At 52.3% G+C, this 115,343-nt stretch carries 92 protein-coding genes and 4 pseudogenes (1 of these 96 running past the window's edge); 53 read left to right on the forward strand and 43 right to left on the reverse strand.

The features are described 5' to 3' along the window. Positions 1-140 precede the first annotated feature (140 nt). Positions 141-917, reverse strand: a complete 777-nt coding sequence (locus ACYVI1_RS20880) for an SDR family NAD(P)-dependent oxidoreductase (protein ID WP_460912732.1) — start codon at positions 915-917, stop codon at positions 141-143. Between the two features lie 140 nt (positions 918-1,057). Between ACYVI1_RS20880 and ACYVI1_RS20885 the strand changes: the two genes are divergently transcribed. Further along, entirely contained in the window at positions 1,058-2,431 is a 1,374-nt protein-coding gene (locus ACYVI1_RS20885) for a PQQ-dependent sugar dehydrogenase (RefSeq protein WP_460912733.1), read from the forward strand. Between the two features lie 12 nt (positions 2,432-2,443). Here ACYVI1_RS20885 and ACYVI1_RS20890 read toward each other — a convergent pair whose 3' ends face one another. After that, complete coding sequence (locus tag ACYVI1_RS20890; protein ID WP_460912735.1) at positions 2,444-2,860, reverse strand: VOC family protein; 417 nt, start codon at positions 2,858-2,860, stop codon at positions 2,444-2,446. A gap of 98 nt (positions 2,861-2,958) precedes the next feature. Next, complete coding sequence (locus ACYVI1_RS20895; protein WP_460912736.1) at positions 2,959-4,665, reverse strand: IlvD/Edd family dehydratase; 1,707 nt, start codon at positions 4,663-4,665, stop codon at positions 2,959-2,961. A gap of 764 nt (positions 4,666-5,429) precedes the next feature. Here ACYVI1_RS20895 and ACYVI1_RS20900 point away from each other — a divergent pair. The 3 genes from ACYVI1_RS20900 to ACYVI1_RS20910 all read left to right on the forward strand — a co-directional run bounded on the left by ACYVI1_RS20900 (position 5,430) and on the right by ACYVI1_RS20910 (position 6,643). Next, on the forward strand, positions 5,430-5,678 hold the full coding sequence (locus ACYVI1_RS20900) for a hypothetical protein (RefSeq protein ID WP_460912737.1): 249 nt from the start codon (positions 5,430-5,432) through the stop codon (positions 5,676-5,678). 78 nt (positions 5,679-5,756) lie between these two features. Continuing rightward, on the forward strand, positions 5,757-6,113 hold the full coding sequence (locus ACYVI1_RS20905) for a hypothetical protein (protein WP_460912738.1): 357 nt from the start codon (positions 5,757-5,759) through the stop codon (positions 6,111-6,113). Positions 6,114-6,226: 113 nt separating this feature from the next. Continuing rightward, the gene (locus ACYVI1_RS20910; protein ID WP_460912739.1) at positions 6,227-6,643 is read left to right on the forward strand and encodes a hypothetical protein; all 417 of its coding nucleotides are present in this window, start codon (positions 6,227-6,229) and stop codon (positions 6,641-6,643) included. Positions 6,644-6,652: 9 nt separating this feature from the next. On the opposite strand, the gene ACYVI1_RS20915 is transcribed toward ACYVI1_RS20910, so the two are convergent. After that, positions 6,653-6,970, reverse strand: a complete 318-nt coding sequence (locus ACYVI1_RS20915) for a hypothetical protein (protein ID WP_460912740.1) — start codon at positions 6,968-6,970, stop codon at positions 6,653-6,655. Positions 6,971-7,683: 713 nt separating this feature from the next. Between ACYVI1_RS20915 and ACYVI1_RS20920 the strand changes: the two genes are divergently transcribed. Next, entirely contained in the window at positions 7,684-8,193 is a 510-nt protein-coding gene (locus tag ACYVI1_RS20920) for a hypothetical protein (RefSeq protein ID WP_460912741.1), read from the forward strand. Between the two features lie 696 nt (positions 8,194-8,889). Here the strand turns inward: ACYVI1_RS20920 and ACYVI1_RS20925 are convergent. Continuing rightward, on the reverse strand, positions 8,890-9,072 hold the full coding sequence (locus tag ACYVI1_RS20925) for a hypothetical protein (RefSeq protein WP_460912742.1): 183 nt from the start codon (positions 9,070-9,072) through the stop codon (positions 8,890-8,892). Positions 9,073-9,538: 466 nt separating this feature from the next. Here ACYVI1_RS20925 and ACYVI1_RS20930 point away from each other — a divergent pair, with 466 nt between their 5' ends. Continuing rightward, complete coding sequence (locus ACYVI1_RS20930) at positions 9,539-10,231, forward strand: gliding motility-associated C-terminal domain-containing protein (RefSeq protein ID WP_460912743.1); 693 nt, start codon at positions 9,539-9,541, stop codon at positions 10,229-10,231. A gap of 156 nt (positions 10,232-10,387) precedes the next feature. Here the strand turns inward: ACYVI1_RS20930 and ACYVI1_RS20935 are convergent, their stop codons facing one another. The 6 genes and pseudogenes from ACYVI1_RS20935 to ACYVI1_RS20960 all read right to left on the reverse strand — a co-directional run bounded on the left by ACYVI1_RS20935 (position 10,388) and on the right by ACYVI1_RS20960 (position 16,226). Further along, on the reverse strand, positions 10,388-11,509 hold the full coding sequence (locus ACYVI1_RS20935) for a lactonase family protein (protein ID WP_460912744.1): 1,122 nt from the start codon (positions 11,507-11,509) through the stop codon (positions 10,388-10,390). Between the two features lie 29 nt (positions 11,510-11,538). Beyond that, positions 11,539-12,654 carry an alpha-hydroxy acid oxidase gene (locus tag ACYVI1_RS20940; protein WP_460912746.1) on the reverse strand — a complete coding sequence of 372 codons (1,116 nt, stop codon included), beginning with the start codon at positions 12,652-12,654 and terminating at the stop codon, positions 11,539-11,541. A gap of 191 nt (positions 12,655-12,845) precedes the next feature. Then, positions 12,846-12,956: pseudogene (locus tag ACYVI1_RS20945) on the reverse strand (GntR family transcriptional regulator); the annotation flags it as partial. Between the two features lie 177 nt (positions 12,957-13,133). Next, a complete protein-coding gene (locus tag ACYVI1_RS20950) occupies positions 13,134-14,111 on the reverse strand; it encodes an HNH endonuclease (RefSeq protein WP_460912747.1) in 978 nt (325 codons plus the stop codon). A 45-nt stretch (positions 14,112-14,156) separates the two neighbouring features. Further along, positions 14,157-15,302: a DNA cytosine methyltransferase gene (locus ACYVI1_RS20955; RefSeq protein ID WP_460912748.1), complete on the reverse strand. Its 1,146-nt coding sequence runs from the start codon at positions 15,300-15,302 to the stop codon at positions 14,157-14,159. Between the two features lie 72 nt (positions 15,303-15,374). Then, a complete protein-coding gene (locus tag ACYVI1_RS20960; protein ID WP_460912749.1) occupies positions 15,375-16,226 on the reverse strand; it encodes a CvfB family protein in 852 nt (283 codons plus the stop codon). 302 nt (positions 16,227-16,528) lie between these two features. Here ACYVI1_RS20960 and ACYVI1_RS20965 point away from each other — a divergent pair, with 302 nt between their 5' ends. The 3 genes from ACYVI1_RS20965 (at position 16,529) to ACYVI1_RS20975 (ending at position 22,460) form a co-directional block, all read left to right on the forward strand. After that, a complete protein-coding gene (locus tag ACYVI1_RS20965; protein ID WP_460912750.1) occupies positions 16,529-17,338 on the forward strand; it encodes a lytic transglycosylase domain-containing protein in 810 nt (269 codons plus the stop codon). Between the two features lie 290 nt (positions 17,339-17,628). After that, the gene (locus ACYVI1_RS20970; RefSeq protein ID WP_460912751.1) at positions 17,629-20,679 is read left to right on the forward strand and encodes a SusC/RagA family TonB-linked outer membrane protein; all 3,051 of its coding nucleotides are present in this window, start codon (positions 17,629-17,631) and stop codon (positions 20,677-20,679) included. 95 nt (positions 20,680-20,774) lie between these two features. Then, positions 20,775-22,460, forward strand: a complete 1,686-nt coding sequence (locus ACYVI1_RS20975; protein ID WP_460912752.1) for a RagB/SusD family nutrient uptake outer membrane protein — start codon at positions 20,775-20,777, stop codon at positions 22,458-22,460. 75 nt (positions 22,461-22,535) lie between these two features. Here the strand turns inward: ACYVI1_RS20975 and ACYVI1_RS20980 are convergent, their stop codons facing one another. The 4 genes from ACYVI1_RS20980 to ACYVI1_RS20995 all read right to left on the reverse strand — a co-directional run bounded on the left by ACYVI1_RS20980 (position 22,536) and on the right by ACYVI1_RS20995 (position 26,061). Continuing rightward, positions 22,536-23,414, reverse strand: coding sequence for a transglutaminase family protein (locus ACYVI1_RS20980; protein WP_460912753.1), 879 nt, complete (start codon positions 23,412-23,414; stop codon positions 22,536-22,538). A 102-nt stretch (positions 23,415-23,516) separates the two neighbouring features. Then, positions 23,517-24,419 carry an SAM-dependent methyltransferase gene (locus ACYVI1_RS20985; protein ID WP_460912754.1) on the reverse strand — a complete coding sequence of 301 codons (903 nt, stop codon included), beginning with the start codon at positions 24,417-24,419 and terminating at the stop codon, positions 23,517-23,519. A gap of 139 nt (positions 24,420-24,558) precedes the next feature. Beyond that, complete coding sequence (locus ACYVI1_RS20990) at positions 24,559-25,695, reverse strand: fatty acid desaturase family protein (RefSeq protein WP_460912755.1); 1,137 nt, start codon at positions 25,693-25,695, stop codon at positions 24,559-24,561. 36 nt (positions 25,696-25,731) lie between these two features. Beyond that, entirely contained in the window at positions 25,732-26,061 is a 330-nt protein-coding gene (locus ACYVI1_RS20995; RefSeq protein WP_460912756.1) for a winged helix-turn-helix transcriptional regulator, read from the reverse strand. Between the two features lie 506 nt (positions 26,062-26,567). On the opposite strand from ACYVI1_RS20995, the gene ACYVI1_RS21000 reads away from it, so the two are divergent. The 4 genes from ACYVI1_RS21000 (at position 26,568) to ACYVI1_RS21015 (ending at position 30,043) form a co-directional block, all read left to right on the forward strand. Next, positions 26,568-27,383 (forward strand): MlaE family ABC transporter permease, encoded by an 816-nt coding sequence (locus tag ACYVI1_RS21000; RefSeq protein WP_460912757.1) that lies wholly within the window; start codon positions 26,568-26,570, stop codon positions 27,381-27,383. A 92-nt stretch (positions 27,384-27,475) separates the two neighbouring features. Further along, positions 27,476-28,234 carry an ABC transporter ATP-binding protein gene (locus ACYVI1_RS21005; protein WP_460912758.1) on the forward strand — a complete coding sequence of 253 codons (759 nt, stop codon included), beginning with the start codon at positions 27,476-27,478 and terminating at the stop codon, positions 28,232-28,234. Between the two features lie 131 nt (positions 28,235-28,365). Beyond that, complete coding sequence (locus tag ACYVI1_RS21010) at positions 28,366-29,394, forward strand: MlaD family protein (RefSeq protein WP_460912759.1); 1,029 nt, start codon at positions 28,366-28,368, stop codon at positions 29,392-29,394. 238 nt (positions 29,395-29,632) lie between these two features. Then, the gene (locus tag ACYVI1_RS21015) at positions 29,633-30,043 is read left to right on the forward strand and encodes a hypothetical protein (protein ID WP_460912760.1); all 411 of its coding nucleotides are present in this window, start codon (positions 29,633-29,635) and stop codon (positions 30,041-30,043) included. A 402-nt stretch (positions 30,044-30,445) separates the two neighbouring features. Here ACYVI1_RS21015 and murI read toward each other — a convergent pair whose 3' ends face one another. Together murI and alaS are read right to left on the reverse strand one after the other, a co-directional pair. Then, the gene (gene murI, locus ACYVI1_RS21020) at positions 30,446-31,282 is read right to left on the reverse strand and encodes a glutamate racemase (protein ID WP_460912761.1); all 837 of its coding nucleotides are present in this window, start codon (positions 31,280-31,282) and stop codon (positions 30,446-30,448) included. A gap of 93 nt (positions 31,283-31,375) precedes the next feature. Then, entirely contained in the window at positions 31,376-34,195 is a 2,820-nt protein-coding gene (gene alaS / locus ACYVI1_RS21025; RefSeq protein ID WP_460912762.1) for an alanine--tRNA ligase, read from the reverse strand. 115 nt (positions 34,196-34,310) lie between these two features. Between alaS and ACYVI1_RS21030 the strand changes: the two genes are divergently transcribed. Continuing rightward, positions 34,311-34,664 carry a MerR family transcriptional regulator gene (locus ACYVI1_RS21030; protein ID WP_460912764.1) on the forward strand — a complete coding sequence of 118 codons (354 nt, stop codon included), beginning with the start codon at positions 34,311-34,313 and terminating at the stop codon, positions 34,662-34,664. Positions 34,665-34,681: 17 nt separating this feature from the next. Further along, positions 34,682-35,104, forward strand: a complete 423-nt coding sequence (locus tag ACYVI1_RS21035) for an EamA family transporter (protein WP_460912765.1) — start codon at positions 34,682-34,684, stop codon at positions 35,102-35,104. 17 nt (positions 35,105-35,121) lie between these two features. Here the strand turns inward: ACYVI1_RS21035 and ACYVI1_RS21040 are convergent, their stop codons facing one another. Both ACYVI1_RS21040 and ACYVI1_RS21045 read right to left on the reverse strand, forming a co-directional pair. Further along, positions 35,122-36,960 carry a cytochrome c peroxidase gene (locus ACYVI1_RS21040; RefSeq protein WP_460912766.1) on the reverse strand — a complete coding sequence of 613 codons (1,839 nt, stop codon included), beginning with the start codon at positions 36,958-36,960 and terminating at the stop codon, positions 35,122-35,124. 84 nt (positions 36,961-37,044) lie between these two features. Next, the gene (locus ACYVI1_RS21045; RefSeq protein WP_460912767.1) at positions 37,045-38,541 is read right to left on the reverse strand and encodes a PhoX family protein; all 1,497 of its coding nucleotides are present in this window, start codon (positions 38,539-38,541) and stop codon (positions 37,045-37,047) included. Between the two features lie 194 nt (positions 38,542-38,735). Between ACYVI1_RS21045 and dprA the strand changes: the two genes are divergently transcribed. Beyond that, a complete protein-coding gene (dprA, locus tag ACYVI1_RS21050) occupies positions 38,736-39,860 on the forward strand; it encodes a DNA-processing protein DprA (protein WP_460912768.1) in 1,125 nt (374 codons plus the stop codon). A gap of 104 nt (positions 39,861-39,964) precedes the next feature. Then, entirely contained in the window at positions 39,965-40,087 is a 123-nt protein-coding gene (locus ACYVI1_RS21055; RefSeq protein ID WP_460912769.1) for a 30S ribosomal protein THX, read from the forward strand. A gap of 89 nt (positions 40,088-40,176) precedes the next feature. Here ACYVI1_RS21055 and ACYVI1_RS21060 read toward each other — a convergent pair whose 3' ends face one another. Next, positions 40,177-42,789, reverse strand: coding sequence for a hypothetical protein (locus ACYVI1_RS21060; protein ID WP_460912770.1), 2,613 nt, complete (start codon positions 42,787-42,789; stop codon positions 40,177-40,179). A 582-nt stretch (positions 42,790-43,371) separates the two neighbouring features. Between ACYVI1_RS21060 and ACYVI1_RS21065 the strand changes: the two genes are divergently transcribed. The 8 genes from ACYVI1_RS21065 to ACYVI1_RS21100 all read left to right on the forward strand — a co-directional run bounded on the left by ACYVI1_RS21065 (position 43,372) and on the right by ACYVI1_RS21100 (position 52,657). Further along, on the forward strand, positions 43,372-43,887 hold the full coding sequence (locus ACYVI1_RS21065; protein WP_460912771.1) for a response regulator transcription factor: 516 nt from the start codon (positions 43,372-43,374) through the stop codon (positions 43,885-43,887). 336 nt (positions 43,888-44,223) lie between these two features. Next, positions 44,224-45,369, forward strand: a complete 1,146-nt coding sequence (locus ACYVI1_RS21070) for a sugar transferase (RefSeq protein WP_460912773.1) — start codon at positions 44,224-44,226, stop codon at positions 45,367-45,369. Continuing rightward, complete coding sequence (locus ACYVI1_RS21075; protein ID WP_460912774.1) at positions 45,348-46,286, forward strand: glycosyltransferase family 2 protein; 939 nt, start codon at positions 45,348-45,350, stop codon at positions 46,284-46,286. Before ACYVI1_RS21070 ends, ACYVI1_RS21075 begins: the two co-directional genes overlap by 22 nt. A gap of 21 nt (positions 46,287-46,307) precedes the next feature. After that, entirely contained in the window at positions 46,308-47,537 is a 1,230-nt protein-coding gene (locus tag ACYVI1_RS21080; RefSeq protein ID WP_460912775.1) for a glycosyltransferase family 2 protein, read from the forward strand. A gap of 124 nt (positions 47,538-47,661) precedes the next feature. Continuing rightward, positions 47,662-49,146, forward strand: a complete 1,485-nt coding sequence (locus tag ACYVI1_RS21085) for an O-antigen ligase family protein (RefSeq protein ID WP_460912776.1) — start codon at positions 47,662-47,664, stop codon at positions 49,144-49,146. A gap of 92 nt (positions 49,147-49,238) precedes the next feature. Next, on the forward strand, positions 49,239-50,378 hold the full coding sequence (locus ACYVI1_RS21090; RefSeq protein WP_460912778.1) for a glycosyltransferase family 4 protein: 1,140 nt from the start codon (positions 49,239-49,241) through the stop codon (positions 50,376-50,378). Between the two features lie 127 nt (positions 50,379-50,505). Continuing rightward, a complete protein-coding gene (locus tag ACYVI1_RS21095; RefSeq protein WP_460912779.1) occupies positions 50,506-51,363 on the forward strand; it encodes a glycosyltransferase family 2 protein in 858 nt (285 codons plus the stop codon). A gap of 79 nt (positions 51,364-51,442) precedes the next feature. Next, on the forward strand, positions 51,443-52,657 hold the full coding sequence (locus tag ACYVI1_RS21100) for a glycosyltransferase (RefSeq protein ID WP_460912780.1): 1,215 nt from the start codon (positions 51,443-51,445) through the stop codon (positions 52,655-52,657). Position 52,658: 1 nt separating this feature from the next. Here ACYVI1_RS21100 and ACYVI1_RS21105 read toward each other — a convergent pair whose 3' ends face one another. The 3 genes from ACYVI1_RS21105 to ACYVI1_RS21115 all read right to left on the reverse strand — a co-directional run bounded on the left by ACYVI1_RS21105 (position 52,659) and on the right by ACYVI1_RS21115 (position 56,067). Continuing rightward, entirely contained in the window at positions 52,659-54,086 is a 1,428-nt protein-coding gene (locus ACYVI1_RS21105) for a hypothetical protein (RefSeq protein ID WP_460912781.1), read from the reverse strand. Positions 54,087-54,317: 231 nt separating this feature from the next. Next, entirely contained in the window at positions 54,318-55,259 is a 942-nt protein-coding gene (locus tag ACYVI1_RS21110; protein ID WP_460912782.1) for a hypothetical protein, read from the reverse strand. Between the two features lie 37 nt (positions 55,260-55,296). Beyond that, positions 55,297-56,067, reverse strand: a complete 771-nt coding sequence (locus ACYVI1_RS21115; protein ID WP_460912783.1) for a 4'-phosphopantetheinyl transferase family protein — start codon at positions 56,065-56,067, stop codon at positions 55,297-55,299. Between the two features lie 173 nt (positions 56,068-56,240). Between ACYVI1_RS21115 and ACYVI1_RS21120 the strand changes: the two genes are divergently transcribed. The 6 genes from ACYVI1_RS21120 to ACYVI1_RS21145 all read left to right on the forward strand — a co-directional run bounded on the left by ACYVI1_RS21120 (position 56,241) and on the right by ACYVI1_RS21145 (position 62,950). Beyond that, entirely contained in the window at positions 56,241-57,215 is a 975-nt protein-coding gene (locus ACYVI1_RS21120) for a gliding motility-associated C-terminal domain-containing protein (RefSeq protein ID WP_460912784.1), read from the forward strand. A gap of 26 nt (positions 57,216-57,241) precedes the next feature. Next, complete coding sequence (locus ACYVI1_RS21125; protein WP_460912785.1) at positions 57,242-59,566, forward strand: T9SS type A sorting domain-containing protein; 2,325 nt, start codon at positions 57,242-57,244, stop codon at positions 59,564-59,566. 45 nt (positions 59,567-59,611) lie between these two features. After that, complete coding sequence (locus ACYVI1_RS21130; RefSeq protein WP_460912787.1) at positions 59,612-61,051, forward strand: MOP flippase family protein; 1,440 nt, start codon at positions 59,612-59,614, stop codon at positions 61,049-61,051. A gap of 172 nt (positions 61,052-61,223) precedes the next feature. Beyond that, on the forward strand, positions 61,224-62,216 hold the full coding sequence (locus ACYVI1_RS21135) for a helix-turn-helix transcriptional regulator (RefSeq protein ID WP_460912789.1): 993 nt from the start codon (positions 61,224-61,226) through the stop codon (positions 62,214-62,216). Positions 62,217-62,301: 85 nt separating this feature from the next. Further along, complete coding sequence (locus ACYVI1_RS21140) at positions 62,302-62,694, forward strand: RidA family protein (protein WP_460912790.1); 393 nt, start codon at positions 62,302-62,304, stop codon at positions 62,692-62,694. A 109-nt stretch (positions 62,695-62,803) separates the two neighbouring features. Then, positions 62,804-62,950 (forward strand): hypothetical protein, encoded by a 147-nt coding sequence (locus ACYVI1_RS21145; protein ID WP_460912791.1) that lies wholly within the window; start codon positions 62,804-62,806, stop codon positions 62,948-62,950. Positions 62,951-62,954: 4 nt separating this feature from the next. Here ACYVI1_RS21145 and ACYVI1_RS21150 read toward each other — a convergent pair whose 3' ends face one another. The 4 genes from ACYVI1_RS21150 to ACYVI1_RS21165 form a co-directional block, all read right to left on the reverse strand. After that, a complete protein-coding gene (locus ACYVI1_RS21150; protein WP_460912792.1) occupies positions 62,955-63,527 on the reverse strand; it encodes a hypothetical protein in 573 nt (190 codons plus the stop codon). Positions 63,528-63,957: 430 nt separating this feature from the next. Then, on the reverse strand, positions 63,958-66,021 hold the full coding sequence (locus tag ACYVI1_RS21155) for a beta-L-arabinofuranosidase domain-containing protein (RefSeq protein WP_460912793.1): 2,064 nt from the start codon (positions 66,019-66,021) through the stop codon (positions 63,958-63,960). A gap of 119 nt (positions 66,022-66,140) precedes the next feature. Next, positions 66,141-68,069, reverse strand: coding sequence for a glycoside hydrolase family 2 protein (locus tag ACYVI1_RS21160; RefSeq protein ID WP_460912794.1), 1,929 nt, complete (start codon positions 68,067-68,069; stop codon positions 66,141-66,143). Positions 68,070-68,250: 181 nt separating this feature from the next. Next, positions 68,251-69,639: a glucuronyl esterase domain-containing protein gene (locus ACYVI1_RS21165; protein WP_460912795.1), complete on the reverse strand. Its 1,389-nt coding sequence runs from the start codon at positions 69,637-69,639 to the stop codon at positions 68,251-68,253. 176 nt (positions 69,640-69,815) lie between these two features. Here ACYVI1_RS21165 and ACYVI1_RS21170 point away from each other — a divergent pair. Continuing rightward, positions 69,816-70,496: pseudogene (locus ACYVI1_RS21170) on the forward strand (endo-1,4-beta-xylanase); the annotation flags it as partial. A 154-nt stretch (positions 70,497-70,650) separates the two neighbouring features. On the opposite strand, the gene ACYVI1_RS21175 reads toward ACYVI1_RS21170, so the two are convergent. The 5 genes from ACYVI1_RS21175 to ACYVI1_RS21195 all read right to left on the reverse strand — a co-directional run bounded on the left by ACYVI1_RS21175 (position 70,651) and on the right by ACYVI1_RS21195 (position 86,058). Beyond that, a complete protein-coding gene (locus tag ACYVI1_RS21175; protein WP_460912796.1) occupies positions 70,651-74,718 on the reverse strand; it encodes a non-ribosomal peptide synthetase in 4,068 nt (1,355 codons plus the stop codon). 6 nt (positions 74,719-74,724) lie between these two features. Beyond that, entirely contained in the window at positions 74,725-81,423 is a 6,699-nt protein-coding gene (locus ACYVI1_RS21180; protein WP_460912797.1) for an amino acid adenylation domain-containing protein, read from the reverse strand. A gap of 191 nt (positions 81,424-81,614) precedes the next feature. Continuing rightward, positions 81,615-83,807, reverse strand: a complete 2,193-nt coding sequence (locus tag ACYVI1_RS21185) for a GumC family protein (RefSeq protein ID WP_460912800.1) — start codon at positions 83,805-83,807, stop codon at positions 81,615-81,617. Between the two features lie 9 nt (positions 83,808-83,816). Then, positions 83,817-84,599: a TolC family protein gene (locus ACYVI1_RS21190; RefSeq protein ID WP_460912801.1), complete on the reverse strand. Its 783-nt coding sequence runs from the start codon at positions 84,597-84,599 to the stop codon at positions 83,817-83,819. Positions 84,600-84,882: 283 nt separating this feature from the next. Further along, a complete protein-coding gene (locus ACYVI1_RS21195) occupies positions 84,883-86,058 on the reverse strand; it encodes a glycosyltransferase family 2 protein (RefSeq protein WP_460912802.1) in 1,176 nt (391 codons plus the stop codon). 272 nt (positions 86,059-86,330) lie between these two features. On the opposite strand from ACYVI1_RS21195, the gene ACYVI1_RS21200 reads away from it, so the two are divergent. The 9 genes and pseudogenes from ACYVI1_RS21200 to ACYVI1_RS21240 all read left to right on the forward strand — a co-directional run bounded on the left by ACYVI1_RS21200 (position 86,331) and on the right by ACYVI1_RS21240 (position 94,845). Next, a complete protein-coding gene (locus tag ACYVI1_RS21200; protein WP_460912803.1) occupies positions 86,331-86,588 on the forward strand; it encodes a hypothetical protein in 258 nt (85 codons plus the stop codon). A 324-nt stretch (positions 86,589-86,912) separates the two neighbouring features. Further along, positions 86,913-87,359: pseudogene (locus tag ACYVI1_RS21205) on the forward strand (nucleotidyltransferase substrate binding protein). After that, a complete protein-coding gene (locus ACYVI1_RS21210) occupies positions 87,356-87,673 on the forward strand; it encodes a nucleotidyltransferase domain-containing protein (RefSeq protein ID WP_460912804.1) in 318 nt (105 codons plus the stop codon). Before ACYVI1_RS21205 ends, ACYVI1_RS21210 begins: the two are co-directional and overlap by 4 nt. A 207-nt stretch (positions 87,674-87,880) precedes the next feature. Further along, a complete protein-coding gene (locus ACYVI1_RS21215) occupies positions 87,881-88,084 on the forward strand; it encodes a type I restriction-modification system subunit M N-terminal domain-containing protein (RefSeq protein WP_460912805.1) in 204 nt (67 codons plus the stop codon). A gap of 26 nt (positions 88,085-88,110) precedes the next feature. After that, positions 88,111-88,257 (forward strand): annotated as a pseudogene (locus tag ACYVI1_RS21220) (hypothetical protein); the annotation flags it as partial. Positions 88,258-88,293: 36 nt separating this feature from the next. Then, complete coding sequence (locus tag ACYVI1_RS21225) at positions 88,294-89,916, forward strand: HsdM family class I SAM-dependent methyltransferase (RefSeq protein ID WP_460912806.1); 1,623 nt, start codon at positions 88,294-88,296, stop codon at positions 89,914-89,916. Further along, entirely contained in the window at positions 89,913-91,124 is a 1,212-nt protein-coding gene (locus ACYVI1_RS21230; RefSeq protein ID WP_460912807.1) for a restriction endonuclease subunit S, read from the forward strand. The genes ACYVI1_RS21225 and ACYVI1_RS21230 overlap by 4 nt, the downstream gene beginning before the upstream one ends. A 2-nt stretch (positions 91,125-91,126) precedes the next feature. Beyond that, positions 91,127-94,189: a type I restriction endonuclease subunit R gene (locus tag ACYVI1_RS21235; RefSeq protein ID WP_460912808.1), complete on the forward strand. Its 3,063-nt coding sequence runs from the start codon at positions 91,127-91,129 to the stop codon at positions 94,187-94,189. Next, entirely contained in the window at positions 94,189-94,845 is a 657-nt protein-coding gene (locus ACYVI1_RS21240; RefSeq protein WP_460912809.1) for a M48 family metallopeptidase, read from the forward strand. The genes ACYVI1_RS21235 and ACYVI1_RS21240 overlap by 1 nt, the downstream gene beginning before the upstream one ends. A 31-nt stretch (positions 94,846-94,876) precedes the next feature. On the opposite strand, the gene frr is transcribed toward ACYVI1_RS21240, so the two are convergent. The 6 genes from frr to dusB all read right to left on the reverse strand — a co-directional run bounded on the left by frr (position 94,877) and on the right by dusB (position 99,963). Then, positions 94,877-95,437, reverse strand: coding sequence for a ribosome recycling factor (frr, locus tag ACYVI1_RS21245; protein WP_460912810.1), 561 nt, complete (start codon positions 95,435-95,437; stop codon positions 94,877-94,879). 86 nt (positions 95,438-95,523) lie between these two features. After that, complete coding sequence (gene pyrH, locus ACYVI1_RS21250; protein WP_460912811.1) at positions 95,524-96,255, reverse strand: UMP kinase; 732 nt, start codon at positions 96,253-96,255, stop codon at positions 95,524-95,526. Between the two features lie 175 nt (positions 96,256-96,430). Continuing rightward, positions 96,431-97,384, reverse strand: a complete 954-nt coding sequence (locus ACYVI1_RS21255; RefSeq protein WP_460912812.1) for a sugar phosphate isomerase/epimerase family protein — start codon at positions 97,382-97,384, stop codon at positions 96,431-96,433. Positions 97,385-97,402: 18 nt separating this feature from the next. Beyond that, positions 97,403-97,900 carry an acyl-CoA carboxylase biotin carboxyl carrier protein subunit gene (locus ACYVI1_RS21260; RefSeq protein ID WP_460912813.1) on the reverse strand — a complete coding sequence of 166 codons (498 nt, stop codon included), beginning with the start codon at positions 97,898-97,900 and terminating at the stop codon, positions 97,403-97,405. Positions 97,901-97,987: 87 nt separating this feature from the next. After that, positions 97,988-98,896, reverse strand: a complete 909-nt coding sequence (locus ACYVI1_RS21265; RefSeq protein WP_460912814.1) for a DMT family transporter — start codon at positions 98,894-98,896, stop codon at positions 97,988-97,990. Between the two features lie 74 nt (positions 98,897-98,970). Continuing rightward, a complete protein-coding gene (gene dusB / locus ACYVI1_RS21270) occupies positions 98,971-99,963 on the reverse strand; it encodes a tRNA dihydrouridine synthase DusB (RefSeq protein ID WP_460912815.1) in 993 nt (330 codons plus the stop codon). Between the two features lie 194 nt (positions 99,964-100,157). Between dusB and ACYVI1_RS21275 the strand changes: the two genes are divergently transcribed. From ACYVI1_RS21275 to ACYVI1_RS21305, 7 genes are all read left to right on the forward strand, one after another. Then, on the forward strand, positions 100,158-101,120 hold the full coding sequence (locus ACYVI1_RS21275; protein ID WP_460913058.1) for a lysostaphin resistance A-like protein: 963 nt from the start codon (positions 100,158-100,160) through the stop codon (positions 101,118-101,120). A 45-nt stretch (positions 101,121-101,165) separates the two neighbouring features. Continuing rightward, on the forward strand, positions 101,166-101,384 hold the full coding sequence (locus tag ACYVI1_RS21280; protein ID WP_460912816.1) for a putative signal transducing protein: 219 nt from the start codon (positions 101,166-101,168) through the stop codon (positions 101,382-101,384). Continuing rightward, on the forward strand, positions 101,365-102,198 hold the full coding sequence (locus ACYVI1_RS21285; RefSeq protein WP_460912817.1) for a phosphatidate cytidylyltransferase: 834 nt from the start codon (positions 101,365-101,367) through the stop codon (positions 102,196-102,198). Before ACYVI1_RS21280 ends, ACYVI1_RS21285 begins: the two co-directional genes overlap by 20 nt. A gap of 182 nt (positions 102,199-102,380) precedes the next feature. Continuing rightward, positions 102,381-103,109: a carboxypeptidase-like regulatory domain-containing protein gene (locus tag ACYVI1_RS21290; RefSeq protein WP_460912818.1), complete on the forward strand. Its 729-nt coding sequence runs from the start codon at positions 102,381-102,383 to the stop codon at positions 103,107-103,109. A 148-nt stretch (positions 103,110-103,257) separates the two neighbouring features. Next, positions 103,258-106,029 carry a TonB-dependent receptor gene (locus tag ACYVI1_RS21295; RefSeq protein ID WP_460912819.1) on the forward strand — a complete coding sequence of 924 codons (2,772 nt, stop codon included), beginning with the start codon at positions 103,258-103,260 and terminating at the stop codon, positions 106,027-106,029. A gap of 64 nt (positions 106,030-106,093) precedes the next feature. Continuing rightward, positions 106,094-107,368 (forward strand): right-handed parallel beta-helix repeat-containing protein, encoded by a 1,275-nt coding sequence (locus ACYVI1_RS21300; RefSeq protein WP_460912820.1) that lies wholly within the window; start codon positions 106,094-106,096, stop codon positions 107,366-107,368. 133 nt (positions 107,369-107,501) lie between these two features. Further along, entirely contained in the window at positions 107,502-108,530 is a 1,029-nt protein-coding gene (locus ACYVI1_RS21305) for a phytase (protein ID WP_460912821.1), read from the forward strand. 134 nt (positions 108,531-108,664) lie between these two features. Here ACYVI1_RS21305 and ACYVI1_RS21310 read toward each other — a convergent pair whose 3' ends face one another. The 3 genes from ACYVI1_RS21310 to ACYVI1_RS21320 all read right to left on the reverse strand — a co-directional run bounded on the left by ACYVI1_RS21310 (position 108,665) and on the right by ACYVI1_RS21320 (position 110,435). Continuing rightward, positions 108,665-109,135 carry an RES family NAD+ phosphorylase gene (locus ACYVI1_RS21310; RefSeq protein ID WP_460912822.1) on the reverse strand — a complete coding sequence of 157 codons (471 nt, stop codon included), beginning with the start codon at positions 109,133-109,135 and terminating at the stop codon, positions 108,665-108,667. A 9-nt stretch (positions 109,136-109,144) separates the two neighbouring features. Continuing rightward, complete coding sequence (parS, locus tag ACYVI1_RS21315; protein ID WP_460912823.1) at positions 109,145-109,558, reverse strand: type II RES/Xre toxin-antitoxin system antitoxin; 414 nt, start codon at positions 109,556-109,558, stop codon at positions 109,145-109,147. 94 nt (positions 109,559-109,652) lie between these two features. Continuing rightward, on the reverse strand, positions 109,653-110,435 hold the full coding sequence (locus ACYVI1_RS21320) for a UDP-2,3-diacylglucosamine diphosphatase (protein ID WP_460912824.1): 783 nt from the start codon (positions 110,433-110,435) through the stop codon (positions 109,653-109,655). A gap of 203 nt (positions 110,436-110,638) precedes the next feature. Between ACYVI1_RS21320 and ACYVI1_RS21325 the strand changes: the two genes are divergently transcribed. The 5 genes from ACYVI1_RS21325 (at position 110,639) to ACYVI1_RS21345 (ending at position 114,489) form a co-directional block, all read left to right on the forward strand. After that, the gene (locus ACYVI1_RS21325; protein ID WP_460912825.1) at positions 110,639-112,033 is read left to right on the forward strand and encodes an OmpA family protein; all 1,395 of its coding nucleotides are present in this window, start codon (positions 110,639-110,641) and stop codon (positions 112,031-112,033) included. Positions 112,034-112,067: 34 nt separating this feature from the next. Continuing rightward, on the forward strand, positions 112,068-112,313 hold the full coding sequence (locus ACYVI1_RS21330; protein WP_460912826.1) for a hypothetical protein: 246 nt from the start codon (positions 112,068-112,070) through the stop codon (positions 112,311-112,313). 15 nt (positions 112,314-112,328) lie between these two features. Then, positions 112,329-112,970: an MOSC domain-containing protein gene (locus ACYVI1_RS21335; protein ID WP_460912827.1), complete on the forward strand. Its 642-nt coding sequence runs from the start codon at positions 112,329-112,331 to the stop codon at positions 112,968-112,970. A gap of 146 nt (positions 112,971-113,116) precedes the next feature. Then, on the forward strand, positions 113,117-113,878 hold the full coding sequence (locus ACYVI1_RS21340; protein ID WP_460912828.1) for a hypothetical protein: 762 nt from the start codon (positions 113,117-113,119) through the stop codon (positions 113,876-113,878). A 200-nt stretch (positions 113,879-114,078) separates the two neighbouring features. After that, entirely contained in the window at positions 114,079-114,489 is a 411-nt protein-coding gene (locus ACYVI1_RS21345) for an energy transducer TonB (protein WP_460912829.1), read from the forward strand. A gap of 69 nt (positions 114,490-114,558) precedes the next feature. Here the strand turns inward: ACYVI1_RS21345 and ACYVI1_RS21350 are convergent, their stop codons facing one another. Next, the gene (locus ACYVI1_RS21350; protein WP_460912830.1) at positions 114,559-115,074 is read right to left on the reverse strand and encodes a hypothetical protein; all 516 of its coding nucleotides are present in this window, start codon (positions 115,072-115,074) and stop codon (positions 114,559-114,561) included. Positions 115,075-115,181: 107 nt separating this feature from the next. Continuing rightward, a protein-coding gene (bioB, locus tag ACYVI1_RS21355) for a biotin synthase BioB (RefSeq protein WP_460912831.1) crosses the window boundary here: on the reverse strand, positions 115,182-115,343 show its end. It continues 858 nt past the right edge of the window; the window shows 162 of its 1,020 coding nt (coding positions 859-1,020); its start codon lies beyond the right edge, outside the window; its stop codon occupies positions 115,182-115,184.

A 115,343-nucleotide genomic window follows, 5' to 3' on the forward strand; every position in this document is an offset into this window, starting at 1 on the left:
CCTCACCTAACCCGTAAAACGCTGTCCTTTGCCAAAACGGATGATAGTCATTTTGCGCGTACACTCAACTTTATTAACCATTATAATCAAACTAAATCAGCTTGACATTTACCACTACCTATAATTTAATTATCTACTACTTACACCGGCGGCACACCAACGCTTGTCCAGCCGCCATCAACTACCAAACTCTGACCCGTAATGTGACGCGATGCGGGCGAAACTAAAAATAGGGCAGCATTCGTGATGTCATCGACCGTGGCCGGGCGACCCATTGGCGTGATGCGCGACCAGATAGGCACATACGTTGGGTCGTCTAAGGTGCGCTCGGTAAGGGTTGCGCCGGGAGCAATGGCGTTGACGGTGATGCCCAGGGGCGAAAAATCAATGACCAACTGTTTGGCCAGCATCTCCAGCCCGGCTTTGGTCATGCTATAGACGGGCAAACCCGGATGCGCCTGATGCCCCACCACCGACGACATGAACAGGACACTCCCTCCCTGCCCCTGCTGCCGCATTTGCCGGGCAGCCGCCTGCGCCAGAAAAAAGCTGCCCCGCAGGTTCACATCCACGATTTTCTGAAAGGCGTCGGGCGTAGTGGTGAAGATGTCGCCGAAAATGGTAATACCCGCATTGGCAATGGCGACCTCAACCGAACCGAAGCGACTAACGGCCTCATCGACCATTTGCTGAATAAACTGAACGTCGGACGCGTCGCCGGGGCAGGCTTCGCACCGGCCCGAAGCACCGGGGGGGTTCTCGTTCTGTATGGTTGAAACGGCTGTTTTGGCCAATGTTTCGTCATACTCATTGAGCAGCACATTGGCCCCGTGCCGCACCAGCGCGCGGGCAATGGCAAACCCAATGCCCTGCCCGGCACCCGTGATGAGCGCAGTTTGTCCCGTAAAATCAATCATGGCGCAGGTTTAGAACAGATTCGTTGACATGAAGGACAAATTTCAGCCGAAATGTATGTTTATCTATTCCGACAATAATACGTTTTTTAGCTGACATGGCTTGTTTTTTGCTCTGTTTTACCTTAAAAACAGCTACCTCCATGAGCCGGTTTACTCATTTCTCTCCGCGCGTTCAAAGCGGTTTCTGGCGGGGCCATTCATTAATCAGCCTGTGTTTATTACTGATAGCGTTACTTAACGCGAGTAGTCTGGCAGCACAAACGTTCCCGGCGAACTTCACCCAGGTGGTGGTTGCTTCTGGACTAACTTCACCACCCACTGTCATTGCGTTTGCACCCGATGGGCGCGCATTTGTGGCCCAACAGGGAGGGAATTTACGGGTTATTAAAAACGGAAACCTGTTGCCCGATCCCTTCATTCGACTCACGGTTGATAGCACCGGCGAACGGGGTCTGCTCGGTATTGCGTTCGACCCCGCTTTTTCGTCCAACCAATACATTTATTTATATTACACTGTTCCGGCCACTGGCACCGTTGGGGTGCATAATCGTGTTAGCCGTTTCACGGCAATGGGTAATGTCGTCCTGGCAGGCAGCGAAACAATTATTCTGGAATTAGACCCGCTCAGTGCCACCAATCATAACGGCGGCTCTATCGTTTTTGGTCAGGATCAAAAACTCTATATAGGCACAGGTGAAAACGCCAATCCGGGTAATTCACAGAGTTTAGACAACTATTTAGGCAAAGTCCTTCGTATCAATTCGGATGGCACCGTACCAGCCGGAAATCCGTTCACAACGGGTTCGGAAGCCAAAAAACGCATTTGGAGTTACGGGTTACGCAATCCGTACACGCTAACGGTTCAGCCCGGAACGGGTCGGCTCTTTGTTAACGACGTGGGTCAGGGAGCCTGGGAAGAGATCAATGATGCTACCGTGGGCGGCTTAAATTTTGGCTGGCCAATTGTTGAAGGCGCCAGTACGAATCCGGATCATGCCGCCTACACGAACCCCGTTTACGCCTACGCGCATGGCGGTGGTGATGGGGTTGGCTGCGCCATAACGGGTGGTACGTTTTATAACCCGGCCACAACCCGATATCCTCCCGCATTCATCGGCACCTATTTTTATCAGGATTTCTGCAGCAACTGGATTAATGTCCTGGACGTATCGGGGCCTACCGCCGTTCGGTCGCCATTTGCCACTGACCTGGCTGGCTTAATAGTAGGCCTAACCGTAGGTACAGATGGCTATCTATATTATTTGAGCCTGAGTGCCGGTGCTGTTTATAAAATTACTTACACGGGTGAGAATTGCCAGTCGCTTCAGACCGGTAACTGGCATGATCCGAGTAATTGGTCGTGCGGTCGGGTACCCATTTCAGCCGATAAGGCCACGGTGCGCCATGTGGTAACGATTGGCACAGGCTTAGTGAGTCAGGTAAGGCAAATCCAATACGAAGCAGGCGGGCAGCTTGTATTCACCGGTAACAGTAAATTACAGGTAGGATTGTGAGAAGGTATAACGCTAAAACGTGGTTTTCCCGGCAACCATCCGTTCATATTCAGAATCGTTCGGCTCCCAGAGTTCAAGTTTATTCCCTTCCTGGTCCAGAATCCAGCCGAATTTACCGTATTCGTGTTCTTCAATCTCGCCCACAATCGTTACGCCCTCCTGCCGCAGCACATCCAGCAGTTCAACAAGATTCTCGACGCGAAAATTAACCATGAACTCTTTAGCCGAGGGCGCGAAATACGTCGTTCCCGCCGAAAAAGTTGTCCATTGCGTGAAGCCCCTCCGGTCGGGAGCGTCGCTATGCCGCCACTCGAAGGTGGTGCCGTACTGATCCGTATTGAAACCCAGATGCCGGGCATACCATTCCCGCAGTTCATCTGGCTTTTCGGCCTTAAAAAAGAAGCCCCCAATGCCCGTTACCCGTTTCATGTTACTATTGGTTACAGGTTTCAAGTTTCAGGTGGGCCGTCAGAGCGATTGGCCAATGCAGCACAAACCTGAAACGTGAAACATAAACTTACAAACTATCAATGCGAATCCCGTTTCACTTCGCTGCCCGAAGCGCCCCGCAGAAAATCAAAATCGGCGCCTTCGTGGGCCTGCGTGACGTGCCGGATGTAGAGGTTGACATACCCACGCTCGTAGCCCAGGTCGACGGGTTTAAAATGCACCAGCCGCCCGGCCAGTTCCTCATCAGACACGTGCAGATGCAGGCTTCGGTTTTGCACGTCGAGCGTAATCAAATCACCGTTTTGCACGAGAGTGAGGTTGCCGCCAACTGCCGCTTCGGGCGATACGTGCAGCACCACCGTGCCAAAGCCCGTGCCGCTCATGCGCCCGTCGGAAATACGCACCATGTCGTGAACGCCCAACGCCAGAATTTTGGCCGGGAGTTGCATATTGCCCACTTCGGGCATACCGGGATACCCCTTCGGCCCGACGTTTTTCAGAACCAGCACGCAGGTTGGGTCAACGTCGAGGTCGGGGTCGTCGATGCGGGCTTTATAGTCGTCGATGTTCTCGAACACCACCGCCCGGCCCGTATGCTGCAACAGCGCAGGCGTAGCCGCCGACGGTTTCAGTACCGCCCCGTTCGGGCAGAGGTTTCCGCGAAGAACGGCCACCCCCGACTCCGGTTTAAAAGGCTTATCGACGGAGGCAATCACCGCCGGGTCGTAGCATTGGGCCTCGGCGCAGTTCTCGCCAATGGTATGCCCATTCACGGTCAGCGCGTCGTTGTGGAGGTACTGGCGCAATTCGCGGATAACGGCGGGCAACCCACCGGCATAAAATAAATCTTCGACAAAGTGCTCACCCGACGGCTGCAGGTTCGTCAGCAGCGGGATTTGGGCCGACAGCCGGTCGAAATCATCTAAGGATAACTCAACGCCCACGCGCCCGGCAATGGCCGTCAGGTGCAGAATAAAATTAGTGGAACCGCCGAGGGCTGCGTTAATCATAATCGCATTCTCAAAGGCTTCACGGGTCAGAATTTTCGATGGTGTCACGTTTTCGCGGGCCAGTTCGACCGCCCGGACGCCCGTCATGTGGGCCAGCACTTTCCGGCGCGAGTCAGCCGCCGGAATGGTAGCGTTATCGGGCAGAGCTAACCCCAGCGACTCGACCATAGCGGCCATGGTTGAGGCCGTTCCCATCACGGCGCAGTGGCCCTGCGAACGGGCCATACTGGCTTCGGCGGCCACGAATTCGGCCTGACTCATCTCGCCCATTTTGTAGGATTCGGCAAACCGCCAGAGGTCGCTGGTGCCAATTTTTCGGCCCTGAAACCGCCCGGCCAGCATCGGCCCGCCCGACACCACCAGCGTTGGAATATCGACGCTGCACGCGCCCATAACAAGCGAGGGCGTGGTTTTGTCGCACCCGCACATCAGAATGACCGCATCAATCGAATTGCCGCGAATGCTTTCTTCAACGTCCATACTGGCTAAGTTGCGAAACAGCATGGCCGTGGGTTTAATCTGGCATTCGCCCAGCGACATCACCGGAAACTCCAGCGGAAAGCCGCCCGCTTCCCAGACTCCGCGCTTGATGGCCTCGGCCAGTTCGCGGAAGTGGGCGTTGCAGGGCGTCAATTCCGACCAGGTGTTGCAGATGCCGATAACGGGCTTTCCCTCGAACTCATGGTGCGGAAAGCCCTGATTTTTCATCCAGGCACGGTAAATAAAGCCATCTTTTCCGGTGCGGCCAAACCAGTCTCTTGAGCGAAGGGGCATTTTTCAGTAAGCAGTTAACAGTAGTCGGTAAAGGCAGTTAAGGGGCTTGTTTTACTTCATGCGAGCGGAATAATCTGCTCTCCTTACAGGTGATGTCCTGCCTATACGTCTGAAACAAAAGCAGACCGAAAGCTTTGCTAAAGAAATAACATTCAACAGATTAATTTGTATATATAGTAACATTAAACACTATTTAGTATCTTCTTAGATAACCATAATATATAATTATTTATAATTTTTATTATACTTTGCTTGACATTAATTTTATTTTCTGCTTACCTTCATGTAAGTTCACTTAATCCTACTCACAGTATGAAAACGTTTATCACCCCTGCCCAGCACCTTCTGCGGTGCATCCTGTTTGTAACGCTCTACTTTTTTCAGTTGTCCTTGTAGCTGAGTCTCCTGGTGATGTGCGTAAACCAGGAAGTACTAAATACAAAGTAAGTGCGAGCCGAAAGGTCTATCGTATTACGGCAACTCAATCTGCTGCCCGCCCTGAAGTTTTTGAGATAAAGCGGTTCTCATGCCCCAATCCTCCTTCTCCCGCCAAACCCAACGGAGGAGAAATTGTCGTATGCAGCGCCAATGAACAAGTTTCTATCTCTTCTTCACCTCCTTTACCCAACTCGGGCCCATGTTATTACCATTGCCCATTATTATGGAGCGCACCAAGTGGCTGGAATATAATTTTTGATCCGGGTGGATCTCCTCAGATAGGTAATCCGCAATATGGTACGCATGGTGGTACTGGTTATACACCCATGGCATTAAAGGCTCCCAGCAGCATTTCTCCGGGAAATGCAGGGGCAGTAACCTTACTGACCGACTATGTTAATTGCGGAGCACCCTATAATACAAGCAGTTCAGCCAATGTTTGGGTAGGTGGTACAGGTGTAAGCAATGGGAAGGTCAATGGGTCGCCCAGTAGTATACCCACCTACGTACCCAGCGGCTACGCCAGCCTAAGTGTCCAACTTGCCGGTGGTAGTGCCAGTGGTAGTACAAGCTGATATGTTACGCATGGTAGTGCTTCACTAAGCCCAAGTTATAACTATTGCACGGCAACCTGGAGTGGCTTCGCTCGCGTTGTGGTTGATGCCAGCAATCGCTGTGGGAGCGGTGGTTCGTGGACGTTCTACCTGACTACGCAGGAAGGCTACATGGGCTACCGCATTGCCCCTAATCCGGCAAAAGATAAGGTTAGTCTTTTACTGGATTACAAAGAAATGATTGGGGAAGTTATTCAGAATGTCACGCTTTATGACTCGGAAAACAGAGCCTGGTATTCATCGGATGCCCGTCAGTTAAAGAATACAGTGGGAGATAAAAACGTTATTGACATAGAGACAAAAAATTTCCCCAGAGGTACTTATTTTTTGCACGTGACCTATGGAATGAAAGGCGGGAAGGATACTGTCTTAAAATCACAGGTAGTTCTGGAGTAATTTATAAACCGCGCCAGCCAGGCTTGGCTGGCGCGGTTTTCTATTTAAGCATAACCTACTTCTCTTCTATGACTTTTTTCAGGTACGTCATATTATTGTGGTCGTTTGCACACATGCTGACAATTCATGCCCAAAATCTTGTCCCGAATCCCAGCTTTGAGCTATTAAAGAAAAAACCCTGTCAAATAATAACTCTTGCCTTCGTAGATAATATTAACAACTATATTGTTGATTGGACATCGCCAACTAATGGCACCGCCGATATTCACACCAATGAAGCACAGCCTGACACGACTTGTCAAATTGGTTTAAATAGAACCGGTTATGCGGCCCGTAGCGGCAGCGTGTGTGGGGGGATATCTACGGGCACTCCAGGAGCCACCAAAATCACAGGAAAAACTTATCGAGAATATTTGCAATGTAAGCTGATGCAGAAGTTAACGCCGGGCAAAACGTACTATGTGGCGTTGGGTGAAGAGTTCATCCTGTGTGGCGTGGTCGGGTCACCTGCGACAAGGCGCACGTCCTGACAGGCGGGCTTAGGGTTTCCATTTCCGGGTCACCTGTGACAGGGTGAACGCTCCCGTTAGGCAGGTTTGGGTTTGCCAGTCAGCCTCCGTGCGACACGTCAACCGCCCCGACAGGCAGGTTTGGGTTCGTAGGTCAGCGTTCTTGCGACAGGCAGCGCGGCTCGACAGTCGGGCTTTGACAAGGCTCGGTGGACAAAGGCTTGGAAAGTTCGTTTTGAGCTTCGCCCGGCGGTACAAAAGTTTGGACTGTGCGTTTTGTCCGCTCCGCGCGGGCAGGCTTCCGCTGACAAGATGCTCGCCGGTGAGGAAGCGTTGCAGCCCAACCAAACAAGGGTGAAAAGGTCGGGGCGACCTCACCCATTTTAGCTATCTTGCTCATCCATCAGCCCTTGTGGGTGTTGGGTGGCCCGAACAAGTATGAAAAAAGCGTGAGTACCAGCGTCTCGGCGACAACTTGCACGTCCCGACAGGCGGGCTTTTCAGTCTCCTTTCCGGGTTGCTTGCGACAGCGCGAACGCCCCGGTTGGGCAGGTCTGACAGTCGTTGGGGCAGTCTCCGCCGACAGGCCAACCGCCCCGACAGCCAGGCTTGACAAGGCTCGGTGCAAAAAGGCGTGGACAGTGCGTTGTTGAGCTTCGCCCGTGGGCGTGAAAAAGTTTGGAAAGTGCCTTGTTGTCCGCTCCGCGTGGGTAGGTCACCGCTGACAAGAGGCTCGTCGGTTAGGACAGTCTTCAGCCCAACCAAACAAGGGTGAAAAGGTTGAAGCGACCTCAGCAATATTGACTAACTCGCTCATCCATCAGCCCTTGTGGGTGTTGGGTGATGGTCCATAAAGTGCTTGCAAGGCAGCGTTGCGGTCGACAGGTTGCAGGCCGCAGAGGTCAAGGTTTAGGCTTGCATTCCCAGCTTTCGGTCGACAATCCGAACGCCCCTGTTAGGCAGGTTTGAGTTTGCCAGTCCAGCCTCCTTGCGACAGGCATATAAAATCAGTTTATTGGATTAACAGCAACACGGTATTTGAATTGACACATCAAAAAATTATGGAGACAATTTTCGACTTTGACTTATTTTCCTTTCTAAGACCATTTGAAGGTGACTATCTAATATATAGACTTAGGCAAGGAAATTTACAAGACGAAATTGTACGAAAGCAAATGAAATATTGTCCTGGTATCTATCTGGTTTATGATTATACAGATAATACAAAAGGCGACCTGTTATACTATGGTAAAGCAGGCGCAGACCTCAATGGTAATATAAATAAACATCAACTGCCCAAAAGATTATTAGCTACATGCAATTTGCCACCAAATTATCCAGCATTAAATGGTAAAATTAAAGACATAACGAGAGACGTTGCCTGGGTACACATGATGGAACATGACAAGATTTCAAGTATTTTAATTTTTTACTTCTACACCCATATAACAACAACAAATAACAAGATAAAAGCAGACCCACCACCTGCACAACTGGAAGAAAAAGTAAGAATGGCACTACTAAGACAACAAATAACTAAATGTCGATGGTCAACTAAAAGAGATGATTAATATCTAACCGGGCCGGGTTTCCGTCGACAGGATGCACGTCCCGACAATCGGGCTTGACAAGGCTCAGTACAAAACGGTTTGGAGGTGCGTTGTTGCGCTTCGCCCGTCGGCGTGAAAAGGTTTGGACTGTGCGTTTTGTCCGCTCCGCGCAGGCAGGTTACCGCTGACAAGATGCTCGCCGGTTGGGAGAGTTTTCAGCCCAACTAAAACGAGGGTGAAAAGGTCGAAGGTCTTCGCCCGTTTCTAACTAACTTGCTCACCATCAACCCTCGTGGGTGTTGGGTGAACCGAACAAGTATAAAAGCGTGAAAGGCAGTGCCCCGGCGACAGGGAGCACGTCCCGACAGGGCAGTTTGGGTTTCCATTTCCCCCTTTCGGCTGACAGGGCGAACGCCTGAGTTAGCGGGCTTTGACAGGCGGGGTCGGGTTGCGTGCGACTGCGGAAACGCCCCGGTGCTTGCGGCTTGACAGAAGCGGATTTCGTTACGTAGTTGAGCTTCGCGCTTCGGCGTAAAAAATCGGATTGTGCGTTGTGTCCGCTCCGCGTAGGTGGGTCACCGCTGACAAGATGCTCGCCGGTAAGGAGGCTTTGCAGCCCAACCAGGAAAGGGTGTAAAGGTCGAAAGCATAGTTGTTTTAGTGAGCTAACTCGCTCACCATCAGCGCTTTCGGGCGTTGGGTGATGCCAATCAAGCATTAATAAAGCGTGTGTGGCAACGTCCCGGCGACAACTTGCACGTGCCGACAGGCAGGCTTTTGGGTCGCCATTTCCGGCTCGCTTGCGACAGGGCAAACGCCCCGGTCGGGCAGGTCTGGCAAATCGGATGTGTGGCGTTGTTGAGCTTCGCGAGTCGGCGTGAAAAAGTTTGGATTGTGCATTGTTGTCCGCTCCGCGCGGGCAGGCTTCCGCTGACAAGATGCTCGCCGGTGAGGAAGCGTTGCAGCCCAACCAAACAAGGGTGAAAAGGTCGGGGCGACCTCACCCATTTTAGCTATCTTGCTCATCCATCAGCCCTTGTTGGCGTTGTACGTCAAATCATATCCTTTTACAGATCGAATTAATAGAAGGTCGTACTTTACTAATAACATCGGCTGTTATTTCTCAAAAGATTCTATTTTTCAACCCATAGATAGAGCTAACCCTCAATATATACTGACTTATAAGCCCCAAATTAACGAAACTCAGGTCATCACACAGACCAACGAGTGGCACAAAATAAGCGGTTGTTTTAAGGCCACCGAAGCCGCTCAGTATCTGACAATTGGTAATTTTTTTACTGAGTCAGAAACTCGCTACGTTGAGGTTGATAAGCGTGAGCAAGGCGCTTATTATCTGGTTGATGATGTGTCCGTAACAGAAACCAATCTTAGCAGTTTACCGGAGTTGGCCATTCAGGACACTACCCTTTGTCCAGCTAAACAGATCGTATTATCCTTGCCAAACAGCCCGGCCATTCACTATCAATGGCAGGACGGAACCACCTTATCAACCTATACCATCAGCCAGGCTGGACTTTACTCAGTAACGGCTACGGCGGGCTCCTGTACAGTAACCGATACGTTCCGAGTTGCTCAGGAAGTTTCTTTCCGGCTGCCAGCCGATACAACGCTGTGCCGGGGGGCCACGTTTTTAATCGCTCCCGTTAGCTCAGCCGCCAATAACTTACACTGGAGCGATGGTTCTCAGGGTCCTGCTTTGTCCGTATCCCAGGAGGGTATCTATTGGGCCCGTTCGGCGTCACCCGGCTGTCAGCAGATGGACTCCGTTCGGGTAAAGATGGTAGACTGCCCGGGCACGATTCCCAATGTGTTCACCCCAGATAAAGATGGCATCAACGATACGTTTTCTATCCCTGGCATTACGCTAACTCCCTGGCGGCTGGAAATCTATAACCGCTGGGGAAGCCCTGTGTATCAAAGCGATACGTACAAAAATGATTGGTCGGGTGAGGGTCTTCCTACGGGCGTGTACTATTACCTGCTGTCAAGCAGTGTTCTGCAAAAGCAGTATAAAGGCTGGGTGCAGATTATGCGTTAACCAATAAGTATGGCGTTACCATACATCAGCCGAATAACCTAATCTCCTTTCTTCTGACCTGCTGCCTATGCGGTTAACGCAAAATCAGGCTGGAGGCCACTCGGCAGAGTCGAGCGTTAACGGGGGCTGAATGAAGACCAAAAGCGTCCCCTGATTTTAGGGGATAAATTTCAAACAAACAGGCATCGAAATCCTGATTTCCTTGCCCGTGGGTGTCAATTTACCAGTGTTTTTATCCCGTTTAAAAATAGTGATGTTATCTGAATCCTGATTGGCCACCAAAACAAAGTTACCCGTTGGGTCGATGGCAAAATTACGGGGTGTTTTGCCATTGACAGGCTGATACCCGACCAGAGTGAGTTGCCCGGTTTTTTGGTCGACGCTAAATATCACCACACTCTCATGCGCCCGATTGGAACCGTACAGAAATTTACCATCGGGCGAAATGTGAATGTCGGCGCTCCATTTGCGACCGGTATACGCATCGGGCAGATTGTTAACGGTTTGAAAGGGGACTAACTGACCATTTTTATACATAAGGCCAGTGATGGTGGCCCCCATTTCCTGAATCACATAGGCAAACCGGCCATTGGGATGAAACGTAAAATGCCGGGGACCGGAGCCGGGTGCTACGGCGGTGAACGGTGGATTGCCTGCCGTCAGTTGGCCTGTCTGAGCGTTCAGGGTGTAGGTCATGATTTTATCCGTTCCTAAATCGGGCACAAAAACATCTGTATTGTTAGGCGCAATATTGATGGAATGTACATAGGGCTTCGTCTGTCGTTCAGGGTCGATGCTTTTGCCCTCATGCTGAATGGTTTGCGTGGTTTTGCCGAGCGACCCATCGGCATTTACGGGTAAAACGTTCAGGTTGCCGCCTGCATAATTGCCAACGATGACCCATTTACCCGTTTTGTCTACCGCTAAGTGGGCTCCGCCAGTTCCTCCCGTAGCCTGCGAATTAAGCAGGGTTAACTGGTGCGACTGCTTATCAATGGAGAACGCACGGACCGAATCTCCTTTACTAATGCCTCCAGTAGCATACAAAAAGCGCTGGTCTGGTGAAATGGCTAAAAACGAAGGATTTGTAACGCCTTTGGCAACGCTTATGGGCAAGAAGTCACCCGTTTTTGCATTGAACCGATACACATAAATGCCTTCGCTGGTTTTGCGGGTATATGTACCGATGTAGAGGTAATAGTCCGTGTTTTGCGCGGATGCAAAAAAGCTCATCAGGCAAAAAAGTCCAGTTAAGGCAAATTGAGCACTGTTTTTCATGTTTATGCTAATTTTTTGAACAAGGAAGATTATTTCCATATAACAGACTGGTCTATAGTGGCAATCGTCGCTTTACCCGTTAGGGCCATCGCCAGTTCAAATTCACGTTTGAGTATGTCCAGTACTTTGGTTACGCCCTCGGCACCGCCACATGCCAATCCGAAACAGATGGGTTTGCCCACCAATACCGCATTGGCGCCTAAGGCAATGGCTTTTAAGACGTCCGTTCCCCGTCTGATGCCGCCGTCCATCAGGAGCGGGATTCGGCTGTTTACTTTATCGGCAATACGGGGCAATGCCTCAATCGTGGCAGGCACGGTGTCTAAATTTCGTCCGCTGTGGTTGGAAACGATAAGTCCGGATACCCCCGCCTGAATTGCCAGCTCAGCATCGTCGGGGTTCAAAATACCTTTGAGCAGAACCGGGGTTTTGGCGAATGACATCAACCAGTCAATGTCTTTCCAGGTCAGGGATTTGGTCAGCGCAAAGGCATCGGCCATGTGCGGAGTTGTTACGCCCTCCGGCATGGCGAAGTTGACGCGTTGCTGCCGGTTACGAACCCCGGCCACCGGCGTATCGACCGTGACACAAAGAGCGCGGCATCCCTGTGCTTCGGCCTCCTGCACAAGGGCTTTGGTAAACGCCCGGTCGTCTCGCACATAAAGCTGAAACCAGAGCGGCTGCGTGGCGACTTTGGCAATCCCGGAAAGGGGGGTGTTGGTAAATGAGCTAACCACATAAACCGCCGAAGCGGCTCCGGCCCCCCGGGCGGTGGCCAATTCGCCCTCAGGGTGCATGATTTTGTGATAGGCCGTAGGCGCAATGAGAATCGGATGCGGCAGGTCGAGTCCAAAGAGAGACGTTCGGGTATCAATGCGGCTGACGTCGACAAGTACTCTTGTGTTGAGTTTTATCGCATCGAATGCCTGTCTGTTCCACCGAACCGTGAATTCGTCAGCCGCACCACTCGCAACGTATTCGTAGGCCATTCTGGTCATTTTCCCCTCGGCCATTTTCTCAAACTCAAACAGATTAACGATGTCGGATAAATCCGTTGATGCCGCTTTCGTCAACCCAACATTGTCCCTAACAGAGCGGATTTCCCCGTCTACAGGCAGCATTGAACTGCCTCCTGATGTAGTCATTGCGTTGAGAGCATTTCGTCGGGTAGATTCCATTTCGTGCTGGTGGTTGATAGGCTTTTCGATAGGTTGTGTGTGGCACAGAAATCAGGAACGACTCCACTCCTGGATTTCTACTCATGCCCCGGCTCAGGCAATCAACAGCGAGCCAGGCGGCAGCTAATCAATGCCTGAATTCATACCGTCGTATGGTTCTACACCAGCCGAATTCCGCCCTCCTCAAGTACAACTTTCCGTTCCCGATAGAGCGTGCCGACGGCCTTTTTGAACGTCTTCTTGCTCATCTCCAGCGATTTATAAATTTCATCGGGTGGGCTGTAAAGGCATTTGAGAGGATTGTTTTATGTCACGCCAGCCGAATAATTAACTCGTCTCGTATGCCACTTATACGCTTAAAGTAAAATAAGTTGAGGCCTTGTGGGATAATTGCCTTTGGCAGAACTGGACGTTGATTAGGAGCAGGCTTTGGGCTAGTTTATGTATCAAAGATGCGTAATATTAAGCCATTCCAAAACTTCAGCCTGGTCCATTTTTCGACTATGGATAGTATCATGGTGGACATTGCATAACGTTACAAGATTGTCTATTTCATTCTTACCACCTTTTGCGTGATGCGTTAAATGGTGAAGTTCCAGAAAGTGCCTTGGATCACCAGTTTTCGCCTGATCCTGGCTCCACCCACATTTCCTACATTTGAAATCATCGCGAACCAAGACTGCAACCCGATCGTCATCTTTGATATTTCTGTCGTGAGTTTCGGCCTGTTTATTTTCTTCCAGAATATACACGCCCATTGGCAAATCTGGCCTTCCTGAAGCTTTAGTCTTCACAGGCCAGCCTAACTGAGTTCTTAATTCACGCGTCCGGCGTGGCCAGTCTCCACCATTTTTTGCTATGTACGCTAATTCCTCACCGAGTACTTCCCTCCCTACATTCAACCGCAAGTATTTAATAAGTTTCTCCTGAACGCCTAAATCCTCTTTCCTAATCGAATTAGATAATTTCCAGCGGTGAGCGGCATCGCGGTCCTGTTGGTCTTTAATGAGAATGTATTCGTCCGGCTTTATATGACTCACGTTCAACACTGTGTTATCCCATTCATCGTCTTTTAATAGCGCTTTTATTGTTTGCCCACTCAGAATCGGCCATCCCAATTCAACTCTGAGTTCCCTAATTCTTCTTTGGTAATCGGTTATACCTGATACAACCATTAACTCGTCACTGTCAATGACAGTCATTGGGTATTTTCTAAGGTAAATCAATAGTCTATCTCTCCCTGCTGTAGTATTGGGTATCACTGAACTCCCAAATCTGCGTAATACATAAAATGCCGGTACGAGCGTAAGTACTTTTTGACGAAGTTCATCGGAAGTGGAAAGCGCAATGAAATTTTCTATTAACTCAATTAATTCTGTGCGGGCAGCTAATAAATCAACCTCAAAAGGTTTTCTTTTGGCCATAGTTTATACACATAAATTTAATATTACCTTCCTGTTCTTCATATTTTATACTAATTCCCCCTCTACTTCTACTAATCTGTCTTCTCTCTCTGTATTACGATTAAAATGCGATAAAACCGCAGAAGCAATCTGTTCAGCCATACCAACTGCAACTGCATTTCCAATCTGTCTTGCTATCTCAACCTTACTTCCTTTAAATATAAAGTCATCAGGAAAGCCTTGAAAACGAGCTGCCTCCCGGTGTGTTATCGGCCGGTGTTGTTCCGGGTGCAAATAACGCCCCTTCTCAGGTTTAAAAAATTCGGTACGAATCGTTACCGATGGTCTATCCCACCATAACCGACCAAACAAGTCAGTTCCACCGCTCTTTTTATTAATCCAACATTTAGGCGTTAAATGCGGAGCTAATCGCTGTAAGTCAAACCGATTCATACCCTCTCCGGCGATGATTCTATAACGTTCCATACTCATGGAAGTAGGATTTCTGCCGAAATGCAGTGCGTTGGCTCCTGTCTCCCCCCGAATTTCAGTACCAACTGGTTCTGCCAAATCGCTTATTACGTCCCTCACTGTTAGCCAAGGCTGTACATTAGGATGATATAATGTTAAATCAATTGGCTTGCTACTTCGCGGGTCGCGGTGCGTTCGTAAAGGCGGGAAAACATCTTTTGGATCGGCTAAGCGCGACCCCATAATAAAGGCACGAGTGCGAACTTGAGGTACCCCATAATTAGCAGCAATTAGTTTTGCAGCCTCTAACTCAAACCCCATACCCTCGGCGACTTCCCGTATCTGGCCATACTCTTCAGAAGTAAGCAATTCCGGTACATTTTCCATCACGAAAACCGATGCCCGCGAACGTTGAACTATATCCATGAAAGGCAACCAAAGTTGTTTACGTGGATCAAGTGTTCTATTCTTATTTAATAAACTAAAGCCCTGACATGGCGGTCCGCCAATCACAACTTCAGCTTCAGGAATAATCGTTCGTGGATTTTCAAGTATGGGCACTATGTCACCCCAAATACAGTGATTGCCGAAATTGGCGTTGTAGGTCGCTACGGCATATTCATTAAAGTCATTAGCCCAAACCGTTTCAAAAGCTGGTTGATTATGTTCGTCCTGAGTGTTGGTAAATCCTAATGTAAATCCTCCAGCACCCGCAAACAGGTCTATGATTCGTAAGGCCATCCTTATGCAGTAATTTTTACTGTAAACAACGAATATAGTATGGCTTATCAGATTGTCAAAACGACATGGATTTTACACCAGCCGAATTCCGCCCTCCTCAAGTACAACTTTCCGTTCCCGATAGAGCGTGCCGACGGCCTTTTTGAACGTCTTCTTGCTCATCTCCAGCGATTTATAAATTTCATCGGGTGGGCTGTTATCCGTCAATGGCAGAAATCCATTTTCGGCTTTGAGGGTAGCCAGAATTCGCTGGGCGTTGGGTTCAACATTCTCGAAACCAGCTTTTTGCAAACTCACATCAACGTGGTTATCGTCGCGAATCCGCTTAACGTAGCCAAGGAGCGGGTCGCCGGGCCGTACCGTGCGAAAGATTTCGTTGGCATATACCAATCCTTTGTAGCGGTTGTTGATGATGACATTCATGCCCAAATCCGTCGTTTCGTAGGCCAGCAACCGCACCTCCTCGCCCTCGAACAAGTCGCTCACGTCGGGGTCCAGAAAGCGGCTTAATTTGCTCGACGCCACCAGCCGGTTCGTTCGTGTGTCCAAATACATAAATACCACATACCACTGGCCAACTTCCATGGGGCGGGCCTGCTCGCGGTGGGGCGCCAACAGGTCTTTTTCGAGGCCCCAGTCCAGAAAAGCCCCGGCGCTGGTGACCGCCACCACCTGCAAACTGGCAAACTCGTCGCGCTGAATGGCGGGGGTCAGCGTGGTAGCAATGGGCCGGTCTTCGGAGTCAGTATACACGAATACATCGATGTCATCCTCAACGGCCAGGGTGTCGGGCACGTATTTATTGGGCAGCAGAATGTCGTTGCTAAAGTCCTGGCTTTTCCGGTCGGAGAGGTCGCCAAGAAAAAAACCAACGCTGGTTTGGCGCAGGGCCGTTAAGGTATTTATTCGTCCAATGTCAATCATAAGCGGGTTGCCGGTCGGGGTAAATATACGGCTGACTAAGCTGTGCCACAAAGTACCGTTTTTTATGGTAAGGTCAGATAATCCTGTTGTTGGCGGGATAAGTTAATGGACGAAAAACGTTGACAAAGCGGATACTATAGTTGATTGATTATCAGAGTCAGCAGCTTTGTCAACGTTAAAGATTAGTCCAGCCTCTATGCATCCTGTTGATTATCAGTGCACTAATACGCCCTTTTTAGCGTTGTTCAGTCAGTACCATCCAGCAGTAAGTTTTGTTAAAGCGTATTGGATTTTCGTTACTAATGGCCGCCATTCGACCGGCTGTTACCGTTGCCGCCCGGATTATTCCGCTACAAGTCGGCTCGCCCTCAAGTTTAAACTCAACTAAAATAAGTGCCGAAGCCAGGCCCGATGCAACAGCCGCACATGCACCGAATACCCTAAAATCACTCGCCGTAGGCGCACCGGAATTGCCCCTGCTCGATGTGGATTTCTGCGGAGAATGCTTACCCCTCGATCAAACCGATGTGCTTACCCGCTGGAAGCATGTTTTCATTCTTTTTCGGCCCCATGCCCGCGATTTGGGCAACCTCCGCCAGCGAGCCGATGCGTTCTTCCCGATAATCGGGCCGATTATGGAGAAGTACGACATTCCCGACGATTTTCGGTATGTGCCCTTAGCCGAAAGCGGCCTGAAAGCGAAAGCCGTTTCGAGGGCTGGGGCGGCTGGCTATTGGCAACTCATGCCCGGCACCGCCCGTTCACTCGGCCTGAAGGTTGGTGGCCGAACCGACGAACGCTTCAATGTTCACAAAGCCACCGAAGCCGCCTGCCGCTATTTACGAACGTTGTATAACCAGTTGGGGTCCTGGTCGCTGGTGGCGGCTGCCTACAATGCCGGACCAGGTTTTCTGAAGAGTCAACTCAAGCGCCACCCCCACCGCGACTACTACCGACTGACGCTGCCCCGCGAAACCCGGTATTACCTCTACCGGGTTCTGCTCTACAAAGAAGTGCTGTCGCGCCCCAACGATTATTCCTCCTTTCTGTCCCCTGCTCCCCAAACGGCTTTTCATTCGTGGGTGAAAGATGGGGCACACCGAACGGGTTAATCCCGGCTTCATATTGTGGTATGCCAGATTCTCCCCCGCCACTCCCCCGTACAGCGCGTGGTGGCGTTTCTGGCAGCACCAGGGCAGCCACAAAAAGCCGCGCCGGTTGAAGCTGAGCGCGGCTTTCCCGTTCATCTGGCCAGACGTTAGCACCCGTTCATTGTCCTCTCTGAATATGTTTGTATATGTTCCTGCTTTCCAGATATATTAATTTATTTTTAAATCCTTGTCTATTTACTTGAAATTTTATAAAATACAAGACCTTTACACCTTAACTCAATCCTAAAAATATGCGGCTATTTTACTCTTCTCCACCTCCATTTCTCCGTCGATGGAGCGCAGCAGTCTGCTTATTGCTGGCTGTCACCTCTCTGTTCGCTTCCGGGAAAACCTCATCGCTCGCTACGCCGGAAACGGCTTACTTCCGTGGCGAAAACCCATTGGCGGAGAGTACCGTCAGCGGACGGGTTACAGATGCTACCACAAATGAAGCCCTCGCCGGATGCAGCGTCGTGTTGAAAGGCACGCAGAAAGGAACCACTACGGATGCCAACGGCAGCTACCGCATTGTGGTGCCGGATGGCAATGCTGTTCTGGTGTTTGGTTTTATTGGCTTTGTTTCTGAGGAAATTCCGGTAGGCAGCAAAAGTACAATTAATGTGGCGCTCAAGGCGTCGGCCTCCGAGCTCGCTCAAGTGGTGGTCATCGGGTATGGCAGCGCGTCTAAAAAAGATATGACCGGCTCAGTGAAGTCGATCAAAAGCACGGAGTTCAATCGGGGTATCATCAACTCACCCGAACAGCTTTTGCAGGGTAAGGTTGCCGGAGTCAATGTTACGTCGGCAAGCGGGGAACCCGGTGGTGCTCAGAATATTACAATTCGGGGCCCGGGTGGCGTTCGGACGGGAAGCACGCCCCTGTTTGTGCTGGACGGCATTGCCTTAGATAATTCCAGCACGGGCGGTGCTACCAATCCGCTGAACTTTCTGAACCCGCAGGACATCGAGGCTATCGACGTCCTGAAAGACGCATCGGCCACGGCAATTTACGGCTCGCGCGGAGCGAATGGCGTCGTGCTGATTACCACCAAAAAAGGAAAAGCGGGGGTATCAACGTTTAGCGTTTCGTCTAATTTCGGCATCTCCAATCTGGCGCGGCCTCTGTCGGTGTTTTCGGCGGACGACTACCGGCGTCAGGTTCCGGCGGTGGGTGGTGTGCTGGAAGATTTCAAAGGGTCAACTGACTGGCAGAAAGAAGTAACCCGGACCGCTAAGACCTGGAATCACAATCTGGCGTTTGGGGGTGGCTCCGACAAACTAACCTATTATGCGTCGCTGGGCGTTCAGAATCAGGAAGGTATCATCAAAAATAGCCGCATGAACCGGTACACGGGGCGCATCAACGTATCGCAGAAATTGCTCGAAGACCGGCTCAATGTGGATGTCAACCTGACGGCCAGTTACACCTTTAATCAGCGCCCGCCTACTGAAAGCATACTGGGTGGCGCTATCGTAGCCAACCCAACGCTGCCCGCCTACGACGCCGATGGAAATCCGTTTAAATACCAGGCGGGGACCAATCCACTTATTACGCTGGGCCTGGAAAAAGACCTGACAACCATCAACCGGGTAGTCGGCAACATTTCCCCGTCGTTCAAGCTTACCAAAGACTTAGTGTATAAGCTCAATCTCGGCGTCGACAACGCCAGTTCGGTGCGGGATTTACAATCGCGGCCCAATGTAATTCCGTTTCAGGATGGCCGGCTCGAAAGCATTTATACCACGAACCGGAACCTGCTGGTTGAAAACTATTTCACCTATACGTTAGCCCGGACGGACCATAACCTGACGGCCTTGCTGGGGCATTCCTACCAGAAAATTTTTGTGCAGGAACGCCGGTCCAGCATCAATAAATTCCCCATTTCACCCATCGAGCCGATTTATAACCCTGGTTTGGGTCAGGACCTTACGCTGGCGAATAACAAGCCCGGCGGCTATGCGCTGGAAAATGAATTGCAGTCGTTTTTCTCGCGGGTCAACTATCAATACCGGGACAAGTACTTAGCGACGGCTACTGTGCGGGCCGATGGCTCGTCTAAATTCGGGTCGAATAACAAATACGGGGTTTTCCCGTCGGTATCGGTGGGCTGGCGGCTTTCGGAAGAATCGTTCCTGAAATCGGGGCCCTTCTCCGACCTGAAACTTCGGGCGGGCTGGGGCCTGACTGGTAATCAGGAGATTCCGTCGAAAATTACCCAGGCATTATTTACCTCCCAGGTATCAGCAGCAACGAGTTACCCTCTGGCGCCAACCGGAACCTATCCGGCGGGTACGTCGTATTCCCGCTTAGCCAACCCGGATATTCAATGGGAAGTATCGGCCCAAACGGATGTCGGTCTGGATTTTGGGTTGTTCAAGGGTGCGCTGTCGGGATCGGTAGACTATTTTCGGAAGGTCTCCAACAACATCCTGCTGGAGGTTATCCCGGCTGACCCCGTTCAACCGGCGGGTACGTTCTGGACCAACGTACCCGACATGACCATCACCAACCAGGGCGTCGAACTGGATTTGAACTACCGCTACGCAAGTCTGAGCGGCTTTCGGTTCGACATTGGGGGAAATATCACGTTCATCAATAATGTGGTGAACAACTCGCCCTATACCGTGATTCCGTCCGGCTCGGCCTCCGGTTCCGGGCTAACGTCGGCGACCATCAACGGCTACCTCAACGGGCAGCCCATCGGCACCTTCTTTCTCAAGGAATTCACCGGGTTCGACGACAAGGGCATCAGTACGTTTCGGGATGCCGACGGCGACGGGATAGTGACGGACAAAGACCGGGTAGCGGCTGGCAGCGCGCTCCCCACCAGGCAATTCAATATCAACAGCAACATTGCCTACAAAGGCTTCGATCTGGCGGTCAATTTCAACGGCGTATCGGGCAACAAACTGTATGACAATACAGCTAACTCGAATTTCTATAAGCTTCGATTGTCTAAAGGGTTGAATACCAGTGCCGAAGCCATTCAATCGGCCAGCGAATCCATCAACAATTCGGCGCCCGTTTCGACCCGGTACCTTAAAGATGGCTCCTTTTTCCGGCTGAATAACGTCGCGTTAGGCTATAATCTCAACCCCAAAACGATTGGGATCAACCGGTGGATTTCGGGCATCAGGCTATCGGTTACGGGTCAGAATCTGTTTGTCATTACCAACTACGACGGCTTCGACCCCGAAGTGAACACCGACCGAACCATCAACGGCGTTTCGTCCTACGGTATCGACTACCTTAGCTATCCCAAAGCCAGAACGTTTGTTTTTGGCCTGAACCTCACGTTTTAATCATAAACTACCCCCAACCCCCTGAAGGGGGCTTTGCTTGACTATTCTCAACCTAAGCCCCCTTCAGGGGGTTGGGGGTAATAAAAACAGAAACCATGCTCAAGAAACTCATTTCCATGCTGACGCTGGTTAGCCTGATCGTCATACAGGGTTGCACCGACCTGACCGAAAATGTGCTGGATGAAGCCTCCGTTGCGGGTCTGTCTGACCGGCAGGCCGCCGACGGCATCATGGCGCCCGTCTATGCCCGACTGCCGGATATTTTCCTGCATACCAATTACTTTGCCATGCAGGAGATTTCTACCGACGAGGCCATTCTGCCCTATCGGGGTGGCACCGACTGGGGCGATAACGGAATCTATCTGGCCCTGCACCAGCATACCACAACCAGCACCGATCCGAACATCAGGAGTACCTGGAATTTTATCCTACAGGGCGTGTCGCGGTCGATTACGGCCATCAACACCCTGCCAACGCTGAACGACCCGGTTACCAAAACCTACCTGGCCGAAGCGAGGGGCATGCGTGCCTATTATGCCCTGCTCACGCTGGATCTGTTCGGTCTGGTGTTTGTGAAGGACGATCTGGGCGCAACATCAACTATTCTGCGGGGTGATCAGGCCATTGACTACATTAAAAGTGAGTTGCTCGCGGTAGAACCCAGTCTGGAAACAACGGTTGGCCCCGGCCGGCTCACCAAAGGGGCGGTTTGGGGGCTGCTGGCCCGCCTGTACCTGAATGCGGCTGTTTACCGCGACCGGTATGCGGCTCAATTTACCTTCAGGCCCGAGGATATGGATAAGGTGGTGGAGTACAGCGACAAGATCATTAACTCGGGCCAGTACCAACTGTCGAAAGATTACTTTGCCCTGTTCAACTCGGATAATCACGACAACAAAGAGTTGATTTTTGCGGTCGATCAGCGGGCAGACCTGAACGGGCATAACCGGATGGCCTACTTTTCGTTATCCGGCGATCAGTTTCCGATACCCGCCTACCCGGCGGCCAACGGTACCGACGGGCCTGGTATCACGCCCGATTACTACCGGACCTGGGTCAATGCGTATGCGCCCAAAGACCCGACGGTAGACCCACGCTTCTACAAACAAAACCTGTCGATTTATTCCAACCCAGCAGATTCGTGCGTAGCCGAAGCCAGTTTCAACATTAACCGGGGTATTCTGCGCGGGCAGCAATACGGCCTGATTCGGCGGAATGGGGTGTTTTTAAAGTGCGCCGATGGCAAATTCAAAGTAGGCAAACTTTTTCACGATACCCGCAACAAACCCACACTTGCCGTTGATTTCACCGAGCAAATCGATTACACCGTGGCGGGCAGCAACTACAATACGGGCTACCGGGTGGAGAAATACGAGTTCAGTAAAAAATCGGCCAGTGGCCGGAATTTCGGTGAAGCGGATATTGTCATCATTCGGTTAGCTGACGTGTACATGATGCGGGCCGAAGCCAAACTCCGCAAGGGTGGTGATGTGGCCAGTGCCTTAGCCGATGTCAATACGGTTAGGGCTGCCCGAACGGTTACGGCCCCTCCCCCGGCGCTGACCGACATGAGTTTAGACCTCCTGTTCCGGGAGCGCGGCTTTGAATTCTACTGGGAGATGCTTCGCCGTACCGACATGATTCGGTTTGGTAAGTATGAGGGTACATGGACAGAGAAGACCAACAGCGATAAGCTAAAACGCATTTTCCCGCTTCCCCAAACGGCCATCGACGGGGCTTCTAACCTACCCGGCTACCTGAAACAGAATGACGGGTATTGATTGACATTACACCCCACCGGGTTAAAACCCGGTGGGGTGTACATTTTTTGCCATAACGAACAACCACTAAACCCCCTAACTCAACCGAACCAGCGTATTTGCATACGTAAAGGTCGTTTCACTGACACCGGCAGTGCCCGTCAGGGGGGCGGCACCGGATGGATCGGGGGTGCAGGCTAAGGGAATATGGCCTTCGGTAGCCAGCATTCCCGACGTAGGGTCCAGGCCAATCCACCCGGCGCCGGGAATGTACACCTCTGCCCAGGCATGTAAGGCCAGCGAATTCTGGATAGGATCAGCGGAGTTCATCAACTCCTGTTCGTTGGGAGCTACCTGTGCCAGATAACCGGAAACGAAACGGGCGGCCAGGCCTACATGTCGCAGAATCTGCACCAGAAGCCAGCCCGAATCACGACACGAGCCGATGGCCAGTTCGACCGTTTCTTCTGGCGTTTGGATGCCGGGTTCCAACCGGGTGGTGTAGGCAATACGCTGAAAAATCTGTTGATTAAGCCGGATTAGAAAGTCGACGGTATCCCGTTTTGTCCTATCTATCTGTTGGATCAATTGCGACAGGCGAGGCCCTTGTTCCGTAACTTCTAAGTAGAGGGCGAGGTCTTTTGTTAGCTGGGCATCATATTGAAACGGAAACGACAGGGCATACTCATCCAGAAAAAAATCGAATGGGTTTATGGGTTCCAGTGTCGCCGTAATGGCGACGTCGATGGTCATCCGCTGCATAGGTCCCGAAAAATCGACCCGCGCAACAAAATTACCGAAGGGGTCCTGTTGCCAGTGGATGAGGTGACTGGCTGGTTCAACAGTCAGCGAATACGATTCAATCAACGCCCGGCAGTGGGCCGCCGGTTTAAGCCGGATCAGGTGGGGCGTCAGATAAACCATCCGGTCGTAGTCGTATTGAGTATGGTGATGAATAGCGACGCGGGTGGACATATAGAATGGGTTAAGGTAGTTTTTGGTTTATCGTTGGCTGATCGTAACAACGGACCGGCTTCAGCAACACTCGTGCGTCAGCCAACGATAAACCAAAAAACATTACACTTTTTCAAATACCAACCGGTAGTGTTCCATCGTCTCGCGCTGGAAACAGACCCGGTTGGGACTGACTCTGAATACGGCAATGAGGTCCTGGAACGCCTTATTGGTCAGCAGTTTGGGCAACAGCGACGCATAGAGCGCATATTTCTCTAAGTTAAACGCCCGAAATCGCTTCCGCCACTGGCCAATGGTTTCGATATAATCCAGCCGGCCGCTGCTTTGCGAAATAAGTTTAAAATTAGGCTGGGCGTTACGAATCACCTGCTCCGGCCCATACGGAAGCCACGAACCCGGAAACTGGGCGATCATAAGGGCCAGTGAATACGAATCTGAATCCTTTGGGGCATTCACACTGATTTCTTCCAGTGGAATCATGTTTTTCCCGAAGACCATCGTCTGCATGTAAAACCGGCCACCAACGGGCAGTAGATCATAGAGTTTTTTAAAAAAATCGGCGTACACCTGATCCTGCTGGCCCGCCTTGTACTGTTCAATCGAGCAGAAATGCTCCATGCCACCAATGCAGCTAATGGCATCGAAGGTGCCGTAATCAGCAGGGGTGATGGTACGGCAATCTTTAACTTCGACTGTTAAGCCATTGGCCCGGCAGGCTTCGGCCTGTCCCCGCGAGAGGGTTACGCCACGGGCAATGGCCCCACGCTTTTTAATGTAGGTGAGAAATGGCCCCCAGCCGCAGCCCATGTCGAGCACTTTCGACCCCTTACCTATTCGTAAGCTGTCGGCAATGAAGGCATGTTTTTGCTCCTGAGCCTGTTCGAGGGTGAGCGAAAAGTCGCCATTATACATGGCTCCGCTGTAGTCGCCGGTTTCGCCCACGCTCAGGCGAAAAATTTTATCAATGGTGGTGTAGGTGAAATCGAGGTCTTGTTGTGATGCCATAGGTTAAAAAAGACTAATAAAGGGGGTTATAGATTGACGATGCACACGTTAAGGCATTGACCGGGCCACCGGAGCGGTAATACGGTCATAGGTTATTGAGTAGGCCGGTTGGCTACTCAATAACCTATGACGTAAGAACCTAATAACTATATTCTTGATTTTCAGCTACCTGAACGGGCATCGGGGGATTAATCGGGGCCGTTTTACCCAGTTTCTCCAGCAGGCGGAAATGCGAATAGAGCGCTGACCAAAAACTATGATTCTCCAGATAAGGCAACCCAAATTCGTGGGCAGTGCTGCTGACGATGGCCGTAATGGCCGGGTAATGAATATGACAAACCCGGGGAAACAGATGGTGTTCGATTTGCCGATTTAAACCGCCACACAAAAAGGCCGCCAGTGCGCTTTGGGGAGCAAAGTTCGCCGTCGTGTGCATCTGGTGAATAGCCCAGGCATTGTGTATGTCGCCTTTCTCATTAGGCAGTGGAAAGGTGGTTCCTTCGACGGCGTGGGCCAACTGAAACACAAGCCCTAACACCAGCCCTTCGGCCAGATGCATCAGAACGAAACCAATGGCCAGTTGCCACCAGGTTATATCAAGCACCAGATAAGGAACAACCAGAAAGAAAACGTAATAAAGCCCTTTCGAAGCGAACAGTTTGATGCACTCGCGCCGGGGGTGTGAGGACGTGTCGGTTTGGCCGATCTGCTGCTTAAAGAATTTTACGTAGTCCTTCCGAAATACCCAGGAAAGCGACGCCAGCGCATACAACGGAAACGTGTACCATTGCTGATAGCGATGCCACGGGTGGAGTTCATCCTGCGGGTCTAACCGTACCAGACCGGGAGCGAGTTCAATGTCTTCGTCGTGGCCCGGAATATTGGTGTAGGTATGGTGAACAATATTGTGGGTAATTTTCCAGATGTAGGGATTGGCCCCCAGGATATAGAAGCTGCCCCCCAGGAGCCGATTCACCCAGGCATGAGCGGAAAAGGCGCCATGCAGGGCATCGTGAGAAACGTTGAAACCAATAAAGGCGGCAAACATACCGAGCACGATAGACATACCCAGCATTGCCCCTAACCCGAACTGATTCGATAAAATGAGTCCGTAAAGCACCACGTATCCCACCAGAAAGAACCCGGCTTTGGCCCACATGGCGCCATTGGCATGGGGCGAAAGAGCGTTGTCCGTGAAATAGGCATCAACTCGCCTGCGAACCGTAATTAAAAACTGTGAACGACCTGCATCCTTAAATTTTACCTGGTTTAGCATCAATACAATAAATTACGATGATGAACATCAATACGATTAATTTAAAATCTGTCCGATCTCCTGAATTTGCCTCAGCATAGGTAAGGCCAGAAGACCTTGTTTGGTTAACGTATACTCAACCCGTGGTGGAATTTCGGCATACGCTTTTCGGCGCATGATACCCAACGCCACTAAGGCTTTCAATTCGCCGGCGAGAACCTTTTCGCTCACGCCGGGGAGCAGTTCACTGAGTTTACTGTACCGAAGCGTTTGCTCGCCCAGAAGCAGAATGATGTATAACCGCCACTTTCCACTAACTACTTCTAACGCTTTAGTAATCAGCACTAAGTCTGGCTCACTGGGCACTTTACTTCGGTCACTTGTCATATGCGCTTACTAATTTTCAAACCGAATGAAAATGACCGCCTGCGCGATTATAACCAGAAGACACACCAATCCCGCACCCAAAGGGTACGGCTGAACGGACGCACATTGTTAGACATGAGTAATACGATCAGGCAGCAAAAGCCACTATACACTGGGTAACTCAATTACTTACTGGTAAGTTGCCAAAGTACGTAAATAACGAAAAGAAAAGCAATTCCGTATACCCAAAAAGGTCACCTCGTTTAGGCAGTACCCGAGCGAAAAAACGGCTCGTTGGTCTGTTGTCCGGGGTGAATTTAGTGGACTAAACTAATTATACGCAGCAAAGCTACGTTCGGATTGCCGTAAATTTCGCCGTAATATGCGTATACTCGCTGGTTTTCTCATCAAAAATTAGCCGCAAACCGGCAACTTTTAACTAAATTAAACCCATAAGTAGCCAAATCAGTTATAGTAGTCAGCCGCCGGGTTTGTTCCCGATTGGCCGTCCCCCATCCATCGTTTGAATGCAGTCTGACGCCACTAAAACCACTGACTCTGCGCCTGTTCGCCCCGTTACGACCCGGCGATTTGACAAGCTTTTTTTAAACCTGGCCGATGTCGCGTCTTTTGTTGGCCGTTTTTTTCGGGAAGCGCTGCTGCCGCCTTATGAATTTAAAGAAATTATCCGGCAATGTTACGAAGTAGGCTACCGGTCGCTGCTGTTGATTTCAACAACGGGATTTATCACAGGAATTGTTTTCACCAACCAGTCGCGTCCGTCACTGTCGGAGTTTGGGGCAACGTCGTGGCTGCCCTCGCTGATTGCCATTGCCATTGTTCGGGCGCTGGGGCCACTCGTGACAGCCCTGATCGCGGCCGGTAAAGTAGGGTCAAGTATTGGGGCCGAGTTAGGCTCAATGAACGTGACGGAGCAGATCGACGCCATGGAAGTATCGGGCACCGATCCATTTAAGTTCCTGGTTGTCAGCCGCGTAATCGCCACCTCGATAACTATTCCGCTACTAACCATGTACACCATCTTTGTTGCCCTGATTGGTGCCTACATTAATGTCAGCCAGAACGAACAGACCAGCTTTGCGTCCTACATTCAGGAGGTTTTTGGGGCAATTACCTATTTAGATATTTTTGCGTCCGTACTAAAGTCAATCGTGTTTGGTTTCACCATTGGTATGGTTGGCTGTTACAAAGGATATCATTCATCCAAAGGCACCGAAGGCGTTGGCAAAGCGGCTAATTCAGCCGTTGTTACCTCCATGTTTTTAGTGTTCATCGAAGAACTTCTCTCCCTTCAGATTGTCAGCGCAATCCGGGGAGGGTAAACAATTGCGAATGAGTGAAAGAGCGAATGAGTGAATAGCTGGCGCAGAAAATATTCACTCTTTCGCTCTTTCATTCTTTCGCTCTTTAAATTATGACATCATCCAATACCGATCCGGTCATTCGCATTCGGGGGCTGAAGAAGTCCTTCGGAAACCTGCATGTGCTGCGGGGCGTTGATTTAGACGTCTATCAGGGCGAAAATGTGGTTGTGCTGGGGCGTTCCGGTACAGGCAAGTCTGTTTTGATTAAAATTATAGTCGGTTTGCTCAAACCCGATGCCGGAAGCATCGTTGTGCTGGGGCAGGATGTGGAGCAGTTACGGGGCAAGGAATTAGACGAGTTTCGGCAGAAAGTGGGGTTTTCCTTCCAAAGCAGCGCCCTCTACGATAGCATGAGCATCCGCGAAAACCTGGAGTTTCCACTCGTGCGGAATGTCAGAAACCTCAGCCGGGCCGATATCGATAAAGCCGTCGAAGAAGCCCTGAGCGACGTTGGCCTCTCCCAAACGATTAACCAGATGCCGTCGGAGTTGTCGGGTGGACAACGAAAACGGGTGGGCATTGCCCGGACCCTGATTCTGAAGCCCGACATTATGCTGTATGACGAACCCACTGCCGGGCTGGACCCCATCACCTGCATCGAAATCAACAAGTTGATCAACGATGTGCGCGAGCGGCTGGGGGCAACTTCAATCATCATCACCCACGACCTGACCTGCGCCAAAGCCACCGGCGACCGCGTAGCGATGTTGTTAGACGGAAAATTTGAACGCACAGGCACCTTTGAGGAAGTCTTTACCGACCCCGACGAACGGGTGCAGCAGTTTTATAATTACAATTTTGTGACTTGAACAGAATAAGCCGTCAGTCGTTAGTCAATACGGGGCCGCCCGTACGGTCATTAGTCGCCAAAGGTTTGCCCGTAACGACTGACCGCATACCGACTGACTATCGACCAACGACTAAAGACTAACAACAGAAAATGGCAATAGAATCAACCAAACGCTCCGTAATTGTCGGCATATTTGTTCTGGCTGGCTTAGCCATCCTGATTGCCGGTGTATTTGTGCTGGGCGGCCAGCAAAAACGCTTTACAAAAAGCATTCGGATTATGGCGGTTTTTAAAGATGTAGGAGGCCTGAAAGCAGGGAACAACGTCTGGTTTTCGGGCGTCAAAATCGGAACCGTCAAGCGAATTAGTTTCGCTGGCAACGCGCAGGTGGAAGTCGATATGGACATCGAGCAAAGTTCTCAGCAGTATATTCGGAAAGATGCCAGCGCCAGCATCGGTTCCGATGGGCTGATTGGCAACAAAATCGTTGTGATTGCCGGTGGCACGACGAGCCATCCCGAAGTGGAAGAGGGCGACCGGATTAAAACGTCGGAGGCCCTGAGTTCTGACCAGATTATGGCAACGCTCCAGGAAAACAACAACAACCTGCTGCGTGTAACGAACGATTTTAAGGAATTGGTTGGCAACCTTCGAAAAGGAAAAGGAACGGTTGGCGCGGTGTTGACGGACTCAATGGTGGCCGAAAATTTTAAGCGAGCCATGCGGAACCTGGAACGAGCTTCGCAAAACACGGTCAACGTAACCGGCTCAGTATCGCAGTTTGCGGCCAAACTAAACACCAAAGGAACGCTGGCCAACGAGTTAGTGACTGACACAACGGTGTTCCGGCGGCTCAGTCGTTCGGCTACGCAACTCGAGGGCGCGGCTGGTTCAGCCAACAAAGCGGTTGGCAACCTGAACGAAACGACGGTAAATATTAATCGGGCCTCCGAGAAACTCAACAACACCAATAGTCCACTGGGCGTGTTGCTTACCGACCAGGAAACGGCCAACAATCTCCGCACAACCCTCCGCAACCTCAATCGGGGCACGGCCTTGCTAAACGAGGATTTAAAGGCCGCTCAGAACAACATTCTGCTGCGTGGCTATTTCAAGAAGCAGGCGAAGGAAGACGCGAAGCGCAAAGCCGACAGCACAGCCGCCCCGGCGCAACCCTGAGAAGCTGTTTGACCGGGCCGTCGGAGCGGTTGTAATCGCTTCATAGTACGTTCATCGCTCTGATCGGCTTCCGATGAACGCCATGAGTTCCTGTACAGATGAGGGATAAGGACAACTAATTCTCCGATTAGCTTAATCAGGCTCATTTTTCCTATTTCGCACCTTTAGAATTGAGCAACTTTCACTTTCTTTGTTGCGTTATATACTGACAAACTAAAATGTTCGCCCTGAGATATAAATGAGTTACATAGCCCGAGAAATTGTTGACAACCCAGAGAGTCCGGTCAATTTTCTTCATATTGATTGGAATACACAACAAGTCACGCACACTATTCATATATTAAGCTTTATGGATAATGGGTATCACATTAACTATGCCCCAGCCTTAAAGCTATCTTCCTATGGGAATTCCTTTGATGAGGCTAAGGATATGATGGTTGATGTGGTGTTGCCAGATTTTTTTCAGGAAATGCTCAACCTTGCTCCCGTTGCTGTACTCGAATACCTCAGCAAGTTAGGGTGGTCTGCCATAGGCCGCGAATCGAAAGACTTTGAGAATAAGTCTTATGTAGATAAGGATGGCATTTTAAGAAATTTCAGTTTGCCACAAGACACAATAATTGAGGAGGAAGTACTAACAGTTGCTTAATGGGTAATTTTAGGCCAATAAGTACGAAGTGTTGGATAAAATTCCTCAAAGCTCACGGCTGTACGTTTAAGTCAAAACAAGGCACGTCACATGACAAGTGGAGGTGTCCTGACTGTGTTTTATCAATCATTTTCAGGGGAGCAGAAAAGGAGATACCCTTTCTACATATTCAAACTAATCTCTCAACGATGGGAAAGACCAAAGAATACTTTCTTACGTGGATTGAGAAGAACTGTTAACAATAACCAAGCCCGGCCTTTGAGTCGGGCTTTCCATTGACCCATGGAAAAAAGACCTGTACCTATTATTGCCGTTAATTTTTATTAGCTGAGACAAGAATACAAGACCCTGTAGAGGTCAAACCGGGCTGTCTAAGGGTACACGTTAAATTTGCCTAATTACTTACGATAAGTTCACTTTCTCCGAGCGAACCGACTCGCCATAGAAAACGGTTGCCTGCCGGTCAAAATCGTCGGTGGAGTCGGTAGTCAGAAATACCCGCTGACCCTGCCTGCTGCACTGCGCTTCCAGTTCGGGATGCCGTTGTAGATAATCGGCCAGGCTGTCGGCCACAATGCGGCCCTGACTCAAAATCGTCGCGTGGGCGGGCGCAAACTGCCGGATTTTGTCGAGCAGTAGCGGGTAGTGCGTACAAGCCAGTAACAGCGTGTCAATGTCCGGCGACTGAGCCAGCAGCCGGTCGATGTGCTGCTTCACGAAGAAATTAGCTCCAGGGCTGGCATATTCGTTATTTTCGACTAAGGGCACCCACATCGGGCAGGCTTCCTGAAAGACGCGCACTTCCGGAAAAAACTTCTTAATTTCGACCAGATACGACTCCGACGTAACCGTTCCACGCGTGGCCAGAATGCCCACATGCCCAGTTTTGGTATACGTACCAATTACTTCGGTCGTTGGCCGGATAACGCCCAAAACCCGGACTGGCTGGTCCCGCCCGTCGGGAGCCAGTTTGGGCAAGTCGAGTTGCTGAATATTTCGCAGGGCTTTGGCCGACGCCGTATTGCAGGCCAGCACCACTAAGCGGCAACCCCGGTCGAAGAGGTGCCAAACGCATTCGAGGGTATACTGATAAACGGTATCGAAGGAGCGGGGGCCGTAGGGCGTTCGGGCGTTGTCGCCGAGGTAAACGTAGTCGTACTGAGGAAGTTTACGGACAATTTCGCTCAGCACGGTCAGGCCACCGTAGCCCGAATCGAACACGCCAATGGGTTGATTCATAGTCATAGTATGCAAAAAACCTGTAAGGTCTTAAAGACCGCTCCGGCGGCCCGGCTTACAGGTTTACTATTTGGCGAATTTTTTGGTTAAGATTTACCCCAGCAGTTCTTTTCCCTGCGCCAGAGCCGCATCCAGTCCCGACGAATCAGTGCCGCCTGCAGTGGCAAAGAAGGGTTGTCCACCCCCACCGCCTTTAATGTTTTTGGCTAACTCTTTCACAACCTGTCCAGCATTCAGGTTCTTGCCCTGAATCAATGAGTCGGGCAGCATGACGGCCAATTGTGGTTTACCGTTAATATCGGCGCCAAGCACGACCGCCAGATTATCGACTTTTGCCTTCAGGTCATAAGCTAATTGTTTGAGCGCATCGGCAGAGGGAACATCGACGCGCTCGACCAGCCGGGAGTGTCCGTTTACGGTTTCGATTTTAGCCAAAAGCTGGTTTTTCAGTTGCTGCACTTTCTCGTTTTGCAACGCTTCGACCTGCTTCTGCAAGGCACTCCGTTCGTCCAGTAACGTCTGCACCGCTTTGACTACATCTTTCGGTGCTTTCAGGAGTTCTTTCAATTCGCTGACCACCGCCATTTGCTCATTCACCAACGCTTCGGCCCCCGCCGATGTTTTGGCCTCTATGCGCCGAATACCCGTCGAAACAGATCCTTCGCCCGTGAATTTGAACAGCCCGATATGGCCTGTTGCCGGAACGTGCGTGCCCCCGCAAAGCTCGACCGAGTAGTTCGGATCGAAGGTGATAACGCGCACGAAATCGCCGTATTTCTCACCGAACAAGGCCGTTGCGCCTAAGGCTTTGGCCTCCTCGATGGGCACGTTGCGCTTCTCATCGAGTTTGATATCTTCCCGAATCTTCTCGTTCACAATCCGCTCAACCTCAGCCAATTGTTCGTCGGTAACTTTACTAAAATGGGAGAAGTCGAACCGCAGCGCATCAGGGCCCACATACGAACCTTTTTGCCCTACGTGATTGCCCAGCACCACACGCAGAGCCGAATGCAGCAGGTGCGTAGCCGAGTGGTTGCTGCTGATTAGCATCCGGCGGGTACCATCAACCTCAGCCTGAACACTGTCGGCTAAATTAAGGTACTCATCTAATTCGTCGCTGCCGATGCCTTTATTTCCATCCGGCCAACTAACAATCCTGTTTCCGTCCGCTAAGGTCGTAAAAATGGCGCGGGGCGGAAATATCTGCCAGGGTGTGCCATCGTCCTGCCAGGGTACGGTAGTTAAACCAAATGTTGCATTCGGGTCAACGATGTGAACCGTCAGGTCATTTTCCTTTTTTGTATCGACAACATCCAGCCAATACAGCGGCTTACCTTTCTTCAATAAAATCAGTGAACCCGTATCGCCAATCTGTCCGCCCGATTCAGCATAGAAAGGCGTTTCAGCCAGCACAATCTGAAATTGTGTTCCCTGTTTGTTCTGAACTTTACGGTATTTGATTAAACTGGTCTTTGTTTCAGTTTGGTCATAACCGACAAACCGCGACCCTGTGCCATGTTCAGCCAGGTCAATCCAGTCGCCCGCCGATGCGGTAGCATCTTTCCGCGAACGGGCTTTCTGCGCCTGCAATGCCTTCTGAAAGCCTTCTTCATCAATGCCCAAGCCCTTCTCGCGTGCGATTAACGCTGTTAAATCAGCAGGAAAGCCGAAGGTGTCGTTTAATTCAAAAACGGTGTCGCCGGGAATTGTGCCTTTTCCGTCGGTTGTTAATTGGCCGATGATCTGATCCAGACGACCCAAGCCCGTTCCCAGCGTCCGCAAAAAGGCGATTTCCTCCTCCCGAATGACCGTTGCTACGAAATCGCGCTGGGCGTTGAGTTCGGGGAACACGTCGGCAAACTGCATGGCCAGCGTGGGTACGAGTTTGGTCATGAACGGCTCGGTCAGGTTCAGGTACGAATAGCCGTAGCGAATGGCCCGGCGCAGAATTCGCCGGATAACGTAACCCGCTTTTGCGTTGGAGGGCACCAAACCGTCGGCAATGGCAAACGAGACGGCCCGGATGTGATCGGCAATGACGCGCATCGCCACATCGCTCATGCTCTTGCCCGCTTCATATTTCCTGTCCGACAGTTCTTCGATGACGCGAATTGTGCCCGAAAAAACGTCGGTGTCGTAGTTCGACTGCTTGCCCTGAATGGCCATGCACAACCGCTCGAAGCCCATGCCCGTATCGACGTGCCGGGCGGGGAGTTCCTCCAGCGGCCCCGGTCCGCCGTCGCGGGCGGCTTTGCGGTTGAACTGCATGAACACGTTGTTCCAGATTTCGACAACCTGCGGATGGTCAGCGTTCACGAGTTCCTTGCCGGGCTGTTGGGCGACTTCCTCCGCCGAACGGAGGTCGATGTGGATTTCGGAACAGGGGCCGCACGGGCCTGTGTCGCCCATCTCCCAGAAATTGTCTTTTTTGTCGCCCAGAATAATCCGCGACTCATCGCCAATGATACGTTTCCACAGGTCCCACGATTCCTGGTCGAAGGGTACGTTGTCGCGCTCATCGCCTTTGAAAACCGAGACGTAAATGCGCTCTTTGGGCAGTTTATAGACCTCCGTTAGCAGTTCCCATGACCATTCGAGGGCTTCTTTTTTGAAATAATCACCGAACGACCAGTTGCCCAGCATCTCGAACATGGTATGGTGATAAGTATCGAAACCAACGTCTTCGAGGTCGTTGTGCTTGCCCGACACGCGCAGGCATTTCTGCGTATCGGCCACCCGTTTGGCCGGGGGCGTACCGTTACCGAGGAAAAAATCTTTAAACTGCGCCATCCCCGAATTGTTGAACATCAGCGTAGGGTCGTTTTTGGCAACGAGTGGAGCCGAAGCAACAATCAGGTGTTGTTTGGAGCGGAAGAAATCGAGAAAATGCCGACGTATTTCGTGGGAAGTCATTTGCAGATGTTTCGAGTTTCAGGTTCCAGGTCGCTGCTCCTAAAGGCGTTAACGTGAAACCTGGGGCCTGAAACGATTATTGAACTGCAAAATTACAGTAAAACTTGCAGGTTTGATGGAAGGTCAGCAAGTTTGTCAGATGGAAAGCCCGGGGAAACTGTATTACGGCATTAGGGAGGTGGCGGAGAAATTTGGCATCAACGCGTCCAAACTTCGGTATTATGAAAAAGAATTTCCGACCCTACAGCCTAAGAAAAATCGGTCCGGCGACCGGGTCTACACGCAGGCCGATATCGACCATTTAACCGAGATTCTGGATTTAATCGACCGGCAGAAGTACACCCTGCCCGGCGCACGGGAATTTCTGAAAGAGCGCGATGCCCGCCGACGCGAGAACGCCCGCTATATTGGCAAACTAACTAAACTAAAAAAATTTCTGGAGCAGATGCGGGCCGGGTTGGACGAATAAATCCATACCTTGCTCCTATGCCAACTTACCTCGTTTACGCCCTTCTCTCGACTGCCTTCGCCGGTTTAACGGCAGTGCTGGCTAAAGTCGGTTTGTCCGCTATTTCGTCTGACCTGGGGTTAGCCATCCGCACAACCGTCGTATATCTGGCCGTTATCATTCAGTTTCTTAGCTGGCATTCAGTTTCTGAAACCAAGCAACTCACCAGCCGGGCCATCCTGTTTCTGGTGCTGTCGGGTTTGGCAACGGCTGGCTCATGGATTTTTTATTACAAAGCCGTAAAGATTGGGCCTGTCTCAGAAATTGCCCTGATCGACAAAGGCAGCATCGTTATTACCGTATTCTTCTCGTACCTGCTTCTACACGAACCGCTAACCCCTAAACTCCTGCTTGGTCTCACGCTGATAGTAGCGGGCTTGCTGGTAATGATCTGGAAATAAGCTTATTATTACCCTATCTACAATGCCTTCATAAACGCCACCAGCGCCTTTTTCTCGCTTGCGGCCAGGTTCAGCTTGTTGCCAGGGAGGGTTTGGTTGGGCAGGTTGAACCCCAGGCCATTGCCGCCCCCTTTGTTGTAGAAATCAACGACTTCCTCTAAGGTACGATACACGCCATTGTGCATGTAGGGCGCGGTTTTGGCGACGTTGCGAATCGTGGGTGTTTTGAACGCATAGCGATGAGGTTCCCGTTTGGTGAGCACAAACTTACCCACGTCGGGGTCAATATAACGACCAGCAGCGGTGGCGGGTGTACCCAGCACTTCGCTCTCCGTTTCCTGGTAAGCGGGAGGCACCGTGCCGTTGAATAGCGGAAAAAAGTGGCAGGTGGCGCACTTGCCTTTACCCATAAACAGGTTAAACCCAAACCGCTCTTCGGCAGTCAGGGCATTGGTTTGCCCACGAAAGTAGTTATCCAGCCGCGAGTCAAGCGTGGTGAGCGAGCGGATGTAACTGGCGATGGCATTTTTGAGTGTCTGTTCGGTTATGCCTTCTTTGTAATGCCGGGCAAACAATGTTCTGTATTCGGGCTGCTGTCGTAATGCCTTCACGGCGGCAGGCAGTGAGCCATGCATTTCCTGCGGGTTCTGAATCACATCGCTGGCCTGATCTTCCAGAAAAGCCACCCGTGAGTCAGCAAACTGCACCGCCTGAAAAGCTGCGTTCAGCAGCGTTGGGGCGTTGCGGGCAGTACGCTGACCACCCATACCCAGCGATAAACTCCTTGTTTCGCCGTCTGTAAAAGCCTTGCCAGGCTGATGACAGGTGGCACAGGTGCGGGTCGCGTTGCCCGATAGAATCGGATTGACGAACAGCCGTTTCCCCAAGGCTGCGCGGCCAGGGGTGGCACGTTGCTCATCAAGGTTAACAAACTGACTGGCGTCGAACACGCCCTTATCCGTCAGGGTTCGGGCGGCAGGCGACAGCAACCGATTTTCGGTAAAAACCGGAATGACGAGGACGTTCTGGGCAGCCAGCAGCAAACGACTCAACACATTGGCCTGCTGGCGAATGAATTCCAGCCGGTCGAAGACATCAAAAAGGCGGGCCGACTGCAAGGTGTGGATGGCGTGCCCGAACGTCTCGTTGAGCCGCCTGGCCAGGGCCGCATCCCGGCTTTCCACCGAATAAGGAGCCAGTTGCTGCTGCACTCGCCGGAGGGCGCTGGCGGCTTCGGGCAGTGAGTGAAGGGCCACCGGCGAGTCGAAGCCCGTGATGCCAAGCGAGACAACCCGAAACACTTCGAGCCGCATGGCGTCGAACACATGACTGTCGGTCAGTTCGTTACTGGCCGAGATTTTACGCAGCCGATGCACATTGGCCCGCAGCACGGCGGTATGCTGGATGATTTCGGGCTGATTGGCCCAATCGACCGCTGGAAATAAGTACTCTTCCAACACCTGAAATCCTTCGGGCGGGTTGACCCGAAGGTCGTCATCGACATCGGGAAGGGCGGGGCCATTGAGGGCGCGGGTCGTTTCGGGGCTATAATAGGCGGCAATAAATTCAACCCGCTTGTAGGTCAGCCGTGCCCGCCGAAAGGCCGTCTGCACAACCCACCCGGGCCGACGCGCCCGAATGCCACGCTGCAACTGGCTCACTGCGCTGTCCAGGTCGTCGATGTCGTGCATAAACGCCTGCTTCACGGTCTGGGCAGGGGTTAGTTTTGGGCCAGTCAGAAAGCCATATACGCCAAGTACAAACAGCAGTCCCGCCACCAGCAGGATGAGTCGCCAGGGACCGGGACCGGCCAGTTCAGGCCGGTTCGTAAACCCTGAATTTTGTTCTGAAACCATCTATCCAGGGCCTAAAAGCCCTTCAGTTAATGCAAAACGCCTGACCGGAAGGCTGGCTCCGGTCAGGCGTTTTAGCGTGCATGCTTAGCGTGGTAACCCTTCAATCAGAATAAGCTGGCTGGCCTGATTCTCGTCTTTACGCACCGAGCCCCCGTCAACCCCCTTGTATTTGTCGCCACGCCACGTATGCGCCTGAATCCCCAGCATAAACGTGTTTGGGCGACCCGTTACGTCCGACACGTCAATCATGCCGCTGCTCTCCCAGGAGCCGGGTTTGGATGTACCGCCAACGTTGTATTTAGCAGCATCGGCTTCCGTCCGGCGATGGTCGAGTTCAATAATGGGCGTCAACTGCTTCGTGTTGAGGCTGTACTGATACACGTAGGCATCATGTTTTTCGTCGCCGTATTCGTTCGGGTCCTCCATGATGTAAATGTAATTCGTTGTGACGCAGACGTTATCCGGGTCCTGAAATGTTTTGGCAATCCCGCTGCGATCATCCCCATTCAGAATCACCTCTAATTTACCCTTTGTTGGGTCGTTGGCGTCCATTGCCAGGCGGTAAATCCGGCCATATTTCGAGCGCGAATAATCGGCGTTAACACCCGTATTATTCTGGCCCGTCACGGCAAAAAATACTTCGCGGCCATTCGCACCGCCACCTTTGCGGTAATCGACGTCTTCGACCCGACCGAATTTGATGCCTTTCAACTCGTTCACTTTGGCATTTATCTGCGCGCCCGTCAGGGTTTTGTGGTTCTCAATTTTGGTAAATTCGACGTCATAGCTCGTTCCCGGAATCATATCCATTTCCCGCTGGTTTCCGTCGGGCCGACGCAGCATGTAGAGCGAGCCATTGTCCAGATCGCCAACGGTATTGGACAGATACATGGCTAACTGCCCGCCGTTTACGTCGGAATCATCGTCGCCAATAACGACGATGGTTTTGCCGGGGTAAGCCGTTTTTGGCAATGGCAGCGCGTTTTCGGCACTCCAGCGACCCAGTCCGGCCATTTCGCGCGAGATACCGGCCTGCTGGGGGTCGGCATCAACCTTCAGCGCGTGCGTCCGCGATTCCTGACCACTTTCGCCACAGGTCAAAAACACAGGACCGAAGCCATGCTCGGTGGGCGTAGCGAGGGTGGCTGAGCATAACCGCCAGGTGCCCCCGCTGGAATTTAGCACGTATTCGCCTTTGACCGGCTTGAACGCCTTATCAAGCGTGATGCGCGATACGGCAAAGTTGTCTTCGTTATTGACCAGAATGGTGTAGTTACCATCGGCGTTCTGCAAAATGCCTGCTCCATCGGCTGAGCCGCCAAAAACATAGTTGGGCGACTGTTCCAACTGGTCGTCGCTGCTCAGGAGCGAATATAGACTAACACCGCTGGCCGCGAGTCGCCCACCGGCAGCGCCCGGCAGCAATTTGGCCAGCACGGGCGTAACAGACCGATTTTGCACAAAAATGGCCGGGCTATCAGGCAGGCGGTGATCGCCACAGCCTGCTACGGCGAATAAGATTAGCAGGGTCGTTGACGACAGTAGGAATTTGTTGGTAAACATGGGTAGCAGCTTGTTCATAAATTCTGTTTCACAAAGGAACCACTTACCCTTTACCCGAATGTGACGGTACTATTACCGAAATGCTATGATTAAACTAAGGTCATAGTACTACGGTAATAGTGCCCGGATTTTCATGTTCGGTGATAAATCAGTAAGCTTGCAGACGTCAACCCAGCCGCCAAATCTGTTTACAAATTCTGATTGATCTGTTTGTGTCTACCGAAACCCACCATCAAATTGCGCTAACGCTCGTACCCGGCGTTGGCAGTATCCTTATCCGTCAACTGATTAGCTATTGTGGCTCGGCTTCCGACGTGTTCCGCTCGCCGTTGGCCCGCTTAGTCAAAATTCCGGGTATTGGCGATGTGACGGCCCGCGCTATTCTCAAATCCAGCGTGCTGACCGAAGCCGAAGCGATTGGCAGCCGCCTGGAGAAGTTAGGCGCAACGGCCCTTTTTTATACAGACAACGCCTATCCGGCCCGACTCAAAAGTTTGTATGATGCCCCGGCACTCCTGTATTTCCGGGGAACGGGCACCCTGAACGCTCCGCGCACCCTTGGGCTGGTGGGTACGCGCCAGGCTACGGACTATGGCCGACGCATCACCAACGAAATCATCGAAGCCATTGCGCCCTTCCATGTCAGTGTTATCAGTGGGCTGGCGTATGGCATCGACATTGCGGCCCACCGGGCCAGTCTGGTCAATGGCCTGCCCACGCTGGGGGTCATGGCCAGCGGCTTAGACATTATTTACCCGAATATCCATCAGAAAACGGCGCAGGAAATGCTCGTGCTGGGCGGGCTGCTCACCGAAAGCCAGCCGGGCACCAAGCCCGATGCTCACCTGTTTCCGGCCCGCAACCGCATCATTGCGGGGCTGAGCGACGCGGTGGTGGTGGTTGAGGCAGCCGCGAAGGGAGGGGCGTTAATTACCGCCGAATATGCCAACAATTATCATCGGGAGGTATTTGCCGTGCCGGGCCAACTGAATCAGGCCTTTTCGGCGGGCTGTAACAAACTTATCCGCGAAAATAAAGCGCAGATTTACACCAGCCCCAAAGACATTATCGAAGCCCTGAACTGGGATCAGCCCGAGGGTCAAAAAACCAGGACAAGCCCGCAGCCGCCTGGCCTGCCCGCTCTTCCAGTCGATATTACGGAAGAAGAAAGTCAACTTATTGCCTTGTTGCGCCAAACGGCTGACGTGCATATTGATGAGTTAAGCTGGAAAAGTCAGATTCCAATGGGGCGGCTGGCTTCCCTCCTGCTCAATCTGGAGTTTCGGGGCTTCGTGCGTTCGCTGCCGGGCAAAAAGTACGCAGTGGTGTATGTGTAGGCAGTAGTGGTGTTAGGTTTCAGGATTTGACACCACCACTCTCTAAACAAATACGCTCTTTTTTAAGTACTATTGACATAAACTAATGCTAAACCAAACCAGGTATGGGTAAAGGCGATAAAAAAACCAGAAAAGGAAAAATCTCCATGGGGTCCTACGGCGTCTCCCGACCGCAAGCTGCCAGTAAACCAGCAGTTCCAGTCCCGGAGAAAAAACCTAAAGCATAATGCGTGGGTGGGTATTAAGTTATTGATTACTGAGTTATTGGTCATTGGCAGATTACTCAGTAGCTACTAACCAGTAACCAATAACATCCTTACCTCGTCTTCGCTTTCGGTTGTTTTGATGCGGGTTTCACGGGTTCCAGAGGTTCCGGTGGCACAATTGGTTCGGGTGCGGGAGTGGGCGTTGAACGCCGGTTACGGCCCTCGCGGAAAATAACGAAGCCGAGGAGACCAATCAGTAACCCATTGCAAATTAAGTCGATGGTATCGCCGGTTTTGGCTAAAGGCGGGTCAAACCGAAACTCAATCGTGTGTTTACCCGCCGGTACGCGCATGGCCCGTAGCACATAGTTTGCCCGCAGATGGGGGGCGGGTTTCCCATCGATGAATGCCTGCCAATCCTCATGACCCCGGTAATACACTTCGGAGAAAACTACCAGGCCGTCCCGAACGGCATTCGTCTGGTAGATTAGTTTGTCGGGACGGTAGTTCGTTAGCTGAATGGCGCTGCCGGTATGATTCAGGGTAGCAGGCAAATTGCCCAGTTCGGCGGCAAACCGCTTGTCTACCACGGCTGAATCGCGGGGATTCAGGGTTTTCATGACCGCCATTTCTTCGTCGGCATCAGCTACCTGCTGCACCGTACTCACAAACCAGGCCGCGCCCAACACGTCTGGATTTGGAATCACAACCGGACCCGCCGGGGCCTGCTGCGGATCAGCCGGGTTCGGCTGCCCCGCCTGAATCACATATTTCGCGTGAAGCATGTTCAGAATTGGCAGTGTGTTGGGCTGGAACGCATAGGTTATCAGCTCATTGTACCGGCGCAAACGAGTGGTATTGTAGCCACCAATGGACCGGTGGAAATACGATGCCCGGTTGGTTTCCATGAAGGAACTCGTTTGGTCGAACACCCGGTAACCCAACGACTTATCCTGTAGAATCTGCTGGTCGGTAGGGGTTGGCTCAAACGGAACACTGGCCTGGCTTTTTGGGATGAAATCGGCACTGTTCAGAAAGCGTTTATCCACGGAGAACAAATCAAAAACAACCACCGCCAGCAGCAATGGATAGAAAACCGCCGGTTTGATTTTATCCGTAATGAACAGCCATAAAGCTCCTGCCGCCAGCAAGATCAGCAGCACGGACCGGAAGGCATCGCTTCGCATCATGCTTTGCCGGTCGGCAATGAGGGCGGTCTGAAAATCTTTGGCAGCTTCGCCGAAGTAACGGGAGAGGATGTCGATATCGGTCGGTTTCTGGAAGCTGAAGAACGTTCCCCCCAACACGGCCAGCACAAGCGCCACGCCAGCCGTTAAACCCAGGCTGATCAGCAGCGGCTGCCGAAGCTGGGCAAACGTTAATTTCTCGCTAACGATGGTCTGAATACCAAGTGCGGCTCCGGCGGCCAGAAACAACTGCGCTAAACAGAGAGCCATCGTCATTGCCCGAAATTTGTTTAGATAGGGCAGGTAGTCAAACAGAAATTCATTAAACGCGAAAAAGTTTTTCCCCCAGGCCAGCATAACCATCAGTACAGCCGCACTCAGCAGCCACCAGCGAACCGCCCCCCGGATAACAAACATGCCCATTACAAACAGAAACAGGATTGCCGCGCCAGCATAGGCCGGTCCGCCTAATATTGGCTGGTCGCCCCAGTAGGTTGGCGCGCCCAGTTCGACCATCTGCTTAGCCGCGCCCGGATCAATGCCCCGGCTCGTCATGGCTTTATAGAATTCAGAATCGGTCGTCAGCCCCCCACCTGAGCCACCGCCATACACATTCGGGATGAGCAATGTCAGCGTTTCGGCCTTACCATAACTGTATAAAAACGCGTATTCTTTATCCAGGCCCCCTTTCGATTCGCTGGTGGGCATTTTCCCGTCGGGGTTCGTGGTTTTGGCCGTCAGTTCCGACTTCCCCCGAATCGTCTCTTTGGTATACTGGTTGAGAATGAGCAGCCGTTTCCCGAAACTACCAGCCGCCAGGGTTCCGGCCACCGCCAGCGTCGCTAAACCAAGGGCCAACTGGCGGCCCTTGCCCGCCCGTACCAGCGCGATGCCCTCAATAAGTACATACAGGCCAATGGTCATGAACAGGTAGTACGTGATCTGAATGTGGTTCGCGCCGAACTCCATACACAGGAAGAAACCCGTCAGGGCCGCACCCAGCCAGTATCGCCCACGCAGCGCCAGGATAACACCAGCCAGCAGGCCAGCCCCGTAGCCCATCGCAAACAATTTGGAGACGTGCCCAGCTTCGAGACTCACAATGCCGAATGTTCCCAGACCATAGGCAGCCGCGCCCAATGCCGAGAGCCAGGCATTACAACCCAGCACGACCAACAAAATGTACATACTCAACATGACGACAAAAACGATGCTGGCCGTATTGGGGAGGGCGGTGATTACGGCCATCGTAGCTTTGTAGACCAGGATATACGGGTAATTGAAGTCGATCATATAGCCGGGCATACCACTAAAAACGGCATCGGTCCAGCCCGGTTTTTCGCCGGTTTGCTGCGTAAGTTCCCGAATCTCACGAGCGGCTGCAGCCGACTCCTGCACATCGTGCATTGACAGCGTTTTACCTGACATGACGGGCGAAAAATAAACAATAGCCAGCACGAGCAGCCCCAGCACGGCGATAAGGTGCGGGCGCAGGCCGGTCCGCCGGGGCGGTTGAAAAAGGGTTGGTTGGTTCATAAATAATAACAGGAACGTAGCCCAAAGATACGGCTTTGTGCTAAAACGGATAGAACAGGTACGTGATTGTTCCTGGAAACTCCGCCCAACTGGAAAATCAGGTAACCTGATTGGGTTTCAGAAGACTCAGAATAGCACCCGAAAAACGGCATCGCACGCTATGTATAGTAAGATTTATAAATGAATAAATTGAACATTTTCCATAGTACACATTAACCTATAATCCTGTATCTAATCGAGCAGCATGTACAGATAAGGAGTATACCTCTACTAATTGTGTAAAATTACGTACCGCTTAATCAATTTTGTATTTTACCAAGTTAACCCCTCTTTTAAGCGCAGACATAGCCAATAGCCTATACATTAAACTTTATAGATACATACAAGCCGCTGTTTATCATCGCTTTAGCAAAGAGAAAGGACCGTTTTTACCCTTATAACTTACGATATATAATTGGTTACTTTAGCGAATGGCTACTACAAAATGAACTGGTTTTTTTTACTATCAATAGTAACCGAAGAATTCCTTATTAGTCTAAAATTTCAACATCTAACCCATAAATAGTATTAAACTTGGCTATTATGAATAAAAAACACAGCCTGTTAATCGTGGATGAAAATCCATATGTGGTTGATATTCTTGTACAGACGCTCAGTAAAGATTTTATAATTACCGTAGCAAACTCAGGTCAGGAAGCAGCCCGTTTATTGATTCAGGGGAGTCGCTTTACATGCATACTTACTGAATTAGACTTGTCATTTTTCAGTGGGCTTGAGCTAACAAAACTGATTCGGATGAGTCGGTTGAATGCACAAACGCCCATCGTTGTCCTGTCCAATGCACCCGACAGCGCTACCCGAATTGCCTGTTTAGAGCAGGGAGTCGATGATTTTTTGGCAAAACCGTTCAATCCTCTTGAGGTTAAAGCCAAACTACAGGCGTTGCTCCGGCGGGCCGATTCGCCAGTTGAACAGCCTCAAAGCCGTCCATTCCCCGCGCGATTCCAGCCGGAAACCAAACCATTCTGGTCGCAAAAATCCCGTCTGTTATCGATGCTTCTGGGAAACTATCCGCTCTCACAAAGTGGACAAGTTTAAACGGATTAACGGCAACATATTGTCGACTTAGTTCGTCAACGATAGCCGATTTATTATCGAAGCGCCAGCACGCTAATCAGGACATCTCCACTAAAGTTTCGATTCGCTCAATCTGACAACAAAAAATCTACCCACTAATTGTACTTTTTTAGGATTAGGTCTTTTTTGCCTGAATCATTTCAGGAAGGATTGTTACTATATCACAGAAAAGTTACACGAATTGTATTCCTTAATCATCAACTAAAGTTGACACTGAATCATCCAGCTATATCGCACAACCCGTCTCTACTTCCAGCGTTGGACAAGCGGATGCCCTCGTTTTGTATCCTGTTAATTATGGGAGACGACCTGGTCGCTAATCGCTTGGCTACTATGGTGAGCACAAACTGCTCAGTCGTGCGATTCAGGGAGGAGAAGGATGCTGAAAAATGGCTGACAGATGGTCAGAAAGTAGATTTAATTGTTGTCGACAAAAACAGTGCGCCTGCTGCCGTCCTTATGGTACGCCAAAAAGTGGATTATCGGTTGGTGCCGCTTCTGGTTACCTGTCGCTTTGGCGAAACGCAGGCCCTACAGGAGTCGTTAGCGGGTGGCGTAACCGATGTGCTGATTATTAATGAGACGAATCACAGCCTTCAATCGAAAATTGGGTATTACCTCAACCTGAACACCCGCGTCCGGGCATTTGGCGAAACAAATCCGTTGGCAACCACGCATCACTTCAGGTTGCCCTGGTGGAAACGCCTGCTTGATGTTGTGGTATCTAGTTCGGTATTGGTTCTGACGTCGCCGGTTTTACTGATTACGGCACTGCTTATCCGGCTGGACTCAAAAGGACCAATACTCTATAAGTCAAAGCGGGCGGGGGCTAATTTTCATGTGTTCGACATGTATAAATTTCGCACCATGAGCGTTGAAGCCGACCAACTGCTGAATCAGCTCGCCGACCAGAACATTTACGCGCAGGAAGCAACAGGAGCTGTTCCGGCGAAACCGGCAGAACACCTGTGCAGCGTCTGTCGGCAGCAGGGAACGTCCTGCCAACGGCTGCTCATCGATCAGAATCGGCCTATTTGCGAAAAAGTTTATCTCGAGGAAAGTGGGAAGTCGGCCAAGTTCATGAAGTTCCGAAACGACCCACGGATTACCCGGCTGGGCACGTTTCTACGAAATAGCAGCCTTGACGAACTTCCCCAGTTGTATAATATTCTGCTGGGCGACATGTCGCTGGTGGGCAACCGCCCCCTCCCACTCTACGAAGCCGAAAAACTTACGTCGGATGAGTTTGTGAAACGCTTCGCCGGCCCAGCCGGTTTAACCGGGTTGTGGCAGGTGAAAAAGCGCGCGAAAGGCCAGGGCCCCATGTCGGATCGGGAGCGGACACTCCTCGACATCGAATACTCCACCAGTTTCTCGTTCAAGACAGATCTACAAATTATCTGGCGAACAATTTTCAGCTTATGGCAGAAAGAGAACGTGTAGCGGACCAGAACCCGTCGGACGCCTATCCGCTCGTGTCGATTATCACCATCAATTATAATCAGGCCGAACTCACCCGCCAGTTTCTGGAATCGTCAACCCGGCTAACCTATCCGAACTACGAAATTATTGTGGTCGATAATGCATCGGCTCAGCCGCTGTGCAGCGCTATCGATCCAGTGGCCTACCCGGCGCTGCGGCTTCTGCGGAGCGACACGAATTTAGGTTTTACCGGCGGCAACAATCTGGGAATAGAAGCGGCCCGGGGCGACTTCTTTTTCATCGTCAACAACGATACGGAATTATCGCCGGGGTTGCTCGACGAACTGCTGAAGCCCTTTGCCGAAAACCAGCAGATTGGTGTTACCTGTCCAAAAATCAGGTTTTTCGACGCTCCGCATCTGGTTCAGTATGCGGGCTATAACCCCATTAATTTATATACCGGCACGGCAACGGCCATTGGGTACAATCAGGTAGACGATGGCCGCTTCGATGAGCCCCATACGACGTATTTCGCCCACGGCTGCGCCATGATGGTTAGCCGGCAGGTTGTGGAGAAAGTAGGCCGGTTTGCCGAACGCTTTTTTCTGTATTACGAAGAACTCGACTGGTCGCAGCGGATACGCAACGCCGGGTTTTTAATTTACTACCAACCTGCGGCCACCATTCTGCATAAGGAATCGGCATCGGTTGGCCAGCATAGCCCGCTGCGAACCTACTACCTGACCCGCAATCGAATTTTGTTCATGCGACGGCATTGCTCGCGGGTGCAGCGAATGCTCTTCTACCTGTTTTTTGCCGTGTTTGTTTTCCCTAAACACACCGTTTCCTACCTGATTACCGGTCAGTTAACCCATGCGAAAGCATTCATTCGGGGAACATTCTGGAATTTTACCTCAGCCAGCATATCCCCCGTATAGCTGGTCAACCAAGCTCATATCATGGCTCTTTTCTACTCGTTTGCTGGCTGGGCGTTTTTTCTGCTGGCCTTCCTGGTTTTCTACACCTACATCGGCTATGGCCTTGTAGCCTGGCTTTTGGTAACGTTTCAGCAACGTCGGCAAGTCGCCCCGGCGGGTCGGGTTGGCCTGGCCGCAACACCCGATGTTACCATAATTGTGCCCGCCTACAACGAGCGCGAGTATCTGCCCCAAAAATTACAAAACTGCTTAGCTCAGGATTACCCCGCCCGGCATCTGCATCTGCTGTTCGTTATTGAGGGGTCGACCGATGGCTCAGCCGACTACTTAGCGCAGCAACAACAAACCGTTCCGAATCTGACCGTTATTTCCGGCACGCAGCGACTGGGGAAAATTGCCGCCATGAACCGCGCCATGCAGCAGGTACTTACGCCGATTACCATTTTCACCGATGCCAACACCCAACTCAATGCGGAGGCCGTGAGCCGGATCGTTAAACGCTTCGAGGTTGACACGGTGGGGGCCGTTACGGGCGAAAAGCGAATTCAGGTCGACGGGCAGGAAGCGGCAGCAGGCAGTGGCGAAGGGCTATACTGGCAGTACGAGTCCTTTCTAAAAAAATTAGATGCTCAACTTCATACCATCGTGGGGGCTGCCGGCGAATTGTTTGCCATCCGCACCGCCCTCTACGAAACCGTAGAAGCCGACACGCTGCTGGACGACTTCATTATTTCGCTCCGCATTGCCGGGCGCGGCTACCGGGTCGACTATGCCCCCGATGCCTACGCCCTCGAACGCCCGTCGCACTCGGTGGCCGAAGAGCGCAAACGCAAAGTCAGAATTGCGACGGGTGGGTTTCAGGCCATTAACCGGCTGGGGTATCTCCTCAATATTTTCCGGTACGGCTGGCTGAGTTTTCAGTACGTTTCGCACCGGGTGCTGCGCTGGGCCGTTACGCCCTTCTGTCTGCCGCTGCTTTTTGTGCTGAATGGTATCCTGCTTACTCAGCCCTATGGGCAGGCAACGGATTTTCTGACCGCCCCGTTCTGGTGGAGTATGCTGGTGGGTCAACTGGCTTTTTATGGCATGGCCAGCCTCGGGTACGTGCTCGAAAATCGGCAAACCCGCTTTAAGCTGACATTTGTTCCATTTTATTTTGTCTTTATGAACTGGTGCGTACTGGCCGGATTCGCCCGTTTCTGTACCGGAAACCTGTCGGGCGTATGGGAGAAGTCCCGCCGGGCCGCCTGATGGGCTTCAGGCTGAATAGTGATTCTTTGCGATTATCCTGATTCGATTGCCTGGTCAATCGGCAGTTTAGGAACCACAGAATCAAGCGAATCGACAGAATCAAACCTACTCTAGTTCAACAGTCATGTCTGACCGTACTCTCTTTCTGGCCGATGAATGGCGCAACAAACCCTGGTTTCTCAGCGTGGTGGGGGTGCTGGTGGCTTTGCTGGCGGGCTGGGTGATTGGCACCTGGGGAACGATGGGTGCCCTGCTGACCCTGGGCGTACCTGTAGGAATAATTCTGGTTATCAGCATCCTGTTAGAGCCCAGAATCGGGCTGCTGATGTACGTTCACCTGAGTTTCATGATTGGCTTTACCCGCTTTCTTCAGGCCGAGCTACCCGTTGGGACGGGGCTTGATGGAATTCTGGTGCTTAGCCTGCTGAGCACCTTGCTGAATGGCAAACGAATGGACTGGAAGCGGCTTCGCCAACCAGGCTTCTGGCTGTTGATTACCTGGCTTTCGTTCACCATTCTGGAGTATTTCAATCCCGAACACCCCTACCCCCCCGCCTGGTTTTACCATGCCCGTTCGTTTTCGCTAAGCTGGTTTTTCATCGCCATCATTGTGTCGGTCAATCCAATCACCAAAAAGGATATCCGACTGCTCTGTGGCACATGGCTTGTCTGGTCGTTTCTGGCGGCACTGTGGGGCTTTAAACAGCAGTACATCAGCCTGGAACCGGCGGAACTCCGGTGGCTGGCCGAAGGGGCCGAGAAGCAGCATATCCTGTGGGGGCAGCTACGCAGTTTCTCGTTTTACTCCGATGCCGGTCAGTTTGGTTCTGAAATGGCAGGGGTGACGCTCATTAGCCTCATTTTGTTCTTTGAACTCAAATCGTGGCCACACCGAATTCTTTTTGGGTTTCTGGCCGTTGTTTTTTTCTGGGGATTTGCTATTTCGGGAACCCGGGGCGCCCTGTTTGTCATTGTGGCCGGTATCGCTGCTTATTTCGGTCTGAAACGGAATCCGGCTCATATTATGCGGGGTTTTTTGGTAGCCGCGCCCGTAATGGCCCTACTGCTGTTTACCCACATCGGCGACTCCAACTACCAAATCTGGCGGATTCGTTCGGCGCTGCGTCCCACCCAGGATGCTTCGTTTGTGGTTCGACTGGAAAATCAGCAAAAACTACAGAACTTCCTGAAAGACAGGCCCTTTGGTGCGGGAATTGGGACGTCGTCGGGAGCCGGGCAACGCTTTTCCCCGAACCATTTTGCTTCCCAGATTCCCACCGATAGCTGGTATGTTCAAATCTGGATTGAAACCGGCATTGTTGGACTGACAATTTATCTGCTCATGCTGGCAGGCTTCATCCTCATCGGCACGATTAAAGTCTGGCGGTTGAACGACCCCTGGCTCAGCAGGATGATGATTGTGCTGCTGGCTGAATTCGCGGGCATTTGCGTGGTGAGTTACACCAATCCCATATTGGGCCAGTTTCCAACCAGCACACTGCTGTTTATCAACTCCTTTCTGTTCACCACCTGCGAACGGTGGGATACGCCCGCCCTGTCGGCAGTTGAAACCGTCCGCAAAAAATTGTCGGTGGTGCAGGGCTATTAGGTGTTGATTACCAAGCGATTGGCTATACGTCTTATGACTAAGCCAATGACTTGATCAGCACTATCTTAACCATAAACCGATACCGAGTACTCATGAGAATTGGCATTGAAGCGCAACGGCTACTGCGGCCTCATAAGCACGGCATGGACATCGTGGCGCTGGAGACCATTCGGGCATTGGCCAGGTATCCAAAGCACGAGTTTGTCGTTTTCGTAAAACCCGATACCGACCGCGCGGGTCTGCCCAACTCCCCCAATGTTGAACTTGTCGAGTTACCCGGCGGCCCCTACCCCATTTGGGAACAATATGCCCTGCCGAAAGCGGTTGGCCAACATGGCCTTGATTTGCTGCACTGTACGGCCAATACGGCCCCGCTCCGCTGCCCGGTACCGGTAGTGTTGACGCTGCACGACATTATTTTTCTGGAAAATCAGCCCCTGCGGGCCGGTAGCTGGTATCAGCGGCTGGGTAATCAATACCGGCGCTGGAACGTGCCCCGTATTGTTGCCGACTGCGAACGAATCATTACCGTGTCGGACTTTGAGCGGCAACGCATCATCGACCACCTGCATCTGGACCCGGAGCGGGTCGTAACGATTTGGAACGCCGTCAGCAGGCAGTTCAGGATGGTGGATGACCCCGAGCCGATTGCCCGTGTGCGGGCGCAGTATGGCTTACCCGACGAGTTTATTTTTTTTCTGGGGAATACCGACCCAAAGAAAAACGTGAAGGGTGTTCTGAAAGCTATGCTGCTGTTGAAGCAGCGGGGTCAACTGTCGCTTCCGGTAGTTATCTCGAATCTGCCTTCGGCTTCGCTTGCTGAGTTACTGACCGAAATTGGTGGGCAGTCGCTAACCAGCGATATTGTGCTGTGCGGTTATATTCCAAACCCGGTTCTGCCGCTGGTTTACAATGCCGCCACGATTTTTCTGTGCCCCTCCCTGCGCGAGAGTTTCGGCCTGCCCATTCTGGAAGCGATGGCGTGTGGTGTTCCTGTTCTGACAGCCTCGACCTCCTCCATGCCCGAGGTAGCGGGCGATGCGGCTCTGCTGGTAGACCCTACATCGGCCGAAGACATGGCTATGGAACTTGACCGACTCATAAACCAACCGGCCCTGCGCGCCGACCTGCGGCAAAGAGGACTCGAACGGGCCGCGTTATTTTCGTGGGAAGCAACAGCCGCTAAATTACTCGATGTCTACGCCGATTCATTAAAGTTGCCCAGGTCGTAACTATTTTTAGCCGGACGTTTCTCTATTCGCCTGTTTAATCAATTCGGGATGCTGCATTTACCACCGAAAATTCTATTTAATTTGGGCTGAGAATTACATGTTTGACCAGTTCAATCAATAGCTGCCAATGAGCGTTTTTTCCAACCCAGCATGGATTAGCCAGTATGAATACCCGTTTGTCTCTGTCGACCAGGTGCCACAATCCGTGTTCGATGACATAAATGGTCGTTTAGACAAACTGACGAGCGACAAACCGCTGGTTTCGATTATGGTCATTGCATATAATGAAGAGATCAATATTCTACGTACCATCAGTACGCTTTCCGCCCTGAACACGACCGTTCCGCTCGAAATTGTAGCAGTTAACAATAACTCAACCGACCGAACTCAGGAAACCATGGAGAAACTGCACATCAGGCGGTTTTTTCAGCCCGTTCAGGGATGTGGCCCGGCCCGGCAGATGGGACAGGAAATGGCCAGAGGTACGTATATCCTACTGGCCGATGCCGATTGTTTATACCCACCTCACTGGCTCGACGAGATGCTGGCCAAACTCCGGCAACCTGGCGTCGTTTGTGTGTATGGCCGGTACTCATTTATTGCCCCTCCGGCAATCCCGCGCTGGCAGTTGTACGTACATGAAGCGTTGAAAGATATGATTGTTGAAGTTCGCCATCTCAAGCGACCGTATCTGAATGCGTATGGCATCAGCATGGGCTACCTGCGCGAAGCCGGTTTGAAAGCTGGCTACATGACCAACAACATTCGGGGAGAAGATGGGCGGCTGTGTTTCGATATGATGAAATACGGCCGGGTGGTGCAAATGAAAACCCGCTCGGCCCGCGTCTGGACAGGCCCCCGAACATTGCTACAGGATGGCAACCTTTGGCAGGGATTAAACATACGGGTTCGTAAGGAGTTTGGGCGGGCCTTCTCCTACCTAACGCCACACCCTCCGCACGATACAAAATCATCAAAAAATTAAATCAGTTGGTCAATGGCTGATGCAAGTGCACTGCGTTTGCGTCAGCCACTGACCAACTGATTAGTCAATTAACCGCTGCATGCAACAGTTCGATAGTATAATCTGTCTCGGTCAGACAACCTGGGAGGGTGATTTTCAGAAAGCAGTGGTGCAGCTAATGACGGAACTATCGGCCCGGCACCGGGTGCTCTATGTGGATTACCAATATACGCTGAAAGACTGGGCTATGGGCGTTGCCGGGCGGCAGGCTATGCCCATTCGGGAAGTGATTCGGCTGAAAAACCCGCTCACCAAAAAGACGTTCGCCAACGGCAATGCGGTGCATGTCTGGACGCCCCCCCTCATGCTGCCCGTGAACTGGATGTCGCCCAAACCTCATGATGTACTCGTTCGGCAGAATGTGAAGCGGTTAGTGAAGAGCCTTCGCCCGGTGATGCGGCAGTTGAACATGACCCGCCCCCTGATTGTTAACGGGCTCAACCCAGTGTTTGGGCTTCCCATGCTGCACCAGCTAAACGAATGCGCGACCATTTATTACTGCTTCGATGAGATAACGATTATCAGTTGGATGAACCGGCACGGGAGCCGCTATGAGCCGGCGTACCTTCAACGCGTCGATGCCGTTGTGACCACCTCCGAAACCCTGCGCCGGTCGAAGTCGGTGTTGCAGCCAAACGCCTACTGCGTCAAAAATGGGGTTAATTTCGAATTGTTCAACCAGGCGCATCAATTGGCCCGGCAGCAGCCACCCATAAAACCCGTGGTGGGGTACCTGGGCACGGCGGATAACCGGGTCAACATCGACCTGGTCGAACACTGCGTCCGGACAATGCCCGATGTCGATTTTCAATTTGTCGGTGAGGTGCATGAAGACGCCCTCAGGCAGCGATTATCCGCTTACCCAAACGTAATTTTCACCCCCCCGCATCAACCCGCCCAACTCCCTCCCCTACTGGCACAGATGCGTGCGGCCATGATTCCGTTTGTGTGCAATGCCCATACCTACACAATTTATCCCCTGAAAATCAATGAGTACCTGGCGGCTGGCCTCCCCGTCGTGTCAACCCCCTTTTCCATCCTCGACGATTTTGCCGGTGTAGTCGAACTGGCTGACAGCCCGGAGCAATTTGCCCTGGCTCTTCGGCGGGCCTTAGCCGATACGAGTCCGCAACGGGTTGAGGAGCGCATTGAAATGGCTAAAAATAATGCCTGGTCAACCCGTGCCGAAGAGTTTGAAGCCGTCATTCGGCAGGTTCCGGCAGCCTGGTCGCCGGAACCTGTCATAGGTAAATAATTTATATAAACACCTGATACTGGAGGGTTAGCGCACCCCGGCGACCCTGTGGGCTGAGTTGGCCGCTGGTCGTTCCCTGGTAGTAGGGCCGGTTCTGATAATCGAGTGTCAGTTTGGCATTATGTCCTTTGATTAGCCAGTTCAGGCCAAGCGCATAAACGCCCATCGGTTTGGTAACGCGCTGATAATCGGCAATTTGAGCTGACGCATAAGGCATCAGGGTACCATTACTGCCCAGCAAATCCTGCGCGAACAGATAACCAAGCTGCGTATAAACGACCTTGCCCGTCCCGAACATCGGGAAGGCATTCCCCTGCGTTCCCGTTGCACCCGCAATCGGCAGGCTGGTGCCGCTGGCGGGGTTCATAATCCCATTGTAGCGGAGGTAGCTGGTGCCATAGTCTAAATTGAAGTAGCCCACATAAGCGCTGATGGCCGAGCCAGTGGCGCGGTTGAGTGGCAGATCCACAAATGTCGCCAGCGACCACAGATTCAGGTTCTGATAAACGGTATCGGTGGCCTCTTTCCGCCACATAGCGTTTTTCTGGGTAATAAACCCACCTTCAAGATTCCAGATTTTCTTCTTGCCCAGATACGTTCCGGTCAGGTAGCCGGGCGTTATGTGCGATTCTTTATCGAAAAACTGGTACAGCAATAGCCCTTCGAACTGTTTGGTATGGCCTTTCTGGGCGAAATTAGCGTTGGTTGACATAGCGGGTGGAGCGGTCCCGTTGGTGGCAATCGGGAAGGGGTCGCTCACGCCCAGCCGGTAGTCGATGCGGCCCACCTGCCCACGGGCGTAGAGCGTCAGTTTGCGGGAAAATTCATCGGTCTGGTCAACGGTAGCCTGAGCAAACACCGGCACATCCATGGTCATGATCGAACTGACACCTGGCTGACTAAACCGCGACAGGCCGTTCACAATCGTCAGCCCGGCGCCAATTTTGAGGTAATCCTTTTCCTTATAAACCGAGTATTCCCCAACGGCATCGTGAAAAAAAGCCGCGATTTTCCGGTTACTGGGCGTGCCGGTGGTATTGTAGGCTGGAAAGCCATTCAGGAAGTTGAAATTGTTCATCCCGAACTGCACATACAGCATCGTCCGGTCATTGATTTGGCCATAAAGCTGAATCCGGGTCCGGCGCAGGCCGATGTCGAACGTCTGGTCTTTTGGTTCGCCAATAACGGTCGTGCCCGGATTGCTTTGATTGAGCCGCAGCCACGTCTGGTTGAGCAGGGTCATTTTGAAAAAGTGGGTGCCCGATTCATTCAGGTTGTATTTCAGTTCATTTTTTTCGGGAGTCGGCACCGGTTTTTTCGGCGTTTGTTCGGCCGCAACCATTAATGTATCAGCCGTTTTTACGGGCGCAGTCGGCGACTGGGCCGTGGCCATGCCCGCGCTTAGGAGGGCCACAGCAATGAATTTCATGTTCATAACGGATGTAAAAAACCACAAAAACAGACCCGTAACCGGGTTTCCTAAACAACGAATTCAGGTAGACAGTCTCTTGGAGATTGTTAAAAAAGTAGATTTCTGTTGGCTCGGTTTTACCCCCAACCCCCTGAAGGGGGCTTTGTCCGACGTGGAAATAAGCCCCCTTCAGGGGGTTGGGGGTAAGACCGAGCCTGTTTTTACGAAATTTAGACAGTCCCTTAAAAGTCAATAATGGTCTGTCAAATACAGAAAAACCTCGTCTCTATTTTTGGCGTGGAGAATACGGGCGCCCGACAGGGCCGGGAAAATGGTTTCGTATTCGTTGAAATGGTGCTCCATGCCTCCGCCCGGATGCGACAGCACGATGTTGATACCGCCGAAGTAGCTGGCTAAAGCTGCAGTGCCTCCGTGCATGGAAATAAACCGGTCACAATTGGCATATACCATCAGTTGGAGGTGGTTAAAATTATTGACCGCCCCCCGATGCTGTTCGTACAAATCATGCATCAGGATAACTTCAGGGTGGTTTTTTCGCAGCCATTCGTGTTCACCCAGGTCCATTATCTCGCTGTTGTCCAGCACAATCTGACCCGACAATGGGCGGTTGTAAATAATCTGGTAGTTCGCTTTATAGGTAGACACAATTCGGTCCAGAGCCGCCAAATCCAGAAAATTAATGGGGGGTTTATCCCATTCGATGTTGTATTTGTTGGCAATCAGCAGGATGGGTTTGTCGAATACAAACAGCGCATTCCGGTAATGCGTTTTGAACGGCACCTGCGCCCACTTCGCGAAACTGAAGGTTGGGCTATGCGTCATGTTCGGCACATCGTAGTAGCCGTATCCAGCCTGCCATACGCGTTTTTCGTACTGTTCGCTGTGCTGCTCGCTAAAGAAATAAAACTCCTTCGTATTTGTGCAGGAGATGGTTTGTTTTAGGGTTCCATTCAAATGATGCCAATAGGCAAACGGCAGTACGTAGCGCAATTCCTGGTCAAACTCGCCGTGATAATCAATGACTTTGTACTTTCGTTTGGCAAAATAATCCTGCGGAATAAACCGAATCTGGTTCAGCCGGGCGTAGTAGTTGTCCCGGATGAAGTAGCGCAGATCGCGCCGGATTCCGGGATACTTCAGCGCAGCTACGGCGTAAAGAAATTTCAGCATGAATCGCTGCATATAGGCTAACCGTTAGTGTCGGTCATTAGGACTCATCATGGCCAAACAAGCCACTTTTAATTGTGTAAAAGGTCGGATAAGAAGCTACTGACCTGTAGGCCACAGAAGCCGGGTAGTCATCGGCAAGTGCAAAACTACGAACCACCCAATCCGAATTATCGCCCAGTAAAGCCCGATCAACCTGATGGACGCCCTCAAGGGCCGGAATGCGGGATAAATCATCATCAAGGCCTTTGGCCGTCGCCTTAATAAGCGCTTCTTTCCGGGTCCAGAACTGATAAAAAAGCTGCCGGGCATCGCGACGCAGCCTGTCGGCAGTGATTTCGATCTGGCTCTGCTCCTGTCGGCTAAACGTGCTGGGAATCATATCCTGAAACGAGAAATCAGCGACTATTTTTTCAACGTCGATTCCCACTGATTCTTTTCCGATGGCAATCAAACTCCACTGGCCCGAATGGGCTACATTAAATTGCCAGGCGGTCGAATCGGCGAGTTGCGGTTTCTTGGTCAAACCAGTTGTCAACTGAATCGTCTCCGGCAATTGGTTCAGGTAGTTTCCCAATAGCAGGCGTAACACGCTTCGGGTGTAGAGAAACCGACGGCGGTCCTCTTCCCGATGGAATCGCTGGGCGCGTCTTCGTTCGTCAGACGGCAGGAGCGTTTGCCATTCCACACCGGACGATCGGTTGGGCAACCGAAAGCGAAACACCGCCAGCGCGTCATTGTAGGAGCAAGCCGACAACGGGTGCCACAGCAGATCCTGATCAGCAATTGCATAAACCGAAACGGTTGGCATTTTCAGTCCTGATATAGTTAAAATTCATACACGTAAAATACCATGAAACTAAGCACAATGGCCTGATTATCAGGGATGTCCACAAAAAAAATTGTGACCAAAGCCTAATGTTACCGTCTTAAGGATCAAGCAGTAAATCCGTGACCCATAAATTTACCATATCTAAAAACCTGTTGCCTTCTACGTTACAGATGGCGATTAAATGGCTTGCCTGTTTTGCGGCTTTTGGGTATCAGCCGACATGTGCCCAGGGTTGCCCTGAAACCTCGGGCGAGATCATTGTCAATCAAACGTTTGGCACGGCTGCCAACCGTGTTTCTGTTGAGGGGCTGACTCCGTACACGTTTGAAGCGCAGTCGTGCCCTGGCGATGGTCAGTATTCCCTTACCGAAAGCGTAGACGGCCGCTGTTTTAATGCTACCTGGTATGGAGTTGTTCAGGATCATACCCCTGCCGATACGCAGGGCAATATGATGATTGTTAACGGCACCAACAAAGCCGGCCCTATTTATCAGCATTCTTTGGCGGGTTTATGCCGGGGAACGGCCTACGAAGTGTCGGTATGGGTGCTGAATTTACTCAGAACCCATACCTGCCTCAACCCGCTCGTCCCAAAGTTGTCGATACTCATTGAAACAAAAGAGGGTGTTCTCCTGCAATCGACTGATCTTGGGCCAATTGCCCAGACTGAAAGCCCAGCCTGGCGCCGGTTGTCAATTGGCTTTGCCGCCCCGGCAGCAACCGATGAGGTTGTTATAAAAGTAGTGAACAATCAGGGGGATTATGGCTGCGGAAATGATTTGGTCATCGACGATTTTCAGGTTAAACAGTGCGATGCGTGCGGAGCTGAGCAGGTGTATGTGCCGGATGCGTTCACACCCAATAACGATGGTAAAAATGATGACCTGACGTTTCTTGTTCCAAAGGTTACGGCCTACAGTCTGACCGTTTATAACCGGTGGGGCAGCGTAATTTTCAGCAGCAGCGACCTAACCCGGAAATGGGACGGCACCTACGAGGGCAATCCCTGTCCGGTGGGTCCCTATTCCTGGCAAATTACCTACCGCTCAACAAATTCGGGCGGGGCCAATCCAGGCGGGGCCGAACGTAGTTTCGTTCGGACAGGGCAGGTTCTCCTACTGCGTTGATTGTGAATTACCGACCCATAAATAAAATGAAAAAAATCTTCCTCACCTTAACCATTGTGTCGATTTCTGTGCTGCTTTTCGCCAGAAACCACAAATACAGTCAGTTATTTACGTCGGCCATAGCCCCCCTCGACGGAGCCGTCAAAATACCCATCGACCCGAAACGCTGGTATCAGGTAAATCATGTCGACTCCGGCCTCGACGGGCTTTTCGATGGCAACACCAGCGAAAGCATCAACACGGGCTGGGGTAAAATTCTCCTGAATTTCGACGCCTATTATCCGCTGCTGGCGGGCGAAAAGATGAGCATTGAGCGCATCCGGCTTTACGATGGCGCAGGCACCAATACCGACGCCCCCGTAACGCTCTCGATCATTACCGATACCTGGGAGCGCATCCCCATTGCCCGGTTCGTTGGCACCAAATACCAGTCCTGGGTGGGACCAAACCCCGATCAGCCGGATGAATTTGCGCTCAAATCGCCCATTACCAACGCCCGCTATTTAGTCCTGAATACATCCGGGTCGTACCCCACCGAACTTGAACTTTACGGAGCCCATCAGGCCGGTCGGGAGCCGGAGCTGGCCCCATTGCAGCGCTTTCCCCTTCGTCATACAGTAGGCATCAACGGGTTTGAATGGGATGCTGAGGACCCGGATGCGCCTTCGCCCCTGCGGCAGGTAGAAGACAGCCGCATCAATGCCCTGAAAAGCTTTTCGTCCATGCGTCATTATATGGACTGGGACAAACTCGAAGCCGAGCAGGGCAGCTATACCTACAGCCCGACGTTTAGCGGCAGCTGGACCTACGATGGCATGTACGAACGGCTTAAAGCCGAAGGTGTCGAGGTGCTGGCCTGCCTGCAAACGCTGCCGAAGTGGATGGAAAATACTTACCCGGCCAACGGGCGCGATTATAGTAACGTTCCGGCCCGGTTCGGCAGTGACCTCTCCGCCCCGGCATCTTATGTGGAGCACGCACGGGTCGGCTTCCAGTACATCGCCCGCTATGGTTTCAACAAAAAAATTGACCCGGCGCTGCTGAGCGTGAGTCCGGTTGTGACCTGGGCGGGCGTCAACACGGTTAAAATCGGGCTGGGGCTGATTCGCTACATCGAGTGCAACAATGAACCCGACAAGTTCTGGAAAGGCCGCAATGGCTACCAGTCGGCGCGGGAGTACGCGGCCAACCTGTCGGCGTTCTACGATGGGCACAAAAATACCCTCGGATCAGGCATTGGAGTAAAAAATGCGGACCCGTCGGTGATGGTCGTCATGGGTGGCCTGTCGACCTCAACGACCGATTATTTACGGGCGATGATCGACTGGTGCAAAGAGTTTCGGGGCTACCGGGCTGATGGGTCCGTTAATCTTTGCTGGGACGTTATCAACCAGCATCTGTACGCCAACGACGCCAAAACGTCGCAGAATGGGGGAGCCAGCCGGGGAGCCGCTCCCGAACTGGCCGGCGTGGGCCAGCAGGCTGCCGACCTGGTGAAACTATCGCGCCAGTATGTGCAGGGAATGCCGGTCTGGGTTACCGAAGCGGGGTATGACGTTAATCAGGGCAGTCCGTTTCGGGCGATGCCCATTGGCAGCAAAAGTGTGCTGGATACCCAGGCCGACTGGATTCTGCGAACGGCATTACTCTACAACCGGGTGGGCATCGACCGGGTGTTTTTCTTCCAGGCCTACGACGATAACGTCCTGAACCCAACCCAGTTCAGTTCGATGGGTTTACTCAATCAGCAGAAGACCCGCAAACCAGCCGCCGACTACCTGTACCAGACGATGAACCTGCTGGGTGATTATCAGTATAAAGAAACAATCAGCAAAGACCCGCTGGTAGACCGTTACGAACTGGATGGCCGCTCGTCTTACATGCTGGTTATTCCGGATGAGCGGGGGCGAACGAGTACCTATTCGCTGCCGGTGCCTAAAGGGGATACGATTCAGGTATGCACCCCAACGGCAGGCCAAAACGAAATGGCCCGGCGGCTGCAGGTCAGCGAAACGGGCGCCATTTCCGTAAACGTAAGCGAAACACCGGTGTTTATCGTACCTAAGTCCGGGAAACTGGCTGACGTAAACCCTGATTTGAGCACCTTGCAGGTCTATCCGAATCCGGCAGCCGATTACGTGGAATTAATGCTGGAAAATGGAGCAACGGATGCCGTAGAGGTAACAATCTACGGAAACTCAGGCCGACGGTATAAGCACATGAGCTTTACCAAGTTGCGCCGGGAGTTGAGAGAGCCTATCGATTTGAGTACGCTACCGAACGGAGTCTATTTTCTGGACGTTCGGCAGGGCACAACCAAAGCAATAAAAAAAATAATCAGGGCGCGGTAAGGGTAGGCACTACCTAATCGGACCGGAAGCCAGTGACGTTCGCAAATGAGTAATACAAAAAAGGCCATGAACGGCGTAAAATGGATCACCATTTCCACCGTTACTTCAACCCTGTTTCAGTTTGTTCAGGTGGCTGTTCTGGCCCGGATACTGGCTCCCGATGATTTTGGCATTGTCAGCATCAGCAACCTGATTATCGCGTTTTTTCAGGTTTTTGCCAATCTTGGCTTCTCCAATTCGATTATTTATAAGCAGGAGAGCGACCGGAATGTGCTGTCGACGCTGTATTATCTGAATCTGCTGGTCGGGTTTATCATCTTCGTGCTCATTTACCTGACCGCCCCCTACATTGTTTCGTTCTATCACGAGCCAAAGCTGGAGCGGGTACTCCATTTGTCGTCCTATTATTTTCTAATTGCTTATTTCGGTCAGCTTTACTTTTTTCTGCTCGAGAAAGAACTGCGCTTCAAGTCGGTCGCCATCCTTGATATTATCGGGACGGTGACTGGCTCGGCGGTTACCGTGACGCTGGCCTTCAAGGGCTACCACGAACTGTCACTCATTATTGGCTCCTTAGTGATGCAAGCCGTAAAAACGACTTTACAAATTGCCTTTGGTCTGCGGTTCTTCTTCCCGGCTTTGGTGTTTAACCTTCGTAATATTAAAGACCACCTTCGGTTTGGGCTTTTCAATATGGGCGACGGGTTTCTGGGTTTTATTCAATCCAACTCCGATAATATTTTCCTGGGTGGTCTGCTGGGCGTTAAGATGCTGGGCTATTACACCATTGCCTATCAGCTATCTATTTTTCCAATTACGAAGCTCAACCCAATTATTTTGCAGGTGGCCTATCCAATTCTGGCCAAAATGAAAGAGAGTACGGCTGATTTGAAAAAATCCTACCTGAAAATTCTGGATTTCATCAGCTACTGCAACCTGCCGCTCTTAGCCGGATTATTCATCACGGCCGATGGCGTTGTGCCGTTGATTTACGGACCGGGTTGGGAACAAACCACCGACTTGATCCGAATCTTTGTGTTTGTGGGTATTTTCCTCTGCCTAAGCCACCCGCTGTTCACGGTGGCCTTCACGAAGGGCAAACCAAATCTGCTGTTCTACCTTAACCTGGGTACGTTGATCGTGAAAATACCCTTAGTGTATGTGTTCGGGACAACCTGGGGCATTACCGGTATTGCGGTGGCTTTCCTGATTACAACCCTGCTCAACATGATCGCGAACTTCGCCATTGTGCACTACCTGATTGGCGATTTTGTCCTGGATTTTCTGAAAAATATTGTTAAGCCGATTGCCTTCTGCCTTGTTATGGTCGGGGTGATTAGCCTGTATAAATCCGTGGCAGGCCCTTCCAGCCTGATAAACACACTCATCGAAATCGGGATTGGGGGCGCAGCGTATGGCATCCTGACCTTAGTTTACAAGCTCTCCTTCTCCGAATTAAAGGCCTATCGACAGGCGCTTAGCTGACCGCACGACAATGCCGTAAAGCCAGCCAACGAGTGGCCTGAACCAGTTAGTCATTTGTGGGTGGGCTTGATGAAGCAGCGCATCATCCTCCCCGTAAGCGACCAGATGTACGTAATCAATTCTCGTCAGGGGTCGTTTATGGTTTATAAACCCACCCACAACAGGCTGACCGATGATTGATCCCGAAATAACCCGGCTTTCCCGACTCGTTGCGCTATTGACGCTGCTGCAAACAAAACGGCTCCTGACGGCCGCTGAGTTAGCACATCGCTTTTCGGTCAGTACGCGTACCATTTACCGCGACGTGAGAACACTCGAACGAGCGGGAATCCCGGTGGTAACCCAGGAAGGCAAAGGCTATACCATGCTGGAGGGGTATCGGCTGCCGCCCGTCATGTTTACGCGCGAGGAAGCCATTGCCCTGCTCACGGCGGAAAAACTGGTCGCCCGGCTCACCGACGCGCCTACGGCTCAACGCAGTGGCGCAGCGATGGACAAGTTGCGGGCCGCGCTACGGCGTGCCGACCGCGACCATCTCGAAACCCTCGATCCCCACATTCAGGTGCTGGGGCCAGCCAGCCAACCCAGCCGCCCGAATGCCTACCAGCAGTTGGTGACGGCCGTTGCGGCTCAACGGGTGGTACGCCTGAACTATTGTGGCGCTGAAACCGACTCACCGACCAATCGGGACGTCGAGCCTATCGGCCTTTATCTGAGCCAGCAGTGGCATGTGGTGGCGTATTGCCGGCTGCGACAGGCATTCCGCAATTTTCGTCTCGACCGAATCCACCACTTGACAATCAGCGACGAAGTCTTTGCGACCCGCCCCGAAGCCGGATCGCCGGACCGCCTGCAACAGTACTGGACCGACGAGGCCAACCGGCGCGCTAAAGAGAAGGTTATTATCCGCTTTCAGGCGGCTGCCGTCCTGCCCGCTTCGGCGCAGCACTTGCAGGATACCAAACACCAGTATGGCTTGACCCACGAGCAGTCTCTGCCTGACGACAGCGTGGAGATGACCTTTCTGATCGGCTCACTGCCCTACTTGGCCACCTGGCTGCTGCCCTTCGCGGGCGCCGTCACCATCCTCGAACCGCCCGCATTACGGGATCACCTGCGGGAACTGGCCCAGCGGGTACACGATTTTTTTTGCACCCCCGACTAAGGTATGACATAGGGCTGTCAGTGGCTGCGACGAATTTTGTCGAGTCAAGTGACAACCCTTTATGTTTACCAAACTCCAAAAGCAAATGCAAAAGCGAACCGTTGATCCCTGGAAATGGGGTGAGTTCACCAATTCGGTGCAGGCCGTTGACATCAAACAGGCCGAAGGCACCCTCTATTGTTCCGGGCAGGTGGCAATCGACGCGAATGGACAACCCAGTACGGCCGACATGAGGTCCCAGTTGATCCAAACCATACAGAATCTGGAACAATTGATCAGTGAGGCTGGGTACGAATGCCAGGGTATTGTGCGGTTAAATGTCTATACAACGTCGACCGCCGAGTTTTTTACTACCTGCTCGGATGTCTATCAGGATTGGATTGCTAAGCAGGGCATCAGGCAAGCGACTTCGTTGATTGAGGTGAAAGGCCTCTATGCAACCCTAACCGTTGAACTGGAAGCGACCGTGGTGAAATAATCACCTTAAAAGTCCGACAGTACAAGGGTCTGATAGCCTACCGGACCCTTGTGCTGCCGGACTTTTCTTACCTGACAACCGGCGCTGTTTCGCGCTTATTTTTTAACTTATGTTTACCCTCGTTACCCTATTGGGCCAGCGGTTTGTGGGCTTCCCCTTTGGCCAAGGCCGGCACGGTGACGGAGGTGCACTTCGGAACGCCGAAGCGGTGATTTCCATGATTCATCCGTTTTTGTTGTCAGGAGTAGGTGAGTGAACGACTAAACGGTCACTGCGGTTTGTGGAGCCAGTTTATCCGCCCGACTTGTCATGACGACTACGGCCAGCAAAGACCAGGCAACAGCGGCATGGAGGGAGATGAGCGGGAAACTAAAGTCACTTGGAGGGATTAATTTTGTTGCCAGAGCCGCCGGAAGCCACAGGCCACACAGCAGCGGTACGAACCGTTTCCAGCCCCTTAATTGATTAGCCGCTACGACCGCGATGCCAAAAATCAGCATCAGAACGTTGCTCAGTGGCCAGCATATGTCCAGCGTCCAGAAAAGGGTTGATTTGTGGGTTGGCGCAATCAATTGCCAGACATTCGAGAGATTCGCCACCGTTAGGGTGCAGAGCATAATTTTGGGCAATACACGTCCCAGCCGGCTGGTACCCGCAGCCCCCATGCGTTGCAGAGCAACTATACTGCCCATCCAGGCAGTAATGTAAATCAGTCCCCAGACACCCGTGAACCAGGAATCGGCCAGGGATTTTTCGTGTTGTTCGGCCCACATTCCGAGGCCAAGGCATGGGGCACCCAGCAAGGCCAGCGCACCCAGCGTTTTATTATTCATTGTGTATTTGTTGTTTGGTTGTTGGTTATAAAAAGAAAAACGAAGCATTCATGGTCAGCCCCCAGCCACGTTATGAACTCCGGAGTAGGTATAGAACAGGCCAAATAAAAAAAACTAAGCTGATTAATTTCATGCAGGCGTTCACAGTTAAGAGAAAATGCATCCCTGCCCGTCGTTCGTGTGTTTGCGGGCTGACCAGGGACGGTGGTGTCGTTCCCGTTTCCGGCGTCGACAAGACAAAACAACCACACTGCCGTCCGACCGACAACAGGGAATAGCCCGACTCGTAGCAGGAACTGCGCGAATCGGTAATAACCAGGCCTGAACCGTAAGACTGATTTAGCTTAGGCCAGAGAAGTAGGGCGGATTTGCCCGCAGCCTACCCATCATGCTGAAGGGGGCGTCGGACCGAACAGGGAGTTGCGTTGATTTACTTCACCACCGGAAATGCCGAAATCCGTAACCGTGCTGTTCCCATGGGTACCAGCGTAACGGTTTCCACCGGCTCGGTTGTGGCAACGGGGCTTTGGGGCAACACCGCACAAAGCCCGTACTGATCCACCGTCCAGCCCGGTATTCGGCGTGCCCTGGCCGTCAGGGTAATTGGGGCCGCATCGGGCGCAAACGGAAACGCATTGATTGCCCCTTTTTTTCGCACCACCATGAAGGATTGATCGGGCGTTCCTTCCTTGAGCACTAACCCATAATTCCAGGCCGATTTCGGGTAAATTTCGTAGGAAGGCCATTTCGTCGGGTCGGCTTCGGGCTGCCACTTGGAATCATAGATGGCCGTTTTCTTACTGTCTTCTTTCCGAAATTCCTCCTCAATCCTGAGCGAATACGTCAGCGGACCGTAGTTGATACTGACGCTGTTTTTATTCTGGTCCCACGTCCGAACGGCCAGCGCCATCGGCAAATCGAGCGTGATTTTGTCGCCGGATTTCCAGGTGTCGGTCAGCACCACATACTGACCGGGCTTCGCGTCTGTTGTTTTCACCACCTGCCCGTTGATGCGGACGGTTGGCGTCTGGCACCAGGCCGGAATGCGTAGGTACAGCGGAAAGGCCACCGGTTTGGTGGTCTGGACTGTTAGCCGCACCTGCTCCTCGAAAGGGTAATTCGTTTCCTGTTTCAGCGTTACGGTCTGCGAAGCGTTGCCCCGCCCGTTGCCCACTTTCGCCGTCACTTCCGACGCGTTGTAGAGCACCGCTGCCAGACCATTGTCGGGCGTGGCCATCCACAGATTCTCAGCGTAATACACCCAGCCGTTGGCGTGGTTATGCTGGCAGCAACGGCTGCTGAAGGGATTCATCATGAGAAATGGCCCCTCGTTTTGCAGACCGGGGCTGTGGTTTTTGGCATCACTGACGACCATGTTGGGCGCGGTCAGGTAGCGCAGCGAGCGGTAGTCCGGCATGAACGCGGCTGGCAGGGTGTTGAAAGCCACATCTTCGCAGTTTTCGGCCCAGAACGAGTCACCCGTGAAACGCATCAGCAGTTGGTCCGATGCCATCTGCTCCACCATGCCGCAGGTTTCAACGGCCTGCCGGGGGTCGGTGTAGCCGGGGCGGCTGTTTTCATCTCCACCCCACATGCCACCCGGCACCTGGCCATATTTCTGCCGCACCAGTTCGAAGTTGCGGTAGGTGGCCTTCAGGTCGGACTGATCGCCACTTTGCAAAAAGTAGGTAGCGGGTTCGCGGAAGCACTGGGCAATGTTGACGTTATGCCAGTTGGGCAGGTTGTCGGCCTGCCGCCAGTTGGCGGTGTTGCGGTGAATTTTGGTCGCCAGATCGAGCAGAAACGGTTCTTTGGTACGGTTGTAGAGCCAGTACACACTGTACAGATTGTCGCCACCCCGGCTATTTTCCCAGTAATCTTCCAGAAACTGGTCGTCGGGCAAGGTGTTTTGCCAGGCAAAATAACGGCTCATCAGGGTCAGAATGCGCGGGTCGGGCCGATGTTCATAGTTCGATTGCAGGCAAAAGAGCATGAGCATCTGCGCCCAGAGGTCGCGCTTGCCTTTCCGCACAACAACCGGCCCAAAATCGCCGTTGGTGCGCTGGCTGCTGATGGTGCCGTCGAGCCAGATTTTTGTTTCGGCCAGCATGTCGGGGCGGTTCAGCACGTAGGCCATATCGCCGTAGCCTTTCAGCCAGTAGGGCAATTCCTCCCAGCCGTAGTCCCCTAAGCCGTCTTTGTTGAGCCAGGCGTTGTTTTTCTTCGTCAGCCAGATGCTGATCTGCCCCAGATGACCGGCCAGTCCATCGGCCTGCCGGTTAATCGTTTCCAGCAACCATCCCTTCGGCTTTATACTGCCAACGGGCAGCTTAACGAAATAGTCAGGTTTAAGCGGAGCCTGATTGCTAACGTAATGAACATTGCGGCCCGTGGTGGCCGGGCGATCAACGGCGGCAACCGTGCGGGTGGGTGGCGGTGTGGGCAGCAGAGTCAGCGCACTAAACAGACTGGCAACAAGAAGGAGGGTTTTCATTGCATTTGGTCAATATAGAAACGATTTTTTGTCATGCTGACGAAGGAAGCATGACAAAAAACTACGCTTAAAACAAAATCCTAAACAGGTTTATAAATTGACTTATCAATAATCTAATTTCACTTCAGCAGGGGCGCGTGAATCTGGCGGAGTGTCTCCACCGGAATCTTGATGACTTCCCGGTCGTAGGTCAGCAGGCCGTTTACTTCCCCTTCCACATCCGTCGTTTGGGTGTATACTGCCGCCGACAGGGCCTGTTTCTGATAATACTCAATGATTTTGGCGTATTTCTTCTGATACGCCTGCAACACCGCATCCGCCGACTGGTAGGTCTGGTAGCCCCAGTTTCGCATCTCAGGGTTCCAGAGGTGGCCTTGCACCGGCCAGCCGATGCCGCCAAATTCGCCAATCACGACCACCCGGTTAGCCTTCGGCGCTGGCGCTTTGGGTTCCTCCTCGTAGGTATGGATGTCGTAGAAATCGCCCGCGCCCCGGTCGTTCCAGCCACTCACGGCGTTGACCACCCGGCTCGGATCAAGGCCCTTGACCCAGGCCGACAGCCGATCGTTGTCGTACTGCCCCCAGCCTTCGTTGTGCACCACCCAGGCCACAATGCTGGGGTGGTTGTGCAGGCGGTTCATCATCCGGCGCATCTCCAGTTCAAACTGCTCTTTGCCCTTCGACCGGCGCAGTGGCTCGCTCTGATCCCCCGGCGATTCGTTCTGACCTTCCAGAAACCCCGATGGCATGTCCTGCCAAACCAGCATACCTAATTTGTCGCAGAGGTAATAGTAGCGGTCCGGCTCAACTTTAATGTGCTTGCGAAGCATATTGAAACCAGATTTTTTCAGAAAGTCAATCTCAAACGTCATGGCTTCCTCAGAAGGCGGAGTGAGCAAACTCCCCGGCCACCAGCCCTGATCGAGTGGGCCGTTCTGAAACACAAATTTGTTGTTCAGCAGCAAAACCGGCTGGTTGGCAACCGGCCCCGGCCCGACCGCAATTTTACGCATGGCGAAATAACCCGTTACGGCGTCACCGGGGTTTCCCGTTATGGACGCACCGGCATAAGCCACCCGCTCCGCTTCATTCCGGCGGGGGCGCCGGTTGTTGGGGGTGCCGTCAAACGGATCGTTGACCGTTATCAGTTCGGCCCGCAGGTTGTACAGAAACGGGCTGTCGGGCGACCACAGTTTCGGATTGGCTACGGGCAGGTATCCCACCCGCCCCGCCCGGACTACCGTCGTAGCTACGGCCTGCTGGCCATCGAGCGCGGTCAGTCGAACGGCCGCTGTCGGGTTAGTCGCGGGTTTATCCAGCAACACCTCCACCCGAACGCGGCCCGAATCGACCTCCGGTGTCAGACGGACCTCCTCAATATACCGCTCTTTCGGCACCGGCTCCATCCAGACCGTTTGCCAGATACCCGACACCGGCGTATACCAAATACTGTTGGGATTCATGAGTTGCTTGCCACGCGGCTGCTCACCGGTCGAAGTGGGGTCGGTGACGCCCAGCAGCAACTGGTTTTGTCCGCCGTTGAGGTAATCCGTTACGTCGAACGAAAACGCGTCGGAGCCGCCCGTGTGCGACCCTACCAGCCCGCCATTGACCCACAAACTGCACTCGTAATCGACCGCCCCAAAGTGCATCAGCACCCGTTGCCCGTTCCAGTCAGTGGGTACCGTTGCATTCCGGCGATACCACAACCGCTGGTCATCGGCGAGCGATTTATTGACCTTTGATACGGTCGATTCAACGGCAAACGGCACCAGAATCTGCCCCGAAAAAGTGGTCGGGGCCGGGGCCGTTTTGGGAGTAATGGCATATTCCCACAGGCCGTTGAGGTTTTGCCACTTCCCGCGCACCATCTGCGGACGGGGGTACTCGCGCCAGGCGTTGTCGGCAGTGAGTTGCTTTTCCCAGCGACTCATAATCGGGGCCGCCCGTACCTGAGCCGGTTGTGCGGTCTGTGCGGTTGCGGACTCGATTTCGGGGGCCAGCAACACGCCTGCCACCAGCAGGCGAATGATGTTTTCTGTAAACACGGACTATCTCATTTAAACGGTTCGTTCCAGTCGCCTTACTCGGTGGTGCCTGTCAGCCTAAGAAAGCGATACGGTTGGGTTTCCTCCTCAACACGAGTTTCAGCGGTGCATAACCCTACTCTGATCTGGCTAATCCTGAAGGGGATGATGTGAAACCACATTAATCCTATCAGCCAGCATTCTATTTGAAATAGCGTTCGGCGTAAAATAAAAACGTTGGCCAGTTCGGGCCAGTTGTATGGCCACCGCTGTGCTGGCGGAAGGCAATATCGCCGTCAACTAAGGCCGTTTCTATCGGCGGGAATACGGTTGTGTCCAGGTCTTTCCTACCCAAAAGTTTATAGACAGGACCGGCATATACACCCCCTAAAAACATGCCTTTCGCATCAACCCAGGTGCCTTCGACCGTTGGCGATCCGACACTAATAAAAACGGGACGGGGAGCACAGAGAGCTACCAGTTCATGGGCATCGACCGGCAAATCATTGGGCGTCAGCGGACCGGCATATTTGATGAAGTTACCCGCCATCCAGTGATATTCAGCCGCTGAAGCCACATTTTCAACCTGTTCGCCGAACTGACGACGATGAATCTTGACTCCTCCCTCGCCCGACGACCCCACAAAGGCAATGGCAAACCGGGGTTCGCAGGCCATCGTCACAATCGTTGCTTTCCCGTAACGGGATAACCCTTCGATGCCCACTTTTTTCGCGTCGACGGCTTTATCGGTCTCAAAATAATCCAGAGCACGGCTGGCTCCCCAGGCCCAGGCCCGTAGTGTGCCCCAATCGTCGGGTTTGCGGGGTTGTCCTTTGCTGACTAAGCCGATGATACCCTGCGTCAGGCCCGCGCCGTTATCGGCCTGATAGCTGGTGGGATAAATAACCGCATAGCCCCAGCCCTTCGCCAGGAGTTGCTGCTGCCAGGTTGGTTCGGCAGGTTGGGCGGGCTGCGTAGCCGACGTCGCTGTCGTTGACACCGGCGGGCGAAACCCAGCCGGAAAGCGGAATCCATAACTCAGCATCACGGGTACGGGGCCAGTGGCGTTAGCGGGGGTAGCCAATGTCAGTTCAATGTCGACGTTGACAGCCGGATAGTCCGAATTATCCACATGCCCTTTCAGGTTTTTGGTAATGGTCGGAAACCTGCCGTTCATCTCTTTCGTTTCGCTCACCACGCTCCAGGTCACCTTCGGTGTGTTTTTAGGCATCCGCCCATAAATTTCCCGGTCGAAATCTTCCACAATTTCCGGTCGGCGCTTCGTCCACCACATCGTCGCGGTGGTCACTTTTTGACCGTTTTTCAAGACCAGCGGGTCAGGCAGGGTGGTATAGGGGTTGGCCTTCGACTCGTCGGTGTTGGCCGCGTTGGGCGCACTCGGATTGCCCGACGGACCGGGCCGGAGCGCCGTAATATGGAGCATCTCCATCATCCGTTTGTGGTCCTGCCCGGACAACGTCCGAATGGAATCCTGCGCGGCCATAAACGCCCGACGGGCCGAATCCTGCGCCTGGGCCAGAACAGACAGGCTATACAGGAGCAAAGCCAGCAAACAAACGGTCTTTTTCATAAGATCATGATTCATCTTTACGAGTAAAGATGTTGACTCAAAAGTTTTACCGGCTACATGTTGTTTAGATAGGTTTCAGTATCTCTTCGTGAACCCTGCCTTTAGCCTGTTCCGGGTTTAGTTTTAACCGAAAGAGGCTTACAAGGCGTACTTCCCCATTGGCGTAGCCGTTGCGCCGGGAGGTGCTCCTGGGCCGGATGAAGCGACACATTACCGACGTCGTCAGTCGGTATAAAGGCAAAATTTACGCCTGGGACGTGGTGAACGAAGCAGTACCCGACGGCGGTAGTGAAGTGTATCGTCCCTCTAAATCCTACGAAATCATTGGGGAAGAGTACATCGAAAAAGCGTTTGAATACGCCCAGTTGTTCTACAACGATTACAATACCGAAAATACCTCGAAACGGGAGCGTATTTACCAGTTAGTTAAGAAGTTGAAAGACAGGAGCGTGCCCATCCAGGGTGTTGGTCTGCAAGGGCACTGGTCTATCTATGAGCCTACTGCCCAGGAACTGGAAGCGTCCATTAACCGGTTTGCCAGCCTCGGACTGGCCGTGCAGATTACCGAATTAGACGTCTCGGTTTATCCGAAAGAGCACGAACGGCGCGAAAAGAAAGTTATCGACACCAGTGAATATACCCCCGACATGAACGCCAAACAGGCTGCCCACTGTACGATGCTGTTCGATGTATTCAGAAAGCACAAAGGCAAAATCACGAACGTTACGTTTTGGAATGTATCCGACAAATCGTCCTGGCTCGATAATTTTCCCGTTCAGGGCCGGAAGGATTATCCGCTGCTGTTCGACCAGAATTACCAGCCTAAAAAAGCATTTTGGGGCGTCGTGCAGTTTTAGGTGAACCGGAAGTACATAGTTTGGTCGAACTTAGCGCTGTATTCAGCAAACGGGCAGGCTATCCTGCGGAAATCGGACTATCTGACATTTCGGAGCAAACGCTACACCTCGTTTGGCGGGAGCACCGGCCGGTCCTCAACCCCTGCCGATCCAGTTAGCTGTTATCCAGCGCCTGTTGCAGGGTTTGGGCAAATTTCCGGTCATTTGGTGGCAACAGCATCAGTTGGTGGTCGCCGGGAACACTGTGGATACGGACGCCTTTGAGGGCATATTTTTTCCACCCCAGATACTTGCTGTCATCGACAAAATACAGCCGTACCTGCGCCTTAAACAGGTCAACAATACCGTCATAGGGCTTCATTTTGTAGTTATGAAACGCTATTTCATGCTTTTCGATAATCCGATTCAATAGATCGAGTCCGCCTTCGGGCTGAACCTCATGCCGCAGGCCCACGGCTTTCAGTAAGCGGTCAATGTGCCGCTCCACATACGTCTGCTGATAGCGAATTGTGGGGACGGGGCGTTCCAGAAATGACCGGGTGAACCAGATTAATTTCGGGAATTGACGCAGGATTTTTCGCCCAAGCCAGGGCAGTAACGTCTGATGCTCCTCAGACTCCTGTGCATTGGTATCGAACATAGCCAGCATTTTCACCTCTTTCCCCATGGCTTTCAGTTGCCGGGCCATCTCCAGGGCTACATACCCCCCAAACGAATAGCCCGCAATGGCATAGGGGCCAGCCGGATTTTGCTCCAGCACTTCGGTGAGGTAAAAAGCCGCAATGTCTTCCATATTATCCAACGGCTCATCCAGCCCATCCAACCCCTTCGCCTGCAGGCCGTAGATTGGTTGTTCGGAGTCCATATTACTCACTAAACTGCTAAAATTCAGTAAGTTCAGGCCGATGCCATGAATAATATAGATGGGCACTTTGTTGCCTTCCGGCTTAATCGGCACCAACGATTTCCAGGAGGCAGGCTGTTTATCAGCCTGTAGCAACTGAGCAAGTTGCCGAATTGTCGGATACGTTAGTAAGGTCGATACCGGCAAACGCCGGCCCGTTTCTTTTTCGAGCCGGGTCATCATCTGAACGGCAATCATCGAGTGCCCGCCCAACTCAAAAAAATCATCGTCAATGCCGATAGTTTTCACATTAAGCACGTCGTGCCAGATGGTCATAATCAGTTTTTCTGACTCCGTCACCGGCCCGGCTACCTGATCGTTTGTCGCCGACGGCCGTGCATTTGGTTTGGGCAGCGCCTTGCGGTCAATTTTGCCATTGGGCGTAACGGGCAATTCGGGCAGGCTGACAAAATCCGTCGGCACCATGTAGGCAGGCAACGTATCCTGCAGCTTAGTACGCCACCCCGGCACCTGACGCATAAACGCGTCGTCGGCAAGCGGGCCGTTTGTTACAACATACGCCACCAACCGCTGATCGCCGGGGTAGTCTTCGCGTGCCATCACAACGGCATCCCGGATAGTCTCCTGCTTGGCTAACGCATACTCAATCTCGCCCGGTTCAATTCGGTAGCCCCTGACTTTCACCTGCTGGTCGGCGCGGCCTAAACAGTGAATTTCCCCATCGGCCATGAACTTGCCGAGGTCGCCGGTGCGGTACATCTTTGTCCGTCGGGATGAATCGAACGGATTGGGCACGAACTTCTCCTGATTCAGGTCCGGTCGGTTGAGGTATCCGCGCGCCACGCCATCACCGGCAAGGTAAATTTCCCCCACAATGCCTTCGGGCAGCGGATTCAGGTGTTCATCCAGAATATACACCTGCGTGTTCTGAATGGGCCGCCCAATGGTAATGATCTCATCGGTCGCCAGAATTTGCCTGCCGGTCGAATAGATGGTGGTCTCGGTTGGCCCATACATGTTCCAGAGGGAACCACACCGGGCAATTATCTTCTGGGCAAGGTCTTTCGACAGCGGTTCACCACAACACAGAATTTTCAGGTCGAGGGGTTGCTCCCACCCGGCGGCAAGCATCATTTTGTAGGTTACCGGCGTGGCCTGAATCATGGTCACCTGCCACGCCGGTATGGCCCGCAGCAAGGCCCGGCCATCTTTAGCCGTTTCGGCATCGGCCAGCACCAGCCGGGCACCCACCAGCAAGGGCAGAAATAACTCCAGCCCGGCAATGTCGAACGAAATGGTGGTCACGGCCAGCAGAGCATCGTCGCTGGTGATACCGGGCCAGGCGATCATGCTGTATAGCAGATTCACCAGGTTCCGGTGCTCGATCAGCACCCCCTTGGGCTGGCCCGTTGACCCGGATGTGTACAGAATATACGCCAGGTCGCTACCCGAAACCGCAACATTGGGCGCTTCGGCTGAGTAGGCATCCAGGTCGGCCAAGGCTGCATCGAGCAGGATTTCGGTGCTGGTGTGGATTAAGCGACCGGCAAATTTTCTGGATGTAATGAGTACATCAGCCGCCGAATCGGTCAGCATAAACTGAATCCGGTCATGCGGATACTCCGGGTCGATGGGCACATAGGCGGCTCCGGCTTTCAGAATAGCCAGCAGCGTTATGATCAACTCTGGCGACCTTTCCAGCACTACCCCCACGATGGGCTGACGACCGGCTGTAGCCTCCGCGATGTGTTGCCGGATAACATGGGCTAACTGATTGGCTTTTCGGTGTAATGCCTGGTAATTAAGGGATTGTTTACTGGCGGCAGGGTTCGTAAAGTCAAGGGCAGTTTTATCAGGATATAGGGTTGCGGTTTGTGCCAGTAATTCGTGTAACGGACTGTTTTTTGGGTAATCGGCCTTCGTGTCGTTCCACTGCTGTAGTTTTCTGGTCTGTTGCCGCGAATCAGTTAAGGGTATGTCGTCAATAAGTAATGTCGGGTCTGCAGCAACGGCCCGCAGCAAATTCTCAAATTCTGTCATTATCCGGTCAATCGTATCCTCTCGGAACAGGTGCGTGTTGTACGACCATTCGAGTACTAAAGACGAATCGCTGGTCGAAGCGTCACCGATATTTACGAATAAATCGACCGCGCCATACCGCCGGGGATTGCTGATTAACAGATAGTTAAGGTTATAGAAATCAACGCCATCGTCGAGGCCCATATCGACGTTGAAAATGACCGGAACCAACGGCACCCGCGACGCATCCCGGGCTACGTTTAATTTTTTCAACAGACTGCCAAACGTTAATTGTTGATGCTCATAGGCATCGAGCATCCTTTCCTTACGCTGCGTTAAAAACTGGAGAAAGCTCAGTTCGGGCCGGGGGAAACTGCGTAGCGGCAACAGGTTTACACAGTGCCCAACCAGTCGGGCATTACCCGTTGCCGACTGCCCGGCGGCTGGCAATCCCAGCACAATATCGTCCTGACCCGTTAGGCGGTGTAACAATACCTCAAAGGCCGCCACGAAGGTGGTCACTAAGCTGCAACCGGCTTTTGCACCCATCTTCTTGACGGCTAAGCCCAGTGATTCATCCAGCGGATAGTCGCGCCGGCTGATGGCATAGGTGCGTAAGGCAGGGCGCGGAAAGTCCGTTGGCAGGTCCAGCACGGGAACCTGACCTTTATATTGATCAAGCCAGAACGACTCTACCGCCTGATAGTCAGCAGTTTGAGAAAACAACTGCTGCTCGGCAGCATAGGCGCTATATAAAAGGGCTTCGGGAAGGTTTGGGATGACTTTCTGGACAAAGGCAGAGTAAAGCACACTCAAATCCTGCAATAGGATACCCAGCGACCAGCCATCGCAAACGATATGGTGAGCCGTTAAGGTGAAGTGATGATCGGTATCGGATAATTTCAGCAAACCCGCCTTAATCAGGGGACCATTCAGCAGGTCAAATACGTGCAGTGCATCCTGTTCTACGTAGTCCTGAATGAGTTGTTCCTGTTCAGCCGCTGATTTGGCCTGGCAATCCTGGTAAGCCAGATCAAGTAAAACACGGGCAAAGATACAGATTTGCTGTCCGTCGGCGCTGAATGCCGAATGGAGCGCTTCATGGCGGTCTATCAGTGCCTGCAAAGCCTGTTGCAGGGCTAATTTATCTAATTTCCCGGTAAATCGAAGTGAAACTGACTCATTAAAAGCCCGGTTAGCATCGTCGCCACCGAAGACACACGTTGTCCATATCTCTTTCTGTGGCTCGGTAGAGGGGGCCAGACGGGCGATGGCTGGACCGGCAAACGGATTAAAGTCAACAGCAGTAAGATGTACATTCGTAGTGCCTTCCGTCATCCGTAATCAAGTTAATTCAACCAGCAGGTATTTTCCGGGCTGGTCTGGGTTCGGCATAAACCAGGCTGGATTTCCATCCTGATCCCGTCCCAGCCGGGCACCCAGGACCGGTGGTTCTTCTTTAGCAAAATTTGCGCCAGTTAGTTGTTTTTTAGTGACAACAGGCGCATAATCCGGAAAAAACCCAGCTTCGAACAATTCCTGTATGCTCTCCGAAAACCGGCAAACCAGGGTATCTACTTCCTGATCGGTATGGGCTTCGGTCAGGAAACACGGAAACCCATCCCAGATATGAATACCCTTTTCACGAAGTAAGGTAAACAACAACTCACCGTATGCACGCTCTTCTTTAAATTTTATTTTCCAAAGTGAACCAAAATTAACGACAAAAATGGGAAGATGCCAATTTTCCAGCACGGCATTTAATGCCCTGGCAAGCCGTTCTGTCTTCCGGGTAAGATTCTGCTGGAGTGCGGGGCCGGTTTCCTTCATGTAGGTCAAAGCCGCTTTTGCCGCAGCCAGGGCCAGCGGATGGCGAACAAACGTACCAGCAAAATAAGTAACCCCAATTTCAGGGACCGACGCGTCGCCATATTGCCAGAAGCCGCCGTCGAGGGCATCCATGAAGGCGCGTTTGCCGGCAATGACGCCAATGGGCAGCCCCGCCCCCACCACTTTGCCATACGTAGCCAGGTCAGCTTTAATCCCAAACAGGGCCTGGGTTCCGCCGGGATGGGTACGAAAGCCCGTGATGACCTCGTCGAAAATCAGGGCCGTACCCGATTCTGCCGTGATGGCACGCACCTGTTTGAGAAAGTCGACCGGCACAAATTCAGGTCGGCGGCTCTGCACCGGTTCAACCAGCACAGCCGCCAGTTCATGCGCCCGCCCGCGAATCAGTTGAAGGCTCTCGTCGGTACCATACTCCAGAATCAGCATGTTCTGTACCGACTCGGGCATAATGCCGGGTGCCGCCGGAAACGACTTTAATTTCTTCGTTCCCCGCACCAGCACTTCATCGGCAATGCCGTGATACGACCCCGAAAAAGCAACGATCAACGACCGGCCCGTTACGGTTCGGGCCACGCGCATAGCGCCCAGCACGGCCTCGGAGCCGGTATTGCACAAAGCCGCCCGGTCGGCGCCGGTCAGCTCGCAAATTAACTGGCTCACCTCGCCCGCCAGTTCGTGCTGTGGACCAACCTCAAACCCAGTCTCAATCTGGTCGTGGAGGGCCTGTTTGATTAGGTCGGGCTGATAGCCAAACATATTCGAGCCGAAGCCATTCAGCGCATCGATGTATTCGTTGCCGTCGATGTCCCACAAGCGGCTGCCTTTCGAGCGGTTCACGACCAACGGGTACACAATCTCTTTCGTAAGGGGCCGAAAACCCGACACCACCCGAGGGTCGGCCATGTGAGCGCGGTGCTGCTGCGCGTAGGCTTTGCTGGCGCTTGTTTTCTGGTTATAGCGCAGCGTGAGGTCGCGCAAAAAAGCCTGCTGCTTCTCGCTTAACTCCGATGCCTGCCGCTCAATGCGGGCCGTTGCGCCAAACGGCTTTTTCAGTTCAATTTTTTCTTCGGGTGTCAATTCGCCCGCATCCCCAATGGGTGGCGTGGGAGGAGAAATTGCGGAAACGTCCCTGGCGGGCGATACCGAAACCGGTGCTGCCGAATTACCGCCCTGAATCAGGGCAACCTGTTTGGCCAGTAATTGCAACTGCTGGGCGATCAACTCCAGCGCCGACTCGCTGCCGGGCGTCGACTCGCCGGGTGGAGTCGTCACGGTGTTCATGACAGAGATATTTGGCGACGACGTTTTGGGGTGGGCGGGTACCTCTGCGGGCAGTGTCTGGTCTAAATAATCGGCTAACTGGGCCGGGGTTATGTAATCGCTGGTTAGCTGACGGAAGGTAACGGGCACGCCAAACTGTTTTTTCAGGGTCAGGGAAACCTGCGTCAACAGCAATGAATCGAGGCCGATTTCCAGAAAACTGGTGTCCGACGCGACACCACCCATGTCGATGCCAGACGCGTCTTCTAAAAGCTGGTTGACTTTGGTGAGTAAGGTATCTTTTCTCATCGTAGTTGGTGTGGTTAGTTGTAGAGACCGGTCGGAAGGCAGCACCACCGGCGGACCACTCTGCTGTGCGTCAGTAAAAGCATTCGGCACGGGCAACGTCCGATCCGGCGTCTCTACGGCGTCAGAAACCGGATCGACCCAGCACGGTTTTCGGTCGAAGGCATAGGTTGGCAGCTTTAGTTTTGTCCGCTGTTGCGCTGCGTAAAAAGCGACCCAGTCGGGGTTCACTCCATTCACGTAGAGTTGTCCAAGTAGGGTGAGGATTGACTGGCAAGTCGTGGCCCAATCGGGTTGATTAGCTAATCCCGGCAACACCGTAACCGCTTTTTTACCAGCCTGCTGCCGGGCAAGGGTGGCCGTAACATGTCCCGGCCCCACTTCCAGCAGCAGTGGATTTTCGCTCTCCAGCAGTGTGTCGAGTGCATCGGCAAAGCGTACCGTCGAACGCAGGTGTTTCGCCCAATAGTGCGGGTCGGTAGCCTGGGCATCGGTCAGCCAGGTGCCCGTCACGGTCGATACTATCGGCTTTTGCGGCCGATTCAGCGACACCCGCTCCACTACCTTCGCAAACTCATCCACAATGGGGTCCATCATGGCCGAGTGAAACGCATGGCTCGTTGCTAAAGGCTGGTTGGGCATTTCCTGTTCATCGAGCAATCGGGCAAAATCGGCAATGTGCTCGTCGGGGCCAGCCACCACACACAGGTTGCGGCTGTTGATGGCAGCCATTGAGAGCGTGGAGGGCATCAGGGCCGTCACTGTGGCGGCATCTTTCCGCACCGAAAGCATACTGCCCCTCGGCAGTTCGGCAACCATCCGGCCACGAGCAGCAATCAGCGTCAGGGCATCCGCCAGCGTGAAAATGCCCGCCAGGTGAGCGGCTACAAACTCACCCACGCTATGCCCGCAAAAGACGGATGGCTGAATGCCCCAACTCATCCACAACCTGGCTGTTGCATATTCGGTAACGAACAGGGCGGGCTGGGTGTAGCGCGTATTTTTCAGCCGCTGTTCGGCCTCCTGGTCAGCCATTTCGGGATACAATATCTGGCGAATATCGACGTCTATTTGTCCCGACAGCAGGTCGGCACAGGCATCGACGGCCTGCCGGAATACGGCTTCGTGTTCGTAGAGCAAGCGGCCCATATTCAGGTACTGCGACCCCTGCCCCGGAAACAGAAAGACCACTTCATCGGGGGTAATGTTGAGAGGCTTTATCGCTAACGGTTTTGCCGCGTCTGCGACCAACTGTTCCAGCAATTCGGCCGGGGTAGCGGCTACCACAAACCGACGGTGGGCAAACGTAGCCCGCGTTGTTTGCAGCGTAAACGCCACATCGGCCAGATTCACCGCATTCGTATTTCTAAGCTCGTCGGCTATTTTTCGGGCATAGGCATTCAGGCTGGCGGGAGATTGTGCCGACCAGGTAAGCAGTTGCACGGGTCGTCCGGCACCCGATGCGGGCACTGCCTGCGCGAACTCTTCCAGCACAACGTGGACATTCGTGCCGCCCACGCCAAACGAGCTTACGCCCGCCCGTCGGGGATGCTGTTCAACCGCAGCCCAGTCGGCGAGCTGGGTATTGACAAAAAATGGGCTGTTGGCAAAATCAATGGCCGGATTGGGTTTGTCGAATCCCAGCGAAGCGGGAATCTGTTTGTGGTATAATGCCAGCGACGTTTTTATCAGCCCGGCAACGCCAGCGGCCTGCGTCAGGTGCCCGATGTTGCTTTTTATGGAGCCAATAGCGCAGAATTGGGTTGCCGTCTGTTCGCCAAATGCCTGTGTCAGCCCGTCGATCTCAATTGGGTCACCGAGGGGTGTGGCCGTTCCGTGCGCTTCCACATAGCTAATGGTGGCTGGGTCGATGCGGGCATCGGCCATGGCCATGGCAATGGCTCCGGCCTGCCCATCGGCATTTGGGGCGGTAAAACTACCCTTGCCTGCGCCGTCGTTGTTGACGCCAACGCCTTTGATAACGGCGTAAATGGTATCGCCATCGCGCCGGGCCGCGTCTGCGTGCTTCAGTAAAACCACACCGGCGCCATCGCTGAAAACCGTCCCCTGGGCGTCGGCATCGAACGACCGGCAATGCCCATCGCGGCTCAGCATGGCCCCCTCCTGGTAGAGATACCCGCTGTTGATGGGTGCCGTAATGCTGGCGCCACCCGCTAAGGCCACGTCGCATTGCCCGCTTCGGATGCTCTGAACGGCCTGCGTAATGGCCAGCAACGACGTTGAACAGGCCGAATACACACTCACCGCCGGGCCTTTCAGGTTAAGCTGGTAGGCGGTGCGGGAAGCAATGTAATCTTTCTCGTTGAGGGTCATCACCTGAAACGCGCCGACCTGATCGATCAACTCGGTTTGACCAAGCACATTGTTGAGGTAATACGTATTGTTGCCGCACCCGGCGAATACCCCCACCCGGCCCTCGTATTGCTGAGGCAGGTAGCCCGTTTGCTCCAGCGTTTCCCAGGCTATCTCCAGAAACACCCGCTGTTGAGGGTCCATCAGTTGGGCGATTTTGGGCGATAAGCCGAAAAACTTCGCATCGAACTGATCGGCCTGCTCCAGCACACCTCTGGCTTTTACGTACTGCGGGTCATTTTTTACCTGGGCTGGAATGGATGCATCCAGTTCGTCGTCCGTAAAAAACCGGGTTGTTTCCCTGCCCTGCTTCAGAACCGTCCAGAGTTCGTCGACGGTGTTGGCTCCCGGAAAGCGACCCGCCATACCGATAACGGCCACGTCCGTCTGCTCACGACGACTCCCCACCTGTTCTGGCTGTGGTGTTGGCTGCCTGCCCGCCAGTTGGCCCGATTTGCCGGGTATCTGTGCACCTAAAAAGTTGGCGACGCTCGTAATGGTCGGGTATTGGTAGAGTTTGGTGACCGGCAGGGTGAGTTGCTGCTGGTGCAGGGCCACAACCATTTTCTGGGCGAGTAATGAATTACCGCCCAGTTCAAAGAAATTATCGTCCAGCCCAACGGCATCAAGTTGCAGCACACTGGCCCACACACCCGCAATCGTTTGTTCGGTTTTTGTTTTTGGTTTTCGGTAGGCAACGGCTAAATCCGGTCGGTGGCGGTCTGGTTCCGGCAGTCGCTTTTTATCGACTTTGCCGCTGGTGGTTTGCGGAAAGCTCTCCAGCCAGACAAACGCTGAGGGCATCATGTAGTCGGGTAAGCGCTGGTCGAGTTGCTTCCTAACCCCGGCAGTATCGGGATGGGCGCCTGCCGGTATCAGGTAAGCCACCAACTGCTTTTGCCCATCGACCCCCTCGCGGGCAACCACCACTGCCTGCTTCACCCCGGCGGTCTGGTTCATAATGGCCTCGACTTCGCCCAGCTCAACCCGGTGGCCCCGAATCTTTACCTGGTCGTCCCGGCGTCCCAGAAACTCAATGGTACCATCGGGCAGCCAGCGGCCCAGGTCGCCCGTGCGGTACACACGGAATCTGCCCCGTTGGGGCAAGTCTAACTCAATAAATTTCTCATTAGTCAGGCTGGGCTGGTTCAGATACCCTTCTGCCAGACAGGAACCGCCAAAGCAAAGCTCTCCACTGTCGCCGGTTGGCAGGACTGCCAGGTGGTCGTCGATGATGAACAGGTCTACGTTATCAATCGGTTTGCCAATTGTAGGCAGCAACGGCCACTCGGTGGGCTCACCTTCCAACGTCAGTTGGGTAACGACATGGCATTCGGTGGGGCCATACTGGTTAAATAAAACGCACTGGGGCAATGCCGAGAAAAACCGGCTTATCTGGGGTGTAATTTTCAATTGCTCCCCCGCCGTCATGATCTCCTGCAAACAGGCCGGAAACTGGCTCGTACTGACGGCGGCTTCGGCCAGAAACTGAAGGCCGACAAACGGCAAAAAGAGCCGGTTTACAGACTGCTCTTCAATACACGTAAGGAGCGCGGTGGGGTCTATGCGTAAGCCGTCATTGATTAGAATCAAGGTTCCGCCCGTGGTGAGGGTAGCAAAGATCTCCTGAAATGAGACATCGAAACTCAGCGGGGCCACTTGTAACGTGCGCGTGCCGGTTGTCGCTTTTGACTGCGTTGCCTGCCACTGTAAGAGATTCAGCAGTGGCCCGTGCCCCATACAAACGCCTTTCGGTTTGCCCGTTGACCCGGACGTATAGAGCACATAGGCCAGGCTGGTTTGGTAACCAACAGGCTGGGTTGGGTAATCGTATTGGTTATCCGACACGATAACCTGAAGACCGAGATTGCTAAATAAACTCGTCTCTCCTGCCGGAACCAGGCATGTTTGAAGCCCGGCATCTGCACTGATTTGCTGCAGGCGCTGCTCAGGATAGGCGGGATCGAGGGGCAGGTAGGCTTTTCCGGCTTTCAGAATGGCCAGCATGCCAACAATCATCTCCAGTGTGCGGGAACTGCTCAGCCCAATTAGACTGGCATTGGGGGCAAGGTGCCCAATAGCTCGGCTAAGGGAATCCGCGCGGCTACTTAATTGTTGATAGGTAAGCTGTTGATCATCAGCTATAACCGCAATGCGGTCCTGATGCGCCAGCGCAACCTGCTCAACCAGTTCGTGAACAACGGGCGGGTTAAGGATTCCCCGACTTACGTATAAATCTTTATCGGCACGCATACATCAACAAGGTGAGGACGGGCAATACCTTATTCAACGCTAAAGTAGCTTCTGCCGGACCGCCGACGGTCTGCCATAGCGGTGCGGTGGTTCTGCTGACTCGTTGGCTTCTTAACCGTTGCTAATCGCACCGCCGTCGGCGATCCGGGGCAGAATCAATAGAAGCTAACGAATCTACCGTTGTCTTCCAATCAGCTAAGCGTATTTCGCTGGGATTGCAATGAATTTATCGGATTAACAGGTGATTGCATGGCATCGGCCCGGAGGGGAACCTCCACCTGATTTCCTTCGACCCGGTTCAGGATTGTCAGGATAGGCTGGTTCGTCACGCGCTCATACATGCTCAGCAGTTGCTTTTCAGCCCGCGCCCAGGGACTGTTGGCATCGACCACCAACAGCGACAACGCACTGCTTCTCAACAGATACACCGGAATCTGGTTATTAATCAACGCGGGCAGTTCCAGCATAACCCGGTCGAACTGCGAGGCATCGAAACCTAAGTTATAGTCGATCAGGTAGTCGATACCCGTCACATTCATAAAATCGGGGCGGATAGTATAGGGAAAATACGTAATCCCATGCCGGTGTTGCCGTTGCTCCTTGTCCGACGCTCGCGGATAACAGTAAGCCACCCGCTGATCGGCATTTTCATAGAGTTGAATCAGGCCGTTGGCCACCCAGGTTTTTCCCTGCTTCGAGCGGATGCTGAACAGCGTGATAATAGGCGGATAGGTTTTCGTGGTGTTCTGGGTGACTTCGATATTAATTGCATTGAACAATTGCTCGAACATACTCCGCGCGGCCATCGTTGCCCGCGTGAACACCAGTGGTTTGGCAACCGTTGGAAACAGGGCCGTGATGGGCAGCCCAATCATGGCTTCACCCTGCTCCGGCGATTGAATCCGTTTATCTAACCAGAACCGCAGGGCCGTGAGCAGCAGAGCAATAAAAATGCCGACGCCAAATCCAATCACCACTAACTGCAGGCGTTTGGATGGCAGGGGCTGCAACGGGAACTCAGGTGCATCCAGGATTTCGAGCGTTCCACCAATGGCTACATCCTGCCGACGCGTGCGCGACTGGTCGACATTTTGAATCAGGTCGAGGTATTCTTTCTCGGCAACGGCCAGCGCCCGGTTAAGCTGGCGCAGTTGGGAGCCTAACGGCCCGTATTCGCTGGTTTTAGCCTGAAATTCATTCATCCGCTCTTCGTAGAGTTCCAGCCGGGCCGACGACTCTTCGTACTCCAGCGATTTGGTCAGCCGGTCGGCGGCCATCGTCTGGGTCGGAATGGCATCGTTCGAGTTGGCTGCGGCATCGTATTTCTGGGCGCTGGCTTTTAGCTCTTCCGATGCCTGATTCACATTGGCCTGCAACTGATTCAGGACGGCTTTCGACTGACCATAGGCTTTCGCATTGGCTAATTTATTCTCAGCTTCGGACAGTTTCTTCTGCTTGTCGGCCAGGTCATTATTCGCCGACCGAACGCTTCCCTGCTGCCCCATGCGCTTGTTTAAAGCCTCTAAAGCAGCTTTTGCGGCATTCTTCCGCATCAACTCCTGATTGTATTCGCTGTTGAGAGCTTCGCGGGATGACGCTACATTTTTGGCTTCTTCTTCGTAATCGAGTACCTGGTGCTTCTCACTGAACGCCCGGAGGTTCGCTTCGGCCTGATCGAGTTTTTTCTTGGCCTTTTCCAATTTCGCTTCGTAGTAGCCGATAACCGAATTCGTTTCGGAGGTTTTAAGCATCGAATAGCGTTTATTCAGGCTTTCGATGGCATAATGCAGCGTCCTTTGGGAAACCGCCGGGTCGTCGGATTCATATTCCATCAACAGCACATCGTTGGTATTTTTGCGGGCCGATGCCTTTATATTCTCCCCCAAATGCTGAATGGAATAATAAGAATTCGATTTCAACAGCAGATTCTTAATGGGATTGTCGGTGGGAGTTTTGGCTAAGCTGTCAATCTTCTGACGAAGCAGGGCCGAATCGGCAGCGATAGCATACAGGCTTTCCCAACCGGGCGTGATGGCCTGATGCAGTTTCTGATACCCGGCATTAGCCAGTACGAAGGAGTCGGGTTGCTGGATCCGAAGGTGGTCGGTCAGCAGACCGACACCGATTTGCAGCAGGGTTTCCCGCGAATTAAGGGTTGTCAGGATATTATCGAACGCACTGGCCGACCGGTCCGTAAAGCCACTTTGCCGATCCGACAGCAGCGAATACCGGGACACTAAGCCCGTATAGAGCGTAGCCTGCGATTTATATACTTTAGGTTCATTCCGGGTGGCCCAGAAAGCGGTTCCCGCCGTGACGAGCGGAATTAAAATGAACCAGAGTATATGCTGTTTCAGAAGACGCAGAAAAACTTCAATTGTCATACGATTCACTTAATTACGTTTCAGGCGTTTGATATTCATGCCCATCAGGGCTTCAAAGTAATGAACATTCTTTAAAAAATCGCCTTTCGTCTGTTCAGTGGTTGTCTTGGTTTGTATGTAGCGGCTGGTCACGGCAGCCAGTTCGTCGGCGCTGATTCGCCCTTTCTGAATTTCCACCTCAGCAACCCGAAGGGCGGCCAGTGATGCCTGCTCATCGGTAAGCCGAATTTTCAGGAGTTGCTGGGCCGTAATCATGTCCTGATAAATGGTGATGAGTTCCCGTTTTAGCTGCAACTCGATGGCTTCTTTCTGAATCAGAGCCGCCCGGTAATTGGAATACGCCTGCCGAACCTGGTGTTTGCGCCCCCCAAACAATTCATACAGCGGCAACCGAACATCAACGCCCACCCGGTAGCCGTTGGCAATTTGCCCGCTGTTCTCCTGGCCGGGCACAACCGACCTGCCCGATAAAATAAGGGACTGATTCCCGGTCGAATAGCCAGCAGACCCAGAGATATTCTGCAAAATCTGCAATCGGGCCATGTCATGCCCTGCACTTAATGAATTAGCCACCTCGTTCTGATATTTAATCAACGGCGAGTGGGACACGGCCACTTTCATCAGCTCATCGAACGGCATCAACTGAACGGCTATATCCTGATTAATGTCGAGATAGAGCGTATCGTCGGCCAGGCCGGAGGCAGCCCCAAACGAAACGAACCCTCTGGCACCCCGGCTCTGCCCCAAACTGACTGTGCCGGATAAGAGCCCGAAGAGCAGCAGAAAAGCCATTCGGTACGTACTGTTCACTCGAAATTGAAAGCCAGTATTAGTCATTCTATTACTTATTTGTCAACGCCCACAGCCCGATGCACTGCCCAACTAAACATTGATTAAGTTACTTATTTAAGAATAGATAAATAGGATGTTTAAACCAAAGCCCGATTTCACCCTTTTCGGCCATTCCCTGTTTTATTCAGCGTTCGGATAGGCTCTGTTTCTCTTCTGACTGTTACCGTCTCACTTTGTCACATAACAAGGATGGTTCAATGAATCATTATTAGTTAGTCGCCAATTACGCGTCGGGCGCAGCGGTATGGGGCGTGTGCATGAACCGTTTAAAGGCCTTCCGCATGTTGAATACGGCCCGAACGAAACTCATCAGCAGCACCGGAACAAGGACTAACTCCTTCAGGGTGACCCGTTTCCATAAATAAGCCGGTACTGAAAGAAGAAGGCTCAGACTCAATGCCAGTAGTAAAATAAGGGGAGCCAGCCACTTGCCAAGCAGTACACCGATGATCAAGGCCATAACCAGCAATCCCAGCAACAGTATTTTTGGCAGAACTAACGCCTGAACAATCTTGAAGCCGCTGGCGAATCGACCACTCAGCAGTTCCCGTATTCCCCGCCAGAAATAGAACGTAAGAAACTGCCACTGAGCGGCTATCCAGCGGGTACGCTGATTTTCAAATACACCTTTTTGGGCTACTTTTTCATCATAAATGAGGGCCTTTTCCAAATACCCAATCTTATGACCACTCAGAACAATGTTGGTTTCCAGTTCTTTATCATAGCCGCCCATCGTGTGCTGGGTGGTCATGGCCGCCTTCATCAACATCGGCTCGAAGGCCATGCCTGAGCCAACCGTTGCCGACGAAAGTCCTAAAGCCCGGCTGCCCTTCCGAAAAATATGGTTATTAATTTCTTCGCTGATGGCATCCAGAACCGCCACACTCGTATTGCTATTTTTGGCGACCCGATGCCCCTGAATGGCCCGCCACCCCTGCGCGAAGGCCGTATTTATCCGGCTCAGAAAATCCGGGGCCATATGGTTGTCAGCGTCGGATACAACGAGTATATCATACTGGTCGAGTGGTAACCGGGACAGGGCCGCATTGATGGCTTTTGCTACGGTCGACACCTCAAACGACACCTCAAGTACCCTGATGGGCAGGGCAGCTAATTTCGCCAGCGTTTGCGGCTGAAACGAGTCGGCGATAACGATCAGCTCGAAGCGATGGGCCGGATAGGTTTGCTGTAGATTTTCGCTTACGGAATCGACAATAACGGCATCCTCTTTGTATGCGGGGATTAGAACCCCAATTTTTCTGAAAACGGTGGGGGCAGGCATCACATCGCGGTCATCGGCCCGACCCAACCGGCCGGCAATGGCAAACACGACCCAATGCAGCACATTCAGCGAGAGTATGCCCAGAAAAATAAGGTAAATCAGGTATAGCACAGCCATAATCAAGCAGGAACTTCTCGTTGTTAATTCGGCGATATACCGCTTAATAAATTTCGGGCTGGCGGGGTCTCTCAAACATGATTTGGCACCCAGTCAACTATTTTTTTCAACTCAAAAACCACAAAAAAATCAACGAAAAGTTATAAAACAAAGCCTTTTTCTAAGACTTTAAGGCTTTTCAAGCACGAAATTCTACTATATAGACCGCCAACAGGGTGTCCCGTCACACTTGCCCGACGCAACCGTAGTCGCCGTTTTTACGTATACTGTTTATGCGCTACATCGCTGTTTTCGACCAGCAGGAAACCAATTACGCGGTGGGTTTCGATACCCCCGGCGACGCGCTTGATTTCCTGTTCTGGGGCTACGAGGAATTTGACCTGTTGCCCTATGGCATCTTTGATGTGCTTTCCGGGGAGGTGACGATCTACGAACACCGGGGCGACCGCGTGTCCGAAGTCGATGCGGCTGTTATCAGCCAAACCGCGAAGAATTATCTAAAAGGCGCCATTCGACGCCAGACGACGTAGAGAGGAATGGTAAGGACCCAGCGCCTAAGTTTCAATTCCTCTTTTTGAGGAAGGTAATCAAGCATTTTCTATTTGGTTTCTCTACCTGCCAACTCAGGTTTAACTCCTTATTTCTATGGAACTGAACTGCCTGTGCGGTTTACTACGCTTTCCGCTCACTCCCCACCCCTATTGTAGCCTAAAAGCAAATATATTTGCGCCTTATTAATCCCAGACCGAGAAATAGGCTCGGAGAAATAAATAGAAGCATTCTTTTACAAAAAGTGCGAAATTAAAAGAACTGATACAGTAGAAATCACCGACAGGCGACTACGAACTATACCAATGGCAAAGGACATCCGCTGGCTTCAGCGATTCAATAATTTTAAAAAGGCATTTGCTCAATTGGCAGATGCGGTAACCTTACCAGCCTATTCAAAACTGGAACAGCAAGGACTTATTAAATGCTTCCAGTTTACCTATGAACTGGCTTAGAATACACTTAAAGACCTTTTGGAAGACCAGGGGCACACAGGTATTCTTGGCTCAAAAGACACATTTAGAATCAGTAACCGGGTAGGTTTGCTTATTGATGGTGATACCTGGATGGAGATGGTCAGTAGCCGAAATGCAACATCACATACGTACAATGAAGCAACTGCCGACGATATAGCCAAAGCGATTCGTGATGAATACTTCCTTGAATTCGAGAAATTAATCTCAACATTGGAGAACATTAGTAGCGGGCGTTACGGAACGCAGGGAGAGCTTTTTGACAGCAAGCAATTATGACTTACGGACTTACTAATACACAACTGGCACAAATCAAGCGGGTAATAGCACAAAACCCCCGTCTGCAGCAGGCCGTACTGTTTGGTTCCCGAGCTAAAGGAACGGCCAAACCTGGCTCCGATGTGGATCTGGCCCTGCTGGGTGAATCCCTGCGATTTAAAGACCTGCTTCGGCTGGATAATGAACTGGAAGAACTTAGCTTTTCCTTCTCCTTCGACCTGATTATCTATCAGCAAATCAGCGACCCCGATGTACGCGAACATATTGACCGTGTAGGTGTTACCCTGTATAGCCGCGATTTACTTGCTACGTAATTGGCATTGCGGTCGTTTTGTGGATTGGGATGTGGGCCTCCGCCCTTATTTAGTAAACGTAGTACCCAGCCTGCTTTTGCAAATCATTGATCGACAGGGTATAGTTCTAACCGGCTCAAACTTTCTTTGACCCGGCTCCAAATCCGGCTTACAGAATACCGGCAAAAGATATAACTTAGCCGATTCAGTTGTTGACTTACCTCCTTCATGATTACCAAACAAGCACTCGGCAGTACGCTCTTCGGGATGGCCGACATCCTGCGCGATAAGGTCGAAGATTACAAAGCCTACATTCTTTCCCTACTATTTTTTAAACGCCTTTCCGATAATTACGAGTGGGAAATTGAGAACGGTATCCGTGAGTTCATTGCCGAATACGGCACGGAGCCGAACGAGAAACAAAAACCCTGATTGCTAAACAGAAACATGACTTCATCATTCCTGACGAGTTTTTCTGGGAGGATGTCCGGCGGGCATCGGCAGATAAGAAGAACGACAAACTCCACCAGGCCGTTAATGCTATTGCTGACCAAAACCCGGCCCTGAAAGGCGTTATTAACACCGTTCGCTGGAATGAACCCTCGCCGGATGGGTCGGGTGGAAAAAAACTGCACCCCGATGTGCTAACTTCACTCGTCAATTACCTCGACGCGGTGGACCTCAGCAATCGCAATGCTTCCGCCGATGTGCTGGGTGATGCTTATGAGTACCTCATTAAGCGGTTTGCCGATGAAAATAAGGGTGGCACCACGGCTGGTCAATTCTACACGCCACAGGAAGTAGTAGACATAATTGTTCGGTATCTGAAACCGCAGAAGGGCCAAACCGCTTACGATCCTACCTGCGGGTCGGGCGGCTTCCTCATTGACGCGGCCAAATATGCCCGGCAGAACTACGGCAGTGCTAAAGAAGTCAGGTTTTTCGGGCAGGAAGACGTCTGGAATACCTGGGCTATTGCCAATATCAACATGATGCTGCACGGTTTGGATGCCCAAATCAAAAAAGGCGATACGCTCAAAGACCCTAAATTCTGCGAAGATGACAACACGCTGACTATCCGGCGGTTCGACATGGTGACGGCTAACTTTCCCTTCTCGCAGGAAGACTGGTGGAAAAACGGTGATGTAAAAAAAGATAAAAAAGGCGCGTCTGTAACCAAAAAAGACGGGTCGCCCCAAAAGATTTATCCGGGCAAAGAAGACTTTACCGACCCCTACGAACGGTTTGTTTACGGCACTCCACCCTTCTCCAATGGTGATTTTGCGTTTCTGCAACACATTGTCGCGTCTATGAACGACACGGGCCGCGCCGGGGTGGTTTGCCCGCAGGGTGTACTTTTCCGGGGGCAGCCCGAAAAAACCGAGGAGGAAGACGGGCAAAACCGCAAAGCCGACGACGAATACCTCATTCGCCGGGGATTGCTTCAGGGACCTGCCGATGTCGATGGCAACTTTACGCAGGGTATTAACATCATCGACGCCATCGTGATTTTGCCCGGCAACCTGTTCTACGGCACCACCATTCCGGGGGCCATTCTGTTCTTCAACAAAGCCAAACCCGCCGACCGGCGCGACAAGGTGCTGATGGTGTATGCCGCCAAAGAAGGCTGGTATCGCGAAGAAGCCAACATGAACACCCTGCTGCCACACGACGTGCTGCGTATCTCGACGCTGCTGGAATCGTGGGGCGACCTGGACGTGGCGACTGACTGGATCACGAGCCAGAAAGGAAGACTGCGCGGGTTGATTCAGGAAGAACTGGCCTTTAAAACCGGCGAAATCGAGCTGAAGTTTGCCGACGACATCGGGGCCGCCGAAAGCCGCCTGCAATCCGCTCTGGAAAAGCTGGAACTGAAAGAACGCGCCCGCCAGAATCCCACGGCTGCCGAGCTTAAAACCGCCCTGACGGCCCGGACCGCCTTAGACAAACTAACCAACGCCCGCGACGCCCAACTCCGGGCTGCCCGCGAACAGGCCGATAAAGAACGCCGGGCCATCGCCGACGTGGAGCAGGAATTGCTAACCATGCTGCCCAACCCCGACCTCCGCAAACGCTACTTTGCCGTGGTGAGCATGGACGAACTGGAAGAAAACGAATTCAACCTCAACATTCCCCGCTACGTGGATACCTTCGAGCCGGAGGAAGAGATTGATTTGAAAACGGCGATTGCGGAATTCAAAGACCTAATAAATAGAGAAGATTCTGCTTCAGAAGAACTGGATAGATTATTTGAATTAATATGACCACTTGGCAAAACGGTAGACTCAAAAATTTCATTGTGCTGCAAAGAGGCCATGATTTGACTGACGACCAATTACAGAAAGGAGAATACCCGGTCGTTAAGTCAAACGGAATTGACGGTTATCACAGCGAATTTAAAGTAAAAGCTCCGGGTGTTACGACGGGCCGATCTGGTACGATAGGTAACGTTTTCTACGTTGAAAAAGACTTTTGGCCGCACAATACTTCTTTGTACGTCAAGGACTTTAAAGGGAACGATCCTAAATTCTTTTACTACTTGATTCAGTCATTAAAGTTTGAGCAGTATTACGCCGGGACGACTGTTCCAACACTAAACAGGAATGATGTTCATAAAATAAAGGTCTCAGTTCCAGAAGTTGACGAACAACGTGCCATTGCGTCTATCCTAACCAAAGTGGACGAGGCCATTGAAGCCACCCGGCGCAGCATTCAGGCGGCTGAACGGCTCAAACGCGCACTGATGCAAAACCTCCTCACCGGCAAACTCAAACCCGATGGCACCCCACGCACCGACGACGAGTTTTACACCGACACAAAGTTTGGTAAAGTGCCGGTGGGGTGGGTCATAGCAAAAGGATGGCAGATTACTTCGTTGATAACCAAAGGACAATCACCAAAATGGCAAGGATTTGAATACCAAGATACCGGAACTCTTTTTATCACCAGTGAAAATGTGAGAGATGGCTTTTTAGATTTGAGTGATCCAAAGTACCTTCCGATTGAGTTTAATGTTAAGTTAAAAAACAGTCAGTTACGTCAGAATGATATTCTTATAAATATCGTTGGTGCCTCTATTGGAAGAAGTTGTATTTTCCATTCTACCGTAGAAACGGCTAATATTAACCAAGCTGTTTGTTTATTCCGTCCTTCGGCTGAAAATGATAATTTGTTTATTAGCTACTACTTACAATGGCCGGAAACTGTTAATCGACTACTTGGAAGCCAAGTTGAGACAGCACGAGCCAATCTATCACTAAGTGACTTTAGGCAATTTAAATTTTGCATTCCGAACGACTTGATAGAACAAAAGCTGATTGCTAAAAATATTACTTCGTTTGAGCTTACTATAAAATTCAAACAAACCAAAATCACCACCTTAGAACGCCTGAAGAAGTCGCTGATGCAGAACCTGCTGACGGGTAAAGTGCGCGTGGCCGTTGACCAATTGACCGAACCTGTACCCCTCTAATAATGGCGCAACTCTCCGAACTGGGCGCAGTTGAACAGCCCGTCACCAATTGGCTCACCCAATTGGGCTGGACGTACTGCTCTCCCGCTGATTTAAAAAAGCATCACCGCCCACTCACGAATCCCATCATTGAGCCGATTCTGCTGGCTAAAGTGGTGCAACTCAACGGAGTCAGCGAAACCGTAGCCCGCACGGTGGTTGAGCAACTAACCCAACACCTGAGCCACAACACGCCCTTAGCGGGCAACGAGCGGTTTCTGGATAAGTTGGTCAAAGGCGTTACGATCAACATAGACGGCGACGACCGCGATTTTCGGTTTATCGACTTCGATAACATCTGGAATAACGATTTCACCGTCACCAACCAGTACCGGGTGCAGGGCAGCAAAGAAGTCATCACCGACATTGTGCTGTTGGTCAACGGCATACCGCTGGTGCCCATTGAGGCCAAGCAACGCGCCCGCAAAGGCACCAACTGGTTAGAGGGCGTCAAACAGTTTTCGACCTACGACCAGCGGGCCGACAAGCTATTCATGGTTCATGCGTTTGGCGTGGCCTGCAATGGTCGCATCGCCAAATACGGTATTCCCGGCGCATCGTCGTCCTACTACGCTGAGTGGAAAGACACCACCATCGACACCACGCATGACAACCCGCTGCTCGCCCCAACCAGCACCCTCTGCCGCACTCGCCAGGACCCGCAAACCCGGCAGTGGCATTTTGAGGTCGAAACCCTGCCCAATGGTGAAGTACTCGAACGGATGAAACTCGCCATCGTGGGCCTATTGCAACCCGCCCGCGTCCTCGACATTCTCAAAAATTTTTTGGTCTTTGAGCGGTCGCCGAGCAAAGTTCACAAGAAAGTAGCGCGGTATCAGCAACTCCGGGCCGCCAACAAAATTGTGCAGCGCGTGATGGACACAAACCTGCGGCAGGGGGTTATCTGGCACACCCAAGGGTCGGGCAAGAGCCTGACGATGTTGTACACAGCCGCCAAACTTCGGCAGACCGAAGGCCTCAACGACCCAACGGTCTACATCGTGGTGGACCGCAAAGACCTGCGCGAGCAAATTGGTGGTACGTTCGATGACTGCGAGTTTCCGAACGCCCGGTCGGTCTACAACATCGGCGACCTGAAGCACATCATCGACACGGCTCCGGCGGGCGTATTCATCACCACCATTCAGAAATTCCGCGAGTTGGGCAGTCGGCAGGACCTGCGCGACAACATTGTGATTCTGATTGACGAAGCCCACCGGACGCAGTACGGCGATTTTCAGATTGAACTGCAAAACGTGTTGCCTAATGCCCGGCGATTTGCGTTTACGGGCACGCCCATTCCCAAGACCCATCAGGAATTTGGCGTAGCCGAAGAGACGGGCCGCTACGAGCATTATTTGGACCGCTACAGCATTCAGGATGCCATTGACGACGGGGCCACCGTACCGATTCGATACACGTTCGGCCCGCAGGAGTGGTTTTTAGACAAAGACAAACTTAAACAGGGCTTCGATGAAATCACCGCCGACCTGACCGACGACGAGCGACAGGCGGTTGAGAAGCGCGTGCAGGCCTGGAAAGTGTTTCTGAAACATCCCGACCGCATTGGCACCTTAGCCAAAGACATCGCCAATGACTTCCGAACGGTGGTGGAACCACAGGGGTACAAAGCGCAGCTTGTCGCCTGCGACAAAGAAGCCTGCGTTCTGTATTTCAACGAGTTGCTACCTTATTTTGACCGCTCCGAAATTGCCATTATTTTTTCAGAAGGGCAGTATGACGAAGGCGAACGATACGAACTATTTAAGGACCACAATAAAGACGACCACGAGCGCCGGAAACTGATTGCGCGGTTCAAACGCCGGATAACCGAAGACGAGCAAAAGCAGGGCAACAACCTGAAAATCTTTATTGTCTGCAACATGCTGCTAACGGGTTTCGACGCGCCCATTGAGCAGACCATGTATTTAGACAGCCCTCTGCGCGACCACAATCTGTTGCAGGCCGTAGCCCGCACCAACCGACCTTATGATGACAAGGTGTCGGGTCTGTCGAAGCAATATGGCCGGATTGTGGATTATGTCGGTGTATTTGAGAACTATAAGGAATCGCTCAACTATGATCCCGAAGACATTGGCGAGTTTGAAGATGTTGACAGCTTAGTCGAGCAGTTTCCATCCATTCTGGAAAAGGCGTTCAAACCGTTCGCCGGTATCATGCTCGAAGACACGTATGACTGCACAATGGCCATTGTTCGGGTACTCAACCAGATCGACCACGGCAAGTTTGAAGGCAGTTACCGCGAGGTAGTGCAGCTTTGGGAGGCTATTTCGCCCCATCCCAAACTCCGCGACCACCGCGACCGATACCGTTGGCTTAGTACCATCTACGAACTATATCTGGAGGAATTTAAGCGGCTCGACTTCGATGCTGAGATTTACGCGGCCAAAACCCGCCAACTAATTCAGGAAAGCACCACTCTGCTCGATTTTCGGGGCCATTTACCAGAAATTAAGATTGATTCGGACTACCTCAACCAACTCAAAGCAACCAAACTCAGCCCGTCGGACAAAGCGGAGAAAATCATCCGTGATATTGAAACCGTTATCCGGCAAAATGAGGTCAGTAGCGCGGTGTACGTTGAGTTCCAGAATCGCTTGGATGAGTTGATTCGTCAGAAGCAGGCCGAGAGCCAGGCTATTGAGCAATTATTACTAAAATTAGGTGAGCTATATAGTGAGTTGGATAATGTCATCTCGTTGCCGAAGCGGATGGGCTTCGCCGATAAAGGCACCTTTGAGATTTTCATGACGCTTAGAAACGCTCAGCAAGAAGAATTTAACGAACAGCTTGCCAGAGATTTTGCTCAACGAGTTGCGGATACGGTTATCCGAAAACGAATTTACATAGGCTGGCAGGAGATTCCCAACGAGGTAAAGCGAATGCGGTTAGCAATTCAGGTTTTTGCCGCATCAGACGAGTTTGATTCGCTTGGTCTGGATACCGATGAACCGTTGCTGGAGATGGTGATGAAGCGGGTGATTCAAGAATATAGTGCTACCTGATGCAGGTTCCCGAAAATTATATTGTTGTACAGAAGGGCGTTAAACACGCCCGATTGCGTGTAAGCGAAAACGGGCAGGTACGGGTTATTATTCCCGAAACCTTCGGTCAGCACGAAGTTGATTTGCTTTTGGCGAAAAAGAAACGCTGGATTGAAAAGCATCTTCGCTATTTCCGCAACAAGTCAGTTATTCGACTTCAACGCAATCAGTTATTGCTTTTTGGGAACCGATACAGCTATTTCTACGACGACAGCTTTGAGCGTAAGATTACTGTTGACCACACCCATAAAACCATCCGGGCCAGACGCGATTTGCTGAATCAACGCATCCAGGAAAGTTGGTATAAAGCGCTCGCCAAACAGCATTTGACCCAGCGCACAGAAGAACTCGCCCGCAACCTGAATTTCAATTACAACGCACTCTTTATTCGGAATCAGCGTACCAAGTGGGGTAACTGTTCAGCCGACAAAAACATCTCTTATAATTGGCGGCTTATTAAAGCCCCTGAATTTGTGATTGACTACCTGATTGTTCATGAACTAATACACACCCAGATTATGAACCATACCGGCCGATTCTGGACAATGCTCCGATCACTATATCCTGACTATCGGGATGCCATTAACTGGCTGGATACGTATGGGAATAGTTTGTAGAGACGCAACATGTTGCGTCTCTACAAACCAATCACACCACCAGAATATCCTTCTCTTTGGCCACAAACGTCTCGTCAATGCGGGCGATGAAGGCATCGGTGAGTTTTTGGACGCGCTCTTCGCCTACTTTGACGGCATCTTCCGACACCCCATCTTTGACCAGTTTACGGATGTCATCGTTGGTATCTTTGCGGATGTTGCGGACGTTCACTTTGGCGGTTTCAACTTCCTGCTTCACCTTCTTAACCAGATCGCGCCGACGCTCTTCGGTCAGGGGTGGAATACTCAGGCGAATCAGCTCACCGTCGTTGTTGGGGTTAAGACCCAGGTTAGAATTACGGATGGCCTTTTCAACTTCGCCAATGAGTTTTTTCTCAAATGGCTTGATGGCAATGGTGCGGGCATCGGGCGTGTTGACAGACGCCACCTGCACCAAAGGGGTTGGCGAGCCATAGTAGTCAACCTGAATTCCATCCAGCATACCCACATTAGCTTTTCCGGCCCGGATTTTGGTTAATTCGATGGCTAAATGCTTGAGGGCCTTTTCCATCGTATCCTTTGCATCGTCGAGGTAAAGCTCGATGTCTTCCATAAGTTTATGTTTCAGGTTTCAAGTTTCGGGTTCAACGTTTGCCAACTGGACCATTGAACCTGAAACCTGAAATAATTTTAAACAGTTTAGGGTAATTTGGATGTAATCAGCGTGCCCTGGTCGTCGTCGCCCAGCATTAGCTGGAGCAGGCTGCCGCGCTTGTTCATGTTGAAAACAATGATGGGCAGGTTATTTTCCTGGCATAGGGTGAAGGCTGTCAGGTCCATTACGTTTAGTTTCTTTTCGTAAACGTCCTCGAAGCTAATGGTCGTATACCGCGTGGCCGTTTTGTCTTTCATGGGGTCGGCGGTATACACACCATCTACTTTGGTTCCTTTCAGCACCACGTCGGCTTCGATTTCAATGGCCCGCAGGGCTGCCGTTGAATCGGTCGTGAAATACGGATTGCCCATACCCGCACCGAAGATAACGACGCGGCCTTTTTCGAGGTGCCGCACCGCCCGCCGACGCACATAGGGTTCGCAGACCTGCTCCATTTTGATGGCCGACATCACGCGGGTGTACATGTGGTGCTTTTCGAGCGAACTCTGAATGGCCATGGCGTTAATGACCGTGGCGAGCATGCCCATGTAGTCGCCCTGCACGCGGTCGATGCCCGACCGCTCACCCGACACGCCCCGGAAGATATTTCCTCCGCCAATAACGATGGCCACCTCCACGCCCAGATCAACCACGTCTTTAATTTCCTTGCTGTATTGTTCGAGCACGGCGGGGTCGATGTTGTAACCAGATGGCCCAGCCAGAGCCTCCCCGCTCAGTTTGAGCAGGATACGTTTATACTTCGTCTGCGATGTCATGTAGGGGAATTTTGCGGGCAAAGATAAGAAAAAGGAGGAAGGAGGAAAGGGAATAACGGGAGGAGACGAACAAACGGGAGAAGCAGGGAGGGGGAAGGAGGAAAGAAATTTCAGCAGACTATACTTTTCTCCTGCCTCCTGTTATGCCCTCTCCTCCCGGTAGTCACTTTTCTTTTCATGCTGATTGCCACAGTTCTTTCAGCCGGTTCAGGTCGCGTTTCATGGCCGCAAACAACTCATTTTTAGGGATCGACAGTCGGGTGGCCCCATGTTCGGCTCCGCCCATTGGGTACTCGATATGCAGCGATACAGGCACCTGCAACGTGCTTTGTTTCAACTGCTTGAAGTAGGACTTGAAATCCACCATGCCTTCGCCCAACGGCACGTCCTGCACTTTCCACACCCCGTTTGGCTTTGCCCACTGGAAATCTTTAATGGCAATGGTTTTAATGTGGGGCATGAGCAACCGAAGGCCATTTGGCCACGACATGCCCCCTTCGACGGTGGCATGCCGAATGTCATACTGAACGCCCATGTGGCGTAGGTCGGCGGTTTTGAGAATTTCCCAGATTTCCCAAACCGACGCGCCAACCAGCGTTCCGGCATGATTTTGATAGCAGCCCGTCAGGTTCAGGCTTTTGTTTAGTTCACTTAACGCCCGCAGTTGCTGCTGAAACGTCTCGATAGACGCTGGTATGGGTTGCTTTTCGGCGTATTGATACCACTTCATCCGATACGCCTGAACACCGAGTTTAGCGGCTGTTTTCAGGAGTCGAACGCCGGTTGCATCGGTCGCGTCGCCAATGGCGGTTGTTATCAGTTTGTGGGCAAGACCAACTTTTTTGAGGGACTCAACGGCTTTGGGTAAATCCTCTTCGACCCGTTCGGGCAAGACGTGCCCCTCCGGGCGAACGGTTAAATCAACCCCGTTGAAGCCCATTGCAGCCGCAGCATCAGCCATATCGGCATAATTCAGGAATTGCAGGTGCTTCGAGAAAATATGAATGTCGGGCAAGGCGGCCTCCGCTGACCGAACGAAATCAGGCAGCATGGCTGGCAGCATGGGCAGGGCGCTGGTGGCCAGTGTCATCTGCTCCAGAAAATGGCGACGGGTATACAAGTGGTCCATACCCATCTAAATACCAGCCTACGCAAATTCTACCAATACCTGCCCCTTTTCGACCCGGTCGCCTTTGGCAATACGAATGGTGCTGATGGTTCCGTCGCCGACAGCTTTCAGCACGTTTTCCATTTTCATGGCTTCCAGAATCAGCAGCGTGTCTCCTTTGCGGAAGCTATCGCCGGGCTGAACATTGATGCCCACGATCAGGCCTGGCATAGGCGCTTTCAGATCGTTCACCTTCGTGCTGGCCGCGTTGTTCATGCCCATTTTTTCGAGCAGCAGATCAAACCGATCCTTCACCTGAACCTGGTGAATGTGGCCATTTATGTTCAGGCTAACGGTTTTCTCAACGGCATTGAGGTCGAGTACTTCAGCGGTGTAGGAGCGATTCTGGTGAAGAATATGAAACGTCCGGTCCGAGAGTTTTACCAAATCCCAGCCGAAAGATTCCCCGTTCAGGGCCGGGCCGTTGGGGGTGAGGTCAATGGTGAACGATTGGGCATTTAGGGTTGCGGTATACATGTGTGCGTTAGGTTCAAGTTCCAGGTTCAATGTTCCCTATTGTTTCTGGCAACAACGGTAAACATTGAACCTGAAACCTGGAACAATTTACGATTTATTCACTAACCAAATCCCAATTAAACAGATACCCATGCCAGCGAACTGCACGGCGTAGATGGTTTCGCCGTCGAGTACGCCCCACAGCAGCGCCACAATGGGAATCAGGTAGGTGACCGAGGCCGCAAACAAAGGCGAGGATAATTGCATCACCCGGTTGAAGAAGATCGACATGAGTCCGGACCCTAACACCCCAAGCGTAACTAAAGCCAGCAGCGGCCAGCTATTTTGCGGGTCAAGAACACGGCTCAAAAAATCGGTTGGGATGAGCGTCAGCAGGGCAATGGGTCCGGCTAAGGCAAATAGCCAGGCGGTGGAGACCAAAGCGGGCAGATGACTTATGTACCGTCCGATGAAGTTCGTGTTGAGGCCGTAGCAAACAGTAGCCAGCACCACCAGCAAGGCATATTCGTTGAGTTGAAACGAGCCGGTTGCGCTGAAAAACACCAGCAGCAGCGACCCCGCCAGGCCAAGCAGAATTCCCGCTACCTGCCCGATTTTGAGCGTTTGCCCGAAAAATAACGCGCCGAGAATAAGCGTGAACAACGGACTCAGCGAATTGAGCGCCCCCGCCAGCGAACTGTTGAGATGCGCCCCCGCTTCGGCAAACAGAAAAGCCGGAATCACGAACCCAATCACGCCGGATGCCAGCAAGGCAACCCAACGATGCCGAACCGCCACCCGAACCTCAGGCTGCCAACTCTGCCGGGCCAGAAAAGGCACGAAAAACAGCAGGGCAAACACCAACCGCCCGGCAGCTACCTGTTCGGGTGGAAAGGCAACAAGACTCCGTTTGATGAGAATGAATGAACTGCCCCAGACCAACGCTAAGGAACAAAGCAGAATCCAGGCCAGCAGCGGGCGTTTTTGGGGAACAATAACGGGTTCTTCGGTCGTCATTTTTTGGGACAGGATTACAGAATTAACAGGATGTATTAGAAATCCTGTTAATTCTGTAATCCTGTCCAAGAAAGTTAAGCACTCACTGCAAGATCGTAGGTTTCTGCCACTTCATCCAAAATGGCGCTTACCCCGCTGTATGAATCCGTTGTAACTAACTGCATCCGGTAGGGCTTGAAATCGGGCAGGCCTTTGAAATAGTTGGCATAGTGCCGGCGCATCTCGAACAGGCCCACAATTTCGCCCTTCCAGCGGATGGAAAAATCAAGGTGCTGGCGGCAAACGGCTACCCGGTCGGCGATAGCGGGCGGAGGCAGGTGTTCACCTGTTTGAACAAAGTGTTTGATTTCATTAAAAATCCAGGGGTGCCCAATACTCGCCCGGCCAATCATCACGCCATCGACACCATACCGATTTTTGTAGTCCAACGCCTTTTCGGGAGAGTCGATGTCGCCGTTGCCAAAAATAGGAATCTGGATGCGGGGGTTGTCTTTAATCCGCCCAATGAGCGTCCAGTCAGCCTCGCCTTTGTACATCTGCACGCGCGTGCGTCCGTGAATCGTGAGGGCTTTGATACCAATGTCCTGCAGGCGCTCGGCTACTTCGCCCACGTTTTTGGTGGTATCGTCCCAGCCGAGCCGGGTCTTCACGGTCACGGGCAGGTGGGTAGCGTTCACGACGGCTGCGGTCATGCGAACCATTTTGGGAATGTCCTGCAACAAAGCCGCTCCTGCACCCCGGCAGGCCACATTTTTAACCGGGCAGCCGTAGTTAATATCAATCAGGTCGGGCTGGGCACGGGTGGCAATTCGGGCGCACTCGCCCATTGTCTCTACGTCGGAACCGAAAAGCTGAATGCCAATGGGTCGCTCGTACTCAAAAATATCTAATTTCTGAACGCTCTTGGCGGCATCCCGAATCAACCCCTCCGACGAAATGAATTCGGTGTACATCAAATCGGCGCCGTTGGCTTTACAGACCGCCCGAAACGGTGGATCGCTGACATCCTCCATTGGCGCCAGTAGTAAGGGGAAGTCTGGAAGTTGTATGTTGCCGATAGTTACCACGCAAACAATGATTTACGAAATACGATGTACGAATTACGATTTAGAGGCCGATTTGGTTCCGCTGCTTTGGAGGACAACTACCTCGTCAATCGTAATTCGTACCTCGTACTTGTCTATATTTACAGGAAATTATGCAACCCATTTATACGCCTGAAGGCGTTACATCCCGGCCACCCACCCTCGGCGGACTCACGATGCTCGTCGGTTTCGTGCTCATCGGGGGCGTTGTCAGTACGTTTCTTCTGTTTGGCATCCTCGCCCTTAGCAAAGGAATGGGTTTGGCGCAGGCGCAGGTGTACCTAACGGATCTGGCCACCCATCCAACACCTTCGCCTACCGGCTGGTATGAACTGATGTTACTGCAGGCCGTTAATCACCTGGGTACATTTTTTCTGCCAGCGCTGGCTTACTGGTACGTTATCGAACGCCGAACCTGGGAGCAATTTAATGCCCGGCCGGTTTCAGCAGTAGATGGATTGGGTGAAATAAAGACATGGTTAGGAAATTCACCGACGGTAAATCTACTGTCTGTTTTAGCGGGTTTCAGTTTAGTAGGGCTGATTGTCATTGCCTTCATGCCCTTCGACAGTCTGATTATCGAATGGAATCAGACGCTGCACCTGCCCGAAACACTGGCCCCCATCGAGCAGTGGATCCGCGACAAAGAAAAAGGGCTGGAGGGCATCACCAAATACCTCACTACGTTTAAAACAACCGGGCAGTTGCTGGTGGCTTTCTTAGTCATTGCCCTTATCCCGGCCCTGGGCGAAGAAACGCTGTTTCGGGGTATCCTGCAACGGAATTTCAGCTACTGGACGGGCAATGCTCATGTGGGCATCTGGCTGGCGGCTGCGTTGTTCAGTGCCATCCATGTGCAATTTCTGGGCTTTTTCCCCCGGATGCTGCTCGGCGCGCTGTTTGGCTATCTGTACCTGTGGTCGGGCAATTTGTGGGTGCCCATTCTGGCCCACTTCGTTAACAATGGGTTTACGGTGCTGATGGTGTATCTGCACCAGCAGAAACTAACGACCATGAACATCGAAAGCACCGAATCAGTACCCGTGCCAGGTGCGCTCGTGGCGGGTGTCCTTACGGTGGGATTGCTGTATTATTTCAGGAAACGTAACGTGGGCGGAAACCCGAGCCGTTACGACTAAGCTGTTTTGACATTAACCCGGCGGGTTTCCACCCGCGTTACTAAGGTGAACGAAAATTGGGAATCCATTTATTCTACCCCACTCCCCCACCGGGCTGAGCTGGTTAAAGCGTTGCTGCTCGATCACGACATTCCGGCGGTGGTTGTCAATAGGCAAAGCAGTAGCTATCCCACCATCGGCTGGGGCAAAAGTGAGGTTCATGTACAGGCCAACAATGCGGTTCTGGCCAAAGTCATCGTAGAGAATGAAGCAACGTTTAGCTAACCTGACAAACCTACAGCAACGGGTTATTGCGGCTGTAGCGGGGGTTCCTTTTATCCTGTTCATGATTTGGTACGCCGACTGGACATTCGCCCTGCTGTTCTGCCTGGTGAGTGCCCTGACCCAGCGGGAATTCTACCGGCTGCTGGGCCTGGATGGTTTTGAACCCCTCACGGCCTACGGTACGGTTGTTGGCACGATGATTTGTGTGCTCGCCTATTTCATTGAAACAAACCAGATCGGTACGGGCAACTACTTCCTGATTTGCCCGGCTTCGTCGATGATTTTCCTCATTAAGCTCTACAAGAAACGCGATATGAAGCCCTTCACCAACATTGGTTTCACGTTTCTGGGAATCATTTACGTGGCCATGCCCTTCGCCCTGCTCATCATTCTGGCTTTGCGCGACGGCTCGTTTCATCCCTGGATTATTACCGGTTGCCTGTTGCTGCTTTGGGCCAGCGACATTGGGGCTTATTTTGCCGGTACGAAATTTGGCCGCCGGAAACTTTTTGAGCGGGTATCGCCCAAAAAATCGTGGGAAGGTAGTGTGGGGGGAGCCGCAGCCGCAGCCGTTGTAGCCCTCGGTCTTGCGTTCTGGGCCGACGAGCTGAAGCCCTGGCAATGGTACTGCGTGGGGGGGATTATTGTTGTTACGGGCACCTACGGCGATTTGGTCGAATCGTTGTTTAAACGAAGTATTGCCATCAAAGATTCAGGGAGCAGCATTCCGGGACACGGTGGTTTCCTCGACCGTTTCGATGGTTTATTGCTGGCTGCCCCGTTTATCATTACGTTTTTGAAGCTGTTTGCCTGAATAATTTTTTCGACAGGATTAACAGGATAAGACAGGATTTTTTATCTGTAGAGCCAATCCTGTCTTATCCTGTTAATCCTGTCAGAAAAGAATACACGCTCCTAAACTTTCTTAAAATTAGGGTAGTCGAAACCATAACTACCCTTTTGCTCGTTAACTTTATGAGTTTAGTTGGCAGAAATATGAAGCGATCGTTAACGTTATTGGTTTTTATTCTGGTGTTATCTGCGCTGGCAGGACTCTATTCAACTGCACAGGCGCAGGGGCAGGATCGGCAAATAACGTTCACAGGCTTCATTACGGGCGGCAAAACCAATGAGGCTCTGCCCGGTGCCTACATCTATATCCCCAAAGCCGGAAAAGGCGTTTTGTCGGCTCCAAATGGCTACTTTGCCCTACCTGTATTCCCCGGCGACAGTATTATTTTCAGCTACGTCGGTTTCCGAACCCAGTACCACATTATTCCGCGCCGATTAACTGACCTGACGTATTCGGCCGTGGTGGCGTTGCAGGAAGATATAAAAACGCTGGCGGAGGTGAAGGTGTATCCCTACGCCACCGAGGAATTGTTTAAGGAAGCCTTCGTGAACCTGAAACTCCCCGACGAAAAAGAGCGCGAAAACTTAGCCAGAAACACCAGTCCTGAGGCCATCATGCGGCAGGCGGCCACCATGCCGATGGGTGCGCTGGCCAATCACCAGAACTTCGTCAATCAGCAGTTTTTCGGGCGTGAGTCGGTTGTAGGCCGCAGTTCGACGCCCACGTTTGCCTTTACGAACCCTTTTGCCTGGGCCAACTTCATTCGGTCGGTGAAACGGGGCGACCTGAAGAACAAAGAGTGGCGCAGTGAACTCAACAAAGCGCCCCGCGAAAACGTATCCCGAAAGGATATTTTGCAGGACGGCAACTAAATGTTACCAGAACACTACGTTCCTGAACGAATACCTAACAATCTCATAATGCCTTTCCTAAGCCGCTTCTGCCCGAAAGCGGCTTTTTTTGTGGTGGCGTTTTAAGCCGCGCCAGTTTAAGCGGCTTTTTCGTATAGAATCTGTCACCATGACGTTTATTTCTTCTGGCAAACTTTACCTGTCTATTAGCTTACTGTTCATTTCATTCAGCGCATTCAGTGGCACCATCCGGGGGCGGGCCATCGACGCCACAACGGGTCAGCCGATTATTGGTGCCACGCTTCTTCTGGAGAACACGAAACTCTATAACGTATCGGGCTTAGATGGTTCCTATCTGATCAAAAACGTACCTGCCGGAACCTACACAATCCGCATTAGTTACGTCTCCTACAAGACCATGACCCGCGCGGTCGTTGTGACTGGCACCGAGCAAATCATTACCCTCGACCTCCCCTTAGAAACCGACAACGACCGCCAGCTAACCGAAGTGACGGTGAAAGGCAAACGTGATGCCAGCAGCGACCGCACCGCCCGCGACCTGGAACGCAACGCGCTGCAAGTCACCAACATCGTATCGGGCCGGACCATCGAACTCTCCCCCGACCTGACCGTTGCCAACGTCATTCAGCGCGTATCGGGCATTTCCATCGAGCGCAACAGCAATGGCGACGGGCAGCACGCCATTCTGCGCGGCATGGACAAACGCTACAACTACACACTCGTCAACGGCGTAAAAATTCCCAGCCCCGATAACCGCTACCGCTACGTGCCGCTCGACATTTTCCCGTCGGAACTGCTCGACCGGCTGGAAGTTTACAAAGCCCTCACGCCCAGCCAGGAAGCCGACGCCGTGGGCGGGGCCATCAACTTAGTGATGCGCGATGCACCCGACCACCCAACAATTATGGCCAACCTGTCGACGGGATACAGCGAACTGTTTGCCGGGCGTCCCTTCGTCGGATTCAATGCGAAGAACATTAATCCACAGTCGCCCTACGAACAGTTTGGCAATCAGTATAGTACCAGATTTGTGGATTTCAATAAAGCTCCAACAACCTACACCAGCCAGGCGCCACCCCCCAATTTGCTGGGCAGCTTTGCGGTAGGAAACCGGTTCCTCAACCGACGGTTGGGCGTGATGCTGGCCGGTAGTCTGCAAAACACGTACCGGGGCAGCAACAGCCTGTTTTTTGCCGGCGATGTGGTCGATACGCTGCGGGGAGTTACGCTCACCAAACAAAGCGAACGGCAGTATTCGGAGCGTCAAACACGCTCCGGGCTGCACGCCAAACTGGATTACCGAATTAACGAGACGAACAAACTTCAGTGGTTTAATGCGCTAATTAGCCTGACCAATGAGCAAGTTCGCGAAACGAAATCAACTGAACTCGGCATTGGTGGTTTCGATCCGGTGCTGGGCAACGCAACCCTCGGCTACGAAACCCGCTCCCGCCTGACGAAGCAAAAAATTTATACCAGCACCCTACAGGGCACGCACCAGCCTACTGAGAATCTGACGATAAACTGGTCGGCGGTGTACTCGCTGGCCACCAACGCGGTTCCTGACCAGACGTCGATTTCGTTGCTGGGCATCCGCAAAAATTTCGTGGACCAACGCACAACGGTCAATGACGGTGCCCGTCGGTGGGAACACAACTCCGATACCGACCTGGCGGGTTACCTTAACCTGACGCTCAAAACCACGCTGGCCGGTATGGCCGTCGAATGGATGGCGGGCGGTTTGTACCGCGATAAACAGCGAACCAATTTTTATAACAATTATACCACCCGCCCAGCCAACCCGTTTGCCCGGTATGGCGTCGATTTTACGGACTATAATCAACTTGTCTATATCATCCAGAATCCCCTCGGTTCGGTTGCTTCGGCCCTGAACTACGACGCAACGGAGAAAACGACCTCGGGGTATCTGCAATTCCGCACCACCGACCAACCCCTCGAAGTGACCGGGGGCGTTCGCATCGAGCATACCGATCAGGGCTACGCCATGAAGTTCCCCATTGGCGAAGACAACCCAACCGGCAGCCAGATTTATACGGACGTTCTGCCGAGTCTGCATGTTCGTTACCGGCCAACGGAGCGCACCAACTGGCGGCTTTCGTACTTCCGGTCGCTGAACCGGCCCGGCTTTTTCGAGATTGTGCCCTACCGGATTGTCAATGAAGAATACCAGGAGCGCGGCAACCCGAATCTGAAGCGGGCCATCGCCGACAATGTGGACCTGCGGTACGAGTTTTTCCCGCGTCCGCTGGAGCAGTTCATGGTCGGCCTGTTCTACAAGCACCTTCAGGACCCCATCGAATACACACTTCAGAAAGACGCCATCCGGGGTCAGGATTTGTATTACGGGCCGGGCAACTTCGGTAACGCCACCAACGTTGGGCTGGAGGTCGATGCCATCAGGTACTTCCGGCAGTGGGGCATCAAAGCCAATTACACCTACACCAACTCCAGCATCACCACACCCAAATCCAAGCGCATCCGCAATGCCCAGGGCGACCTGCAAACCATTACCGTTAACCAGACCCGCCCGCTCTACGGGCAGTCGGCCCACGTAGCCAACCTGTCGCTGCTCTACAAAGATGCCGACCACGGCTGGGATGGGCAGGTTGCGGCCAGCTATACCGGCGGGCGCATCAACACCGTCTCGCAGTTTGTCGACAACGACCTGTACCAGCGCGGGTTTATCCAGATGGACGCATCGGCCGAAAAACGGCTGGGGAAGGGCTTCCTGCTGTTTATCAAGGCCAATAACCTGCTCAATACACCCACGGAGATACTCATCAAAAACACCAGCAGCAAAAATCTGGATGTACCCAATCAGGACGTGTCGGGAAAAACGCTTATCCGGCGCGACTTCTACCAACGCTCGTATGTGCTGGGGGTCCGGTACAAACGGTAAGAAGTGCTCTTAATGCCCAACGAACTCAATCGAATAACAACTAATTCATAACCAATAACTTACCATGAAACAAGCATTTATTTGGGCGGCTCTGTCGGCGACTGTACTCATCGGTTGCTCGAAAAGCGACGACAGCGGCAACACCAGCGTAACGCCTGCGCCAACCCCTGTTGTGAAAGAATCCGTATCGGGCGATGTATCGGGAACGTGGACAAAAGGCAGCACCTACAAAATCACGGGCCATTTGCAGGTTCCGGCCAGCACTTCGTTAGTCATTGAAGAAGGCGTAACGATCCTCTTCAGCGACTCGACCGTAAAACCCGAAGTTATCGTCCGGGGCAATCTGTACGTGATGGGCACGTCGGCAAACCCGGTGAAATTTACCGTGCCCGATGCCTGGAAAACAGCCGCCAACCAATGGGGTAACCTATGGGGGGGTATCATTGCCGCGCCAACCTGCGCCGAAATGCTGCTCGATAATGTCATCCTCGAATATGGTGGAGCCGTCACCACGGAAAGTTCGCCCTCGGTGAAAGCCGGTTTGTATAAAGCGGCTGCGGGGAATCACGTACCGGCCGTAAACTACTCGAACGTGAATGGCAAGCTGGTAATCGTTAACAGCCGGATGAATAACCAGAACGAAGATGGTTTTTACATTGAAGGGGGTAAGGTCATTGTTGCCAACAATAAGATATACACCGTGGGCGTATCGGGTGGCGATGCCATCAACATCAAGTCGGGTGTGCAGGCCGATGTAGCGTTCAACTTAATCTACAGCCCCAACACCAACGCACTGAAACTCTCGAACACCGGCGACCGCACTCCGCAAGCCTATGTGATTGCCTACAACAACACGCTGCTGAACGCGGGCTGGCGTCGGCCAACCATCAAGGGCGGTTCGATTTGGGTGGAAATTGGGGTTCGGGCTGAGTTATACAATAATCTATTTGCCAACGACCGGTTTGGCGTGAAACGTGACCCGAAGAACCCCGAAGACAACCGCACAAAAGTCAGCAATAACCTGTATTATGGGTATTCGCAGGAAGGGGTTACGGGCTTCCAGCCTACCGCCGAAATTCTGACCGGCACCAATGATGTCATCAGCAAAACCGTTGGCGACAACGACCCCAAATTTGTGAGTTACCCGCTCACCACCGAGTATAAAAACGCAACGTTCAATACGGCCTGGGATTTCCGCCTGCAGGCAGGTTCGCCCGCTATTGGCAAGGGAACCACCGGTTTCACGCGCCTGTATGCCGATGGAATTTCATTTGCCAACGGCACGCTGTATAAATCGCCCGCCCCCTCGACAACCATTGGAGCTTTCGGCACAAATTAAAAATTGGAACACAGCAGAAACCGGAGAATTACAGAGATTCACAGAGAAAATAGACTAAAACCTCTGTATTTCTCCGATTTCCTGTGTGCATCCGCTCCGGCAGCCCGGTCTGTGGCCCCAACTCTTTTCATTCATGAATCGCAGGTACCTGTTTTTTTTCGTAAACTTCATTCTGATCGCTTGCCAGTCCACGGTTCAAACGGTTATTCAGCCCGTGTTTATTTCCGATACCGTTCGGCACGACACCGACGACCCGGCCATCTGGATTAACCCGGTCGACCCGGCCAAAAGTCTGGTTATCGGAACCGACAAAGACGCCGACGGTGCGCTGTATGTCTTTGATTTACAGGGAAAATGTATTCCTCAGAAAGTGGTTCGTCCATTGAACCGGCCTAACAATGTCGACATTGTGTATGGGCTGCTGCTCGGCGGCAAACCGACCGATGTGGCCGTGGTAACCGAACGCGGCACCTCCCGGATTCGCACATTCCGGCTACCCGACATGCAGCCCCTCGACAACCAGAATCTGGACGTGTTCGTGGGTGAAGACAAACGACTGCCAATGGGCATTGCCCTCTACAAACGCCCTGCCGACGGCGCTATTTTTGCCATTGTTGGCCGCAAGGAAGGCCCCACAGAAGGCTATTTATGGCAATACCGGCTCGACGACGATGGAACGGGCCACATTAAAGCCACCGTGGTGCGAAGGTTCGGAACGTGGAGCGGCAAAAAAGAAATTGAGTCGATTGCGGTAGATAACGAACTCGGCTACGTGTATTATTCCGACGAGGGCGTTGGCGTTCGTAAGTACCACGCCGATCCCGAACAGGGAAATGCAGAACTGGCGCTGTTCGCAAAAACAGGCTTTACCGAAGACCACGAAGGCATTTCAATTTATAAAACCGGCCCGAAAACGGGTTACCTCTTAGTCTCCGATCAGGGAGCGAACCAGTTCCAGATTTTCCGTCGCGAGGGCGAACTGGGCCATCCGAATGCCTATAAAGTGCTGAAAATAGTAAAAGTAGCGGCCCAGGTCAGCGACGGCTCCGAGGTGACGAACGTTGCCCTGAACAAGCAGTTTCCGCACGGCCTGTTCGTGACCATGTCGGAAGGCAAAACGTTTCACTACTACCGCTGGGAAGATATTATGGAGCAGGAATGAATTTGATGGGTCGCCCGCGCGGTGGTGAATTGTACGAAAAATAATTCATCATTGAAATCTTTCCGGTCGCAGAGCGGGAACAAACCGTGCTGAATTGGTTGGGAAATAGCGTACTGGCAAAACGCCCGAAACAATCAATCGGGCAACCGCCAAAGACGCCGGTCGATGGGTTGAATCTCCTGGCTAACGACCTGTATTTGCCCGAACAGCGCATGAGCCGGATGTAGAATGACGTTGTACGAAAGTGGCACCAATACCGACGGCACAGCCACGCCTAACCAGTCTGGTTCTGCCAGCCACGGGTTGAGCCAGCCCTGAGTGCGCTCATAGGTTTCATCCTGCCAGTAGTCCGGCAATTCATTGCGTTTATAATAGCGAATGTTATCCGGCACCTCCAGCGTAAGCACCCAATACGTCGGTAATTCTTCGTAGCGAATGCCAGGGGCGTGTGCCAACGTTTCCACTAAACCCAACTCCGGCGTTGAGGTGGCGTATAACACGGACGTGCCTTTCGGATTCCAGCGTCCGCCAAAAAACCGACTACCCACTACGGATAGCGGCTCATGGCGGTATTTATCCCGGATGATGCGGTACAACGTAGGCATATGGACAGATCAGGCTGGCAAGCCGTAGTCAATGCGCCCTAACACATCATCGACTAAGCCAAAGCCCGTTACGGTATCCAGCAGTTGAAGCGGAGTTTGGTTAGCCAGTTCGCGGATAGGGGTTCTGAGCCAGGCCAAAACGGTTGACTTTCGGCCCTCAAACGTATCGAGAGCATGGACCAGCAGGTTCCTGAGCAGGAGTAGCCGCTCGGAAGCATCCACACCAAAGCGCTGGTCGTTTTTAAGTCGGTGCAGATTGCGGGGAGTCATGTTCAGAGCGTAAGCCATTTCCTTATCCGTCAGGCCCACCAGGGCGGCTACCTCATCAACCTCCGAACGCATCAGCCCCTGACGTGAGGACTGGACAAGGGAAAAGGGTGAGAATCGGGTTGGTATTTCAGGCGGAGATGGAAGGGTAGCCATAAAAGAAGAGAATTAAGTCACAAGTGTAGGTGAAATAATTCATCACTACAAATATAATGGCAAATTAGATATCCGTGAACGGGCAACTGAAACCTTATTTCCCCTCCCACGTTTTCAAGGCCAACCCACTCCCATCAAATACCGCGTAGGTTTTCTGCGATACCCACTCGCCGAGGTTGACGTAACGGCTCGTAGGCGATACGGCTAAGTCGAGGGGTAGGTGCCGGTGACCGAAGACGTAATAATCGTGGTGGGCCGTAACCTCCACCTCGCGGCAGTATTGCATGAGCCACTCGCGGTCTTCGCCCCGAAACTGCTCCTCCCCTTTCTTCAGGTTACTGATTCGGCTCCGGCGCGACCAGGCATGAGCCAGGCCGATGCCCACGTCGGGGTGCAGCCAGCGAAACAACCGCCGGGCCAGACCGCTCTCAAATACGGTTTTCAGGCGTTTATACACAAAATCGCCGGGGCCAAGTCCGTCCCCGTGACCGATGTAAAATCGCTTTCCGCCGATGTCGTATCGGCGCGGCTGGCGATACACTGGAATGCCCATTTCCTGGGTGAAATAGTCGCTCATCCACATGTCGTGGTTGCCCGTAAACAGGATAACCCGCGTACCGGCATCGGTCAGTTCGGCCAGTTTGCCCTGCAATCGGATGAAGCCTTTGGGAATGCTGCGTTTATACTCGAACCAGAAATCGAACACATCGCCCACTAAGAAAATCACCTCTGCATCGGCGCGAATGGCATCGAGCCAGGCGACAACGGCCCGCTCGCGGTCGCGGCTTTGGGCGGGCGAGGGCGTGCCCAAATGAAAATCGGAAGCAAAATAGACCTTTCGGTCGGGAGGGAGTGGAATGGTTTCGATGCTGGACATGCAGGCGGTAATTCAGCGGCAAAGGTACGGAATGAGCCGAGTTCAGGAAGGTTATATATGCCATATCTCCAAGATATAGCCTATATAACCTTCCTGAATTCGGCTTATTCACCCATCCGATACCGTTCACTCAAGATACCGCGCTTTCTATCCGGTAATCCACTAATTTTCTGACTATCAATAACTCAGCAAAAACTCTGTTTATGAACATCTGCTTAAAAATCTGGCTACTACCCGCAGTCGGCTTATGCCTGGCAAGCTTGTCAGGGCAGGCGCAGGTTCGCGTTAATGACCCCGGCCGGGTTGTTGAACGCAATGTCGAATACCGCACCAACAGCAAAATTGACCAGGGCATCAATAAGGGCCTGGATAAGGTTGAGGAGGGTATCATGGGCATTTTCAAGAAGAAAGAGAAAGCGAAACCTGCTCAAAGCGATAAACAAACCGACTCTGCTAACGAAACGAACAATACCAGTTCCGACAATGCACCGTCGGATGAGAATGCCCCCGCCCGCACGGGCAGCAGTGAAAATAACCCTAAAAAACCGGCTACGCTGACCTCGTATAGCAAGTTTGACTTCGTGCCGGGCGAGAAGGTCATCGCCGTTGAGGATTTCATGCAGGATGCTATTGGCGACTTCCCCGACAAGTGGAACTCGACGGGTTCGGGCGAAATCGTGACCCTCGACGGCAAACCCGGCCATTGGCTCATGCTGAACAAACAGGGCGAGTATCTGCCCGAATTTATCAAAACCTTACCCGACAATTTCACGCTTCAATTTGATCTGGCCAGCAATGAAACGTTTAGTTTCTACTCGTCTTATCTTTGGGTGAATCTGGTGACTATGGCGAACCCAGCCAAAGAGTTCACGAAATGGGGGCGTTTTCCCACCGGCACTGAGGGCGTTCGGGTTGGGCTGCACCCGCAAAACGCGGGTACGGGTCCGACCGGCATAACCCAATTGCTCACGTATTCGAAAGGTGAAGAAATCCTGAAAAACGAAACCGATCAACGCGCCTTTTCCAACCCGGCTCATAACATGGTGAAGGTGTCGATATGGCGGCAGAAACAACGGCTCCGGGTGTATGTCGATGAAACCAAAGTCTGGGATATTCCCCGCGCTTTTCAGCCGGATGTTACCTACAACGGCGTGGTGGTGTCGATGGCGGATATGCACAAAGAAGATGACCGGTATTACGTCAGTAATTTTCGGCTGGCGGTGGGTGCGCCCGATACCCGGAATAAACTCATTACGGAAGGCAAATTCGTGACGCACGGCATCCTGTTCGATGTTAATTCCGATAAGATCAAGCCCGAATCGTATGGCACTCTCAAAGACATCGCCAATGTACTCACCGAAAACGCCGGTGTGAAGGTGCGAATTATTGGCCATACCGATACCGATGGCGACGATGCCTCGAACATGGCGCTGTCGAAAAAGCGGGCGGCTGCCGTCAAAGACGCCCTGTCGAGCACCTTTGCTATTGATGCCAGCCGGATGGAAACCGATGGCAAAGGCGAATCGCAACCCGCCGGGCCCAACACCACGGCCGAAGGCAAAGCCAACAATCGGCGGGTCGAGTTTGTTAAATTGTAGAACCCAAAAACCAGCAAAACCTGAACTGACCATCGTGGACTCAACCAATTCGGATGCCCCGTTCGAGGACGGTCAATCGTTCGTTATCGAAGCCTGTGGCGACTCTATGTGGGACGAGGTTTTGGCCCAGCCCGCCTATGACCCGTTGTTGCGGCCACCAGTCACGCCCGAAACAGCGCAGCAAAACGTGCAGATGGCCGACGATGCCCGGAATAGCAACGACCTGCCCACTCAACCCAACGAGCGTCAGTTAGGTAGTACAGAAACCAACAACCTTTAGCGGGTCAAAACGCCCATGCGTATCCGTTCCGTCAATGTGGGTTTGCCTCACCGGGTTGAGTGGGGCGGCCGGGACATTACTACCGGCATTTTCAAGCACCCCGTGGCAGGGCCGGTTGCAGTTGACCTGCTCAATTTGGCGGGGGATCGGCAGGCCGACCTAACCGTACATGGCGGGCCGGACAAGGCCGTTTATGCGTATGATCACGCGCATTATGCCTACTGGCAGAACCTGATTGAACAGGATGACTGGACCTGCGGTTTATTCGGCGAGAACCTGACAACGGAGGGATTAGTCGAATCGGAGGTACGCATCGGTGACCTGTTTCGGATCGGGTCGGCCCTGTTGCGGGCGGTACAGCCCCGGTTCCCGTGTTATAAGCTAAACGTTCGATTCAATGACCCTGGCATGGTTCGCCACTTCGCCCGGTCCGGTCGGTCGGGGATCTACTTCCGGGTAGTCGAACCCGGCATTGTGCAGGCTGGTGACGCCATTACCTTGCTCGACGCGGCAGACACTCCTATTACCATTCAGGCGGTATCCCAACTGATACTGACCCGCAAGGCCGACCCCGATCTCTTCGCCAGGGTACTTACCTTGCCCTACCTCCCCCAGTCGTTAAAGACGCAGTTAACCCATTCGTTGAGGAACCCGTAGTATTCGATGGCAGTACAAAAGAAGGCCCATTTTCTACACCCCCCTTCAGATTCTGTCGCGTAGACGATTATTTTCGTTCCGGGGCTGTTTTGCACTATAAACCATATCTAAGAAAACGCTAATTTTGGCTTTTCGCAAACCATCTTATGAAAATCAACACGCTGATACTGGCCATTCCCGTGCTATGTTTTGCCTGCGGTGGCCCCACGTCTGACCCGAAAGACCCCGCCCTTCAACTGGACGTTACGCCTGAGTTAGCGAGGCATGTTTCGGGTGCATTAACCCTCACAACGGACGCCAATTACGATGAACCCTGCAACATTCTGGGCGAAGAGTATATCCGGGGGCTGTTTAAGCTGGAAGAAGCCACCAAACTCGAAGAAGGCCATCATCACAATGGCTGCGATTTTGCCTGGGCAGGTAACAAAGTGGAGGTTGCTTTTGGGGGCGCTAAGCCTTATTCGTCCATTTATTTAGCCGAGTACCAGTTCGACAAAATGTACCAGGCTAAACCGGAAGCTGTTGTGGAAGCCCCTGTTGAGGAAGCCGACGCAGAAGCCGTAAGTGGCCCATCGACGGAAGGAACCAATGCCGAAACCCCATCGAAGGAAACCAAATCGGCCACCACGGAGGATAACCAGCCAACCCATTCGGGCGAATCGGCGGCTACGCCCCCGCTAACCGAACATGCGGTTAGCACGGGTAACTACGAAGCCGTGTCGGGTGTGGGCGACAAAGCTGTGTGGGATGCCTCGACCGGTGCCATGCACGTGCTGTACAATAACCACATCATTAGTGTAACGGTCGAAACCAAAGATAAACCGGAGGTGAAGAAAGAACATGCTCAAAATCTGACCGAGGTGCTGATTGAAAAAATTACCGCCAACGAGTATACCCGCCGGTTGTAAGAAACAGCTTATTGCAACAAAAAGGGGGCCGAAGACTAAACGTCGGTCCCCTTTTTGTTACCTTTTTATCAGGAATCTACCCGTTAACACGAAAAGCCTACCACTGCCTAAACAATTTTGGCTGGAGCAGCATCGATTCGGTAGTTTAGCTTACGGATTAATGCACACGCTCCTGAACACTCAGTAAAAACCGGCTTCCCATGCGTACTGTTTCACTCGTTTTCCTGCTAACCGGGCTACTCCGCCTGCCCGCCCTGGCCCAAACCGACTCTGTTTCAACGACCAGCCGCGAGCAGGAGGTCTTTACTGTTGTCGAGCAGCCACCCCAGTTTCCGGGTGGTATGCAGAACTTAGGTGAATACCTGCGAAAAAACCTGCGCTATCCCGAAGCCGCTCGACAGGCTAAGGTCGAAGGTCGCGTATTCGTCAACTTTTTGGTAAGCAACCAGGGAAAAATCCAGGATGTGCACGTGCTGAAAAGGGTTGGATTCGGAATGGACGAAGAAGCCCTGCGGCTCATGCAGGCGATGCCCAACTGGATACCCGGCAGGCAGAGTGGTCGGGCAGTCAATGTACGCTACAACCTGCCCATCAACTTCAGCCTGAGGTAACAAAGTAACGAGGCCAATTGCGCCTTACTCCAGAGTCGGTATTCCGGGAAAACGCTCAGATTAAGCGGGCTAACTTGTCAGTACAATAGACCGTCTGAACATACCAACTCCATCGGCGATAATCTCAGCGATTTTTCTCCGTTCCCGGTCAGACCAAACCGGAGTATAATAGTCACCATCCGGAGTCAGGTTATAGATGTTGTTGCCATAAAACAGCTTGTCATACACGGTATCTCTCAATGGTGAGCGGTGTTTGTAGTAGTAACGATTCCCTTTAAAGGGCACATCCAGCGCGCAACTCACGTCCAGAAACAGATTCCAGGCAGTCAGTAAATTCTCGCAGTCAATAGGGTTATCCGTATCCTGAAGCCATCGTTCGGCCGCATCCAGATCAACCAGACCAGGCTCTTCGTTTACAATTGGAATGTTGATAGAACCAGCATACTGCGCCAAAGCGACCTCACTGCTGAAGACGGGTATGTGCCTATCATCCAGTAGCACAGAATCCGGATCACCACGTATCCAGATTAGATACTGATCCAGTTGGTCGAGTCTGAACCAGCAGGCAAAATAGTCCTCTGTCATCGCCTGTTTCGTCTATCAACTTATTCAGGTCTTCTGCCAGCACAGTAAGTCAAGGGACTACTGTAAGTCAGTAGGTTGCACCGGACGTACCGGTGCAACCTACTGACTTACAGCGGAATCTGCTCAAACACAACGGCCGGTTTAGCGGCATCTTTAAAGGCTTTGCGCGGGCGGATGTTCAGCGTCTGGAACAGTTGCTGGTCGGCATCTTCGTCGGGGTTGGGCGTCGTGAGGAGTTTGTCGCCCGCAAAAATGGAGTTGGCTCCGGC

Source organism: Spirosoma areae, from assembly GCF_054781775.1.

Bases quoted from the DNA above. Each gene is read 5' to 3' on its own strand.
- ACYVI1_RS20880 (WP_460912732.1), bottom strand. From the start codon at position 917: ATGATTGATTTTACGGGACAAACTGCGCTCATCACGGGTGCCGGGCAG.
- ACYVI1_RS20885 (WP_460912733.1), top strand. From the start codon at position 1,058: ATGAGCCGGTTTACTCATTTCTCTCCGCGCGTTCAAAGCGGTTTCTGG.
- ACYVI1_RS20890 (WP_460912735.1), bottom strand. From the start codon at position 2,860: ATGAAACGGGTAACGGGCATTGGGGGCTTCTTTTTTAAGGCCGAAAAG.
- ACYVI1_RS20895 (WP_460912736.1), bottom strand. From the start codon at position 4,665: ATGCCCCTTCGCTCAAGAGACTGGTTTGGCCGCACCGGAAAAGATGGC.
- ACYVI1_RS20900 (WP_460912737.1), top strand. From the start codon at position 5,430: ATGGCATTAAAGGCTCCCAGCAGCATTTCTCCGGGAAATGCAGGGGCA.
- ACYVI1_RS20910 (WP_460912739.1), top strand. From the start codon at position 6,227: ATGCTGACAATTCATGCCCAAAATCTTGTCCCGAATCCCAGCTTTGAG.
- ACYVI1_RS20920 (WP_460912741.1), top strand. From the start codon at position 7,684: ATGGAGACAATTTTCGACTTTGACTTATTTTCCTTTCTAAGACCATTT.
- ACYVI1_RS20925 (WP_460912742.1), bottom strand. From the start codon at position 9,072: ATGCACAATCCAAACTTTTTCACGCCGACTCGCGAAGCTCAACAACGC.
- ACYVI1_RS20935 (WP_460912744.1), bottom strand. From the start codon at position 11,509: ATGAAAAACAGTGCTCAATTTGCCTTAACTGGACTTTTTTGCCTGATG.
- ACYVI1_RS20940 (WP_460912746.1), bottom strand. From the start codon at position 12,654: ATGACTACATCAGGAGGCAGTTCAATGCTGCCTGTAGACGGGGAAATC.
- ACYVI1_RS20950 (WP_460912747.1), bottom strand. From the start codon at position 14,111: ATGGCCAAAAGAAAACCTTTTGAGGTTGATTTATTAGCTGCCCGCACA.
- ACYVI1_RS20955 (WP_460912748.1), bottom strand. From the start codon at position 15,302: ATGGCCTTACGAATCATAGACCTGTTTGCGGGTGCTGGAGGATTTACA.
- ACYVI1_RS20960 (WP_460912749.1), bottom strand. From the start codon at position 16,226: ATGATTGACATTGGACGAATAAATACCTTAACGGCCCTGCGCCAAACC.
- ACYVI1_RS20965 (WP_460912750.1), top strand. From the start codon at position 16,529: ATGGCCGCCATTCGACCGGCTGTTACCGTTGCCGCCCGGATTATTCCG.
- ACYVI1_RS20970 (WP_460912751.1), top strand. From the start codon at position 17,629: ATGCGGCTATTTTACTCTTCTCCACCTCCATTTCTCCGTCGATGGAGC.
- ACYVI1_RS20975 (WP_460912752.1), top strand. From the start codon at position 20,775: ATGCTCAAGAAACTCATTTCCATGCTGACGCTGGTTAGCCTGATCGTC.
- ACYVI1_RS20980 (WP_460912753.1), bottom strand. From the start codon at position 23,414: ATGTCCACCCGCGTCGCTATTCATCACCATACTCAATACGACTACGAC.
- ACYVI1_RS20985 (WP_460912754.1), bottom strand. From the start codon at position 24,419: ATGGCATCACAACAAGACCTCGATTTCACCTACACCACCATTGATAAA.
- ACYVI1_RS20990 (WP_460912755.1), bottom strand. From the start codon at position 25,695: ATGCTAAACCAGGTAAAATTTAAGGATGCAGGTCGTTCACAGTTTTTA.
- ACYVI1_RS20995 (WP_460912756.1), bottom strand. From the start codon at position 26,061: ATGACAAGTGACCGAAGTAAAGTGCCCAGTGAGCCAGACTTAGTGCTG.
- ACYVI1_RS21000 (WP_460912757.1), top strand. From the start codon at position 26,568: ATGCAGTCTGACGCCACTAAAACCACTGACTCTGCGCCTGTTCGCCCC.
- ACYVI1_RS21005 (WP_460912758.1), top strand. From the start codon at position 27,476: ATGACATCATCCAATACCGATCCGGTCATTCGCATTCGGGGGCTGAAG.
- ACYVI1_RS21010 (WP_460912759.1), top strand. From the start codon at position 28,366: ATGGCAATAGAATCAACCAAACGCTCCGTAATTGTCGGCATATTTGTT.
- ACYVI1_RS21015 (WP_460912760.1), top strand. From the start codon at position 29,633: ATGAGTTACATAGCCCGAGAAATTGTTGACAACCCAGAGAGTCCGGTC.
- murI (WP_460912761.1), bottom strand. From the start codon at position 31,282: ATGAATCAACCCATTGGCGTGTTCGATTCGGGCTACGGTGGCCTGACC.
- alaS (WP_460912762.1), bottom strand. From the start codon at position 34,195: ATGACTTCCCACGAAATACGTCGGCATTTTCTCGATTTCTTCCGCTCC.
- ACYVI1_RS21030 (WP_460912764.1), top strand. From the start codon at position 34,311: ATGGAAGGTCAGCAAGTTTGTCAGATGGAAAGCCCGGGGAAACTGTAT.
- ACYVI1_RS21035 (WP_460912765.1), top strand. From the start codon at position 34,682: ATGCCAACTTACCTCGTTTACGCCCTTCTCTCGACTGCCTTCGCCGGT.
- ACYVI1_RS21040 (WP_460912766.1), bottom strand. From the start codon at position 36,960: ATGGTTTCAGAACAAAATTCAGGGTTTACGAACCGGCCTGAACTGGCC.
- ACYVI1_RS21045 (WP_460912767.1), bottom strand. From the start codon at position 38,541: ATGAACAAGCTGCTACCCATGTTTACCAACAAATTCCTACTGTCGTCA.
- ACYVI1_RS21055 (WP_460912769.1), top strand. From the start codon at position 39,965: ATGGGTAAAGGCGATAAAAAAACCAGAAAAGGAAAAATCTCCATGGGG.
- ACYVI1_RS21060 (WP_460912770.1), bottom strand. From the start codon at position 42,789: ATGAACCAACCAACCCTTTTTCAACCGCCCCGGCGGACCGGCCTGCGC.
- ACYVI1_RS21065 (WP_460912771.1), top strand. From the start codon at position 43,372: ATGAATAAAAAACACAGCCTGTTAATCGTGGATGAAAATCCATATGTG.
- ACYVI1_RS21070 (WP_460912773.1), top strand. From the start codon at position 44,224: ATGGGAGACGACCTGGTCGCTAATCGCTTGGCTACTATGGTGAGCACA.
- ACYVI1_RS21075 (WP_460912774.1), top strand. From the start codon at position 45,348: ATGGCAGAAAGAGAACGTGTAGCGGACCAGAACCCGTCGGACGCCTAT.
- ACYVI1_RS21080 (WP_460912775.1), top strand. From the start codon at position 46,308: ATGGCTCTTTTCTACTCGTTTGCTGGCTGGGCGTTTTTTCTGCTGGCC.
- ACYVI1_RS21085 (WP_460912776.1), top strand. From the start codon at position 47,662: ATGTCTGACCGTACTCTCTTTCTGGCCGATGAATGGCGCAACAAACCC.
- ACYVI1_RS21090 (WP_460912778.1), top strand. From the start codon at position 49,239: ATGAGAATTGGCATTGAAGCGCAACGGCTACTGCGGCCTCATAAGCAC.
- ACYVI1_RS21095 (WP_460912779.1), top strand. From the start codon at position 50,506: ATGAGCGTTTTTTCCAACCCAGCATGGATTAGCCAGTATGAATACCCG.
- ACYVI1_RS21100 (WP_460912780.1), top strand. From the start codon at position 51,443: ATGCAACAGTTCGATAGTATAATCTGTCTCGGTCAGACAACCTGGGAG.
- ACYVI1_RS21105 (WP_460912781.1), bottom strand. From the start codon at position 54,086: ATGAAATTCATTGCTGTGGCCCTCCTAAGCGCGGGCATGGCCACGGCC.
- ACYVI1_RS21110 (WP_460912782.1), bottom strand. From the start codon at position 55,259: ATGCTGAAATTTCTTTACGCCGTAGCTGCGCTGAAGTATCCCGGAATC.
- ACYVI1_RS21115 (WP_460912783.1), bottom strand. From the start codon at position 56,067: ATGCCAACCGTTTCGGTTTATGCAATTGCTGATCAGGATCTGCTGTGG.
- ACYVI1_RS21125 (WP_460912785.1), top strand. From the start codon at position 57,242: ATGAAAAAAATCTTCCTCACCTTAACCATTGTGTCGATTTCTGTGCTG.
- ACYVI1_RS21130 (WP_460912787.1), top strand. From the start codon at position 59,612: ATGAGTAATACAAAAAAGGCCATGAACGGCGTAAAATGGATCACCATT.
- ACYVI1_RS21135 (WP_460912789.1), top strand. From the start codon at position 61,224: ATGATTGATCCCGAAATAACCCGGCTTTCCCGACTCGTTGCGCTATTG.
- ACYVI1_RS21140 (WP_460912790.1), top strand. From the start codon at position 62,302: ATGCAAAAGCGAACCGTTGATCCCTGGAAATGGGGTGAGTTCACCAAT.
- ACYVI1_RS21145 (WP_460912791.1), top strand. From the start codon at position 62,804: ATGTTTACCCTCGTTACCCTATTGGGCCAGCGGTTTGTGGGCTTCCCC.
- ACYVI1_RS21150 (WP_460912792.1), bottom strand. From the start codon at position 63,527: ATGAATAATAAAACGCTGGGTGCGCTGGCCTTGCTGGGTGCCCCATGC.
- ACYVI1_RS21155 (WP_460912793.1), bottom strand. From the start codon at position 66,021: ATGAAAACCCTCCTTCTTGTTGCCAGTCTGTTTAGTGCGCTGACTCTG.
- ACYVI1_RS21165 (WP_460912795.1), bottom strand. From the start codon at position 69,639: ATGAAAAAGACCGTTTGTTTGCTGGCTTTGCTCCTGTATAGCCTGTCT.
- ACYVI1_RS21175 (WP_460912796.1), bottom strand. From the start codon at position 74,718: ATGACGGAAGGCACTACGAATGTACATCTTACTGCTGTTGACTTTAAT.
- ACYVI1_RS21180 (WP_460912797.1), bottom strand. From the start codon at position 81,423: ATGCGTGCCGATAAAGATTTATACGTAAGTCGGGGAATCCTTAACCCG.
- ACYVI1_RS21185 (WP_460912800.1), bottom strand. From the start codon at position 83,807: ATGACAATTGAAGTTTTTCTGCGTCTTCTGAAACAGCATATACTCTGG.
- ACYVI1_RS21190 (WP_460912801.1), bottom strand. From the start codon at position 84,599: ATGGCTTTTCTGCTGCTCTTCGGGCTCTTATCCGGCACAGTCAGTTTG.
- ACYVI1_RS21195 (WP_460912802.1), bottom strand. From the start codon at position 86,058: ATGGCTGTGCTATACCTGATTTACCTTATTTTTCTGGGCATACTCTCG.
- ACYVI1_RS21200 (WP_460912803.1), top strand. From the start codon at position 86,331: ATGCGCTACATCGCTGTTTTCGACCAGCAGGAAACCAATTACGCGGTG.
- ACYVI1_RS21210 (WP_460912804.1), top strand. From the start codon at position 87,356: ATGACTTACGGACTTACTAATACACAACTGGCACAAATCAAGCGGGTA.
- ACYVI1_RS21215 (WP_460912805.1), top strand. From the start codon at position 87,881: ATGATTACCAAACAAGCACTCGGCAGTACGCTCTTCGGGATGGCCGAC.
- ACYVI1_RS21230 (WP_460912807.1), top strand. From the start codon at position 89,913: ATGACCACTTGGCAAAACGGTAGACTCAAAAATTTCATTGTGCTGCAA.
- ACYVI1_RS21235 (WP_460912808.1), top strand. From the start codon at position 91,127: ATGGCGCAACTCTCCGAACTGGGCGCAGTTGAACAGCCCGTCACCAAT.
- ACYVI1_RS21240 (WP_460912809.1), top strand. From the start codon at position 94,189: ATGCAGGTTCCCGAAAATTATATTGTTGTACAGAAGGGCGTTAAACAC.
- frr (WP_460912810.1), bottom strand. From the start codon at position 95,437: ATGGAAGACATCGAGCTTTACCTCGACGATGCAAAGGATACGATGGAA.
- pyrH (WP_460912811.1), bottom strand. From the start codon at position 96,255: ATGACATCGCAGACGAAGTATAAACGTATCCTGCTCAAACTGAGCGGG.
- ACYVI1_RS21255 (WP_460912812.1), bottom strand. From the start codon at position 97,384: ATGGACCACTTGTATACCCGTCGCCATTTTCTGGAGCAGATGACACTG.
- ACYVI1_RS21260 (WP_460912813.1), bottom strand. From the start codon at position 97,900: ATGTATACCGCAACCCTAAATGCCCAATCGTTCACCATTGACCTCACC.
- ACYVI1_RS21265 (WP_460912814.1), bottom strand. From the start codon at position 98,896: ATGACGACCGAAGAACCCGTTATTGTTCCCCAAAAACGCCCGCTGCTG.
- ACYVI1_RS21275 (WP_460913058.1), top strand. From the start codon at position 100,158: ATGCTCGTCGGTTTCGTGCTCATCGGGGGCGTTGTCAGTACGTTTCTT.
- ACYVI1_RS21285 (WP_460912817.1), top strand. From the start codon at position 101,365: ATGAAGCAACGTTTAGCTAACCTGACAAACCTACAGCAACGGGTTATT.
- ACYVI1_RS21290 (WP_460912818.1), top strand. From the start codon at position 102,381: ATGAAGCGATCGTTAACGTTATTGGTTTTTATTCTGGTGTTATCTGCG.
- ACYVI1_RS21295 (WP_460912819.1), top strand. From the start codon at position 103,258: ATGACGTTTATTTCTTCTGGCAAACTTTACCTGTCTATTAGCTTACTG.
- ACYVI1_RS21300 (WP_460912820.1), top strand. From the start codon at position 106,094: ATGAAACAAGCATTTATTTGGGCGGCTCTGTCGGCGACTGTACTCATC.
- ACYVI1_RS21305 (WP_460912821.1), top strand. From the start codon at position 107,502: ATGAATCGCAGGTACCTGTTTTTTTTCGTAAACTTCATTCTGATCGCT.
- ACYVI1_RS21310 (WP_460912822.1), bottom strand. From the start codon at position 109,135: ATGCCTACGTTGTACCGCATCATCCGGGATAAATACCGCCATGAGCCG.
- parS (WP_460912823.1), bottom strand. From the start codon at position 109,558: ATGGCTACCCTTCCATCTCCGCCTGAAATACCAACCCGATTCTCACCC.
- ACYVI1_RS21320 (WP_460912824.1), bottom strand. From the start codon at position 110,435: ATGTCCAGCATCGAAACCATTCCACTCCCTCCCGACCGAAAGGTCTAT.
- ACYVI1_RS21325 (WP_460912825.1), top strand. From the start codon at position 110,639: ATGAACATCTGCTTAAAAATCTGGCTACTACCCGCAGTCGGCTTATGC.
- ACYVI1_RS21335 (WP_460912827.1), top strand. From the start codon at position 112,329: ATGCGTATCCGTTCCGTCAATGTGGGTTTGCCTCACCGGGTTGAGTGG.
- ACYVI1_RS21340 (WP_460912828.1), top strand. From the start codon at position 113,117: ATGAAAATCAACACGCTGATACTGGCCATTCCCGTGCTATGTTTTGCC.
- ACYVI1_RS21345 (WP_460912829.1), top strand. From the start codon at position 114,079: ATGCGTACTGTTTCACTCGTTTTCCTGCTAACCGGGCTACTCCGCCTG.
- ACYVI1_RS21350 (WP_460912830.1), bottom strand. From the start codon at position 115,074: ATGACAGAGGACTATTTTGCCTGCTGGTTCAGACTCGACCAACTGGAT.